Source organism: Vibrio sp. Y42_MX_L11, assembly GCF_024181785.1.
Taxonomy (GTDB): domain Bacteria; phylum Pseudomonadota; class Gammaproteobacteria; order Enterobacterales; family Vibrionaceae; genus Vibrio; species Vibrio diabolicus.
The window spans coordinates 1-115343 of the sequence record NZ_JAMZAP010000014.1; the positions used below are offsets into that span (position 1 = coordinate 1).

At 44.0% G+C, this 115343-nt stretch carries 95 protein-coding genes, 1 tRNA gene and 4 pseudogenes (1 of these 100 running past the window's edge); 49 read left to right on the forward strand and 51 right to left on the reverse strand.

The genetic code is table 11. The features are described from left to right. Window positions 1-119 precede the first annotated feature (119 nt). A pseudogene (locus NL643_RS14650) lies at window positions 120-281 on the reverse strand (FAD-dependent oxidoreductase); the annotation flags it as partial. A 703-nt stretch (window positions 282-984) separates the two neighbouring features. Here NL643_RS14650 and NL643_RS14655 point away from each other — a divergent pair. Further along, entirely contained in the window at window positions 985-1893 is a 909-nt protein-coding gene (locus tag NL643_RS14655; protein ID WP_046873855.1) for a VirK/YbjX family protein, read from the forward strand. Window positions 1894-1945: 52 nt separating this feature from the next. Then, window positions 1946-2497: a porin family protein gene (locus NL643_RS14660; protein ID WP_047008000.1), complete on the forward strand. Its 552-nt coding sequence runs from the start codon at window positions 1946-1948 to the stop codon at window positions 2495-2497. A gap of 47 nt (window positions 2498-2544) precedes the next feature. Here the strand turns inward: NL643_RS14660 and NL643_RS14665 are convergent, their stop codons facing one another. The 5 genes from NL643_RS14665 to NL643_RS14685 all read right to left on the reverse strand — a co-directional run bounded on the left by NL643_RS14665 (window position 2545) and on the right by NL643_RS14685 (window position 8409). Then, entirely contained in the window at window positions 2545-3453 is a 909-nt protein-coding gene (locus NL643_RS14665; protein WP_253644688.1) for an EamA family transporter, read from the reverse strand. Between the two features lie 66 nt (window positions 3454-3519). Then, entirely contained in the window at window positions 3520-4224 is a 705-nt protein-coding gene (gene phnR / locus NL643_RS14670) for a phosphonate utilization transcriptional regulator PhnR (protein ID WP_047007998.1), read from the reverse strand. Window positions 4225-4233: 9 nt separating this feature from the next. Further along, window positions 4234-5958, reverse strand: coding sequence for a putative 2-aminoethylphosphonate ABC transporter permease subunit (locus NL643_RS14675; RefSeq protein ID WP_253644689.1), 1725 nt, complete (start codon window positions 5956-5958; stop codon window positions 4234-4236). An 8-nt stretch (window positions 5959-5966) separates the two neighbouring features. Beyond that, window positions 5967-7073: a putative 2-aminoethylphosphonate ABC transporter ATP-binding protein gene (locus NL643_RS14680; protein ID WP_047007997.1), complete on the reverse strand. Its 1107-nt coding sequence runs from the start codon at window positions 7071-7073 to the stop codon at window positions 5967-5969. 325 nt (window positions 7074-7398) lie between these two features. Beyond that, window positions 7399-8409: a putative 2-aminoethylphosphonate ABC transporter substrate-binding protein gene (locus NL643_RS14685; protein WP_029830462.1), complete on the reverse strand. Its 1011-nt coding sequence runs from the start codon at window positions 8407-8409 to the stop codon at window positions 7399-7401. A gap of 266 nt (window positions 8410-8675) precedes the next feature. Between NL643_RS14685 and phnW the strand changes: the two genes are divergently transcribed. From phnW to phnX, 3 genes are all read left to right on the forward strand, one after another. Then, entirely contained in the window at window positions 8676-9779 is a 1104-nt protein-coding gene (phnW, locus tag NL643_RS14690) for a 2-aminoethylphosphonate--pyruvate transaminase (RefSeq protein WP_253644690.1), read from the forward strand. A 26-nt stretch (window positions 9780-9805) separates the two neighbouring features. After that, complete coding sequence (locus NL643_RS14695; protein WP_253644691.1) at window positions 9806-11185, forward strand: aspartate aminotransferase family protein; 1380 nt, start codon at window positions 9806-9808, stop codon at window positions 11183-11185. A 90-nt stretch (window positions 11186-11275) separates the two neighbouring features. Beyond that, window positions 11276-12091, forward strand: a complete 816-nt coding sequence (gene phnX / locus NL643_RS14700; protein ID WP_253644692.1) for a phosphonoacetaldehyde hydrolase — start codon at window positions 11276-11278, stop codon at window positions 12089-12091. Window positions 12092-12167: 76 nt separating this feature from the next. Here the strand turns inward: phnX and NL643_RS14705 are convergent, their stop codons facing one another. Continuing rightward, complete coding sequence (locus NL643_RS14705) at window positions 12168-13196, reverse strand: LacI family DNA-binding transcriptional regulator (RefSeq protein ID WP_005463961.1); 1029 nt, start codon at window positions 13194-13196, stop codon at window positions 12168-12170. 249 nt (window positions 13197-13445) lie between these two features. Here NL643_RS14705 and NL643_RS14710 point away from each other — a divergent pair, with 249 nt between their 5' ends. The 3 genes from NL643_RS14710 (at window position 13446) to NL643_RS14720 (ending at window position 15510) form a co-directional block, all read left to right on the forward strand. Then, entirely contained in the window at window positions 13446-13889 is a 444-nt protein-coding gene (locus NL643_RS14710; RefSeq protein ID WP_005463973.1) for a PTS sugar transporter subunit IIA, read from the forward strand. 67 nt (window positions 13890-13956) lie between these two features. Continuing rightward, window positions 13957-14244, forward strand: a complete 288-nt coding sequence (locus NL643_RS14715; RefSeq protein WP_046873863.1) for a PTS sugar transporter subunit IIB — start codon at window positions 13957-13959, stop codon at window positions 14242-14244. Window positions 14245-14253: 9 nt separating this feature from the next. After that, window positions 14254-15510 (forward strand): PTS ascorbate transporter subunit IIC, encoded by a 1257-nt coding sequence (locus NL643_RS14720; RefSeq protein WP_047007992.1) that lies wholly within the window; start codon window positions 14254-14256, stop codon window positions 15508-15510. Between the two features lie 122 nt (window positions 15511-15632). On the opposite strand, the gene NL643_RS14725 is transcribed toward NL643_RS14720, so the two are convergent. Together NL643_RS14725 and NL643_RS14730 are read right to left on the reverse strand one after the other, a co-directional pair. After that, window positions 15633-15980: a hypothetical protein gene (locus NL643_RS14725; protein ID WP_005395359.1), complete on the reverse strand. Its 348-nt coding sequence runs from the start codon at window positions 15978-15980 to the stop codon at window positions 15633-15635. Window positions 15981-15989: 9 nt separating this feature from the next. Beyond that, on the reverse strand, window positions 15990-18023 hold the full coding sequence (locus NL643_RS14730) for a S8 family serine peptidase (RefSeq protein ID WP_046873865.1): 2034 nt from the start codon (window positions 18021-18023) through the stop codon (window positions 15990-15992). Window positions 18024-18489: 466 nt separating this feature from the next. On the opposite strand from NL643_RS14730, the gene NL643_RS14735 reads away from it, so the two are divergent. The 5 genes from NL643_RS14735 to NL643_RS14755 all read left to right on the forward strand — a co-directional run bounded on the left by NL643_RS14735 (window position 18490) and on the right by NL643_RS14755 (window position 23688). Next, on the forward strand, window positions 18490-19746 hold the full coding sequence (locus NL643_RS14735; RefSeq protein WP_005395362.1) for a type 2 secretion system lipase: 1257 nt from the start codon (window positions 18490-18492) through the stop codon (window positions 19744-19746). A 714-nt stretch (window positions 19747-20460) separates the two neighbouring features. Further along, a complete protein-coding gene (locus NL643_RS14740) occupies window positions 20461-21804 on the forward strand; it encodes an OmpP1/FadL family transporter (RefSeq protein ID WP_253644693.1) in 1344 nt (447 codons plus the stop codon). Between the two features lie 78 nt (window positions 21805-21882). Then, complete coding sequence (locus NL643_RS14745; RefSeq protein WP_253644694.1) at window positions 21883-22602, forward strand: carbonic anhydrase; 720 nt, start codon at window positions 21883-21885, stop codon at window positions 22600-22602. 79 nt (window positions 22603-22681) lie between these two features. Further along, complete coding sequence (locus tag NL643_RS14750; RefSeq protein ID WP_005374105.1) at window positions 22682-23233, forward strand: YtfJ family protein; 552 nt, start codon at window positions 22682-22684, stop codon at window positions 23231-23233. Between the two features lie 20 nt (window positions 23234-23253). Next, window positions 23254-23688: a hypothetical protein gene (locus NL643_RS14755; RefSeq protein WP_005393700.1), complete on the forward strand. Its 435-nt coding sequence runs from the start codon at window positions 23254-23256 to the stop codon at window positions 23686-23688. Window positions 23689-23767: 79 nt separating this feature from the next. Here NL643_RS14755 and NL643_RS14760 read toward each other — a convergent pair whose 3' ends face one another. Both NL643_RS14760 and yjjG read right to left on the reverse strand, forming a co-directional pair. After that, entirely contained in the window at window positions 23768-24307 is a 540-nt protein-coding gene (locus NL643_RS14760; RefSeq protein WP_253644695.1) for an NUDIX hydrolase, read from the reverse strand. 51 nt (window positions 24308-24358) lie between these two features. Then, window positions 24359-25033: a pyrimidine 5'-nucleotidase gene (gene yjjG, locus NL643_RS14765; RefSeq protein WP_029800868.1), complete on the reverse strand. Its 675-nt coding sequence runs from the start codon at window positions 25031-25033 to the stop codon at window positions 24359-24361. Between the two features lie 138 nt (window positions 25034-25171). On the opposite strand from yjjG, the gene NL643_RS14770 reads away from it, so the two are divergent. The 4 genes from NL643_RS14770 (at window position 25172) to NL643_RS14785 (ending at window position 27606) form a co-directional block, all read left to right on the forward strand. Then, entirely contained in the window at window positions 25172-26095 is a 924-nt protein-coding gene (locus NL643_RS14770) for a LysR family transcriptional regulator (RefSeq protein ID WP_006741275.1), read from the forward strand. A 115-nt stretch (window positions 26096-26210) separates the two neighbouring features. After that, window positions 26211-26525 (forward strand): hypothetical protein, encoded by a 315-nt coding sequence (locus tag NL643_RS14775; RefSeq protein WP_029861917.1) that lies wholly within the window; start codon window positions 26211-26213, stop codon window positions 26523-26525. 47 nt (window positions 26526-26572) lie between these two features. Continuing rightward, window positions 26573-27259, forward strand: coding sequence for a YafY family protein (locus NL643_RS14780; RefSeq protein ID WP_005374113.1), 687 nt, complete (start codon window positions 26573-26575; stop codon window positions 27257-27259). Between the two features lie 164 nt (window positions 27260-27423). Then, window positions 27424-27606, forward strand: a complete 183-nt coding sequence (locus NL643_RS14785; protein WP_186585521.1) for a hypothetical protein — start codon at window positions 27424-27426, stop codon at window positions 27604-27606. A gap of 70 nt (window positions 27607-27676) precedes the next feature. Here the strand turns inward: NL643_RS14785 and NL643_RS14790 are convergent, their stop codons facing one another. The 6 genes from NL643_RS14790 to NL643_RS14815 form a co-directional block, all read right to left on the reverse strand. Continuing rightward, window positions 27677-31795 (reverse strand): M66 family metalloprotease, encoded by a 4119-nt coding sequence (locus NL643_RS14790; protein WP_253644696.1) that lies wholly within the window; start codon window positions 31793-31795, stop codon window positions 27677-27679. Window positions 31796-31826: 31 nt separating this feature from the next. After that, entirely contained in the window at window positions 31827-32696 is an 870-nt protein-coding gene (locus NL643_RS14795) for a hypothetical protein (protein WP_005393683.1), read from the reverse strand. Between the two features lie 1030 nt (window positions 32697-33726). Next, complete coding sequence (locus tag NL643_RS14800; RefSeq protein ID WP_005393681.1) at window positions 33727-33960, reverse strand: hypothetical protein; 234 nt, start codon at window positions 33958-33960, stop codon at window positions 33727-33729. Window positions 33961-34047: 87 nt separating this feature from the next. After that, window positions 34048-34602 carry a sugar O-acetyltransferase gene (locus NL643_RS14805; RefSeq protein WP_005393677.1) on the reverse strand — a complete coding sequence of 185 codons (555 nt, stop codon included), beginning with the start codon at window positions 34600-34602 and terminating at the stop codon, window positions 34048-34050. 129 nt (window positions 34603-34731) lie between these two features. Next, window positions 34732-35127: an OsmC family protein gene (locus NL643_RS14810; protein ID WP_253644697.1), complete on the reverse strand. Its 396-nt coding sequence runs from the start codon at window positions 35125-35127 to the stop codon at window positions 34732-34734. A gap of 112 nt (window positions 35128-35239) precedes the next feature. Beyond that, a complete protein-coding gene (locus tag NL643_RS14815; RefSeq protein ID WP_253644698.1) occupies window positions 35240-35398 on the reverse strand; it encodes a hypothetical protein in 159 nt (52 codons plus the stop codon). 441 nt (window positions 35399-35839) lie between these two features. Between NL643_RS14815 and NL643_RS14820 the strand changes: the two genes are divergently transcribed. Together NL643_RS14820 and NL643_RS14825 are read left to right on the forward strand one after the other, a co-directional pair. Continuing rightward, window positions 35840-36244 carry a LexA family transcriptional regulator gene (locus NL643_RS14820; protein ID WP_140279595.1) on the forward strand — a complete coding sequence of 135 codons (405 nt, stop codon included), beginning with the start codon at window positions 35840-35842 and terminating at the stop codon, window positions 36242-36244. A 2-nt stretch (window positions 36245-36246) separates the two neighbouring features. Further along, on the forward strand, window positions 36247-37506 hold the full coding sequence (locus NL643_RS14825; RefSeq protein WP_253644699.1) for a Y-family DNA polymerase: 1260 nt from the start codon (window positions 36247-36249) through the stop codon (window positions 37504-37506). A gap of 2 nt (window positions 37507-37508) precedes the next feature. Here the strand turns inward: NL643_RS14825 and NL643_RS14830 are convergent, their stop codons facing one another. The 7 genes from NL643_RS14830 to NL643_RS14860 all read right to left on the reverse strand — a co-directional run bounded on the left by NL643_RS14830 (window position 37509) and on the right by NL643_RS14860 (window position 47013). After that, a complete protein-coding gene (locus NL643_RS14830; protein WP_253644700.1) occupies window positions 37509-37886 on the reverse strand; it encodes a hypothetical protein in 378 nt (125 codons plus the stop codon). Between the two features lie 23 nt (window positions 37887-37909). Next, window positions 37910-41140, reverse strand: coding sequence for a type I restriction endonuclease subunit R (locus tag NL643_RS14835; RefSeq protein WP_253644701.1), 3231 nt, complete (start codon window positions 41138-41140; stop codon window positions 37910-37912). Next, entirely contained in the window at window positions 41140-42501 is a 1362-nt protein-coding gene (locus tag NL643_RS14840; RefSeq protein WP_253644702.1) for a restriction endonuclease subunit S, read from the reverse strand. The genes NL643_RS14835 and NL643_RS14840 overlap by 1 nt, the downstream gene beginning before the upstream one ends. Further along, the gene (locus tag NL643_RS14845; protein WP_253644703.1) at window positions 42501-44576 is read right to left on the reverse strand and encodes a class I SAM-dependent DNA methyltransferase; all 2076 of its coding nucleotides are present in this window, start codon (window positions 44574-44576) and stop codon (window positions 42501-42503) included. The genes NL643_RS14840 and NL643_RS14845 overlap by 1 nt, the downstream gene beginning before the upstream one ends. A gap of 225 nt (window positions 44577-44801) precedes the next feature. Next, complete coding sequence (locus NL643_RS14850; protein ID WP_253644704.1) at window positions 44802-45209, reverse strand: hypothetical protein; 408 nt, start codon at window positions 45207-45209, stop codon at window positions 44802-44804. Next, entirely contained in the window at window positions 45196-45957 is a 762-nt protein-coding gene (locus NL643_RS14855) for a hypothetical protein (protein WP_025573865.1), read from the reverse strand. Before NL643_RS14855 ends, NL643_RS14850 begins: the two co-directional genes overlap by 14 nt. A gap of 798 nt (window positions 45958-46755) precedes the next feature. Then, window positions 46756-47013, reverse strand: a complete 258-nt coding sequence (locus NL643_RS14860; protein ID WP_025573866.1) for a helix-turn-helix domain-containing protein — start codon at window positions 47011-47013, stop codon at window positions 46756-46758. Window positions 47014-47564: 551 nt separating this feature from the next. Here NL643_RS14860 and NL643_RS14865 point away from each other — a divergent pair. Continuing rightward, window positions 47565-48515: a hypothetical protein gene (locus tag NL643_RS14865; protein WP_253644705.1), complete on the forward strand. Its 951-nt coding sequence runs from the start codon at window positions 47565-47567 to the stop codon at window positions 48513-48515. A 157-nt stretch (window positions 48516-48672) separates the two neighbouring features. On the opposite strand, the gene NL643_RS14870 is transcribed toward NL643_RS14865, so the two are convergent. Further along, window positions 48673-48861, reverse strand: a complete 189-nt coding sequence (locus tag NL643_RS14870) for a hypothetical protein (protein ID WP_253644706.1) — start codon at window positions 48859-48861, stop codon at window positions 48673-48675. Between the two features lie 349 nt (window positions 48862-49210). Here NL643_RS14870 and NL643_RS14875 point away from each other — a divergent pair, with 349 nt between their 5' ends. Beyond that, window positions 49211-51352: a hypothetical protein gene (locus tag NL643_RS14875; RefSeq protein ID WP_253644707.1), complete on the forward strand. Its 2142-nt coding sequence runs from the start codon at window positions 49211-49213 to the stop codon at window positions 51350-51352. 85 nt (window positions 51353-51437) lie between these two features. Here the strand turns inward: NL643_RS14875 and NL643_RS14880 are convergent, their stop codons facing one another. Then, the gene (locus NL643_RS14880; protein WP_253644708.1) at window positions 51438-52475 is read right to left on the reverse strand and encodes a hypothetical protein; all 1038 of its coding nucleotides are present in this window, start codon (window positions 52473-52475) and stop codon (window positions 51438-51440) included. A 110-nt stretch (window positions 52476-52585) separates the two neighbouring features. On the opposite strand from NL643_RS14880, the gene NL643_RS14885 reads away from it, so the two are divergent. Together NL643_RS14885 and NL643_RS14890 are read left to right on the forward strand one after the other, a co-directional pair. Next, window positions 52586-52957: a hypothetical protein gene (locus tag NL643_RS14885; protein ID WP_104975195.1), complete on the forward strand. Its 372-nt coding sequence runs from the start codon at window positions 52586-52588 to the stop codon at window positions 52955-52957. Beyond that, a complete protein-coding gene (locus tag NL643_RS14890; protein WP_253644709.1) occupies window positions 52954-53676 on the forward strand; it encodes a hypothetical protein in 723 nt (240 codons plus the stop codon). Before NL643_RS14885 ends, NL643_RS14890 begins: the two co-directional genes overlap by 4 nt. Here the strand turns inward: NL643_RS14890 and NL643_RS14895 are convergent. Continuing rightward, entirely contained in the window at window positions 53673-54116 is a 444-nt protein-coding gene (locus NL643_RS14895; protein ID WP_253644710.1) for a hypothetical protein, read from the reverse strand. The genes NL643_RS14890 and NL643_RS14895 overlap by 4 nt on opposite strands. After that, entirely contained in the window at window positions 54113-55414 is a 1302-nt protein-coding gene (locus tag NL643_RS14900; protein ID WP_253644711.1) for a hypothetical protein, read from the reverse strand. Before NL643_RS14900 ends, NL643_RS14895 begins: the two co-directional genes overlap by 4 nt. Window positions 55415-55486: 72 nt before the next feature. Between NL643_RS14900 and NL643_RS14905 the strand changes: the two genes are divergently transcribed. After that, the gene (locus tag NL643_RS14905) at window positions 55487-56875 is read left to right on the forward strand and encodes a zincin-like metallopeptidase domain-containing protein (protein ID WP_253644712.1); all 1389 of its coding nucleotides are present in this window, start codon (window positions 55487-55489) and stop codon (window positions 56873-56875) included. 83 nt (window positions 56876-56958) lie between these two features. Here the strand turns inward: NL643_RS14905 and NL643_RS14910 are convergent, their stop codons facing one another. From NL643_RS14910 to NL643_RS14940, 7 genes and pseudogenes are all read right to left on the reverse strand, one after another. Further along, window positions 56959-57687, reverse strand: coding sequence for a hypothetical protein (locus NL643_RS14910; RefSeq protein ID WP_025612746.1), 729 nt, complete (start codon window positions 57685-57687; stop codon window positions 56959-56961). Further along, a complete protein-coding gene (locus tag NL643_RS14915; RefSeq protein WP_253644713.1) occupies window positions 57684-58034 on the reverse strand; it encodes a hypothetical protein in 351 nt (116 codons plus the stop codon). The genes NL643_RS14910 and NL643_RS14915 overlap by 4 nt, the downstream gene beginning before the upstream one ends. Before the next feature lie 8 nt (window positions 58035-58042). Beyond that, window positions 58043-58249 carry a hypothetical protein gene (locus tag NL643_RS14920; protein WP_253644714.1) on the reverse strand — a complete coding sequence of 69 codons (207 nt, stop codon included), beginning with the start codon at window positions 58247-58249 and terminating at the stop codon, window positions 58043-58045. A gap of 11 nt (window positions 58250-58260) precedes the next feature. Continuing rightward, entirely contained in the window at window positions 58261-58959 is a 699-nt protein-coding gene (locus tag NL643_RS14925) for a pentapeptide repeat-containing protein (protein WP_253644715.1), read from the reverse strand. 80 nt (window positions 58960-59039) lie between these two features. Then, window positions 59040-59963, reverse strand: a complete 924-nt coding sequence (locus NL643_RS14930) for a hypothetical protein (protein WP_253644716.1) — start codon at window positions 59961-59963, stop codon at window positions 59040-59042. A 553-nt stretch (window positions 59964-60516) separates the two neighbouring features. Further along, the gene (locus tag NL643_RS14935) at window positions 60517-62484 is read right to left on the reverse strand and encodes a recombinase family protein (RefSeq protein WP_253644717.1); all 1968 of its coding nucleotides are present in this window, start codon (window positions 62482-62484) and stop codon (window positions 60517-60519) included. Window positions 62485-62542: 58 nt separating this feature from the next. After that, window positions 62543-62662, reverse strand: a pseudogene (locus NL643_RS14940) (osmotically inducible protein OsmC); the annotation flags it as partial. Between the two features lie 203 nt (window positions 62663-62865). On the opposite strand from NL643_RS14940, the gene msrB reads away from it, so the two are divergent. Beyond that, window positions 62866-64008, forward strand: coding sequence for a peptide-methionine (R)-S-oxide reductase MsrB (gene msrB, locus NL643_RS14945; protein ID WP_150917163.1), 1143 nt, complete (start codon window positions 62866-62868; stop codon window positions 64006-64008). 51 nt (window positions 64009-64059) lie between these two features. Continuing rightward, window positions 64060-64206 (forward strand): DUF2256 domain-containing protein, encoded by a 147-nt coding sequence (locus tag NL643_RS14950; protein ID WP_074189751.1) that lies wholly within the window; start codon window positions 64060-64062, stop codon window positions 64204-64206. 71 nt (window positions 64207-64277) lie between these two features. Here NL643_RS14950 and NL643_RS14955 read toward each other — a convergent pair whose 3' ends face one another. From NL643_RS14955 to NL643_RS14965, 3 genes are read right to left on the reverse strand one after another with little or no spacing between them, the layout of a single operon-like run. Continuing rightward, window positions 64278-64985 carry an SDR family oxidoreductase gene (locus tag NL643_RS14955; RefSeq protein ID WP_048624688.1) on the reverse strand — a complete coding sequence of 236 codons (708 nt, stop codon included), beginning with the start codon at window positions 64983-64985 and terminating at the stop codon, window positions 64278-64280. Beyond that, window positions 64985-66529: a cryptochrome/photolyase family protein gene (locus NL643_RS14960; protein WP_253644718.1), complete on the reverse strand. Its 1545-nt coding sequence runs from the start codon at window positions 66527-66529 to the stop codon at window positions 64985-64987. Before NL643_RS14960 ends, NL643_RS14955 begins: the two co-directional genes overlap by 1 nt. Before the next feature lie 3 nt (window positions 66530-66532). Continuing rightward, complete coding sequence (locus NL643_RS14965) at window positions 66533-67867, reverse strand: DASH family cryptochrome (protein ID WP_150917167.1); 1335 nt, start codon at window positions 67865-67867, stop codon at window positions 66533-66535. Between the two features lie 352 nt (window positions 67868-68219). Between NL643_RS14965 and NL643_RS14970 the strand changes: the two genes are divergently transcribed. Then, a complete protein-coding gene (locus tag NL643_RS14970; protein ID WP_005393654.1) occupies window positions 68220-69233 on the forward strand; it encodes a GGDEF domain-containing protein in 1014 nt (337 codons plus the stop codon). Window positions 69234-69337: 104 nt separating this feature from the next. Here NL643_RS14970 and NL643_RS14975 read toward each other — a convergent pair whose 3' ends face one another. Next, window positions 69338-69916, reverse strand: coding sequence for a malate synthase (locus tag NL643_RS14975; protein WP_005393653.1), 579 nt, complete (start codon window positions 69914-69916; stop codon window positions 69338-69340). A 176-nt stretch (window positions 69917-70092) separates the two neighbouring features. On the opposite strand from NL643_RS14975, the gene NL643_RS14980 reads away from it, so the two are divergent. Then, window positions 70093-71649: a DUF3612 domain-containing protein gene (locus NL643_RS14980; protein WP_080955914.1), complete on the forward strand. Its 1557-nt coding sequence runs from the start codon at window positions 70093-70095 to the stop codon at window positions 71647-71649. 391 nt (window positions 71650-72040) lie between these two features. Here NL643_RS14980 and NL643_RS14985 read toward each other — a convergent pair whose 3' ends face one another. Then, the gene (locus NL643_RS14985) at window positions 72041-73396 is read right to left on the reverse strand and encodes a diguanylate cyclase (RefSeq protein WP_253644719.1); all 1356 of its coding nucleotides are present in this window, start codon (window positions 73394-73396) and stop codon (window positions 72041-72043) included. A 131-nt stretch (window positions 73397-73527) separates the two neighbouring features. On the opposite strand from NL643_RS14985, the gene NL643_RS14990 reads away from it, so the two are divergent. Continuing rightward, the gene (locus NL643_RS14990) at window positions 73528-74133 is read left to right on the forward strand and encodes an alpha-ketoglutarate-dependent dioxygenase AlkB (protein WP_167427854.1); all 606 of its coding nucleotides are present in this window, start codon (window positions 73528-73530) and stop codon (window positions 74131-74133) included. A gap of 69 nt (window positions 74134-74202) precedes the next feature. Beyond that, entirely contained in the window at window positions 74203-75291 is a 1089-nt protein-coding gene (locus NL643_RS14995; RefSeq protein WP_253644720.1) for a DUF3541 domain-containing protein, read from the forward strand. Between the two features lie 54 nt (window positions 75292-75345). Here the strand turns inward: NL643_RS14995 and NL643_RS15000 are convergent, their stop codons facing one another. Continuing rightward, window positions 75346-76554 carry a NupC/NupG family nucleoside CNT transporter gene (locus NL643_RS15000; RefSeq protein ID WP_253644721.1) on the reverse strand — a complete coding sequence of 403 codons (1209 nt, stop codon included), beginning with the start codon at window positions 76552-76554 and terminating at the stop codon, window positions 75346-75348. Window positions 76555-77116: 562 nt separating this feature from the next. On the opposite strand from NL643_RS15000, the gene NL643_RS15005 reads away from it, so the two are divergent. Beyond that, window positions 77117-77200, forward strand: a tRNA-Leu gene (locus NL643_RS15005). A 32-nt stretch (window positions 77201-77232) separates the two neighbouring features. Continuing rightward, window positions 77233-77844: a DUF2913 family protein gene (locus NL643_RS15010; RefSeq protein ID WP_047102823.1), complete on the forward strand. Its 612-nt coding sequence runs from the start codon at window positions 77233-77235 to the stop codon at window positions 77842-77844. 74 nt (window positions 77845-77918) lie between these two features. On the opposite strand, the gene NL643_RS15015 is transcribed toward NL643_RS15010, so the two are convergent. Together NL643_RS15015 and NL643_RS15020 are read right to left on the reverse strand one after the other, a co-directional pair. Continuing rightward, window positions 77919-79319, reverse strand: coding sequence for a tryptophanase (locus NL643_RS15015; RefSeq protein ID WP_253644722.1), 1401 nt, complete (start codon window positions 79317-79319; stop codon window positions 77919-77921). Window positions 79320-79618: 299 nt separating this feature from the next. Then, window positions 79619-80863: an NADH:ubiquinone reductase (Na(+)-transporting) subunit B gene (locus NL643_RS15020; RefSeq protein WP_047007977.1), complete on the reverse strand. Its 1245-nt coding sequence runs from the start codon at window positions 80861-80863 to the stop codon at window positions 79619-79621. Window positions 80864-81025: 162 nt separating this feature from the next. On the opposite strand from NL643_RS15020, the gene NL643_RS15025 reads away from it, so the two are divergent. The 3 genes and pseudogenes from NL643_RS15025 to NL643_RS15035 all read left to right on the forward strand — a co-directional run bounded on the left by NL643_RS15025 (window position 81026) and on the right by NL643_RS15035 (window position 84002). Then, entirely contained in the window at window positions 81026-82414 is a 1389-nt protein-coding gene (locus NL643_RS15025; protein WP_253644723.1) for a cytochrome ubiquinol oxidase subunit I, read from the forward strand. Between the two features lie 11 nt (window positions 82415-82425). Beyond that, window positions 82426-83423 (forward strand): annotated as a pseudogene (cydB, locus tag NL643_RS15030) (cytochrome d ubiquinol oxidase subunit II). A 174-nt stretch (window positions 83424-83597) separates the two neighbouring features. Beyond that, entirely contained in the window at window positions 83598-84002 is a 405-nt protein-coding gene (locus tag NL643_RS15035; RefSeq protein WP_253644724.1) for a cystatin, read from the forward strand. Between the two features lie 47 nt (window positions 84003-84049). On the opposite strand, the gene lhgO is transcribed toward NL643_RS15035, so the two are convergent. The 3 genes from lhgO to NL643_RS15050 all read right to left on the reverse strand — a co-directional run bounded on the left by lhgO (window position 84050) and on the right by NL643_RS15050 (window position 88507). Next, window positions 84050-85276 (reverse strand): L-2-hydroxyglutarate oxidase, encoded by a 1227-nt coding sequence (lhgO, locus tag NL643_RS15040; protein WP_253644725.1) that lies wholly within the window; start codon window positions 85274-85276, stop codon window positions 84050-84052. A gap of 8 nt (window positions 85277-85284) precedes the next feature. Continuing rightward, window positions 85285-87408 (reverse strand): TRAP transporter permease, encoded by a 2124-nt coding sequence (locus NL643_RS15045; protein WP_253644726.1) that lies wholly within the window; start codon window positions 87406-87408, stop codon window positions 85285-85287. Between the two features lie 88 nt (window positions 87409-87496). Next, window positions 87497-88507, reverse strand: a complete 1011-nt coding sequence (locus NL643_RS15050; protein ID WP_005374185.1) for a TAXI family TRAP transporter solute-binding subunit — start codon at window positions 88505-88507, stop codon at window positions 87497-87499. An 836-nt stretch (window positions 88508-89343) separates the two neighbouring features. On the opposite strand from NL643_RS15050, the gene brnQ reads away from it, so the two are divergent. Together brnQ and NL643_RS15060 are read left to right on the forward strand one after the other, a co-directional pair. After that, window positions 89344-90654, forward strand: coding sequence for a branched-chain amino acid transport system II carrier protein (brnQ, locus tag NL643_RS15055; RefSeq protein ID WP_253644727.1), 1311 nt, complete (start codon window positions 89344-89346; stop codon window positions 90652-90654). A 529-nt stretch (window positions 90655-91183) separates the two neighbouring features. Continuing rightward, complete coding sequence (locus NL643_RS15060; protein WP_253644728.1) at window positions 91184-91966, forward strand: GGDEF domain-containing protein; 783 nt, start codon at window positions 91184-91186, stop codon at window positions 91964-91966. A gap of 45 nt (window positions 91967-92011) precedes the next feature. Here the strand turns inward: NL643_RS15060 and NL643_RS15065 are convergent, their stop codons facing one another. After that, window positions 92012-93361, reverse strand: a complete 1350-nt coding sequence (locus NL643_RS15065) for a sigma-54 dependent transcriptional regulator (RefSeq protein WP_253644729.1) — start codon at window positions 93359-93361, stop codon at window positions 92012-92014. A 169-nt stretch (window positions 93362-93530) separates the two neighbouring features. Between NL643_RS15065 and NL643_RS15070 the strand changes: the two genes are divergently transcribed. The 3 genes from NL643_RS15070 to NL643_RS15080 all read left to right on the forward strand — a co-directional run bounded on the left by NL643_RS15070 (window position 93531) and on the right by NL643_RS15080 (window position 98527). Further along, a complete protein-coding gene (locus NL643_RS15070; RefSeq protein ID WP_253644730.1) occupies window positions 93531-95603 on the forward strand; it encodes an ATP-binding protein in 2073 nt (690 codons plus the stop codon). Between the two features lie 213 nt (window positions 95604-95816). Next, window positions 95817-96944, forward strand: coding sequence for a conjugal transfer protein TraF (locus NL643_RS15075; RefSeq protein ID WP_170901985.1), 1128 nt, complete (start codon window positions 95817-95819; stop codon window positions 96942-96944). 191 nt (window positions 96945-97135) lie between these two features. Continuing rightward, window positions 97136-98527 (forward strand): glycoside hydrolase family 1 protein, encoded by a 1392-nt coding sequence (locus NL643_RS15080; RefSeq protein WP_253644731.1) that lies wholly within the window; start codon window positions 97136-97138, stop codon window positions 98525-98527. 99 nt (window positions 98528-98626) lie between these two features. Here the strand turns inward: NL643_RS15080 and NL643_RS15085 are convergent, their stop codons facing one another. Next, a complete protein-coding gene (locus tag NL643_RS15085; RefSeq protein WP_253644732.1) occupies window positions 98627-100663 on the reverse strand; it encodes a PhoX family phosphatase in 2037 nt (678 codons plus the stop codon). A gap of 266 nt (window positions 100664-100929) precedes the next feature. On the opposite strand from NL643_RS15085, the gene NL643_RS15090 reads away from it, so the two are divergent. Beyond that, on the forward strand, window positions 100930-101268 hold the full coding sequence (locus NL643_RS15090) for a YggL family protein (RefSeq protein WP_005393599.1): 339 nt from the start codon (window positions 100930-100932) through the stop codon (window positions 101266-101268). Between the two features lie 631 nt (window positions 101269-101899). Here the strand turns inward: NL643_RS15090 and NL643_RS15095 are convergent. Continuing rightward, window positions 101900-102766, reverse strand: a complete 867-nt coding sequence (locus NL643_RS15095) for an AraC family transcriptional regulator (protein ID WP_253644733.1) — start codon at window positions 102764-102766, stop codon at window positions 101900-101902. A gap of 167 nt (window positions 102767-102933) precedes the next feature. Between NL643_RS15095 and NL643_RS15100 the strand changes: the two genes are divergently transcribed. From NL643_RS15100 to NL643_RS15115, 4 genes are all read left to right on the forward strand, one after another. Then, window positions 102934-103179, forward strand: coding sequence for a hypothetical protein (locus NL643_RS15100; RefSeq protein ID WP_005393590.1), 246 nt, complete (start codon window positions 102934-102936; stop codon window positions 103177-103179). A 529-nt stretch (window positions 103180-103708) separates the two neighbouring features. Then, window positions 103709-104617, forward strand: coding sequence for a LysR family transcriptional regulator (locus NL643_RS15105; protein ID WP_005393588.1), 909 nt, complete (start codon window positions 103709-103711; stop codon window positions 104615-104617). A 301-nt stretch (window positions 104618-104918) separates the two neighbouring features. Continuing rightward, the gene (rimK, locus tag NL643_RS15110; RefSeq protein ID WP_005393586.1) at window positions 104919-105824 is read left to right on the forward strand and encodes a 30S ribosomal protein S6--L-glutamate ligase; all 906 of its coding nucleotides are present in this window, start codon (window positions 104919-104921) and stop codon (window positions 105822-105824) included. Window positions 105825-105886: 62 nt separating this feature from the next. Further along, the gene (locus NL643_RS15115; RefSeq protein WP_005393584.1) at window positions 105887-106315 is read left to right on the forward strand and encodes a RimK/LysX family protein; all 429 of its coding nucleotides are present in this window, start codon (window positions 105887-105889) and stop codon (window positions 106313-106315) included. Window positions 106316-106381: 66 nt separating this feature from the next. Here NL643_RS15115 and NL643_RS15120 read toward each other — a convergent pair whose 3' ends face one another. Continuing rightward, a complete protein-coding gene (locus tag NL643_RS15120; protein WP_253644745.1) occupies window positions 106382-107107 on the reverse strand; it encodes an MBL fold metallo-hydrolase in 726 nt (241 codons plus the stop codon). Window positions 107108-107430: 323 nt separating this feature from the next. Between NL643_RS15120 and speA the strand changes: the two genes are divergently transcribed. The 4 genes and pseudogenes from speA to NL643_RS15140 all read left to right on the forward strand — a co-directional run bounded on the left by speA (window position 107431) and on the right by NL643_RS15140 (window position 114358). After that, complete coding sequence (speA, locus tag NL643_RS15125; protein WP_161444533.1) at window positions 107431-109341, forward strand: arginine decarboxylase; 1911 nt, start codon at window positions 107431-107433, stop codon at window positions 109339-109341. Between the two features lies 1 nt (window position 109342). Next, on the forward strand, window positions 109343-110263 hold the full coding sequence (speB, locus tag NL643_RS15130) for an agmatinase (RefSeq protein WP_253644734.1): 921 nt from the start codon (window positions 109343-109345) through the stop codon (window positions 110261-110263). A 411-nt stretch (window positions 110264-110674) separates the two neighbouring features. Beyond that, a pseudogene (emrD, locus tag NL643_RS15135) lies at window positions 110675-111881 on the forward strand (multidrug efflux MFS transporter EmrD). Window positions 111882-112192: 311 nt separating this feature from the next. Next, window positions 112193-114358: a S9 family peptidase gene (locus tag NL643_RS15140; RefSeq protein WP_145534206.1), complete on the forward strand. Its 2166-nt coding sequence runs from the start codon at window positions 112193-112195 to the stop codon at window positions 114356-114358. Between the two features lie 215 nt (window positions 114359-114573). On the opposite strand, the gene NL643_RS15145 is transcribed toward NL643_RS15140, so the two are convergent. Then, window positions 114574-115343 carry the 3' portion of a porin gene (locus NL643_RS15145; protein WP_006741232.1) on the reverse strand. It continues 226 nt past the right edge of the window, so only the last 770 of its 996 coding nucleotides appear in the window; its start codon lies beyond the right edge, outside the window; the stop codon is at window positions 114574-114576.

Genomic DNA, 115343 nt, shown 5'->3' on the forward strand with positions numbered 1-115343 from the left:
ACTCGAATTTGGCGGCCAAAGCTTCATAACGGGTGTTCAAGAGCATCAGACTCGGCTGCTTAAGCTTCTTGGTGTTCTGTATGAAGCAGTTTATTCCTAAATTGGCTGCGGAATGACGGTTTTTCAGGAGATTGCTGCTTAATCATAATCGCTGTCCAAAGTCCGGTGTAGCCACCACCGACAATAGCAATATCGGTATCAATATTTTGATGTAATGGTTGCGGCGTTTCTGGCTGTTCAGCTTCAATGGCCTGTTTGAACCAGTATGAACTGTGTGTCATCGGATATCCTTGTTAGTGCGTTGCATCGTTTCTGTAAACACTTTACAAACGATGAGCACAATCAACGAGCAAGAATATCTAACGCTGAGCGATAGCAAATGTTGCTCTGAGAGAGTGGAAGTTTCCGCTATCAATGAATACAAAAATGGGGAGCAGCGCTCCCCAAAACAAACAGCAAGGATATAAATTATCGGAAAATCGAGACCGTCTTACTGATTAGTATTTACCGGTTTCACGCATGCAGAGCAATCATACTTGCTAAAGTCATTAAGCGTTTCATAAACCTCTCCTTACTTACCTTTATATCGGGCCTAAATTGGCTCGATATTTATAAGGTACGTATAAAGACCAGAAACACGTCAAAATAATTTCAAATAACGTTCAATTCTTGTTCAACTCATTTCACTTTAACTTAGCAACACGGCATCATACTCTGCCAACACGAGCATTTTTCCACCTCGTAATCACAACGTTCAAAGTGGCTTCCAAACTGACATTTCCTTACCAACCCATACAATACCTAAGGTCAATTTTCTCTTAGAATCCCAACAAAAGAACAGTGTTCAAAACCTTATATAAACGTCGGGCACAGCAAAACCTCCCCTTTTAGTAGTGCTTTGTATTTCCCCTTTTTCGGGTTCTTCGCTGCTCGTCCGTCGGTTCTTAATTGTGGCTGTTGAGCACACGTTAATCTGGAGTGAAAATGACCGCGAACAAATCCATTTTTTACCATAGCAAATCAATTTACTCAGATGATTATGCTGATGTCTATAAGCCAATTTGGACCTACAGAGCTAAGTTCATCTTGCGCGCACTTTACTACAAACGAGCGTTTAAGCACCTGTCAGATAATATTGAATCGTCATTGCTAGAGATGCTTTGTGCACGTACGCACCGATTTTTAGAAAAACCGTTTCGTCCCTACATCATCAAAAATAACTCAGCGTTCGATCGTTCAAACCTAGTGGTTGATCACTACAAAACCATTTCAGAGCTGTTTTCTAAACAGACCATTGAAGAGATCTATACCGATTCAACTGGCTTAACATTAACATCATTTGAAATCGACGAGACATTGTACTCTGTGCGATTGGTGTACGAAGCGCGTTACCAAAAAGAAGGCGACATGAGCCTAGTGCTACACAGCGCGGAGGATGGCAACTTCTATACGCTCTCATTTACTCTCGGCCACATAGAATCTGGACGCAGCATTATGATTGGCGGCTTGCAAGGGCCACGCAGCAGTGAAGAGAACAACGCAAAAATTAAAAAGTTAACTCGTAAGCTTTACGGGCAAAGACCAAAAAGCTTGATGGTGAGTTTGCTCACTTTACTCGCGCAAATTTGGGAAGTGAATACGATTCTAGCGGTAAAAACACAATCCCATACTTATGCTGCACGACGCTACAGTAAAGGACGAATCAAAACGGATTACGATGCACTCTGGCAAGAGTTGGGCGGCACCGAATACAACCGTCATTTCTACTCACTCGATGTGAATGCCCCGCGTCGTGATATCGAAGGCATGTCGCGTTCTAAGCGTTCGATGTATCGACGTCGTTACGAATGGTTAGACAATACCAAAGCGGAGTTCATGACAAGGCTACGTTAACCCAACGCACCACATGACGTTTTGTTTTTTCATTTTATGATTCGGAGTTTTTATGTCTTACAAGTACGCCGTTGCATGCTTACTGTCCGCACTTTCCTTAACGGCTCATGCACAACCAACCCAACATGTTGTTGGAGCAAATTTAGGCTACGGTAATGTTAGTTACGATGTGAACAATAGCCATGATGAAGGTGACATGTTCCTTGGTGATGTATATTACCGTTACATGTTCGATCACAACTTTGGTATTGAAGCCGGCTATAAGGGCGCATTTAACGGCATTGGCTCCGTACTTATCAGTCCCTTAACAGAAATCACCGATGTCAGTTATGGCGGGCCTCGACTCAGCGGTTACGCAAGTTACCCTCTGGGAGCTGGCTTTGAGCTTTACGGGAAAGGCGGTATCACTTACTACACGTTAAGTTACACGCTTAAAAACAATGGTCAGAATAAAGAATATGACGAGTCTAGTCTTGGCGGAGAAGCCGCAGCTGGTGTCGCTTGGGCCTATAAACACTTTGGTTTGAACTTAGAGTACAACTACGCCAAGAATAGCGATTTTGATTCTGGCGGTGTGATGTTTGGTGCACAATTGCGATTTTAAAAATTTAGCTGTGCCAAGGCACCGAATCGACATCGGTGCCTTATACCTCAAGCAGAGCTCAATGACATAATGATTCCGCTCAGGATCAACAGCACCCCGACTCCTCGCGTGAAATACCATTTTTCAGCCAACAACCACACGCCCATTAATAAACCAAATACAATGCTGATTTGTCGCAAAGCCACAACAAGGCTGACGTTATCAGTCATAGTCATCGCAAACAGCACCAAGCCGTAGGTGGATGCCATCATGATGCCAGCCATGCTCGCACTTTTGCGAATCATCCAAGCGGTTTGTAGTTCTTGCTGACTCCCCGAAACAATACACCACAATAAAACCGGTACTCCCATAACCCAAAACTGCACGCCTAGATAAAAAATCGCGCTATAGTGGTCGTTAAGAATGGTCGATGTTTGTTGAGTTAGCAGATTCAGTGCTTGCTTGTCCACAACGGAGTAACCCGTCGTGCCAAACGCCGCAATCAAGGCCCAAAACACACCAACATTCAGGTACTCCCCAAAAGTAATTTGACGAAAACTGGTCACTGGAACTAGGACACAACCTAAAGTAATAAGCAGGAAACCCAACCACTGCTGAGCGTTCAACTCATAACCTAAGGCGACGGTGAGTGCGCCCACCATCATTACAGGAAGTGCTCTCGCAATCGGATAAATCACTCCCACATCGGCGTGCTTGTAGGCCACGATCAAACCAACCAAATAGACGATTTGAGATAAACCACTGATAAACAGCATTCCCCAAAACACGCTGGGCAACGTCGCCCAGCCAATGTTAAAGAGATACCAAATAAGGTAGGGCGTGAGTAGAAGGCAAGCAGATAAACTTGCCGCCATCGTAAACGCGAGCCCTGAACCAGCGTTGCTTTTACCAAGAATATTCCAGCCCGCATGGAGAACAGCAGAAAAAACGACGAGACCAATCGCCAACAAATCCATTTCAATGTTCCTGTCTGAATAAAATAAAGGCCCCGAGATGGAGCCTTAGATAATGAGAAAATCCACTTAACGATTGAGTTCCGCCAGAGATTCAATGCTGATGGCATCGTGTCGCCAATACTCGATATCGCAATCAATCAACTCACCGTGCTGGTTATAGTTGATGCGCTCCACCACCATCGCTGGCGTACCGGCTGTCGCACGCAGTGCCTGAGCCATTTCACCCAACAAAGTGCTGGTTGAAATGCGGTAGCGAATCTTTTGATACGTCACGCCATAATGATCGCGGTAAATGTCCGTCAGTGAATTTGATAAATCGTAATCCAGCAGATTCGGAAACAGCTCAGGGCGAATGTAGTTTGTTACGAATACCACAGGTCTATCTTCAAGGTATCGCACACGGTCGACTCGATACACGTCCGAGAAAGGTTGCAAGTCCAGCAAGCGCGCGGCCAATTTATTAGCCAAAGTGCCTTTTGCGGCTATCACTTCTGTTTTTGGCACACGATTTTGCGCTTTCGCCATGTTCGGGAAGTTTAGCGTTTGGGTTGGGTCGTAACGCAATGGCTCAGGTGAGATAAACCAACCTCGGCGATCTTCGCGATAGATTCGACCTTCTGCTTCCAGCAGTGATAAAGCTTCACGCAGAGTGACGCGTGTAGTATCGAACGACTCCGCCAACTTACGCTCTGCTGGCAGTTTTTGACGCGGCGATAGCATGCCCGCTTCAATCTGTTCAACAATCGAATCTTTAATTTTTACGTATTGCACGAAGTGTCCTTATCTTTTGCGCCAAGCTTGTGTGCGATTCTCTAACAATTTACCCAAAGTCATCTGAACAATCTTCGCAATTGCGGCAGCAATCATGATCATCACCGCCATTGCCGCTGCAGCGCCAGTTTGACCTGCATCGTCCATATTCAGAATCGAGACCGAAGCCGGAATCGTATCGGTTGAGTAAAGGAATACTACCGCAGAAGTGGTGGTCAATGCATTAACAAACAAGTAAGTCGCAATGTCCAAAATCGCAGGTAAACACACAGGTAATGTCACTTTAAAGAACAACTTGTATTGAGGAAGCTTCACTGATGCTGCTGTGGCTTCAATCTCCGATGGCAACTGCTTTAGCGCTGTCAGGGCTGTCATGTGACCCACGGTGTAGTAATGCACTACCGTGTTAATCACCAAGAATGCCATGGTGCCATAAAGCACGTTCAAAGGATTGTTCGCATCATTGAAGTAAAAGATGTAACCCAAGCCAAGCACCATACCCGGAACTGCCATTGGCACCACGCTAAGCATTTGCATCACCTGACGAATTGGACCAAACGCACGCCCTTTCTCAATGCAGTAAGCACCGACAAAGATGATGGCTGTACCGATCACTGCCGTCCAACCTGCCAGCGTTAGCGAGTTGAAGAATGGGCTCCAACCGTAAGTGCTCATTTCAGCAAAGTTGTAGTTGTTTAGCGTCAGTGTTTTGTTCCAAGGCCAGAACGTAACCAACGAGCCATACACCGCCATGCCAAGCACTGCCAACACTGCAATAGAAATGATACTGCAGTAAACCAAACAAATGCTGTCGCGCGCTTTGTTAGGTTCTGGCTGATAAGGTACCGAGCGTGTGTCGAATAAGCTCTTCTGCTTTTTCTGTACCCAGCGGTCTGCGCCGAACGCCATTACCGCAGGGAATAACAACATAATGCTGGTCACTGCACCCATAGCAAAGTTTTGTTGTCCCACAACTTGTTTGAAGATGTCAGTCGCCAGAACATTGTAGCTGCCACCAATCACTTTCGGCACACCAAAGTCCGTGATAACCAGTGTAAAGACCACGATAAGCGTACTGATCAAACCGTATTTCGCCGCAGGTAACGTCACCATAAAGAAGGTTTTGATGGGTGAGGTTTTAAGTGCACGGGCGGCTTCATACAAGCGAGCATCTGAAGTACGCAGCGAAGTGGTTAAAATCATCAATGCATGAGGAAAGGTCCAGAAAATCAAACCCATCGAGATACCAATCACGCCATAAATCGAGTTTCCTAACAGCATCTCTTTGGCAATGCCTTGATTACCAAAAAGGAAGATCAAACTGATCGCTGGCAGTAACGAAGGCGCGAGGATCGGCGCGGTACCTAGGATTTGAAACAAACCTTTAAACGGCATGCATGAACGAGTCAGCGCGTAGGCATAACCAAACGCAAGCACACCCACTACCGAGGTCACAATCACGCCCAAAGTGAAGGTGTTTCCCACTGACACCCACAAGCTTGAAGAGGAAAAGTACGTCGCAAAGTTTGCCAGACCGACAAATTCGCCATTGGCATTTTGCACACTCTTGGTCAACATTGCCCAAAGCGGCATCAAGATGAACAGCACCATCATAGTCGACAAACCAGCGAGCAAACCGAACAACACAAGGTTGTCGCGGCTAACACGTCCGAGTAGGGATTTTGCTTTGTCTTGCGTGGTTAGGCTATTCATCGTCATTGTCTTCGCATCCATGTTTACACCTACGCTGCTAGCGCTTTATCAACCGAGGGCACGGCGTAACCATGCAGCCCTTCTTCAGCAAACTGGATGTAACGTACATCGCCCGCTTTGATATTGAGTTTTTGAACCGTTTCCACAGGCACATCCACGACGATGGTTTTCGTTGAGCTGTCGTTTTGCAATACGCAATCAATGCGGAAAAACGCCCCCAAAAACTCGGTAGCCGTAACTCGCACTGGTAAAGAGTTGGTGTAGTTTTCAACGAACTTGATGCTTTCAGGACGCACCGCAAGGTCGAAGCGATCACCACGTTGGATCTTACAATTGGTCAAGCTTGGCGCTGGCATCAAAGTTTCTGCAATTCGTACTTGGGAGTCCGTTGCGACTGAGGTTTCAATAAAGTTCATGCTGCCGACAAACTCAGCGACAAAGCGCGTGGCTGGTTGTTGGTAGATCTCTTGAGGTGTGCCGACTTGCTCAATCACGCCATGGTTCATTACCACGATACGATCCGCCATCGACAACGCTTCATCCTGATCGTGCGTAACCATGATCGTGGTGATACCAAGCTTGCGTTGCAGCTTACAAATCTCATCACGTAAGTGAACACGTACTTTTGCATCCAGCGCTGACAGTGGCTCATCAAGCAGCAGTAGACCCGGAGACAAAGCCAATGCACGAGCCAAAGCAACACGTTGTTGCTGACCACCAGAAAGTTGGTTAGGGAATTTCTCTCCAGAGGTTGGAAGACCAATGGTTTCTAGCCAGTAGTCCACCTTCTCTAACGCTTCTTTGGTCGACATACCTTGGTTCTTCAAACCCACCGCAATGTTCTCTTGCACGGTAAGGTTCGGAAACAAAGCGTAAGATTGGAAGACGATGCCGAAATCGCGCTTCTCTGGTGGTAAGAATGTAGTCTCTTGACCGTTTTGAAAAATCGCACCAGATGTTGGCAAGTCTAAACCTGCAATGGCACGTAACAGAGTGGTTTTACCGCAGCCAGAAGGGCCAAGAAAACAAACAAACTCGCCCTTTTCAATCGCTAGCGAGATTTTCTTTAATGCAGTGAACTGTCCGAATTGCTTCACTACATTTTCGATATTTAGGTAATGTTGGTTAGTTGACATAACACACGCTCCAAATGGTATATACCAACTTTAGTTTTGGAGTGTTACGTTCCAATGACAAATTTATAGCCAGAAGATGACAAATAGATGAAGGGCGATGAGGTTTGTTTAAGTGGTAATTAGAGATTCCCGACTCGCTCCTTCGTCGCTCTCGAGAATGACGTTGTGGGTGCGAATAGAAGCTCCCAACTTTCTTAAGTCCGTCATTCCAGCGAACCTAGGTGAGACTAGGAATCTACTTTCAGCAAACTCTGAAATAACAGAGAAAACAAAAAATCCACCTCAACCGAGGTGGATTTCAGCATTCTACTCAAAGCAAATTCAATTAAGACTTTGGCTCTGATTTCGCGTCGAACTTCTCAGACCATGCCGCTAGGATCTCTGCACGCTTGCTACCCATTTGCGCGAAGTCCATCTTCGCCATGTTCTCTTGAACGTTCGGGAAGTTAGATACGGTCGCTTTCACGTCTTTATGTGCAACTACTGGGTACATTTCTACGTAAAGCTCGTTTGCCGCTTTAGAGATTGACCAGTCGACAACACGCTTCGCGGCATCCGACTCTTTTACTAGACCAACCGCTTCTGATTCCCAGCCGATGCCTTTTGGCGTGATAACCGCCAGTGGTGCGCCTTGTGTTTTCAGCTTCGCACCACGGCTTGCCATCGAAATACCGATAGCCACTTCACCCATGCCCGCTTGAACACATGGTTTAGAGCCAGAGTGCGTGTAGTGTGCAATGTTCTTGTCTAAGTCACGCATGTAGTTCCATGCCTGATCTTCACCCATGTTTTGTAGCCAAGCAGAAACCTGCATGTAGCCAGTGCCTGAAGAAGCTGGGTTAGGCATTGCTATGTGACCTTTGTAAACCGGCTTTGTTAGGTCTTCCCAAGACGTTGGTTTAGGCAGATTAAGCTGTTTCGCTACCGCTTCGTTGAAACAAACTGCGTTAAAGAACGCATCGTTACCAAACCAAGCTTGGTTTGATTGAGGGTCGTTTAGGTTCGCATGCAGCTCTTCCAAACCTTTTGGTGTGTAAGGCTTAAGAAGACCTTCATCTTTAAGCAGTGCCATTGACGAGCCAGCCAGACCCCAAACCACTTCCGCTTGAGGGTTGTTCTTTTCTGCCAGCAATTTCGCCGTCATGATACCGGTTGAATCGCGAACCCACTTAATCTTGATATCTGGGTTATCTTTCTCAAACGCAGACTTGTATTTAGCAAGAATGTCAGTTTCGAAAGCGGTGTAAACCGTGACTTCCTGTGCTGCCATTGCATTCGTAGCTAGCAGAGAGACAAGTGCAGCCAGCGATCCTTTCATCAAACGGTTTTTCATCATTTTCTCCAGTTAATTTGGCTAAGTTTTAATTTGGTCTGTACCAGTTGACGATATACACCCTACTGAGCCTTTGTGACGAAATTATGACCATTAAATGGCAGTTTTACGAAAATTTGCGCTGAATAATCGTTCAATTGATCCGCCATTTTCTGGATATTAAAGTTTTATGAAATTGGAGATTCGCCTATTTACTGCCCTTTTCTTCCTCGTTAGAGTGAATTCTAAATTTGGTGTATACCAATTAGCCTATTCTGATGGAAATCGAGATGAAAAACGAATACCTACTACTGACTCCAGGTCCTCTATCTACTTCTGAAACGGTACGTGAAGCCATGCTTAAAGACTGGTGTACTTGGGATGATGAATACAACAAAGACATTGTAGAAGTGATCCGCACTAAGCTTGTAAAACTGGCAACTCAACAAGACGGCTACACCAGCGTACTAATGCAAGGTAGCGGCACCGCATCAGTAGAAGCGACGATTGGCAGCGCCATTGGCAAAGATGGAAAATTGTTGGTTGTCGACAACGGTGCTTACGGTGCGCGTATCGCTCAGATCGCTGATTACCTAAATATTCCATGCCATGTAGTTTCCCCAGGCGAAACATCACAGCCACACTTGAACGAGGTGGAAACTGCATTGGCATCGGATCCTACAATCACACACGTGGCGATTGTTCACTGTGAGACAACCACTGGCATGCTGAACCCAATTGAGGCGTTTGCTTCTGTGGCAAAAGCACACGGTAAAGTGGTGATTCTCGATGCCATGTCGAGCTTTGGTGGCATTCCTATCGATATCGCAGAGCTAGGCATCGATTTCATGATCAGCTCTGCAAACAAATGTATTCAAGGCGTGCCGGGTTTTGGCTTTGTGATTGCGAAACAAACTGAGCTAGAAAAGTGCCAAGGTCAGGCACGTTCTTTGAGCCTTGATCTTTACGACCAGTGGCACTGCATGGAAGTGAACCACGGTAAATGGCGTTTCACGTCTCCTACGCACACGGTTCGTGCTTTCTACCAAGCATTGTTAGAGCTGGAACAAGAAGGCGGCATTGAGGCTCGTCATAACCGTTACCAAACTAACCAGAAAACACTGGTTGCAGGTATGCGCTCTTTGGGTTTCGAACCGCTACTGAGTGATGACCTTCATTCACCAATCATCACTTCTTTCTGCTCTCCAACGCACAGTGATTACCAGTTCAAAGCGTTCTACACGCGTTTGAAAGAGCAAGGCTTCGTGATTTATCCGGGTAAGGTGTCGAACGCAGATTGCTTCCGTATCGGCAACATTGGCGAAGTTTACCCAGCAGATATCGAGCGCTTAATCGGTGCGATTGAAAAAGCAATGTACTGGCAAGTTGCGTAAAGCAGCCTTCTGATTGAGAAAGCGTTATGACTCAGAATATCAAACCGACTCATTTCCGCAGCGAAGGCGATGTCAACACAACACCAGCGCGCCAAGCTTGGAATGCATCGATGGATGACGAACGCACGCAAGCATTGTTGAAGCGTGATTCGAAGGTCTTTCTTCACCAAGCCATGTCAACGCCTTGCTTAGATACATTGGAAGCAGCAGAAGGCATCTACATCCAAGATGCTACCGGCAAAAAGTACATGGACTTCCATGGCAATAACGTTCACAAGTTGGGCTATGGTCATCCGCATGTGATTAAACGTGTGCAAGAGCAAATTGCCAAACTGCCGTTTTCACCACGTCGTTTTACCAACGAAACCGCGATTGAATGTGCCGAAAAACTCACCCAAATCTGTGGCGGCGAATTGAACCGCGTGTTGTTTGCTCCAGGTGGCACATCTGTGGTTGGCATGGCACTTAAACTAGCGCGACACATCACGGGCAACTACAAGGTGGTGTCGTTGTGGGACTCCTTCCACGGTGCATCGTTGGATGCCATCTCAGTTGGCGGCGAAGCGTGTTTCCGTCAAGGTATGGGACCATTAATGGCAGGTGTTGAGCGCATTCCACCAGCGGTGTCTTATCGTGGCGCTTTCCCGGTCCCGGACGGTAGCGACGTGCATTACGCCGACTACCTTGAATACGTGATTGAGAAAGAAGGCGGCGTGGGCGCGTTTATCGCAGAGGCGGTTCGCAACACGGATGTTCAAGTGCCGAGCAAAGCTTACTGGAAACGCATCCGCGAAATCTGTGACAAACACAATGTCATGCTGATCATCGACGACATCCCTAATGGCATGGGTCGCAGCGGTGAATGGTTTACCTACCAAGCCTATGACATCGAGCCAGATATGCTCTGCATCGGTAAAGGTTTGGGCGGAGGGTTAGTGCCTATCGCAGCCATGGTAACCAAAGACAAATACAACACTGCCGAGCAAATCTCAATGGGTCATTACACTCATGAGAAAAGCCCTATTGGTTGTGCTGCGGCACTGGCAACCATGGAAGCCATTGAGCAAGAAGGCTTACTAGATAAAGCCAAAGCCGACAGCCAGTTCATGCGTGAAAAACTGCTAGAGATGAAAGCCAAGTACCCTGTGATTGGTGATGTTCGTGGCATCGGCATGTTGTGGGGCATTGAACTGGTCACCGACCACGAAAGCAAAGCACGCGCGTATGATGAAGCGGAAGCTGTGCTGTACCAATGCCTCAACAATGGCGTGAGCTTCAAGGTGTCACAAGGCAATGTGATTCAACTCAGCCCACCGCTGATCATCACTCGCGAGCAACTGACAGAAGCGTTGGCGATCTTCGAAGAAGCGATCGCCAAAGTGTGTAAAGACTTTAATTACTTTTAGGGTCAATAGACCTCAACAAAAACCAATTTATTCAGAGCGCGGTTTCAACGTGAAGACAAGCGCTCTGGCAAGCAAGAAAAAGGATTGAACATGAGCAAATCACCAATTCAAGCAGTGATCTTTGACTGGGCTGGCACTATCGTCGATTTCGGCTCTTTTGCACCAACCAGTATCTTTGTGGAAGCGTTCAAGCAAGGATTTGATTTCGAAATCGATCTTGAAGAAGCACGTGAACCAATGGGGCTTGGTAAGTGGGATCACATCCAAGCTGTGGGTCGTATTCCTACGGTTGATAAGCGTTGGAATGAAAAGTTTGGTCGCTCAATGACCAGCGAAGACATCGACACTATCTACGCGGCGTTTATGTCTCTGCAAAAAGCAAAAGTGGCTGACCACGCAGAACCAATCCTCAACGCAGTTGAAGTTGTGAACGGTCTGAAAGACAAAGGCATCAAGATCGGGTCTTGTTCTGGTTACCCTCGCGAAGTGATGGACGTACTGATTCCAGTGGCAACGGATTACGGCTACCAACCAGATTATGTTGTCGCGACAGACGATCTGCCACAAGGTGGTCGCCCTGCGCCGTTTATGGCACTGAAAAACGTGATTGAGCTTGGTGTAAGCGACGTTAAAGCATGCGTCAAAGTGGACGACTCAGCACCAGGCATCTTTGAAGGTCACAATGCGGGCATGTGGACGGTGGGTCTGCTGCTTTCTGGTAACGAAGCAGGTCTCACGTTTGAAGAATACCAAGCCGCAGACGAAGCAACCTTAGAGAAAGCTCGTGAAAAAGCACGCGCGAAGTTTATCAAGAGTGCACCTCACTACTTAATCGACACCATCTCCGATCTTCCAGAGGTGATCGTAGATATCGAACAACGCCTAGCCACGGGCGAACGTCCGTAGTTTCCGCTCGTGAATTCAGAATGTAAAAAGCCTCTCCATATTGAGAGGCTTTTTGTATTTATGGAAAGCGGAGGGGTCAATTAATCGCGGTACTTGCTCGACGCTTTAGCTTAAAGCCCATACTGGTCGGCCGTTCTTCTGGCTCACCTTTGATGGCATGCAACAGTTTTTCTGCCGCCTTGGTGCCCATGCGCTCGTAATCAAATTCTGCCGATGTCAAACTTGGGTAGGCGTGCTCACCCATGGAAGAGCCTTCAAGGCAAATAATGGCAATGTCGGTCGGGACTTTGAGCACGCGGCGATGGCACTCAAAGAGCGCACCAATTGCTATCTCCTCATGGCTACACACCAAAGCATTCAAGCTTGAATCGCGCAGCAATAACTTCGCCAATCCTTCCGCCCCCAATTGTGAAGATGGCGCTTCATGAGTCGTCAGAAAATGATCTGGGGTGAGATAGTTTTCAATCATCGCACTTTGCCAACCGTGTAACTGGCGTTGCAACGTCGAGTGATTCCCGCGCGCCCCAATAAAACCAACGTTCTTAAAACCTTGTTCAATCAGGTGTCTGGTACAGGCCTTACCCACTTCGAAGTGATCCACGCCAATGTTGAGATAACTGGCCTTTGAGCTCAGTTCGGCAATCTCTAACACTGGCGTATTTGATGCCTCTAACAGTTGATGCGTTCGCTGACTATGCTCACTTCCAAACAGTACAACGCCCGCAGGACGGCTCTCTAAAAAAGTCGAAAGCAACTTTTCTTCTTGCTCAATCGAGTAGTCGCTGTAACCCAGCAATAGTTGATAACCCGCTTTGTTTAACGCCTGTTGGAAGCTTGGTAAGAAATGCGCGCATGCTTTTTCAAACAGTGACGGAATGATAAGAGCGATGGAATAACTTTCTGCAGATGCGAGTGCCCCTGCGGCTTTGTTCGGGATATAGCCGAGCTCATCAACCACTTGTTGAATTTTTTCTCTCAGCTTATCGGATACCAGCTCTGGCGTTCGTAATGCTCGCGACACCGTCATAGTGCCTACGCCTGCTTGTTTGGCGACATCAGCCAAAGTGACATTGCCGGTACTTCTTCGTTTGCGAGGTTCGCTCATTGTTTTTATTTAATGTTCTCTAATTTCAGCTGCGACATCTTATCACAGCGCTTTAATGGTTTTGATATTAGCGCATTAGAACTCGAACACCAGCACATGAAACTTCGATGCCTGATAAAAATGATAGCGCTATCACAATTAATGGTAGCGCTATCAGATAGCGCTACCATTTGTGATCACTCTCAGGTTTTTCTGGCAAATTGATCGATAAAGTACGCAGCAACAAAACAACAAATCGGAAACATTCCAATGCTACGTGAACTGATTACCTCTGATGTCATTCGCATCCATTCTGACGCAACCGACTGGAAAGATGCGATCAGCAAATCTTGTGAAGCTTTGATTGAAAATGGCGCGATAGAACCAAGTTACGTTGAAGCAATTTACCGCTCGCACGAAGAGCTTGGCCCTTACTACGTGGTAGGTCCTGGCATGGCGATGCCACACGCTCGCCCTGAAGATGGCGTTAACCGTTTATCACTGGCGATCACGGTGATCCAAAACGGCGTCAACTTTAACTCTGAAGAAAATGACCCAGTAAAAATGCTGGTCACGCTAGCGGCAACGGACAGTAATAGCCACGTTGATGCGATTTCGAAACTGGCGGAATTGTTTATGAATGAAGAGCATGTAGAGGCCATCTGCAACGCTCAAAGCAAAGAAGATGTTCTTGCGATCATCGACAAATACTAAGTTTTACTCCTGACATACCCCATTCACAAATGGGTATACCCCCTATAAAAAAGAAAAGGTCTGAATTATGAAAATTATGGTTGTTTGCGGTCACGGTCTTGGTACTAGCCTAATGATGGAAATGAGCATCAAAAGCATCGTAAAAGAATTGAACGTCAATGCCGCTGTGGATCACATCGATCTTGGCTCAGCAAAAGGCACAAGTTGCGACATTTTCATCGGCACAAAAGACATTGCAGAACAGTTGGAAGCTCTTGGCGTTGAGCAACGTATCGTAGCGCTTGATAACATGGTCGACAAAGTCGCAATGAAAGAGCGTTTATCTGTGGCACTTCAAGAGCTTGGCGCTCTATAAGGTGGCGTTATGGAATTCTTCAGTTTCTTAATGAACGATGTCCTATCAGAGCCAGCGGTTCTGGTCGGTCTCATCGCTCTAATCGGCTTAATTGCCCAGAAAAAACCAGTCACCGAGTGCATTAAAGGCACGGTAAAAACCATTCTTGGTTTCATCGTGCTTGGCGCAGGTGCAGGCTTAGTTGTGAGCTCGCTAGGCGACTTCGCGACGATTTTCCAACACGCATTTGGCATTACAGGCGTGGTTCCAAACAACGAAGCTATCGTCTCTATCGCGCAAGAAGCGTTTGGTAAAGAGATGGCGATGATCATGTTCTTCGGTATGTTAGTGAACATCTTGATCGCTCGCTTCACGCCATGGAAATTCATCTTCCTAACCGGTCACCACACACTATTTATGTCGATGATGGTAGCAGCGATTCTGGCATCTAGCGGCATGAAAGGTGTTCCACTGATCGCGCTTGGCTCTGTGGTTGTGGGTTCTGTAATGGTGTTCTTCCCTGCGATCGCTCACAAGTACATGAAGCAAGTTACAGGTTCTGATGACGTTGCGATTGGTCACTTCTCTACCCTTTCTTACGTGCTAGCTGGCTTTATTGGCAGCAAGTTCGGTAACAAAGAACACTCTACTGAAGAGATGAATGTCCCTAAAAGCTTGTTGTTCCTACGTGATACACCAGTGGCGATCTCGTTCACCATGGGCATCATCTTTGTGGTGACGTGTTTGTTCGCTGGCGGTGATTTTGTCCGTGAAGTCAGTGGCGGTAAACATTGGTCTATGTTTGCGCTAATGCAATCCATCACATTTGCAGGTGGTGTGTACGTTATCCTGCAAGGTGTACGTATGGTTATCGCAGAAATCGTTCCTGCATTTAAAGGCATCTCAGACAAACTGGTTCCAAACGCAAAACCTGCACTGGATTGTCCGGTTGTGTTCCCATACGCACCAAATGCGGTATTGGTGGGCTTCCTATCGAGCTTTGCAGCCGGTCTAGTGGGCATGTTCCTGCTGTACGTGATGGGGCTTACTGTGATTATCCCTGGTGTAGTTCCACACTTCTTTGTGGGTGCGGCTGCGGGTGTATTTGGTAACGCAACAGGTGGTCGTCGCGGCGCAATTCTAGGTGCGTTTGCACAAGGTCTACTGATTACTTTCCTACCTGTCTTCCTAATGCCAGTACTGGGTGATCTTGGCTTTGCAAACACAACATTCAGTGATGCTGACTTCGGCATTGTAGGTATCCTACTTGGCCTGATTGTGCGCTAAGCTTTTATTCTTATGAATGCAGAATTAGGCTCGTCGGCTTTCATCTCTCAAAGGCTCTAGCAGGAAAAGCACTCAAACAAAACGCCCCTCACGTGAGGGGCGTTTTTCATATTGAGGCTATCTTATTGAGACAACAACTTTCTCGTTGGTTCTTGCTCGGTGTATTCAACGGATTCGTTACCAGATAGCTTATCGACGTCCGCTTGTTCGCCGCTCACCACCAGTACCTGTTGCTTCACCAACGCATCAACCACTTTAAGGTTATGTTGACGAAGAAGCGCTCTCACTTCGCTCTCTTTCCCTTTGTGATACTTAACAAAGTAACGCGTAGGTTGTTGCTCAGCTTGTTCAGAACGTTCATCCACGAGCGGAAATCCTTGATTGTTCGCCAAGCTGGCCGAGCTTAGTCCGATTGCCAATAGTGCGGTAGCACTCACCGCAGACAAAGAAAGTAAGGTCAACTTCTTCATAGCCACTCCTTATTGAAAAGTCAGAGTCCAACTGTTGATTGTGCCTGTGTCTCTTCTGGCACTGTCTACCGCTTTTAGTTCCCAAGAACCTTGTGATTCAAAACCAGAGAAATCCGCTTGGAAAGTGGCTTTGATATCGTTAGCGCTGCCGCCAGTATTATCGTGAAGCACGACTTCTCCACCAGTCGGTGAAGTTAGCGTCACTCGTAGGTCACCGATGTAAGTGTGGCTAATATCAACGTCAATACTTACTGTACCTGAATCACCAGAGCGATCGACATCTACTGCGCTGATTGCGCCAGAAGATTTGTTGTCAGGAATCGCAACAGGGCTGGTGTTTGAGAAGCTAGAGTCCGAAGAGCTACCGCCACCGTCAGGACCGTTACAGCCCGCATCCAAGAACAGTTTCGCTGCTTCCGCATTCACTAGGCCGTGACCTGTGCGGTTGTCTCGTCCAGCGACATCAATGTCTGTTGCCGTTTGAACTAGGGCATTACGTACTTGCGCTGCTGTACACGTTGGGTGGTAACTCCACACCAAGCCTGCTACGCCAGTTACATGAGGTGTTGCCATCGATGTACCATTGTAGTACTCGTAATCTTCACCAGAGGTAGTTGAAACCGTAATTTCTTGACCTACATACCCCAGCAACTCTTGACCAAATGCACGGTCAACCGTCACCGAAACCATGCGATAAGCGTTGTTTGTGTCAACCAAGAATGGGTTTTGTAAACCAGGTAGTTCCGAGTTGCTGTATACGATTGCCGCTCGTGCACCTGCATTGTAACAAGCTTGAACCGCATCCACTTCTGGGTAGTTACCTGAAGACTGGTTGCCAATACGTTCAGTCAAACAAATTTTGCCCGACATATCACCACAGTTAAAGTTACCGCCAGATACATCACAGCTATCTAGCATTGCTGTTACTGAACCAGCGATTGGATCTGGCACATACGAAGAGCCGTTATTGATCAAACGATTGTGAGGGACAATGCCGCGATCAAATTGGCTTACGCCATTCAAGGTAATATCAGAAAGTTTACCTTCGCCTACCGTAACCGTTGATAAGATCGCCACACCTGGGCCAGAGATCTCAACTTGATCAGTAGATTGCGAGAACGCCGCATGATCATTTTGGTTATCGACAGCAGCAACAGACATAACTGAATCGTAAGAAGCTGGGTAGCTGTGTGCGGTGTTACCGTCATTACCAGCTGCGGCGATTAGCAGAACGCCTTGATCGTAAATGTTTTGCAGTGCATTTTGCTCAGTTCGGCTTGATTGACTACCACCAAGACTCATGTTCACAACGTTGGCACCATTATCTGCACACGTTTGGATCGCTTTAACAAGTCCAGATGAGTAACCCCAACCTGATTCGTTAAATACTTTCACGATGTGCAAATTCACATTCTGGTTTGGCATCACACCCTTCACACCTTCGGTGTTGGCAATCGCTGCGATAGTACCTGCAACGTGAGTACCGTGGGCGTTATTGTTACCCGGATCGCTCCATGATCCTGTACCACTATCGTTGGTACCTGCAACACGGTTACCGCTTAGGTCGTTGTGCGAGATGTCGTACCCTGAATCGATAATACATACAGTGCGATTACCAGCATTGAAGTCGTCTAACTGTTGAGCATTAACCGCTTCATAACCCCACGGGGTAGTTTCGCTGAGCAAATAGCGAGGCGGATCGACTTCGACATATTCCACATCACTGCGATTACGAAGTGGTTCTAAGTCATCACCATCCAACTCAACGCTGTAAATGGCGCGATTACCCAGTTTTTCCACCTTACGTGCCTTCACCTGTTGTAAAACAGACTCCTGCGCGATTCGTGGTCCCCAAAATGAGTTACCACCCATTGAAGATCGGCTGACGGCATCTTCTTTGAATTTGACGATGTACTTCGTCGGTAACTTAGATTCATCAAATCCCATTGGTGGAGCCGCAAACGCTGACATAGAAGTGGTCAGTGCTATCGCTACGGCAGACAACGAAAATAAGCCTTGTTTTTTACTTGTTGTGTAGTGCATTTGCCCTATTCCTTATTTGAGCTAATTTTTATTCACTATATTCTCATGAAAAGTCATCACCATGATGTTCGCATGAGAGCTTCAGCTATAGTTTATAGGCCAAAAATGCCAAACAATTTGTTTCATGAATATACAACTTTGTACAAAAGATCATTCAATAAACATTTTTAGTTAACATCAAAAAGCATAAACAAAACCTTATAAAGCAATCACTTAATTAACAAAAAGTGCATGTTAAATTAATGTTAGTGAGTAATTATTCTAAATAATACACATTTAATCGATTGCTATGCTGAATGGATTTTTTGACCGTGGTGCCAAAACTGAAATATTGAATATTTAGTTGTTGACTGTCTTGAGTATTTACTCAGAATTAGAAGGTTTAGTGAGAAAAATTCTCATCTAAATACTGTTATAGCCGAGCGTATTCACGTATTCGGAACCATAACCATTACAAGAAGAGTGAATGATGAAAAAAACAATCACACTATTAACTGCATTACTTCCGCTTGCCTCTGCCGTTGCAGAGGAGCCAACATTATCACCAGAAATGGTTTCTGCGTCTGAAGTGGTCAGCACGCAAGAAAATCAAACCTATACTTACGTTCGCTGCTGGTATCGTACGAGCCACTCTAAGGATGATGCGGCTACCGACTGGAAATGGGCAAAAAACCAAGATGGTAGTGACTTCACTATCGACGGTTATTGGTGGAGCTCTGTTTCATTTAAAAACATGTTCTACACCAACACTTCACAAAACGTGATTCGCCAGCGCTGTGAAGAAACACTAGATCTGGCGAACGAGAACGCAGACATTACGTTTTTTGCTGCTGACAATCGCTATTCTTATAACCACACGATCTGGAGCAATGATGCTGCAATGCAACCAGATCAAATCAACAAAGTAGTGGCTTTGGGCGACAGCTTGTCTGATACAGGCAACATCTTTAACGCTTCCCAATGGCGCTTCCCTAACCCAAACAGCTGGTTCTTAGGTCACTTCTCGAACGGTTTTGTTTGGACGGAATACGTTGCTAAAGCCAAAAACTTACCGCTTTATAACTGGGCAGTTGGCGGCGCAGCAGGTGAGAACCAATACATTGCGCTAACAGGTGTCGGTGAACAAGTTTCTTCTTACTTGACCTACACAAAACTGGCGAAAAACTACAACCCAGCAAACACATTGTTTACGTTGGAGTTTGGTTTAAATGATTTCATGAACTACAACCGTAGCGTGCCGGAAGTAAAAGCGGATTACGCTGAAGCTCTGATTCGTCTAACAGACGCGGGCGCGAAGAACTTCATGTTGATGACACTGCCAGACGCAACCAAAGCACCACAGTTCAAATACTCAACGCAGGAAGAAATTGAAACGATTCGCGCGAAAGTATTGAAAATGAACGAGTTCATCAAAGCACAAGCGATGTACTATAAAGCTCAAGGTTACAACATTTCATTGTTTGATACGCACGCGCTGTTTGAGACGTTAACCTCGGCACCAGAAGAACACGGGTTCGTGAATGCAAGTGATCCTTGTCTGGACATCAACCGCTCATCTTCTGTGGATTACATGTACACCCATTCATTACGCTCTGAGTGTGCGGCATCTGGCGCAGATAAGTTTGTGTTCTGGGATGTGACTCACCCAACCACAGCCACGCATCGTTATGTTGCTGAAAAAATGTTGGAAAGCAGCAATAACTTAGAAGAGTTTCGCTTTTAATAAGACTTTCTTATAGGTTAAACTCTTAATCATCATAAATACGTTGATGATTAAAAATGGCCACGATATTTCGTGGCCATTTTGTTTTCATATACATGAGTCTAATTTATATTTAAATATAGATGAACAATAATTTAAATACAAAATTTCAAGTTATAAGTATTATAAACAAAACTTTTAAATACCAATAAACCAGTAAAATAAAAAATTATTCAATATGCCATCCATTAAAATTTAATTATGGTCATTTTGATTATGCATTTAAAGAGGAGTTAAGTGGCAAGTTAAATAAAAAATACCCACATAACACAGGTAAGACCGAGAGGAGTGTGTCATGTGGGTTTAAACGATAGTTCTCTTGCTGATTCGAACTACCAACGTTGGGATGCAATGGAAATACAAATGACTCAGAGTTTCCATCACGGACACTTTATCGCTGGATTTCCCTCTATTTTTTAGGGAACAGTCAGCACAATAAAAATAGAGAAGTAATACCGAAAAAATAAAAATAGAGGTTCAGGATTTAATTTACACGTAAAATAACTACTATATTCACGCCATGAACCATTAATAAATTCACCAATAAATATTTATTAAGTTAAATTTATTTATTGTCAACATACTGTTAGTTTTACCCCTAAATATACTGGTCAGATTTGTTTATTTTACTGATTTTCGTTGCAATACAACTTCTAATTAATTCATGAGAAAAACATGCAGCGACAATTAACTCTTTCACCGATTTATTTATTAATCGGGTTAGCCTCCTCGACGGCGTATGCCGGTGGTTTTCAAATTAACGAACATTCGGCGACGGGTCTTGGTCGTGCTTTTGCTGGTGATGCCGTCATTGGTGATAATGCGTCTGTAGTCAGCCGCAACGCCGCAGCGATGACGCTGTTTAAACAAAGTGCCTTATCGTTCGGTGTCACTTACGTCAAACCTGACGTTACCGTAAAAAATGCGCAATATCATCGAGCTAATATTAATGCAGATGTCAATGTTGGTATGGGCGTTTTTCCTCCGTCCCCTCAAGTTGACATTACCCCGTCCTTCTCTCAAACCGTGACCGACATTGATGACGTCGATGGCGTTGGTCAACCAGCCGTTGTACCCAATTTTTACTTTATTCACCCTATCAACGACGACTGGTATCTAGGCCTATCGGCATACTCCAACTTCGGAACCGACATGGAGTTTAAACCAAACTATGGCGCACCTGTTTTTGGCGGTGTCACCAGCGTAGCGAGTGTCAACCTTGGCGCAAGCTTGGCATACAAGGTGAACGACCGTTTTAGTATCGGTGGTGGTATTGATGTGATTTACGGCTCTGGTGAGCTGTACCGCGATATGGACGTGGGTGTTTGCGTTGGTGGGAACATCCTTGGAAACGAACTAGAACAACGTTGTGGATCCGTAAAAGGCAACGCACTTGATGTGGAAGCTGGCGGCATTGGGCTTGGCGCGAACATTGGCATAATGTACGAGTTTAACGAACGTCATCGCTTAGGTTTGAGCTACAAACACAGCCCTAACATTAATGCCAAGGGTGACATCCACTTTGCTGGCGAATCGTACGACTCGCTTGCCATGCCGCTACCGGATATTGCGGAGTTTTCCGGTTATCACCGCGTCTTACCTAAATTTGCCCTGCACTATTCTGTGCAGTGGATTGGTTGGTCAGCATTTGACAGCTTGAAAGCTGATGATCAGTTGCTAAAAGATTTTCAGTGGCAAGACTCCGCGCACTACTCCATCGGTGCGACTTGGTACGCCAATGAACGTTGGACACTTCGCACGGGTTACATGTTCGACAAAACACCTGTCGATGAGCTGACTTCGCTTTCTATCCCAGATTCGAACCGTCACTGGTTATCCGCGGGGGCCTCTTACCAATGGTCATCAGATACCACGGTTGACATCGGCATGACGTACTTGATTGGTGAAGATGTCAACGTAGAAGAGTACGCGTATGAAGGTGTTCCTGTACCGATGGTGACGGGCGTGACCCATTCAAATGCGTTCCTAATTGGTGCCCAACTCAGCCACCGTTTCTAATTTGTCAGGCAGTGATCAAACCTCTAGGTCATTGCCTTGTAACAACGCTTATCAAAGCGATCGAACAGAGACATTATTATGAAAAAAACACTACTTGCTTTTTCACTCTCACTTCTCACTCTAAGCGCTGCTCAGGCTTCGGAATGGGGCTATGGCAATGACAAACACGGGCCAGAGCACTGGGGAGAAATCGCCAAAGATTGCGCAACCACGAAAAACCAAAGCCCAATCAACATCGACAACCCAGCCGATGCAAAACTGGAAGCACTGAACCTTTCGTACACTGGTCAGGTCATTGGTTTAACCAACAATGGTCATACGCTGCAAGCGCAAGTGAACGGACGTAACAGCTTCACCATCGATGGCGAGACGTTCGAGCTGCAACAGTTCCATTTCCACACACCTTCAGAAAACCAAATCAAAGGCCGCCAATATCCACTTGAAGCGCACTTTGTACACGCCAACGCAGACGGCGAGTTGGCGGTAATTTCGGTGATGTTTGATGCTGGCGGTCAAAACGCAGCACTGTCTAAACTGATCAACGCAATCCCACAAGAGAATCAAACCACTTTCTTTAAAGATACGTTTGAGATTAACGACTTACTGCCAAAAACTGCAAACTACTATCGATTTAACGGCTCTTTAACCACACCGCCATGTTCAGAAGGTGTGCGCTGGTTTGTGCTTAAAGACACTCAAACCTTATCCAAAGATCAAGCCGCGAAACTGATGGAAGTCATGGGACAAAACAATCGTCCGCTGCAACCGTTAAATGCGCGCGTTGTACTTTCTAACTAAACGCCACATCCGATAAGGGGCATCGTATTTGCCCCTTATTTTGATTCGCTCTAACCTCACTTAGTTACAGGAACCCCCAATGAAAACTCCATCTGTTCTGTCACTCTTACTCGCACTCGCCCCGACACTCGCCTTCTCTCATAACCTTTCTGTCGGTCAAACCACCCCTTCCGTCAGCATTGATACCTATGGCGAAATGACGCTGCAAGGAGACGATGTGGCTTATCAACCTTGGGCAACTCAGCAGATGTTAGGCAAAGTCCGTGTGATACAAGCCATTGCAGGTCGTAGTAAAGCTAAAGAGATGAACGCGCCGCTGATGTCAGCAATCACTGCCGCTCACTTTCCTGAAGATCAGTATCAGACCACAACCGTGATCAACCAAGAAGACGCCATTTGGGGAACCGGTACATTTGTGAAATCGTCGGCAGAGGACAGCAAAAAGACATTCTCTTGGTCTTCCATGGTGTTAGACAAAAATGGCGTATTAGCAACAACTTGGGATCTACAGCAAGAAAGTTCTGCGATTATCGTACAAAATAAACAAGGCGAAATTTTATTCGTGAAAGAAGGGGCTTTAACTCAAGACGAAGTCACACACGTCATCGAACTGATTAAACAGAATATCTAAACCTAAGGTAAGGAAAAGCTATGAAACTGTTCAACACCATCGCACTCTGTCTTTTAGCGGCTGTAGCCTCTTTCCAATCGGTTGCTGGAGACAACGATTGGGACAAGATTGCAGATAAAACCGTCAGTTTTAAATCGGAAACCGACACAGTCAATCCACTGTCACCATTTGCTAACGCTCGTTTCAGCCACATCAAAATCAAATGTACGCAAGGTACGGTCGATCTGAAAAGCGTTAAAGTGATCATGAAAGATGGTCAGGAAAAGACGTTCGACAGTTTAGGTGTTCTGACTAAAGGCATGTCATCAAGAAGCTTAAGCCTACCAACGAAAGATAACGCGAAATTAGACAAGATCGAGTTGAACTATGAATCGGTTGGCAGCACAGCGCTGCAAGTCGCGGGGGTGACCAAGAAAGCAAAAGTAGAAATTTTAGGTAAGAAAATCGACGAGTAAGCGATGGCTCAACGAGCTCTCCCAAACTAAAAACAGCGGCACTAGGCCGCTGTTTTCATTAAAAAATCGTCATGGATAACTAAATGAATTTCTTCAGCTTCGCCAAACCATAAGCCGCGATAGTGACACAATCTTTGATCGTGCCGTCGATCATCATTTGTTCGAACTCCTCAACAGAAAAAGCGCGAGTGATCAAATCCTCTTCTTCACTGTCGAGTTGATTGCCCACGTCCGTTAAATCACTGGCGAAGTAGACGTGACATGTCTGATTCAAAAAGCCGTATGCGATAAACTGCGCGCCGATATACGCCATGGCGCTCGCCTGCATGCCCGTTTCTTCACGTAGCTCACCTTTGGCAAGCTCAAGATGATCCGCATCTGGGTTTGATTCCCACGCCCCTTGTGGGATCTCCCAGCAACGTTGACCTACGGTGTAACGGTACTGCTGAACCAAGTGAATCATCCCATTATCGATAGCCAGAATCGCAGCACAATCAGGTTTGTCGACCACACCATAGATGCCCTCTGCGCCGCTCGGACGTAAAATTTTGTCCTCACGCACCGTCATCCACTTATTCTGGTAAACGACTTTGCTGTCTAGCTGTTTGATGTCTGGCATGGTTATTCCTTGATTTTTCTGAGGGTTACTGCGGAATAATACCCGATTCGGTTACGCCACCAAAATGTTCTTTAGTTCACTCAAAGACTCAACGGTGTAATTTGGTGCGATACGCTCATCGACACTTGCGCCTGTGGTATTTAACCAGCAAGTTTCAATACCAAAGTTATTGCCACCAAGAATATCGGAATGCAGGTTGTCACCCACCATCAGTACACGCGTTTTGCATGGGTTGCCCATTTGCTGCATCGCGTATTCAAAAATGCCTAAGTCCGGTTTTGCGACGCCCACTTGTTCAGAGATCACCACTTTATCGAAGTACTCAGTCATCCCTGTGCGCTCAAGGCGAATTGCTTGCAACTCTGTAAAACCGTTGGTGATGATGCCCATTTTAGCTTTGCCTTGCAGCGCTTCCATCAGCTCTTTTGCACCTGGCAACAAACTGCAAATATCGGCCATTGCTTCTAAAAATGCGCTATTGAGATCTGCTGTTGTGGTATTCAACTTCTCAGCCCACTCGGTAAAGCGGTTATGTTTTAGCTCATCTGCCGTTACTTTGCCGTCTTGGTAATCCACCCAAAGCGGTTTGTTTACGGTTTGGTAATGAGCAAAATCTTGTTCAGTAAAATCTACGCCTTTGCGAGAAAACATAAGCTGCAAACCTTTGAAAGCATCAAAGTGGAATAAGGTTTCGTCAGCGTCAAACAGGATCCAATCGTACTTCATTTTCTTCTTCCCAAAATCAAGGTCGTAATACTGGTGCATAGTCTAGATTGTTTTCTTCTTGAAGATAATCTCTATAATTGGAAATTAATTGTATCCTTGTGCTCAACAATAAATGCTTCACGATAATAGGAGATTGATGTGAACGCGATTGCCTCCCTGCCCGTTTTTGTTGCTGTTGTCGAATGCGGCAGCTTTTCCCTTGCGGCCAAACAGCTGAATCTGACGAAATCGGCGATCAGCAAACGCATCAACCAACTAGAAGACGATTTGGGCATTCGTCTCCTTAATCGAACTACGCGTAAGCTGAGCCTGACCGAAGCGGGAGAACGCTATTTTGAGTACGCCTCTCAAGCGCTCAACCTAGCCCAGCAAGGCGTGGACGCGGTATCGGAACTGCAAGGCTCTCCACAAGGTCGGCTCAAAATTACCGTGCCGATGTCTTTCGGTGTGCTGCATATCGCGCCTTTGATCAGCGAGTTTCTCGCTCGTTACCCGAAAATTGAAGTGGATTTAAACCTCGAAGACAAAATGGTCGATTTGGTTAAAGACGGTTTTGATTTGGGGATCCGTATTGGTGAACTCACCTCTTCCAATCTAATCGCAAAACGTCTCGCCCCTTGTAAAAGTGTGCTTTGTGCCTCGCCAGATTACTTAGCGGAGTTTGGAACACCACAAAAACCAAGTGATTTAGTCAGTCACAACTGCCTGCGCTATTCCTATTTCCGTGGCGGCGTCGAATGGATGTTCATCAACAACGGCAGCGAATACAAGGTGCTTCCAAAAGGAAACTTTATCGTCAATAACAGTGAAGCCATTCGCCAGTTGCTGTTAAGAGGTTCGGGCATTGCGCAACTGCCAACGTTTATTGCAGGAAGAGACTTTGCCGCAGGAAATCTAAAACCGGTGATGGAAGAGTATTCTCTACCAGAACACGCCATTTATGCGGTGTTCCCTGAACGCAAGCACATGCCGTTGAAAGTAAGAGCCTTTATCGATTTTATCAGCGAAAAACTCGGCACAGATTTACCTTACTGGGATCGTTACAACCGCCCAGAAAAATAACCATATTGATGATAAGTGAGTGAGATTTCACTACTGACATGTTCTGACATTCCATCCGCGTAACCTTATTTGGAACTCAACAGGCAATCCGCCAAAACCAATAAGGAATCACAATATGGAAACCGTTATCGAAACTGTGCAATTTCGTCTAACCGCAGGCACAACAGAGCAAGACGTGATCGCCGCCGCCAAGCAGTCACAAACGTTTGTGAAGAATCTGCCGGGCTTTTTGTATCGCTCACTCAGTCACGAAGCGACGGACGATGTGTGGACAGACATCATTTACTGGCGTTCAATGGACGATGCCAAACAGGCGGGAAAACAGCTTAAGCAAGCCGCTGAATTTCAGCCTCTGTTATCAATGATTGACTGCGAAAGCTTCGAGCTTAAACATCACAACTTAAAAATGTGCAGTGAGCTAGAGAAGTAATCAGCCACACTACTACTAACAACCAGTAGGTCTAGATAAGGAACATCATGAGCAAATCAGAACGACTGTTTGAGCTACTGACGCTTTTGCGCGCAAAGCGTTACGCCGTGACAGCGAAAGAGCTCGCAGAAAGAATGGAAGTTAGCGAACGTACGATTTATCGCGATATTCAGTCGTTGCTTAGTTCTGGTGTTCCTATTCAAGGTGAAGCAGGTGTTGGCTACCTATTGCAAGCTGGCTCTCATCTGCCGCCTTTGATGTTCTCAGAAAAAGAGATGATGGCGCTTGAACTGGGTATGCGGATGGTTCGAGCCTGGTCGGATGTTGAACTCGCCGAAGCGTCTCACTCTGCGTCCACCAAAATACTTTCGGTATTGCCCGATAAGCTCAAACAACAAGTGGAAGATTGTCCGCTGATTGTGCCCGATTATCACACCCAATCCGAGACTGCCAAACGAGGGCAACTTCTGCGCCACGCGATTGATCATCAGTTTAAGGTCAGTTTGGATTACCAAGATGAAAGCGGACAGGTGACCGAGAGAAAAATCCAACCGTTAGGCCAGTTCTTTTGGGGCAAAGTCTGGACGCTGGTTGCCTGGTGCGAATTGCGCGATGACTACCGCCAGTTCCGCCTCGACCGTATCCAAGCACTGCGTATGCACGATGAAGAGTTTCAGAGTGCGGAAACCAAATCTCTCAAACATTATATTGCGCAGTATGAATCGAAAGATTGAGTGTTTTTCATCCCTCCATCACAAGGATTCTAAATTGCTCTGCTCAATGCGCGATATTTGGAAAGGTACATTTAGTTAAACTAATGTTTCATTTTTAACAGATGCGCAACCAATCTAAGATCGTTAATTTAAGTAGCACGTCAACCACACCGGAGCGTGAAGCTATGAAAGTACTGATTCAATACACCCAAGCAGGGAAATATCGAGATCAAGCGTGGGAATCTTTAACTCTTCGATCTAAAGGTGATATGCAGGCCGTTACCCCTTCTTATGCTGCCCAACTTATCGAACAAAGCAAAGCGACACTTGTGATAACAGAAGACGGACAGATCATCTTTCACTCCTAAATTCCATCAATCCTATGACTAAAAAGGCCTGCATTGCTGCAGGCCTTTGTATGAGTGAATTAAGAGTTATTTACTGGAAACTCACTGCAGTTGGTAGGCGATCAAGCATCTTGTAGTAATCACCAGCCACAGCGCCGATATCACCACGCAAATACGCTTGAATCATATTGAGATCTTTCAGCCAAAGTTCTTTGTCAGCATCTGAAGACGCCATGTACCCTGCGTACACATTGTCGACCGCGAACATCATGTCTTCGGCGTGATCGTTGTAAATCAAAAGCATCGCATCAGTGTAAGCTTCGAACGCTTTCAGCTCATCATGCGCTTTACCACCTTTGTAGCTCAATGTGCCCGAAGTTGCATCGATGACCAAATCACCCGAAGTCACATTCGCTGTCGTAAAGTTGATGAAAGACTGGCTGAACGACAGCACACCTGCCGCGATATCCGCATCAATGGTTCGCTTCATTGCGTTGACCATTGGCGCATCCAGCAGCAATACAGGATCGTGGAACGCTGGGACAATCGCTGTTCGGAATGGCCCCCAAGCGCTATCGATGCTCTCTGCGACCTTGTTTAGTGTTGCAGGCTCATAGCTATCTAGGTACGTTTTTAGATCGTAACCTTTGGACGTCACCAGTTGATTTGCGTAGTCGTAAGCCAGCTTGTTTGCTTTTGTTGCCACAAACTTCTCGCCGTCGATAACAAACTCAACCTTGTCACCCGCGATGATACCGTAACGGTCTTGCTGCTTCGTAAACGTATCAAACTGAGATTGACCACGAGTCTTCACTGTATAATCGTAAGACTTCATTTGGTTCACACCCATTCTCAAGATGACATCGCCAACACGTCCGCGACCTTCTGCACCAATATCAAGGAATCTTGCAATACCACGAGGCATTGGTGGTAGGGACTCCATTTGCTCAGTGATGTGTAGGTTCACGGTAACACCTTTTAGGTTGGTGTATTCCTTACCGTCTTTACCCACCAATTTAACTGGCGTATTTAACGCGTCATTTGCCACGATGTTGCCCATGATGTCTTCGTATTCAGCTTGCACCCCAGGGATATCAAGCAGCGATGCAAAGCTCACCTCATCAGTAAAACGGTTCGAGAATCGACGTGCTAAGAAATAGCTCGCAAGCGCTTTGTCTGGCCAGTTACCCAACACAGACACCGCATTTGACCAAGGGTAATCCGGGTCAAAGCTACCAATTGAGTTTAGGAAGCGTCCATTCGCAGTTTCCGCAACAGCTATATAGCCCTCATCTGAATCTTCGATAAAGCGTGCTGCCAAATCATCAAAACAGCTGGCTGTTGAAAGATCGTAATCAGCCGGAATTTGGTGTGAGTTATTGTCTAACAGTTGACCAAAAGAAATCACTTTTTGGTTGCCTGCCGCATTTTCTATCACACATTGATGCTCTGGTGTGCGCAAGATATCAAGGAAGAACGCCGCGGATTTTTTCGCCCCATTCGCGTAATCACAGAACCATGAGTTATCGGCTTTGCCTTCGCTACAGTATTGAGGGTTTGAAGCAAGGCGCAATAAGAAATCACCCGGCTTATCCGTTGACGAAGTGTAACCCAGATTGGTGTACAGGTTATCGATGCGCTCAAGATCTTCCATCTTGTCACGGATAGCGCTCATTTCCATGTAACGACGCACTAAGTAACCTGGATAATCGGACGAGAATAATCCCGTCGTCCCATATAACTCCAAGTTGCGTCGATCATAGCTATCGAGATAGTTCTGCCACTCGTAAGAAACAATTTCTTCTAGGTTTGTACCTTCGTCAAAACGGTTACAGTCGCTGTTTAGAGAAACGTTCCCATCGGTACAGAAATCGTAAGACTTACGCTCAATTTCATTCACTTTATCTAGGTAGTAAAGTGCGCCATAACGAGTTTTCGCATTCAGTTCAGGATCATCAGACAACGCGGCGGTATCGAATCGGCTGAAATCACAGTTGTAGAGTGATTTGCCTTTCTCGTCCCCCGTTAGCGCCTTCACTTCAGAACACACCATCAGCGATGTGTTGTCTGGATTGTTGCCAAACTTGTATGCAAAGCTTTGTTGGTAGGCTTGCTGATCAGCGAGGTAACGAGTGTATGCTGCTTTGTCTTCATCGCTCGCACTGTCTGCCGGTTTCGCAACAGGTGCAGGAGCTGAACCTGAAGAATCTTGAATCGTCTCGACTTTACGACCATAACCAAACTTAAAGGCCGCAATGTCGTACAGACCCCAAGTTGGCGTTTCATCCAACATGCTTGGCGCGTAGTCCATCGTCGAACTGTAAGCAGGAATGTTGTTCAAACCAAGTTGATGCGCTTGCTCTAGCGTGTAGTAGTTCGCTTTGTCATTTGAGCCTTTAAAGTTATGGCGCAGACCCATGTTGTGGCCAAGCTCGTGAACGAGCGTATTGCTGTAAGTCGCAACCGTAATCGCATCTGCGGCTTTCACTTGCAACTCTTTTGGCAGGTATTTCCAGCGCTTAAGCTGACGTGATACTTCGTTACCTGCGTCATCGAGTTTGATCTCAAAGTAACGCTCGTCGTCCAACTTCAAGTTGTCCAACATGGCCTTGTTAGTTGAAGAAACCCACGACGCTTCAATTGGATAAACGTTGTTCTCTGCCCAGAAAGACAAACGGTTCTCTTCAGCTTCAACCACCTTTTCAAACTCCATATCATCATTGAAGTTTTTCATTAGCTGAGTTGGGCTCTTTGTCGCCGCCTTGCCAGAAACGATGTCTTCTTTTGATACGAAAGGCGCATAAATGTTTTCATCCGATTTCAGGCTCGCTATTGCTGCCATTGTCGAGAGGGCTTCAACTCTATCCTCGACCTCTGTTTTCACCGTTTCACTATTAGTCGGCAGTGGATCCAATCCATCTAAGTCCAGCTGATTACGATTGTAGAATCGCGCCAAGTTATCCCAGTAGAAAGGTACCCCCGTTCTTGCAACGCCTGCGTACTGGTTCACGTGACCTTTGATAATTTCCCCTGTCATCGGGTTAGAAACCGATGGGCCGTAGCCAAGCAGACCGTTCGCTAGAGGCTCGTCAATCAGGTTAATCACGTTGTAACGCAGATCTCCTGGGTGAATACCAGCCTCTTTGGTTTTGTTCACAATCTCGATTTCGGGCTTGCCTGCATCCGCCCCAAATACATTCAGCGCTTGGTTCATCTTGTCGATCGATTGCAGCGTTGCATCCAAGAACAACTTGTTCTTCTCTTCAAAGAAATTGTCGCTCAAATAATATTTAATAGAGCCTTGATCTGGGTTGAAACGATTGAGGTAAACCACATCACGATCGTATTTATTCGTGACTGGGTTAAGCTTTTTCGTCGACGTGGTGAAGAAACCAATGTCGTTCTCATCACCCACTGGGTACAAGATCGGTTGGTAACCTTCAGTTGCCACTTCACTTTCGTGCACTAACGAGTAGTAGAAACGAGATTTAAACGCGCCATCTACAAGCGCCTCATCCAAGCTCGCTTTCGTTGCAAAGTTGATGTAGTCGGAAATATTATCTAAATCGATACGGAACGTGCGCTCTAGTTCGAAATTGAGAAGACCGTTTTTAGGGTCAAAGTCCCACGAGATCAATCGTGGTGCGCCAATTTCATCAATGCCCTCGGTAATACCATACAGATCTTCCATATTGAATTCTGCAATTTCAAGATCTTCAGGGCGAGGAGTGAAGTGGGTTTTCTTCTTGTAGCTTAGGCTTGCGTCTTCGTTGGTTTCTTCTTTGTTGGTGCAATCACCATGCGCGTCTTCTTGACAGCGATACGCCGCAAAGTCACCCGGAATCGTCAGCACTTGCGCGAAGTTAACGCCGTCGTCGTCTGCGACAAATTTCTCTTCACCGCAGTAATTATTGGCATCTTTGCTTAGATGCGCGTCTGGGTAGTTTTTATCGTAACTGCGAACTTCCAGACCTTCTTTGGTAAAACAAAGCTCAACGTAACGAGGTGAACCTTGCAAGAATGGGAATTGGTTCAGAGCAAAGCGTGGCGCGGCACCAGTCGTCGGAACGTAAAACCAACGACCGTCTTTAAGATCTTTTACTGCGACTTCTTTTGCATCTCTTTCGACATAGTCATACGCCTGATCATCTGCGCCACAGCCTGCAAGTGCGGCCGTTATTGCTGACACCAGAGTCAATTTTTTAAACATTATTTGGATATCCTTAATTGTTGTTATTTTCCTAGAAGGAGTAAGTCACTGTCGCGATGTAAGACGCTTTCTCTTGGTCCAACAAATCGATGTTGCCCAAGGTGCCTCGCTCTGCATCTTGATAGAAACCCGTTGATGACGCCGCGAGTAGCAATGACCAACTTTCATCAAACTCGTATGTGCCGTACAACGCCCCCTCATACTGCCAACTGCTTCTGCGCGTACCTTGATAACTGATGCTGTTACCACCTAACGCCGTGATCCCCACTGCGAACGATTCCCACGACTTTTCCGCAACAGCAAACAATGAGTAAGTCCACTCAGTCAGCGAGCGTCCCCCCATGGTTTTGTATTCGTGGAAATTTTTTCTCAGTCTTGGCGAAACCGAAAAATCGACGCTCCAAGCTGAAAAAGAGATCGGCACATCTAAACGAACCGCGGTGTGCAGTTCATCTTTACGAGATGTTTCTGAAGTTGGAATGGTGAGCTGACCCGCAACGCCGATTTTCCCTGTATCTCCAAAGCGATATAGGTTCGTGTATTGCAAGCCCAACACCGAATCTGTCGCGTAGGTGCCGACTTCATCTTCTAGGGCACGATAGCCACCCGTAGAAAAATAGGCTTTTGTGTCGCTCGAAAAGGAATAAACGAGATCGCCTCCCCACGAGAAATTGCGGACAGAACGGTAGTCGTCTTTATCGTAAATGTTTGTATCGTAAGATAGGTAAACGGCCCCACTAAACTTACAAACAATACAGGACGCATCTCCTTCATTTTGTGTAGATTCAGGCGTGCTAGTGCTATCAATTACACTCGTTTCCACCGCGAATGATGGCGCTGAAAACAGCGTACCCAACAACATTGCAAGCGGCGTCATCATCCACTTTGTTGTGTGCTGCATGTTTTGAAACTTCCATGAGAATTAAGTTTATTAGAATAAACTTAAAGACAAACAGATTATTGGGATGAAATTCCATAAAAATTCAGATAATCAACCCCAATAAACCTATCAACCATAAAATTACTCTTATGGTTAAATCCTTATTTAATTTTTTAATACTATTTATCTGAGTATTGTCGCGTTCTACTTTGCTTAAAAACGTACTTTAAAATGACTTTTTATAAATAAAACCACTCACCACAACATTAAAGAAGCAGCAAAGCAACGCCATTAAAATAAAAGTTAAAAGACAATTATTATCAACAACTTAAAATCAACAAAAACAGTTAAAATGAATGAGTGAAAATGTAAAAGTTAAAATACAAAAAAATATAAGAACATCATTCCGTTTAATTTTAGTCGTTATTGTATTGAGAAAGTTTAATTTTCAATTTCTAAAATTGGTAGGATACACATAAGAGAAATCATCAAAACCATCCGTTGTTAATAATGAATTTCGCATTTAAAACAAAAGATAGAAACAAGATCAAATTCATGTTTTCTAATATATCTATTCAACCCTTCACAAGTTTGAATAGAAAATCAAACTTTCAGTCAATCTAAAACCAACAAAGCATTCACCAAGTGAATATTCAAAGGATAAGTCAAAACTAAATAGCACATACGGTCAGCATATTTGTGAATTACTATTCATTAAATGTTTTTTTATAAATTAAACATTAATGTGACCAATTTCACAAAACCGCACTCTATATAACATAAAGCAAACGAAATTTAAGTGTTTACGGACCCAAAACGTGTCGATAGAACAGAGGTTAAACATCGAGCTGAAACACGTATTTCCCACCAAATTTATTATACATAGCAGTGATTTACCTGTATCCAAGCGGTTAAAATGTGTACTGGTGTGACTCATTTTTGAGAAAGGAACATAAGAAGAGCAAAAGCACTAAAAGAGGATAATGCGATTTGAATAACCAGTGCTTCAAACCGCACTTATGAACTTATGCAGAGAAAGAAAGACTATCAGTTACTGTTGAATGGTTTTATGACCACAGTTTTCGCAGATCAAGTGACGTTCAAATTCATCCATAGAAGCAAGGAAGGCGCCGAACACTACACTTTTGAGAAATCCAGCGATGAACTCTTTCTTGTTGCGATTTTTATCGCCTTCAAAGCCACTTTTCTTTCTGACTAACACCACTACATGATGCGTTTCTACCCCACATGTCGGGCACATGAGGACTTCTGTCTTGTTCGACATCTTAGACTCCTTGGCGAATTATCCCTTTCTGATGGCATGATTCTCTTATGCCTGTAAAGCGAGTCATCATACCATCACTATCGATTCTTACTCTTCTTCGTTGAGACGACGAATCAACTTAGCAGGTGTGCCTCCGTATAGACAATCTGGCGGCACATCATGGTTGACGACCGAGTTCGCCGCAATCACCGAGCGAGCACCAATCGTTACACCTTGGTTAATGACGGAGTTACCACCAATCCACACATCATCTTCAATCGTGATAGGTTTACAAAACGTCTCCCAACGTCGGCGACTTCGGTAATCAACAGAATGAGAAGCCGTATACAATTGCACGCTTGGACCGATTAGCACGTGGTTCCCGATGGTAATTTTAGCGCCATCAAGCATGACCACATTCATGTTGATAAAGGTTTCTTCGCCGATTTCGATGGTTTTACCGAACTCGCAATGGAAAGGTGCTTGAACAATGCAAAGACCCGCTTTGCCAAACAGCTGTTTTTGTAATTCGTCGCGCTGACTTTCGTCGGTATTGTTATTGAGCGCTCTAAGTGCTTGAAGAGCATGACTTCTAATTGCGTCAATTTCTTTGTCCATGCCATCAAAGATTTGACCAGACATCATTTTTTCGAGTTCTGTCACTGGGAGACTCCTAAAACCTGCAATTACTACTTTCAGATTAATCACACGGTACGTGAATTGCGGAATAAAAAAAGAGAAAAGCCTGCACTTTTCTCTTTCCTGTTTTTATATTTTGTGGAGTCTGTCGACTTACACGATTTCCCAGCTGTGGGTCATCTCAACACCTTCACCTAGCATTAAGCAAACCGAGCAGTATTTTTCTAGCGAGTCAGCCGCCACTTTTGCTACGACTTCTGGGTCAAGCTCGTCACCTGACACTTCAAAGTGGATATTCACTTGCGTAAAGATACGTGGTGCGGTTTCACGACGCTCTGTGGTTAGCTTGGCATTAACAGACAAGACCTTTTGTCCTGCCGTTTTCAAACCGTCGACAACATCGACAGAGCTACAGCCACCAGCGGCCATTAGTACCATTTCCATTGGTGAAACAATTGTACTGTCACCAGCACCAAACGTAATTTCTTGTTTTTTATCAGTTTTACCAACAAACTTTAAATCTTCAACCCATTTAACTTCTGCTTTCATAACTCACAAATCCTACTAATAAATCTAAGTGCCTTAATTATATCTTTAGACGGTACATAAGAGAAAGCCACTCCGAAGAGTGGCTTTCAGTGTTCTTGGTTGTAGGAAGACATCAAGCAGCCCTCTTATCAACTGTTTCATCAGCAATAATTTGACTATCTTTCAGTCCTAAATTACGCAGCTCTACATATCTATGGTACTCAATCAGATAACAAATCTTCTTGCCGTTGATTGTCATAAATACTGGAACTTTGTATTGCACCTGACTCATAAGTATTACCTTTTTGTCGTTAAATGGTGCCTCCCAAACGTCCGTCCTTTTGACTTCCTCAATAGTAAAATAGGTTCTAAATCCTTGAACCAGCTTCCTGCTTTCGTTCGTGTTGGTTACATCAAATCAGTAATTCACCACTTAATAAGTGATGCTCCTGTTTTACATGATGATACAACATACTGTTTTAACCCACAGATAAGGGTATTTGCCAACCAAGAACAAAACAATTGTTTCATAAAAGCCTATGTAAATCATCCGGTAAAGAGCTTTTGTGAAAATGATCGGTTTCAACTCTGTTTAATACAACCCCATTTCTACATTCAATCATCCATCAATTGCATGTTATATTGTTTGATATTCACCCAATCAAACCAAACTCCATTGCTCAAAGTAGATTCCTAAATCATAATAACTGTATATACATACAGGTAAGTTTTTATGAAAGTAATCCCTATCCCTGCAAGCGCTGGTATCACTGGCTTTGAAAGCCCTGCTGCTGAGTATAATCAACTTGATTTATCTCTTGATGAGCTACTTGTTGAACGCCCTTCATCTACTTTTCTTGGTTTTGCCAATGGCGATAGCATGACTGGTCTTGGCATTTTTGACGGTGATTTACTCATCGTTGATCGTTTTCCAGTAGCGCAACACAATGATGTGATCGTCGCTAATTTAAACGGTGAGTTTATCTGTAAAGTTTTAGATATGACCAACCGCCAGCTTCTCTCTGCGAACTCTAAATACAGCTCAGTGACGATCACTGAAAACGACCAATTCACAATTGAAGGTATCGTTGTTGGCTCTATACGAATGTTCAGAAAAAGCTATTTGCTGAGTGCTTAACTGTGTTTGCATTGGTTGACGCTAACAGCTTCTATTGCAGCGCTGAACAAGTTTTTAGACCTGATCTGCGTGGTAAACCTATCGTCGTATTGTCTAACAATGATGGTTGTATTGTGGCTGCGAACAGGCAAGCAAAAGAGCTTGGGATTCCTAAGTTTTCCCCTTATTTCAAAGTTCAGTCTGAATGTGAATTGAAAGGCGTAATCGCATTCTCTTCAAACTACGAGCTGTATAGCGATTTGAGTTCAAAGATGATGAACGTCATAGGTCGCTTCGCTCCTGAGCAATTTGTTTACTCAATTGATGAATCATTCTTATCATTTGAAAGAACATCATCAGCTATACCATGTTTGATTGAGCATGGTCAAAAGCTTAGAAAAGCTGTATGGAAGGAGTGTCGTTTACCTGTTTGTGTTGGGTTTGGAACAACGCTGACGCTTGCCAAGTTAGCGAATCATCTTGCAAAGAAAAACCGTGAGTTAAACGGTGTTTGTTTACTTGAAGATAAACACATAATTGAGCAGCATTTAAAGAGTATTGATGTGGGTGATGTGTGGGGTATCGGCAGACGTTTATCTAAGCGTATGCAGTTTATGGGAATCAACACCGCTTATGACTTAATGAAACGTCCTCCTGCACTTATCCGTAAAGATTTTAACGTTGAAGTTGAGCGAACTTGTCGAGAGTTGAATGGTGAAGTTTGCAAAAAGTGGGATTTTGTTAAAGCTGACAAACAACAAATATTTTCAACTCGCTCCGTTGGCGAGCGCATCACTGATCTTGATAGTTTAAGACAGGCATTAGTCAAACACGCTGGTATCGCTTCACGTAAAGCCAGAGAACAACATTCGCAAACAAGAGTGATGATGTGTTTTGCTTCTTCCTCACCCTATGATGATAACCCTGCCAGTTTCAAAATTACGCATCGTTTCGCTTACCCAACATCCGACATAACCCAACTATCAAAAGTCGCTGGTGAGGCTGCTGAACAGCTTTTCAAAGAAGGGGTTAGATACTATAAGATCGGTGTTGGTCTTCTCGATCTTTCTGACAGAAGAAATGAACAATTAGATTTACTGAATGACAAACCAAGCAATGACAAGCTTAACAGTGTCTTTGACTCTCTGAATAAAAAATACGGCACTGATTCCGTTTTCATTGCAGCACAGGGAGTTGAACAAAAATGGTCGATGAAACGGCAGCTTTTATCGAAGCAATACACCACGAAATGGTCAGACTTACCGAAGATTTCTTGTCGATAACGTTATTTAGCCAGCAGTTCATGCTGGTTAAACATTGATTCAATATAGTCTTTAACATTTTGGGTTTCTAATTTTTCAATTTCGTGTGAAATATTATAAGTAATTAATTCCCCAAATTGCTCTTCAGCAAGTTTCCACGCTTCTTCTACAAGCAAGGAAACTTCGTGATAATTATTCGTTATTCCACGCTCTAAACAGCGTAACCTTCTAAAATCAACTTCAAAACCATCTTCATGATTTAAAACTCGCAACTTCAATTCTTTTACAAAAACCTCAAACTCTCTTGATATTAAGACTCCTTTTTTATCAATTAACACAAGTGTATTATCACATGATTGGTTTATTTCAAGCCCAATTGATGAATTATTTAAAAAAGCCACTCAATCGAGTGGCTTTTTTCTATCTACATACCTTGATGAGTATCCCTGCCTAAGCCTTTCATCAGCATATCAAACATAAGACCAGCAAAGTTCTTAGCTACGGCATCATTCGATAAAACCTTCATCGCCATTTGCTCATGTACTCCCATACTGTCAATTACAGCTTCTGTAATCGATTCTGGGAACTGTCCTAACATCGCTTGTTCTTTTGTATTACTTCGCAGTTGATCCATTACTACGCCATTCTCAGAGACTTTACCTGCGATTGTATTTGCATAGTTCAGCATATCGTTCTCAGACAACCCTTCTTCGATAAATAAGTCATTCATTCGCTCGATAATCTCATTGAGAAATTCAGTTTTTGGATCTTTCGGAGTTGCACCAGAGCCTTCTTTTGAAGGTGGTAAATACGGTTGAGATTCTTCACCCACTTTATGACCTAACTTCAAATCCGCTTCACGCTGCTCATGTAAACGGTAATGCGTCATGACTACATCAGACAGATCAATATCATCTTCAATATTTTCTAATCTCAGCAGTGGTGCGAGGTGTTTAGCAAATAGAGACAACTTCTCTAAATCAAAATCACCGAAGTTCACGATTTGAGATACAAACTCATAGAAGCGAGTGAAAGACGTTAGATCCTTCTTGAAGACTTCAAGAATATCTCTCTCTTCTTTGGCGTGTTTCACCGTGTTTTGAGCGTATTTGATTGCCTTGTCATTCCCTTCAATCTTAGCTTTTGATAGATCAGATTTAGCCGATTCTAAAACGGCTGTGGCTTCTTTATAACGAACTTTGAATCTATCAAGTGGGATTTTTATGATGTTTGAAAGCTTGTCTTGTTTCGCTCTTTTATTGTTGTATGCTTCAACAAACGCTTCAACCTCAAACCATTGGTAAATACCTACCTTGTTAAGCTTGTTCATCAAGTCATAAACAATGTTGGGATCGGTTACGCCAGCCAATTCAGCCGTTTGATAGTAAACTTTGAACTCATCCAAAATATCTTTTGGTTCATTAACAAAGTCCAACACAAAGGTTTGATTCTTACCCTTACAAGTGCGGTTTAAGCGAGATAAAGTCTGAATACACTCAACACCTTTCAATGGTTTATCGACATACATGGCACACAATTTAGGTTGGTCAAAACCCGTCTGGAACTTGTTCGCAACCAACATCACCTGATAATCAGACGTATCAAACGCTTTACGCATATCCCGACCACGAAGATTAGGGTTCATGTTGTTTTCAGTGTATGAACTATCTGCAATATCTGGATCATTCACTTCACCAGAGAACGCCACCATTGCATTGACATTGTTATAGCCTTTCTCAGCAACATACTTCTCAAAAGCTATTTTGTATCGCACTGCTTCTAATCTGCTTGAAGTAACCACCATCGCTTTTGCATCACCGTTAAGTAGGTGCTTAACCTTGCTATTAAAGTGCTCAATAATCACTTCCACTTTTTGAGCGATGTTGTAAGGGTGAAGCCTGACCCATTTAGCCAGTTTTGATGATGCTTTTTTACTATCAACTTCATCATTGGTTGGGTTTTCGTGAGCCAACTGATAAGCGACTTTATAACTGGTGTAGTTTTGAAGAACGTCTAAAATAAATCCTTCTTCAATCGCTTGGCGCATTGAGTAAACGTGGAATGCTTCTGGCTTATTTGTGTCGCTCATCTGCTCTTCTTGATCAGGACAACGACCAAAAATCTCTAACGTTTTTGCTTTTGGAGTCGCAGTAAAAGCAAAGTAGCTCAGTTTATTAGAGCCTTTACGAGCTTCTAACGAAAGAGCCAGTATATCTTCACTGTCTAACTCTTGACCGTCTTCAATCTCTTCTGCCATTAACACTTCACGCATCTTTCGAGCGTTCGTGGTTGCTTGTCCTGAGTGAGCTTCATCAGCCACAATTGCATAACTACGACCAGCCAAAGTAGCATCTTCACGAATCGCCTCTAAAACGTGTGGGAACGTCTGAATCGTTACGATGATGATAGAGGTACTTGCTTTTAACTCTGCTGCTAATTGGCTTGATTTGGAGCCTGTCGCTTCTTCACGGTTGATTCGAGCAATCATACCTTCGTGATGGTCAAACTGATAAATTGTGTCTTGAAGCTGACTGTCTAACACCGTTCTATCGGTTACGACAATGACAGAGTCAAAGACCTTAGACCCTTCTTTTTTACCCAAATCAGGGTGAGCGGTAGCGTAATGCTTTGAAGCAAGTTGGTGCGATAACCAAGCGATAGAGTTTGACTTACCAGAGCCAGCACTATGCTGGACTAAGTATTTATGTCCTGTCCCTTCAATATCAACCGCAGTTAGTAGCTTTGATACTACTGACCATTGGTGATAACGAGGGAAAATCATCGTTTCTTTTTTCGATATTGCTCCATCTACATCTTCAACATCTTTTTGTTCAAGGTGAATATATCGAGCTAAGATATTCAATAGATTGTCTTTCTGGAAAATCTCATTCCAGAGGTATGAAGTAGCATAGCTATCTTCATCAACCACATCATTACCAGCACCACCATCAGAAGTACCTTGATCGAATGGTAAGAAGAACGTGCTTTTACCTTTCAATTCTGTGGTCATTGCAACGTTATACTGACTAACAGCGAAGTGAACCAACGCACCACGTTTAAAGGTTAATAGCGGTTCAGCTTTCTTTGTTGCTGGGTCTTTTGGCTGTCTGTCCTTCATGTACTGGATTTTGGCATTCTCAATAGATTGCTTAAACTCAGATTTAAGTTCACAAGTAGCAACAGGAATACCATTAACAAACAGCGTTAGGTCGATACGACCATCATAACCGTTTGGGGAGTAAATCAGCTCAGGAACAACACGGAAGATGTTTTTCTGATATTGGTCATTCGCTTCTGGGTTCAGATCGTGATCGGGTTTAAACGCACAAAAGTTCAGTTTTGCACCACGATCTCTAACTTGGTTACGCAATACCCACAGCGTGCCGTAATCTTTATCTTTTAAATGCCTTTCAAGAGCTTTTAACAAGGCATTTTTAGTCGCATCAGGGTTTCTCTCATTACTTGGGTATTGTTGAGATAATTTTTCCCATTGCTCAGGTTGAGACTGTTTAATGAATGTCTCAACATCTTCTGGGTAAAGTGCCAATTCACGATTGTATTTACTCGATTGACCTAATAGCCAGCCATTTGACTGCATTTGGTCAAGAATATCGTTTTGAAATTGAAGCTCTCTTGTAGTTTTTTCTTGACCCATCAAGCTTCTCCTTGCCAATCACGCACATCTATCTTGCCTGTTACTGCTGCTGAGATAAGAGCTGTCTTACGCTCAATCAATAGTTTTTTAGATTTTTCAACATCTGATATTAACTGTTCGAATTTTTTCCTTTGTGAAAGAACATATGCGCAAATCTCATCTTGCTCTTCTATTGGTGGTGTCACAAACGGTGTGTTTTGCAAAATTGGAACACTTATGTTCTGTTGTGCGCTTCCCCAACCTTGCAGTTTGAAATATGCTTTTCCTAAATGTGAGTTTAGGAAGTTAGCTAAAAAATATGAACGGTTATTATCATTCGGAGTTGCTACGAGATTTGTAAAACACTGACTTCTATCTAAGCAACTTGGTACAACAGCACTAACACCAGGGTAGCCAGTTCTAACGGTAACAACGTCATTTGTATGCAGTGACTTTGAGCAATTTGAGTCAGCAAATTCTTCTTTTAGATATAGAAACTCCCCAGATAGTTCGCAGTTATCTTTAATATTCGTAGAGCGAATTAAAGGTACGCCGCTATCACTATAAGCATGAGTAGCTGCTTCGGCTATACCCACGATAATACGTTTTGTATTAAACTTATATCTACCAACTGCCCAATGCTCAGGCACTTCCCCCAACCATTCCACACCAGAATCCTTCATCGGTGCATCTGGATTCAAGCCTTTGGTTACAGCGTGAGAAATGACCGCTTGACGCTTCTCTTTCAAAAGCTCAATCAGCTTTTCTTGTTTTGTGATTAAGGTGTCGATCTTGGCGGTTTCGTGATCGAGGAAGTTGGCGATTTTTTGTTGTTCTTCATATTCTGGTAGCCACACATTAGCGTTTTTCAGTATCGCTTGTGTAATACTAAATACTTTCACCCCTTTTACAGCATCTCTGATTTGTGTTCTAAACTCATTTGAATCAAACAGGTATGCAATGAAACGATAGTAGTTGCTTATGTCAGGTCGAACTACAATCGTGTGATAACCAGCCAAAAGTGTTTCATCACAAACGAGCTGAGTAAAATTACCTGAACCTTCTATATCTTCTGATGTATCAGCAAAAACAAAATCACCTTTTGATAGCAACGCAAAAGCCGATGTTTCAAGATATGCAGGATTTACGCATTTCAGAGAGTGTTTATTCGGGTCTACTTCAAAACCATATTTAGAATGAACCTCTCCATAGCTAACGCATGGAATCCCTTCATCTTCAAGGTTTGCTTTTGTTATGCTTAAACCTCGACCAAATGTAGAGATATAATTAACTTTACTAACAGTCCAATGTGATGGAATCTTAGGAGCAAACTTAACACCTGAATCTTTATATTCAGAATAAGCTTTATAACGACCTGTCATTATGAATGCACCTCTTGAAGAAGTTGCATAATCTCAGCCGATACCGCATCAAGATCAGCATCAATCGCTTCTAACGCTCTTGGTGGTTCATACACATAAAAATGACGGTTGAACGGAATTTCATAACCTACAATACCAACTTGACCATCAAGCTCATCTGTCTTGCTTTCATCAATCCACGCATCAGGAACGTGTGGAAGAACTTCACGAGCAAAGTATTCTTCAACCGTTTCTTTTAGAGGGACATTCTCATTATCACGCAGATCAGGGTTCGCTTCTGGCTTGCCTTTATCTTTACCTGATTTAACGATACAAGTTTCAGCTTCATCATCGTGTTCGCCTAAATGCTTCACCACAAGCTTCTGTTGTGCTGCACTTAGTTTTACACCAGATAGGTTAGCGACAAATTGCTTCAAGAACGTATCACAAGATAAGATCTTCTCTTCTGCAAACTTACCTAATGCGCTGATAATCGCTACTTGTAGCTCTTCACTCAACTTCGACCAAGCCTTATCAGCTTGTAGCGCATCAATACGCTCTTGGTCTTGTAGGAAAATAGCCAGTTTAAGAGGACGTTCAACCGTGATTCTACGGTAGCCAAAATCTGAATAATCAAAGATTTTGCTGAAACTGTTTTCTGCAAACTCACCGTAAGTTTTAACAATGGTGTTAATACCATCTTCGGTTAGCTCTCTACGCTTACTGCCTAATGATTTACGCATTGCGTCATAAAACACATCTTCAACTTGGTCTGTTGATTCAGTGCCACCGCTACGACCACGACCGCCATTTTTAGGACGTTCTTTTGAAGCATTAATTAGCTGAACTTTTCCTTTACGCTTAGAGTCTTTGTTGTTCGATAAGATCCAAACATAAGTTGCAATACCAGTGTTGTAGAACATATCGGTTGGTAGAGATACGATTGCTTCAAGCAGATCATTTTCAAGAATGTAGCGTCTAATTTCACTTTCACCAGAGCCAGCACCACCTGTAAATAGAGGCGAACCGTTCAATATAATACCGATTCGTGAAGCACTACCATTCGCTTTATCTTCAACTGATAGAGGACGCATTTTGCTGATTAAGTGCATTAGGAACAGTAAAGAGCCGTCTGATACTCTTGGTAGACCAGCACCGAAACGACCTTCAAAACCTTTGTCGTTATGCTCATCTACGATGCTTTTCTGAATCTTCTTCCAATCCACACCGAATGGAGGGTTAGACAGCATATAGTCAAACTTGTCTGTTCTTAGTTGGTCATTAGACAAGGTATTACCAAGCTTAATGTTATCGACTTTCTGACCTTTAATTAGCATATCCGCTTTACAGATTGCGTATGACTCAGGGTTAAGCTCTTGACCAAATGCAGAAAGCGCAGCACGTTCATTCAATTCGTGAACATACTCCATACCAGAGGAAAGGAAACCACCAGTACCAGCCGTTGGATCGTAAATAGAACGAACTAAGCCAGATTGAGTAAGAACATCATCATCGTGGCAGAAGACCAGTGATGTGGTTAGACGGACTAAATCCCTTGGTGTAAAGTGCTCACCAGCCGAATCATTTGAAGATTCCGCAAAGCGTCTGATCAACTCTTCAAATACTAAACCCATACCGTGATTGCTGATGGTATTAGGGTGAAGATCGGTTTGAGCAAAGCGTTTAGCGACTTTGTATAGTAGATTTGCCTCTTCCAGCTTATCGATGGTATTGAAAAAATCGAAGTGCTCAAAAATCTCACGAGCATTAGGACTGAAAGACTGAATATAGTTTTCAAGGTTGCCTGATACGTTAGTTTCACCAAGCGTATTCAGATCCATCTTTGAAGTGTTGTAGAAGCTAAACTTGGCAGTATGAGTCAGAACTTTGTCTTGTGCTTCAAACGGCATAGCTTTAACAGATTCGAACTTGGCAAGAACCTGTTCTTTTGACTCTTCTAACACACACTCCAAGCGTCTTAATAGTGTGAAAGGAAGAATGATTCGCCCATATTGAGATTGACGAAAATCGCCACGTAGGAGGTCAGCCACTGACCATAAGAATGCTGCTGTTGAAGAGAAATTATTGTTAGTCATTTTAATCAGCTCGATTCATAAAAAATTAGAGCGATAATATCATGTTTTTCTGTAAGTAAGTCAGACCGTTATCACCCAACTGGTAGAATGTCCATTTTCGCAATACCCCGCAAAAATCCCGCAACCACTTTCCCTAAAACGCAAAAAAGCCCTTTGTAGGGCAATTTTTTGAGATAGGAGCACAATACTACCTATATTGTTGCAAATTAGCCCCTTAAGTCGGACCTAATGACGGTGTAATTTTAGTCGAGAGAGTTGAGCGCTAATGTAGTCGTTTCGTAGTTGCTGCGCTGTTCGATACCGACTGTCAGATCCGATGGAGACGGTGCGGATCTTTAATTGATTGATCACGTACTCTGTGAAAAGTGGTCGACTGGTCAGGCGCTTTTCTATCTCAGCAAAGAAGCTCTGGCTATCGGCAACGATGAGTCTTTCATAAGCCAGCAGTTGATAAAGACACTGTTCGATAGGCTGATTCTGATTAGCTGTAACGTGTGTTTCAACGCCAGGTAAACCAACAACTTCAATTGACCAATGTCCCTGATACACACGTAGCGACACGCATACCACGCAAGGATGTGATCGTTGCCACTGCGCTAAAGATTCTTCATAGGAACAATTAGAACTGACCATAATACTCCTCAACGTCATACAAAGGAGTGAAGTTATGCTCTTGTTCAGCATTAAGCTGTGAAAGTTGAACAGCGTAATCCTCTTCTATAGCTTGTTTTTTGATTGGTTTCACCAGAACAAAGCAATAGCTTTGATAGATATAGCCATGAGATTTTGATGCTCGCTTGATGCTTCTTACGGCATTTTTACGGTCTTTTTCTGTCTCACTGGCATATCCGAATAAGTCAAAAAGAAACGTTCGTTTAAGCTTTACTTGCTGACCATAATAGCTTTTGAAATTGCTCATCATCCAACCAATGATTGAACGGTGCGGTTTCATTTCATCTATGTCTATGAAGTAGCTTTGATTTGTTTTATCGCCATGATGGTTATCAATCTTGATAACTTTTCTTGAACTAAATGGAGCAGTATCAACAGAGTAAGTGATGTAAAAATTATCAATAGAATCAATCTGAATTAAAGGATGTTTTAGCTCGTACAGTATCTCCAACATAGGCTTTCTGCTGGATTGAAAATAACTGCATAATTCCGACAGAGAGATACGACAAGTCACAATCTCATTGCTTTGGTTATAGTAGTTGATTAGTTGATTGTGATGCAGCAGATAATACGCCACTTTTAGCGCTTTAAAGCTCAAACCTGATGGTAAAAGCAGACGTTGATACTCGTTGAAATGAGTATGAATGAACTGACGTTCTACGATTAGAACCTTATGTTTTGGGTTGTTTTTCGTGGTTTTAACAGACATTAGCTTCTCCTTTGATGTTTGTCGTTAAAGAGCAAAAACCAAAGCATAAAAGCCTATCCCAGCGTGTTTGAGTGCGGTGATGGAAGTGATTTAGCGTTAGTTTATTCTGTAAATTATCTCAATTTGATTTTTATCTCTCCTTACGTTGTTACATATCAAAAAGATTTGTCAAGACCGTTTATCAAAATAATTTACAAATTGCCCACCCTATGCCGTTCGTCAATTCGAAAAGGACCAAAAACGAACAAGTTGGTGAACTGTCCATTCGACCTTGGTAAACCGTCTACGTTTTTCTGGTGAAACGTCCGAGAATCCTGACAAAGTGCCCACCTCTTTTAATATCTTTAATAATCTTTAATAAAAGATCTTTTTTAATATAAAGTCGCTGACCAGCCAGCCGACTTGCACGCTCTTAAAAAAACAACGATTTTCTTTCTTCTCTGGTCTTAAAGCACAGTGCAAGAGTTGACCGTTCATTACAATCCAAAGTCTGCGAACAAGTTCGCCATCTCTGGTAAAGCCAAAACAAGAATTGCAAATAGATACACGACAACGAAGCCTGACAAACTCAGAACTTGCCCCAAAGGGGCGGATTTGCTCTGGAGATTAGAGCGATTGACCAGATTTGAGGAAAATAAGCGTAGTCCACGCCTAAAGAACTACGAAAGTGTCTCTCAACCATCGTTAATTTTGGTTTTTAGCCCGTCTCTCTGGTTTGGTAAGCCAATACACCTTTAAATCGAGATCGTGGCAATACAGGCTAATTTTGAGCGATAGGAATTAAGAAATCGAAAAGTGTCAGTCAATCCAAAGCTTACGCCCACGAATAGCGTTTATCTTTGAGCGATAAGTGCCACGGTTCATCCCCAATAGTCTTGATGCTTTCGCTTGATTACCACGAGTGTGAATAAGCGTCTGTTCTACTACCTCATCACTAACCATTTGCATCACCCAAGACATATCGGGCGTTGCATGTCGATCTTGGCGTGTTGGTTCAAGCTCAGCTTTAACGGACGCAATAATCAATTTCTTATCAAAAATGGTAGGGGTAGACACAATAACTCTCTGGTTGGTAAAAAGGGGCACGGATTATGATAGATCGAACCTCCATTGTCCAACGGTCTGCCTAAGATAAATCAACAAAAAAACACCTGGACTATCCACCTGTTACACTGGTGAGCTGGTAAAACTCCCTACCCCCTAAAAAGGGCGTATCCAAAACCGCTAAAATCACAAAACATTCAAACCAAAAGATCAAAAGCTATTGCAAGACAAGGGTTTATACTCCCACCACTGCGTGGGTGTATCGTATGAAACCTAATCAACGGTCACCGTTGACTTCTTACCAGTCGTTTAATGAAGTGCTATTGCAATATCTGAAAAGTGCGATACAACATAGAGATAAGCACAGGAAAAGGAGACGCTATGACGACACAAATCAAACACACAAATACACTGTTAAACCGTTCTATCAGACACTCAAACCCAGAAATTATTCTTCTCTCAATAGCCCCGAAGTGGACAAATAACCCCATCACTTTCACGCCCCACTCAAAAGAATCGTTATCAAAACTGATAACTTTTAAAAACTCGATTGGGGAGAATTAATGAGCAATAAATTCTTTCACTATTCAACGAATCAGGAGGTCGAACAATACCTGTCAGAATTGACGCAACAATGCGGATTTAAGCACAAAACCCAGCTAATCAATGCAATATTCAATGGCGAAGTGTTAACGATTCAGAGCGATGATTTAACGCTTCACAACAACCAATCAGCGCTGTTTAAACGAAACGCACAGCAATTGCTGGATTTAGATACACTGTTACGAGTACACCTGCCTGATACAAATCCTATTGATTTTGACATAAGCCAGTATCAGAGCATTGAAGATAAAATTGCAGCAGCAGAACAACTCACCATTAAGAACCGCCAGTTTTTACCTACGTATCTGCATATTTTGCAAGTGCTGCTACTGGTGTTTGACTTCGAGATAGCACAGCCAAAGATCGAACAATTAGGTGATGATGAAGAGTTTATACAGGAGCATAAGGTGAAGCTAAAGTCATTGGCTCAATCAAGCAGTGCAAAATCGAAAAGACGGATTGCCGTGAGCAATCAAGTGAGATTTGAAAAGACAATGGCTCAGTTTACAACTAAGCCATTAACCAAAGCGCAAGAGGAAGCGTTATCTGTAATTAACATCGCCAAATTGCAACTAAAAGACATCGCTCTTTCAACACAAGTCAAAACAGCTTTACTACAAGATTTTGACCGAGCGAAGCAAAGGTTAACCGCTACTCAAAAGCCACTTTCTCAACTTAACAAGCTACTATTACTGTTAGGCAAAGCCAAGTTTCAGCGACTGACCATCACTGAGCAGAACAAGCAAACCATTGAAGTAATGACAAAAGGACTGAATGAATTAAACCAGCACATCAAAGCATGTCATCAAGCTCAAATTAATACTGCCTTAACCGTTAAGCAGAAGATGGTTGAGATTGTAGAGCTGGAGATACAGTTAAAACACTGTGTTGCAAAAACAGAGAAAGAATAAGCACTATACTGCAGGGAAGTAGTGCTCATCAGGCGACTCCCTTCGCATTGATTACGGCTCGTTGAGGCGAGCTACCTAATAACAACTGTAGTTAGCAATTTCGAGTAGATCAAAAAATTAACCAGATATTAAAAGTACAATAACTCAGGAATCGAGCTTAGCAGCCATCTCGGGCACAGTGGTACATTGCACGAAAATCCCCACCACAGTTGTTTTTCAGTAAGAAAGCAGCCAACGTTTCATTTGGGCCATTCATCAACGCTTCCAGCTCTGATAAATCACTACGCTCAATCAGTTCACATGCCCCTTGAACTTCATTGTAGTTCATACACTTCTTATCACACATATCAAGTAACATCCTTTTAACTTAATAACCACAATTTTAATGTAGGACATTTAAGTGGCTAATTTTGATGGTTTGAATAAAAATGTGAAAATACCGTATAGATGCACAGTGTGAATGCTGTTTATTATGACGCTGGTCGCACCAGTATATTAGTTTTACTTTCTAACCGTTCGCTTATCATTCTGTCTTGGGACAACGAGAGCGGTACGCTGGCTGCCATCAGGCACAATGAAACATCAACAGTAAAAGCTGCCACCTTTACAAACGGCTCTGGGTTTATCCTGCAATACGGATTATTTGACATTTTGCGCTCTCATGATACGGCATAAGTATACATGGACGTTTACTTATGATCATCAAGATGAAGAAAGTCGCTTTCTCTTGCGACAACAAACGAAAAGGGAAAAACACAGGCTCGTTAACCAACCACATCCTTTACCTCATCACAGATAAGAAGACCAAGCGCTACTCCGACAAGCGCTGCAACCTTTCCTTTTCTCTAAACCCAAATCAACCCGATTTAGGTGCATTACTGACGCACAAAGGCGCATCTCTCAGCCAACCTGAACTGTCTGAATTGGTAAACACCTACTGTTTAGAGCAGCATTGCTACATAACTCAGCATTACGTGAAAAACAGCCGTAAAGCCAAGCAACTGGACGATTACCAAGAATGTTTAGAGCCTCAGAAACTGTTCAACTATCAAGGCTCATTGAGCTTTACCCAAGCGGAATACCAAAGGTTATTAAAAGCATCTGGTGGTAACGAAGCACAAGCCAAAGCAATGATGGAAAACATCACTCGCCACTATCTTGCAAGCTATTACAACCAGATAAAAAAAGAGCAGCAGATTAAAGGGAAAAAGACTAAGCCAGAAGAGATTGAGCTTGTCTCGAATTTTCATATTGAAGGGGAAGCGAATCCGCACATCCATTTTTATACCCATGCTTTTTGTCCAACAACTCAACGCTACATGAACCCACGTTATTTCTCTGAAACAAAGCAAAAGGTTCATAAGCAAATTGAAAAGCAATTCGCCCAGTATTTAAAGCAAGGCGTTGCGACAGGTCAGCAAAAGAACCAAGCAAGAACCGCTCGTAGGGACTATCTGACATACCTTTTAGATCATTGCCAAAACTGGCTTGAAGTTAGAAAAATGTTCAGGGATTTAGAGGGGTTACTCAGTGAAGTGTTAAACAGCGATGATCCGTTACATGCAAAAATCGCTGAATTACAGAAGGAGGGGTTATCAATCAAGGTTAAACCCAATCAACAAATTGAAATACAGCAACAAGACGTACCAATCACACTGAGCATTGAGACGTTCATCAACAGAAAGTTGAAACTATCGTTAAAGCGCTTCGTTAAACAACACCAGTTTGACCAGCAAAGCCAACGCTACGGCAATACAACGCCAGTCGAAAAGATGGAAACGGTACTGTTAAACAACCTTAACGCTGTGAATAAGGCACTTTCTCAAGAGTTAGGTCAAATACCACCAAGCGAACATAAGGAAGCCAGAAACAAGGCATTTAAGACGTTCTATGAGCGATGCCTTGCCACTGGCGTGTTAGTGAATCTAAACAAGCAACATCATTTGTCGTTTCATAAATTGGATGAGAATAAGCAAGTGAGCAGCCAAAACAACCTTAAAGCGACAAAATACAACGCTTCACTATTCAACTCTCCAGAATTATCTGGCAAAGCGATAGCGCAGCACTTTGGTTTAGATTTGGACGACATTCGCCAGCACCAGAGCGAACTAATGGAGTTCATGCCACGCACCATCAACTATCGCAAGGTGGTGTTTTTCTCGATGGACAACCAACAGCACAACCATGTTTATCAAGAGTATTTTCACCTCAACCGTTACCAGTCGCTTTTTGATTATTTCGGCTTGGAGGTCTTTGAGAATGATGATGAAACCACGGTCTTCAACCGCAAAGGTGAATCACTGATCCAGATAAAGCAGATTGACGAAAACCACGCTCGAATCACGATGAACACGCTACATGGAGCAAGTGCAGCCAAGGTCTTACATTCAATGCTGGTTCGTGAAGCGAAATCGCTACCCGTTGGGGAAGGTATCTTGATTAAGCCAGCAAAATATTCCTTTGGACGACAACATCTAAGATATTTACACCTTGAGATCATGTTCTCAACGGACAGGCACAGCCAGAAGATTGTGGTTGAGTATAACAATATGAGCAGTGATAAAAAGTTGCAAAGAATGATTGATGAGAAGCTTGAGCAAGAGTTGGCAAGGTTTGAGAAGAACTTTGTCAAATACAGCAAGAAAAATCCTGACCAGTATCAGTTTGGTGAAGCGGTAGGGACGCATTTACTTGAAAGTGAGTACCTTTCGCCAGCTCAGAGAGAGCGAGTGAAGAAACAGATTGATAGCCAGAAGCAGCGCATAGAGCAGTGCACCGCTAAGGCAAATAAGAACAAAACTGAACCCGATCCTAAGACCAAAAAGTTAAAACTATGAGATCGGTGATACACATAAACAGACTGGTTCTATTTTGTGGTGCGCAAATTTTTTTAATTCAAATGACAAGGTGAGCACAAATGGCTCACCTTTTTTTGGGCTTGGCTGTCGAATACTCTGCCAACTCAAACATCGAATTTTTTAGGCATTCCGTATGATAATACCTCAAGTAATGACTGAGCATTCTGGTTATTAAATCCCCCCATTCCTTAAACAAAGACAACGCTTCCAAGCGGTCTTCTGCCAGCATGATCTGATCCCAACCAATCGCATCAAGCGCATCTGAAACGGCACGTAAGGCAACATCCTTGTTCTTATCAACACTAAGGTCATCAAGCAAATGGTTGTAAGTGTGAATATGCTGAATCGCTTCAATCAGAGCTTTACAGAATTGCTTTAAACTCACTTCAAAATCACAGCGATAAAACAAGCGCTTAACTTGTGGGTCAGTATCAAGAGATGAAACAATTTCCCTGAGTTCTCGTTTCGCTCCTTGCTCCAGTGCCCAGCTCATTTCTTGCGGCATTTCCATTTTCAACCAATAACGAGTATCACAGTGGTGGTTGATGATGAACATGAGCCCTGAGAGTGTTTGAGGGTGTAATTTAATCTTTTTCCCTTTTTCATTTAGGCACTTTGTCAGATTTCCTTGCTGAGATTCGAGGAGTAGTGTTTGTCCTTCAAAGCGCAGCAAATCATCAGAAAATTCTGCTCTCCAATCGGTATGGAGATAGTCACGACAACCTTTCAAAAACGACTTAGTGACAGCGAAGGTACAACGGCTCGGAAACGGTGTCGCAGAGTTAAAATCAAACAATCTGTCTTTGTTTGATAATACTCTTGAACGTAGGCGATCGACCTCTTTCTGATTCGCTCTTATTTCAACACGAAGTTCGTGTTTTTCTATGTATTTTTCAGCCAGTTTCTCAAGCTGGAACAGCGTGATTTTAACTCTTTGCTGAACTGACGATAACGACTGTGCTTCTTCGAGTTTTTCAGGATATTTCTCGACCAAAATCGACCAATTTTTCGGCTCACTCTCTTCAATTTTTACGACAAGACCACGGTAATCCTCTCGCTTTTCTAACTCTTCAATTTCGTCTAAAAACGCTTCTTTATTCATACACACTCCTTATGTTTTGGGTACATAACCGTCTTATCACGCCAGCGAAATATTGCAAATAACCCTGTCTGTGGTAAGCCAATAAGTAACCGTTAAAACAAGGAGAGTTTATGAATTGGAGCATTGAGCAGATCGAAGATCAGCTAAACAGGAGTGAGTTAAAAGGCGTAATCGATTTGATTGCGAACCAAAGCGATTTTGAAGTGTTATTTGAGCAAGAACTGTGCAAACAAGGCATCTCCAAACAGAGCTTCAATCGCCAGTTTTTCAGAGCCAAACAGCAAATGGATATTGTGCGTTTGCCAGCCTATCAACAGGCGTTGGTCGAGGCAGAACAGGTCAGCGAAGCCGATCGTCTCTTCTTAGTCGACTTTTTCAAACCGTTGGTAAAAAAATACCAGTGTTTACTGGGGTATCATGACAAAACCGAACAGAAGAAAATTGCGGGTTTCATAAAGAGAAAAACTCAGGGTGGTCAATGATGAAATCCATAATTAATCAACTGAATAATTACACTTCCAACCTGACGATTGTAGATATTTGCCTACTATCAAACTATGACTATGGAGCCTTTTTGCAGCAGTACAAAAAGTTGGTGTATATCACAGGCATGAGGCAATACTGGTTGATTATAGCAAAACAACAGCGCAACCACAGCAACATCAAGCAGTTTAAAACGTACCATAAAGCACAACAGCACTTCTATCGACAGTTGACGCAAGAGTTTCACCTTGCAACAGGTATTAACCCAAGCAAAGCATATGGTATTACTGAGCTGTATGAAGCAATGCTTGAAAGACATTCACGCTTTCACATAGCGAAAAGCATTTATGCTGATGATCTGCTTACCGCTATTCAATACGCCCGTTGCAATACCGGACTATGGCAAAGATTTAAGCAAGAGCTGGCTGCTGTCGGTATCGCTTTTAAAGATGTATCGCAGCTACTTACAGCGTTGCACTATGCTGATGAAACGGATTATCAAGAAGCCACTGACAGAATGGCGAAAGGATTTCGTAGGTTTTATCAGTATCAAGTAGATCGAGACTTTGAAGCACTGGTAATGGAAGCCATGAGTTTTGGGCAAATATTCCAGCATTGCACACCGTGCTTTAAAATCTACAACTTGCGTCTCACCTTTCCTGAGATTTACGTCATTAAAGCATGTTTATCGCAGGCCATAGCCACACAGAACGGTTAACGAAGCCTCAATCGAGGCTTTGTTTTACTTTGCTTAGATTGTTCGAAGAAGAACAGTTTATCAATGGCTTTCTCACACTCAACATAAAGCTGTGCCACCGATGGATTCGCCAGAATCAACTCTAATTTTTCATTACAATCAGTAGCACCAAAACCATACCAGAAAGAATAAGGTTCATTCTGGCATTGAAATTGGCAAGTCAGAAAAGATTGTTTAACCGCTTGCACTGCTTCACCTACTTTATCCCTTTTCGACTCTTGAACCGCTTCAACCAGAACCAGATTCAAGCGCTCAAACATCGACGAGACAAATGGTTCATTTAAATCAAGATAGGCATTTTCAAATGCGGAATAGTCGTCTTGTGCTGACGGTATTGTTTCAAAATCACTATCAAACAAATGACTGAAAAAGCTCAGTGTTAATAACTCATTTTTGGTCATAGTCGCAATCCCTTAGAGCGTTTAACTTTACGCTTCGCGATCGCTGGCTCTTCAAATAACCCCTCTTGGACTTCCCTTCTTAATTCAGCAATGATCTGTTCTTCATAATCTGGCTCATCACTTGGCAATGGTTGATCAACTTCCAATTCAACACCTTCAAACGGGTTGTTTTGCGTTTGAACCAATACCTTTTCAGGGAAACAAACTTGCTGCACTACCAGTTTGATACGCTGATCGATCTTTTCTCCCACCGTGATCTTTTCCAAATCAAACAACTCATCTTGTTTGATAATCTCTAATGCCAAACACAGATTTTCAAGGCTCAATTCTTGATACGGGAAAGAGTGGATGTGTTTGTCTTTCACCACCAAAAAGGAGTTAATTAATTCATCCACACTGGGATTGTTCCCCAACAGAACACTATTAGCCGTAAGACTTGAAGCAAGAAGTTTAGGTTTGCCGTTGTGATAATAAACACTCTCACGATGTGCTGTATCTCCATACTGTTCAAGATAGCCATTTAACCACTCTTTCTGTTGCTTTAAGTCAAAATACATCTTGATCATCGTTCCGTGGTCAGCAGTGGAAATCGTGGAGCTACACTGCAACTGAAGAAGAGCATCCAGCGAGAGAATTTCATTTGCACCTTTAGACTCTTCTAACACATCAAAATCCACAACAGGCAAAGCTTCACCATTAAAACTCGCCAGAATCTTATCTGAAAAATAGAACCCTTCTGGGACATCAACACTTGAACCAATCACAACTTGGTTTGCTGGGTAATTCTGCTTAATCTCAGCCATTCTCTGTGGGTTTAAAGGCATTGACTGATTAAACGAGTCAAACACCCAGTCGGGCAAGTCAAAGCCATTATCAACCAGATACAAACCAATCTGCTCGTGATCTTGATACTCCATCAGCATCGCTTTAAACAAGTCATATTGCTCAAAACTAAAGAGCATTTGAGCTGCAAACGGGCTGCGTTCTTCCAGAATTAGCTCTGGTCTTAGTAAGTCTTTCTCATAGAAATACTGTAACAAGCCAGCCACAATATTCTTATCACCCGCCCCTTCAGTAGTTTTGGCAAAAGCAACGTATTGTTCGAATAACTCAGGACGTTGCTCAAGCAGCAATTTGCTCTTTTGTATCATCAATTGGGTATACGCATTTCTCATCCTATTTCCTCCATTCGTTACTAAATGGCATACCACAAATCGAGCTTTTAACAAGAGTTTGATCATTTTCCCAAGCACCAAAAAAGCAAAAACCCAATACCTAAAAGAAAAACCAACCGTCAATATTTTCAGTAAGTTGGAGATATTTAAAAGCGTGGTAACACATAAATAAGCTCATCAAAAAAGGAGTTATTTATGAGTAAATCCAAATCGAGTGCTACTGGCAGCACTAAGAACAAAAAAAGCCAGCAAGACCAAGTATTAGATCGATTATTCGACTTTTTCTCTAAGCCTAAAGGCGAGAAGCCAAGTTCTGACAGTGAGGTTGAAGTGAGTTTCTACCGTTCAACCTTAAATGCTTTACCAATCAATTTTTTCGGCAACGAGTACAACGGAATCAACATCATCATGTTGTTAGAAGCACAGCAGAAATACGCAACTAAAGTTCCGATTTACAGTACCTTCAAGCAAGCGTCTGAACTACTTGAAAAGCATAAAGAGCAACTACCCGAAAAGTCGGATGATTTTGACCCTGACAAGCCATTAAAAGGTATAAAACTGGAAAATATCGTGGTGAAATATCTGGAAAATTACGCTAAAGACGGAGAGAAAATCAGCAAGGCACAGTTCGAAAAACTGACTAAGGGTATGAGCTTTAAAGAAATGAAAGACAAAGGGTTTGAATCAAGACGTGGACTGCGTGGCTATCGTGTTTTTCCGATAGAGAAAATCAAACATTTACTGCCTCAATCATATATTGACGAACAGCCATACTTTGCCAAACAAGAAGTGTTAGCCAGCCACGTCATGAGCGAAGCAGAGCAAGATTCTGTTTTTGTTCAAAAAGCGCAGTTAATCATCGATGCTATGGGAGTTCCAGTCATTGAGAAAGACGAAGATCGAGCATACTACAGCGTCAAAGAAGACCATATCGTGATACCACCACGAGATAAGTTCAAAAGCGACAAGGCGAGATTTGCGGTCATTCTTCACGAACTGAGTCACAGCACTGGTCACCCTTCAAGATTGGGTTTAGACAGAAAGTTAGGCAATCCATTTGGCTCTCAAGCCTATGCTAAAGAAGAATTGATCGCTGAAACAGCAACGCTATTTATGTGTCTTGACCAAGGGTTAGAAACGTTCAATTCCCATGCTGCTTATCTTGAAAGCTGGACTCAGCAGTTTGCTGATCAAAAGAAAGCGTTGCTATCTGTCTGCAAACAAGCAAAAGAAGCGCAGAACTACATCACTGAAAAAGTGCAATGCCACACGCTGAAATTAGAGCAAGAGACACAAAGAATTGATTTAACAGATCAATCTCAATTTTTTCTACAGTGCTATATTGCTGAAGAAGCAGAGTTTGACGAGCAATTTACACAGCTGGTAGGGAAGCACATCACTGGTTTGCGTGAGATTGAGAACGGTCTGGAACTTGTTACCGAGGAAAACTTGCGTTATAAGTTCGATAGTAGCGCTTCTAAGCCACTTTCTCGCAAGGTAGATGAATTGATACAGGCAGACAAAAAGAAAGTCGAAATGGCGCGTTTAAAGACGGAACAGCCGAAAAGACGATTGACGATATAACAAAAAGACCGCTTGATGCGGTCTTCTATGTGCGTAAATAACTGATACGATACATATTTAATACCTATATCTTTGAACATTCATTAAGGCAGCAGTCCATTCAATCCGTCAGTAAGAAGACTATTAGCCAAAGATGAGTAATTCTTGTTCATGACAAATTGCTCTAAATCCTCATACTCATACAGATCCACATGAAAATAGGAATCGGGAAGTTGATGTAATGGCAATATTTTTTCTGCAATATCATCAAACGTCAATCGACTAAGTTCCAACTCAATAAGCTGATCCAAAGGGGCTAAATAATCATCATCACCTGTCTGTAACCAGTTTGAATATGCATCGCTCCACCCAAATACATACCTTCTCATTAATGCTTTTAGATCCAGCTGCATACAAGCAACAACACTCAGTGCATCATTTAAATCTGCATCAATACAATATGTTTTACCATCAGAAGCTTTTACAGAATAAACCACCTCATTGTACCAATTGTTAACGAGATCGATCACTATAGGACGTAGACCATCTTCTTTATATATTTCTAAATAGAGTGCTTGATCGTGCATAACAAAATCGCCAGCATAACCATCCACTCTTTCAAAAAAATTGACCATTTTTTCACAGTCAAAATTAAATGTAGGTAAGTGACATAAAGTTACGAATAGTTCTTCTACAGAGATAATCTCGACCTCACCATAACCTTCCAACATTTCAGCATCACCTGATAAGATGTAGATTGGCTGATCCGCTTTATAGTCAATGCATTCATCTGCAATTTGTTCAAACTGTGACTCAACAATATATAGGTTCATTTCACCTCCTTACTACAAGAGCTGAGAGAAGCCATTACATCACGGTGATAGGTACACAAATCCATGTCATCAAGTTCACACTCATCACTGGTGTTTTGCAATTCATGCTCAACCATTCCTATATGATCGAAAGTTAAAGCGTCATGGAACATCAAACTCTCAATCACCTTCACTCTTGTGTATTTTGGTAGCATAGAGAACATCATCGTTTTATGCGTGACACTTAAATCGTTAGCGACACGCTCAACCACCAACGTATCACATTGGCTATGCTCTTCGATTTTTCTCAAATATTTCTGCTCAATAATCGCTTGAGATTTTTGCTCAATACTTGTCACTAATTCCATATCATCTCCTATTGTTGCGGAACATAAACTTGTTTAATTTCATAGACTAACTGCCACGTTGAGTAACAGTCATTACACTCAACATCTTGATTCAGATAATCACCATGGCACTCTGTTTCACCCGCACTGTAATCATTTGAACCGCAGCGCCAGCAACTTGGCTCACTTGTTACATCGACTAACTCATCGAAAGGTAATTTGTTGTAATTACACATCTCTCACCCTCCTATTGGTTTGTTTGTTGTTGGGTAACATAGTCATAAGTCGTTTCAAAAAGCGGCAGATACGCTGCTTCTGAGATCACGTTATTTACCTTTGGTTTGATGAACAGCTCACAAAGTCTGATTAACTGAGATCTATTTTTAAAACCTTGACACATCAGGTAAGAGATCAGCTTCAACATAGCGTTTGACGCAATATCTGCATCGACAGTGTTATCTACATTGATTGCGATTGCTTTCTGAGGGAAACCTACATTCACATTGATATTGTTGTCTTCAAACCCATCAGCTCGCTCCCTTGCATACAGAAGATTTACTCCTTCAAAATCACACTGCTTGAATGATGCTGAATACATAAACGTCTGAATAAACAACGCATCGGTAAAATCGCAGTCTTTGATTTCGGTATACTCAAAAGTGGCGTTAGACAAATCAGCACCACTAAAATCACAGTTCTTAATCACTGAACCGCAGAAGTTAACGCCACGTAGATCTAAATCAGTTAAATCCAAGCGCTCCAAATGCAAACATTCAAAATCTGTAACATTCAGCGAAATCATTGCTACGACCACTGAACGAGTCACTGGTTTATCGGTCTTGAAGAACAAAGCCGTTTGCTCAAATAGATACTGTGAATCTTCTCTCTTCAATACCTCTAACTCATGCTGTGCCATTGTTGATATATCAATATTTTCTTTTTTCATAATCAGTCCTCTTGTGTTTTTTATAAATTTAGGGTGTAAAAAGCCCCACCCAGTGGGCGTAAATACTTAATAATATGCCTTTAGTTAATTAATGTTTGGAGATTATTTGTTAAATCTATTTCTTTTACCAATACCCATCTACTTCCTTGCTGGAGGTCTTTATATTCACCTTGATAATATCTTTTTGCTCTGAGGTTTCGGTAAAAAGGAACTCGATACTTTATCTTTCTTGTTGAATTATTATTTTGATGATTTTTATTATTTCCAAATAAAGTCGAACCTTTATATCTGAGTTTTGATGAACCTTTTGGTAATTTAAGTGCCGATTTAGGAAAGCCAGCAACCAGCTTTTTACCTTCTGTTGCTGAGTTATAGATGCAAAGTGATATAACAATCTTTACCATCTGCTTTGCCAATCTATCCCAATGACTGAGTTCCTGCTCATCAAAATCTATTTCTTCAATGTCAGAAAGAAGTAACCGTTGCTCCATAATATTATCTCCATCAATGGAATATGAGATTTTAAGTATCTGATCATCTTCATCATTAGATTCTGCCTTCCGATCTTTGACACAAGTTGTATGTGCTTCACCTCCACTAAAAACATCGAACCACTCTCGTTTACTTCGAATTGATACCAAGCAGTTTTTAACTTCTTGACCTTCAATGTACGTACCTTCAGGGAAGGAAATTGAAAATGTATCGAATGGTCTTTGTATGCTGTCACTTTTAAATGAAAACCTTGCGACTTTCAGCGTGTGCAACACTTCTAAATTATCAATAAAAATGGTAGGGAATCCTATTTTTGACCACTCACTCTCTTCTTTCATAAGAACTAAAGAACCAACTGTCTCTTTATTAAAATTAATGGCACTATCGATACATAACTCGAAAAAATCCTCATGTGTCACTTGTTTTTTACCAAAATACTCTCTTAAAAATCTTTTACCTTTTGCTGAAGATTTAAAATTGTCCAAACATGTTTTGTAAATTGAATGTTTCATTAATTCCTCTCTTATTTATCAATTAATTTAAGGTGTAAACAGCCCCACCCAGTGGGGTGTAAATATTAAGTTTGTGCTTTATGTGTGGTGAGAACCGCTATCACTGACAAGAGATGTACAGCGATACAGGTTTTCAGCAAGCAATAAGAGGGCGGTATGACAACAATCAAAAGGGTGTTCTGATTCAGCAGATAGATCTATCCCTGCACTTTGAATAAGCAAAGCGAACAATGATCATTGCGGAAAGAGTGCTTTTAGATTGTTGAACATGAATCTGCACATTGCAGACAAGCCGTTCTTGCTTAATATTTTGGTGGTAGAAGTGGCGCACCACGACTATCAATTTTGAGAGGAGGAAAAAGTGATTAGCTCTTTCAACGGTGAGAATAGTAACATTAACCAGAATGAAATGTCAATAATTATTTTCATGAAATTGTCAAGGTTTATTTTTAAGTTTTTAAAGCAATTCTATAATTCCCTTTCCTATCAGTTAGATACAAAGAATTGAAGGAGCATTACTCCAACAATCCCTTTGCTTCACGCAGTTAAAATTTTACTGGTAGATCTCTTGCGACTGGTCGATTTGGTGTTTTAGTTTCAGATATTTAGCTGGGTTTTCTTGGTAGTACTTCGCCATTCCATCCAATTGAGGATACTTACCGCTTTCAAGTCCCTCAAGATAGTCTGTTGGTAAGATAACCGTTTCGGAGAAATCAACTGAATCTACTTTGACGGCATCTTGATAAGGTAAGATATTGTGTATCTTATCAGTTAATTTTTCATGTACTGGTATTAATCTATGAACACCATCTAAAAACTGAATTGAAATCAAATGATAATCAAATGGATTATCATCCGTATCTTTATACAACACAGTCATTCCTTTGACCACTTTATTCAATTCAATATTAAAACGTTGCCTAACTTCATCATCTGCATTTTCGTCAAGTGTCAAATCTATAAGTTCTTGTAATGAACTATCATCATCAAGCATTGACATCTGTTGTTGTAACTTCATCAATGATGTTTCAACCAAATCAATTTCTTGAATGACCCTCTTCAGCTCATTCTCTTTCGACAAGTAATCTTCTTGAACTTTCTCTAACAAAGATGGGATTTTGATGCTGCTGATATTTTTAACAAGTTGAGCCATATCACCTTCAAGCTCAGATTTCTGTACCTGTAAAAGGATCATTTGATGCTCGAACTCCTTCAAAGAGCTTTCAAGAGCCATATCACCTGTTTGATTTGATATGATTTTGTTAATATTCAAACCCTTGCAAAAGTGAAGCAAATTATGTTCAAACACCTCATGCTTAATCACCTTAGCCTTACACAGTCCCTCTCTTGCAAGGTTACATCTTAGGTAGACTTTTTTTCTATCTTTAGCCTTTATATATGTGCTGTTGCAATGAGGACATCTTAGAATGCCTTGTGCGAGGTTTTTAATTGCTTTGTTCGGTTTTGTACCTTTTGAACGCCTTTCACCCATCAGACTACGGATATAAGCAGCTTGGCTTTCAGTCATGAGTGCTGGATAGTAATTCTTTAAGACAGCAATTTCTTTACGCACACGCTTACCAAGATGCTTCTCAGGGTACTTACCTTGTTCAACATCATCATCTGTTGGATAGTAAGATTCAGTTAAAAGGTAATCACCTTTCACTGTTGATACCTCCGAGTTAAACAATCCACTATATGCTGCTGCTCTAAAATGCCTTGTTTTTCGATTAGCCTTTTTAAGTTTTGGTTTCAGAGTACCCTTATCAATTTCATCATTCAGTAAACGTACAGATCTGGTCATCCCGTTGCCGTCTAATAGTTTCTCAATAAGAAAATCCATTACTTTCTTGTTTTCAGGGATGAACTCATAACCACGACCATCTTTCTTCGCTCTCAACCAAAACGGACACATCGCAGTAGCATTTTTAGGGCGCTCTAAACCTTCTCGTTCTTCTTCTGGTAATGTGAAATAGCCAAGCAGATCTTCACGTTTCTTCTCCCAAGACTTTCTTGAACGAAACTCTTTCATACTGGATTCAGAGTGTGAACGTTGGAGCGATACGAGTGCCATGAAAAGATCCATCATCCCATGAGTAGAATCGATGCTCTTTTTTGAATAAATCTTTTTTTCACCATCAGCGAGAACTACGATGTTTGTATATTCGAGCAATTCAGTGAAGATTTGGGTGCTTTTGAAGGGACCTGTACGAGTGATACGGTCTAAGCTTTCAACTATAAGATAAGTGTTAATCTCCCCATCTTCGTTGAACTTTTTACCGATTTCGCCAGATTTAAATTTCTTGATGGTTTGGCTAAACGAACCAAGTGTTAAGTTCAAACCACGATAGGCACTTACGCCTAAATCTTTAAGTGAAATGACTTCATTCAAGTCAACTTCATGCTCTGCACAAAACTTCTCTACGAACTTTCTGTTTATCTCACTTTGTCGATATTCTGATAGACCATCAGCTTGTTGTTTACTGGAATATCGTAAATAAGTAATGATTGTAGGCTTCACGGAAATACTCGCTAAGTGGCTGTGTTTTCAGTATTTTAGCCTACTGCACAAATAGATCAACCATCTCCATTGGGCTTGGTGCCGTTGCACCGCCATTGCCATCCATCACTACGGAGTGACCCGACTGAGATTGCCCAAGGAACTTAAAATCTTCTACCCATTTAACTTCTGCTTGCATGATTTACCTCATTTAGCATCGCTCGTTGAAGACATCGTTGCCCTATCAAGCGGTGTATTTCGTGTCGATACTTTAGCTTTCTCGCATAAAAGGGCAACGGAATTTTCAACATTGCTGTAATTTTTTCGCTCGGTTGCCTTTCTCTATACGTAACACTTTTTATTTCAGTCACACTTTCTACGGAAAACAACGTTGAGGTAGCTATGAAGAATATATCTAAGTTATTGGTCGGATTCTCTTTCGCACTTCCTGTCTTGTTTCTACTTTTGAGTAAAGCAGGCACCGCCGATACGATGGATAAGATGAAGACTTCAGATAATGCAGAAATCGCCACACTAGCTGGCGGCTGTTTCTGGTGTACAGAATCGGATTTGGAACAGTTGACTGGCGTAGTCGATGTCGTATCAGGCTATTCTGGTGGTCATGTTGAAAACCCAACTTATCGCCAAGTTTCATCAGGTAAATCCGGTCACATAGAAGTGATCGAAGTTAAGTACGATCCTAAAGTGGTTAGTTACGAGCAAGTGTTGGACTACTTTTTCCGTCATATCGATCCTACTGACGATAAAGGCTCTTTTGTCGACCGTGGCCCACAGTATCGCCCTGCTATTTTCTATCATAACGCTGAGCAAAAGCAGATCGCAGAACAGTTTATAATGGAAATCGACAAGGCGATGATCTATCCAAAACCGTTGAAAACAGAATTGATCGAGTTTGAAAAGTTTTATCCCGCAGAAGAGTATCACCAAGACTACTACAAAAAGAGCAGCTTAAAGTATAAGTATTACCGCTATGCGTCTGGTCGAGATAAATACTTGGATGAAGTATTTGGTGATGATCGTAAAGAGACCCCAAAAACGCTTCGTCAGTTGATCGAAGAAAAAAAGTTGCTATCAAAAGTGAAAGAGTACAGTAAGCCTGCTAAGTCCGAGATCAAATCAAACTTAACGGAGTTGCAATACTACGTAACACAAGAAGAAGGCACCGAACGTCCGTTCGACAACGAATATTGGGACAACAAAGAAGCGGGGATTTACGTTGATATCGTAACTGGTGAGCCGTTGTTTTCTTCTACCGATAAATACAAATCGGGGACGGGTTGGCCAAGTTTCACTAAGCCAATCAACCCAGGTTACATCGTTGAAAAAACCGATTACAAGCTGATTTATCCAAGAACGGAAGTTCGCAGTAAGTTTGGTGATTCTCACCTTGGTCATGTTTTTAAAGACGGTCCGAAGCCAACAGGATTACGCTACTGCATGAACTCTGCGGCAATGAAATTTGTACCGGTAAGTGAAATGAAAACGCAGGGGTATGAAGAGTATCTGTACCTCTTTGATAAATAGTTCGTATTCATTCAACTTCAAGGGCATACGATGGCGAATGGGGAGGACCAGATGAAAGGTTTTAAAACACAATTACCAACCAAAATCTGCTCTGTTTGCCATCGCCCATTTTCTTGGAGAAAGAAATGGGCAAGAAATTGGGACGAAGTCGTTTACTGTTCTGAGCGCTGCCGAAGAAACAAATCAGTCAAAAGTTAGAACCACAAAAACTTTATGTCGCACTGCTAGCCTTATTTTCCAAGGTAACGTGGCTCAGACCAAGCAGCGCTTCACCAAGGTAACAAGGCACCATCATAAGCCCAAAATGCCCCGCTATCCTGCGGGGTTGCTTTGTCAATCAATCCCCATAAGTCTCGCGCGACACGCTCTGGGCTAAACAGCTTTCCTTCAGGTACATTCGCTTGAAAAGGTGCCGACAAAGCCGTATCTGTTGTGCCTGGGTGAAGAGCGAGTACAGTCCCGTGTTTGACCATTCTCCGCCATTCAATCGACATGGTTTTGAGGAACATATTTAACGCGGCTTTCGATGCACGATAGCTGTACCAACCGCCTAAGTGATTATCACTAATACTGCCAACTTTGGCCGAAATGGTCGCAAACTTGGGGTTGGTACTGCGTTTTAACTTGGGCGTGAAGTATTTCGCCAACAGTAAACTCGGCAAAGTATTAACCATGATGGTTTGCTGAAAAAAGTCTGCGTCGAGCGAGCTAAGATTTTTCTCAGGACCTTTATCTTGGGTGTGCAACATACCAACGCAGTTCACCAACCAATCAACATGTTCAATTTGTTCACTGAACGCTGTCACCTGCTCGTCCTGCGATACATCCACTTGATGCCAAGCTACATTTGGGTGTTGCCAGTCTGGTTGATGCTTACGATAAGTGGCATGCACGCGAGCTTGAGGAAAGCGAACTAGCGCTTGTTGAACCATCGCCAATCCAATGCCGCCATTTCCACCAACGATCAGTATGTCCATTACAAGCTCTCCAAGTTTTCCATATAGTGCTCAGCGGTATCTAATATCGCTTGGCGTTGCTGCTCTTCCATGTTGTCCCAAGAACGGAAAATCATCCCGATTCGTGGATTCGTTGCTAAGCGTTTGTCGTGTTTATTCATAAAGCGCCAATATAAGCTGTTGAACGGACAAGAGCCTTCTCCACTCCTAGCCTTATTGTCGTAGTGGCAACCCTTACAGTAGTCGCTCATTTTGTTGATGTAAGAACCACTCGCCGCGTAAGGTTTGGTGCCAACAATGCCGCCATCCGCAAACAATGCCATGCCACGTGTGTTCGGCATTTCGACCCATTCAATCGCATCAACATAGATACCGAGATACCACTCATCCACTTGATCTGGGTCGATCTCGGTTAATAAACAAAAGTTACCGGTTACCATCAAGCGCTGAATGTGGTGCGCGTAAGCGTAATCAAGAGACTGACCAATCGCGTTTCGCATACAGGCCATTTTGGTTTCGCCGTTCCAGAAGAAGTCTGGCAGCTTTCTACCCGCTTCCAGTTCATTCTTTTTCGGGTAATGAGGCATGTTCGCCCAATAAACGCCTCTGATGTACTCTCGCCATCCCAAGATCTGACGAATAAAACCTTCTACCTGAGAAATGTCTATGTCGGCATTGGCATGAAATGCCTTAAGTGAAGCGTCAATCACCTCTCTCGGATGCAGCAGCTTGCTGTTCAGCGGGAACGAAATCCGGCTGTGATACAAGCTCCATTTAGCCTCGTGCTGACCTGTCATGGCGTCTTGAAAACGACCAAACAGTGGCAAACAGACCTGACAAAAATGCGCAAGTAAAGACAAGCTTTGAGAGCGATTTACTGGCCAAATTAAATCACCATTTAATTTACCTATGGTTTGAATGTTGTGCCGACCTAAGCGCTCAACAATATCACTGACGTCATGACTGAACATTAATGGCTTTGGCAGCTGTTCAATGTCTTTTGCTTTAAGTTTATTTCGGTTATTGGCGTCGTAGTTCCACTTTCCCCCCATAGGCTTACCGTCTTGCATCAAAATGTTGAAACGCTTACGCATACGGCGATAAAAGTGCTCCATCATGATGTGTTTACCTTGAGGAAACTGCGATTCTATTTCCTCAAACGGTAACAAAAAGTGTTCCGAATCGACGCTACGCATCACGACCCCATCAAGCTTTAGTTTGGCTAACTGCTCTAGTAAACGGTATTCGTCGGGGCGTTGATATTCAAACTTACTTGCACCAACTTCACTCACGTAGTGTTGTAAGGCTTGCGCAAGATCCTCGAAAGATTGTGTGTCATCCAACGTGAGGTGTAAAACTTGATGCCCTTCTTCCTGCAGCTCGTTGGCAAAATTCGCCATCGCAGAGAAAAAAGCACACACCTTTTGAATATGATGCGTAACATAAGTATTTTCTTGTTTTAACTCAGCGACAAGGTAAAGCACCGAGTCGTCTACACGTTGAAACCACGAATGCTCGCTATTAAGTTGGTCACCAAGAATTAGCCGAACCGTCTCGTAATGCATTGGTTATCTCCCGCTCTCTTTTTTTGGCGCAATCGGCCAATCCACCATATCGACACTATCAAGATGTACGCCTACGCATCTCCCCTGCCATTTGTCGATAAATGAAAAATCTGGATCATAAGTTTGTGTCTGCTTTTCTAGATTAAACTGACGTGAGCCACGTGGGTCAGCGCCAACACCAGCTAAATACTGCCAGTTGCCCCAATTAGAGCCGACATCGTAATCAATCAACTGAGTTTCAAAATAAGCAGCACCGTAGCGCCAGTCGAGTCCGAGTTCATGAACCAGACAGCTCGCGACCAGTTGGCGCCCTCGGTTAGACATATAACCCGTATTATTAAGCTGATGCATACATGCGTTAACGATTGGAAAAGGTGTCTCGCCTTTCTTCCACTGCTTGAAGCGTTGCGCATAAAAACTGGTCAGCGGTGGCTGGTTGGCGATACCGCCAAATCGAAACAACTTCTGTTGATACTTTCTCGCGTACCAATAAAAGTATTCCCGCCACAGCAACTCGAAATAGATCCAATAGGTTGAATCATTTGCTCCGTTCTTCTGCTCATATTGTTTGAGCATGGCATAAATGATTGTAGGAGAGACGCAACCATGAGCTAACCAAGGTGAAAATTTAGTTGAATACTCCACCCCATCAAGCCCATTGCGCGTCTGTTTATATTCGCTCGCTAAACTTGAAGCAAAATAGCGTCGACAATGTTCAAGACCGCTCAGTTCTCCGCCATCGAATGCTGGCTTGGTGTCAAAGTAATATGTCGTGGCGGTAGGAAAATTCATACCTGAAGGTGCTGGCGGTAAAGCATGAACGCTCTTGTGAGGTTGAGAGAGGTCTAAACCTTCGACCTGCTTTCTAAATTTCGTGAAGGTCGCAGGCAATTGCCTTAATTCAAATGGCAACTGTTCTTCGCGCAACAAAGTGCGGATCGCTTGCTGTTTGATGTTCACATGGGGAGTGCCTTCAATTGCACACTCTAGTGCCTGTTGCTCATCCGAACCAGCAAACGCATCAGCATAAATATGAGTGATACCGAAATGACTGATGGCATATTTGATCGCTTGATAGGGCGTCAGTTCAACCGTCCATAATCGTTGCCCCAATTTAGCTAAAGATTGATTAAGTTCATTAAGCGATGCCTCGAGAAACTGCAATTTCGCACGCCCTAAAGAGGTCTCCTGCGCAAAATGCTGCAAGTAAGGTGTCACCGAGGGGCGACAATACAAACAAATTAACTCATCCATTTCTGCACAAGCGTCTATCAACAGCGGGTTGTCATGCAAACGCAGGTCATTAGTGAACCAATACAGTCCTATTTTCTTATCCAAGTCGCACCCTCTTTTTGTAAACTCGGTATCCCCGCGTTCTTGTTGCAAATAGCCTAAGCGCTAAGTCTTTTATTCCACTCGTTGTTGTACGGGCAATAGGGCTTTACGATCATTAGGTTACTGACAATCTCACTAAACCAATTGGCTGGTCATCTTAGAGCCCTTAACACCAAAACATCGTTTGCACATGTTTCATACTAAGATTTTATAAAATTAAAATTTGGCGATATTGATAACGGTCTTAATCACTCATTTTTTATATAAACCATGCAAAAATGATAAAAATTAAAGCGATATCGGTTAATATCCGTTAATCTAAGTCCAATTCCATTTTGCTAGTACCATCGCAGAAATGACCGACGAGTTTAAAAAATCGACCGCTAATTTGAAAAAAGCGGTCCCACTAATGATCAAAAATCATGTTGCTGCCACGCCAGCCAACTATGCGCTTTGGTATACCTACGTTGACAAGACCATTCCTGAACTCAACTTTGAGTTGGATACGGTGTTAGAAAACTACGGTATCTGCCCGCCTGCAACCAATAAACAGCTTTATAACAACTATGTTGCCAGTAAAGCAGAAACTAGCCTTGAAGATCTTAGAACCAATGTAGAAGTTCTGCTGCATGAAGTGTCCAGCTCGATGAGCGATACACTTTCAGATACTTCTTCCTTTTCTGAAATGGTAGACAAAAGTTTTAATAAGCTAGAAAAAGTTGAAGACAACAGCTTAAGTATTGAAGAAGTGATGGTGGTGATTCGTCAACTTGTCGCAGAGTCACACGAAATTCGTCACTCGACAAAGTTTTTGAATAGCCAATTAACTAATGCGAGTGAAGAAATTTCTCGCCTCAAAAATCAGCTGGCTGAAGTTCAGCAAGACGCATTGTTTGATGGTCTATCCAACCTTTACAACCGTCGAGCTTTTGATAAAGATCTGTCTTCGCTTATCGCATCAAATCAAGCAATGACCTTGATCATGCTTGATATCGACCATTTCAAGTCATTTAACGACAATTATGGCCACCTTTTCGGCGATACGGTACTAAAAGCCATTGCCCGTCGACTACAACAAAGCTGTCGAGATGGAATATGCGCGTATCGTTTTGGTGGTGAAGAGTTCGCTTTAATTGTGCCCAATAAATCTCTGCGAATTGCTCGCCAATATGCAGACACACTACGCCGCATGATAGAAAAACTGCGCATCAGAGATAAGCGTTCTGGTACACAAGTTCACAGCATTACCGCTTCTTTTGGGGTAGCAGAATATGAGGTGGGTGATACACCTGAAGCTCTGGTCAATAAAGCCGATAAGCAACTTTATGAGGCAAAACAACTCGGTCGTAACCGCGTGATGCCCATTTAAATCAATTTGTTATGTAAGCTTGGTTAATAGGACCGACTTTTTCGAAATAGAATAAAAAACCCGCACTATTGAGTGCGGGGTCTATTTATCTGGCGCTTCACATCTTAATCGACACTGTAGCAGTAGCTTAGAATATAGTCGTCACCGTTTTTCGCAGTGTATTCTTTATCTTCACTGCATGCCATCGGCTTACCTTTTTTGTCGCCTTTGATTAAGCTGATCCAGTGGCGCATCGCCGTCGGCGCATTACCCGTTAGTTCAGGATTAAACGTAGTGCGTGTTTCCAGTTGAATGTCATCAATATCCATCAACTCCACACAACCGGTGCCTTTATGACAGCCAAATAGCACTTCTACGTGGTTACCTGAATCGTCTTTAAACAAGATCGATTTTGGATCTTCTTTCTCACCCGTATACGCCACAAAGTGTTTTGGGCTTTTCAGGCCGCTGTGTGTGCCGTCTTTGAAGTAAGCCAATACATGGCGGTAATCAATTACGTAACTTGATACATCTTGGTGCGACCCGTTCTCCAATGGGAACATGCGGTCTAGTAGTTGCTTCGCTTTTACTTGCTTCTCGCTCTGCTGCTCAGCACTTACCGCTTCGACGGCAAATACAGCTTCAGCGATAAATGGGCGTTGTTGTTGTTGCATCTCTTTTTTATCGAAGTTCAGCATATTCATCGTCATATCCTCGCACTTAAAAAAACTCGTCCTAGAGTAAAAACTTAATTCCTTCGTTTAAGTTTCAGGCAATTCTGTGAAGTTGATGGTTAATTTCCTTGCCTGCTTATTATGTAGACTAGCGAAATATTGACTACAATTTCACAACAAAAATTTTACAATGTGAATTTTACAAAATGTCTGTGTCAAAAAGCCTTATTCGTCAGTCCCATTTTCTAGGTACGAAAATTCGCAACCTAAGGAAAAACAACCATTTAACTATGGAGGATTTATCTGCACGCTGTGTAAGGATCAATCCTGAGTACGCACCGTCGGTATCTTACCTTTCGATGATAGAGCGCGGAAAACGCGTTCCGAGTATTGATATGCTCGAAGTAATCGCGGAAGTTTTTCAAAAAGATCCTGCGTGGTTTTTAGATGATGAACCGGAATTAGAAGCCATTACACCCAACAAAGGGAATCGTGGCGGTATCAACGGTATGGCATTGGAGCCGAGCTTTTTGTTCTCCAATGATATTCTCCAAATCGCGATTCCAGAGATGTTGTCTCAAACAGGTATTACTGGACGTCAATTCGCCCACTTGTTGATCCGTGCGCACCAAGAGAACCATCAAAACCATTTTCCTGATTTAGAACGCGCAGCCGAAGAGGTCGGCTTGAAACGCCTGAATCTATCGGTAGAAGATCTGATAGATATTGCGAAAAGCATGGGGTTGGATATTCGCTGGGTAGACCGAGCACCACAGGATGTGATTGATGAACTGGGCGTCAGCGCCAAACAGTTGATTACGTCTTTCATGGAGCCACCTGGGACTATTTATCTCAATAAACGAATGCGAGACTACCCAACCCGATTGAAATATGACTTGGCGGTATACATCGGCCATCGCGTGCTCCATAGCAGTGATGCAATGAATAACGTTTTATCTATTGGGCATCAAAACAACTGGGAGCAAATGGACAGCCCAGTTTCCAACTCTGAGCTCAACTCGCAAGATATCCTACAAGCTTGGCGCGATTTTGAGTCCAGCTTTTTTGCTGGTGCCCTGCTTTGCCCCAAAGTACCATTTCGTCAGTTGCTTGACCGTTCCGGTTACGAAATTGATGTTCACAAAAAGGCCGGCGTTTCTCCTTCCGTTGCGATGCGTCGTATGACCGTGGTTTCTCCGTACCCTCATTGGCACTACTTTGATGCCTATGGTCCGGGCAAGTTGAAAGCGGTATATCGTGGAAATGGCATCCCGCTTCCTTGGGGTAATATGCGCAAAGTGAACGATCCTTGCCAACACTGGGCCGTATTTAGACGTCTAGCCCAACCTTTGGATACCAGTTCAGCGCAAATTTCGATTTTGAATGTGGGCGACGAGCCACGTATTTACTGTTGTGAATCAGTCAACGTATTTGACCCTGCGGGGAACAACCGAGTGTTATGCGCGGGGATAGATTTAAACCCTGCGATTTCTGCACAAGGTGGTGATGCGGTTTCTATTGCGGAAGAGCTGAAGTCACTTTGTGTCGCTTCCGGCGGAAGTAGTGTCATTCCTCCCCACATCAAAAAAGACTTAACAACCATCGCTAAGATATTAAACATCAATTGGATAGAACGAGGTATTCAAACGCAAGCTAGGCTAATCTGCTCAAGAGGGGCCGTTTGTCCAAGGCAGCCTAGTTGTTACAGTAAGTGCGGAGAAGCCGATGAGACAGGTGACGACGTGAATATTATTGGTCTCTAGAAAGAAAAAACGCCAATCACAATAATCGTGATTGGCGGTATATACTTGTGAACAATGTGTATTCACTAACAACGTCAGTTGGCTAGGTGACCCTCGGCTTAATAAGGGTCACTCTAGATAAAGCACGATGCGTGCCAACTTTAAAAAGGCCGTTTTTTAATAGATCCAGATGCATATCGTTGCTTTATTAACCATAAATTTCGCAAACTGCATTTGCAAAATGCAACAACATGCAAATATGCCACTTCATGCACTGCTAATAATGACACTCTCAGCAAAGAGTCTATTGATATGTAAAGTCATATATTCTTATACCCAAATGATGGTGAGATTTCGGATTCTCAACCTTATTACCACTGCTCCAAAGTCCTGATTGAAACTGGGCTCAGGTTCATCCGCCATGTTTTTGTTGATACATTCTCTCATCGGCTATTTTCATCATTTGCTCTGGAGATGACATGTCCGGATCAAATATCGCGTACCCAATGCTGGCTCTCAGGTAGATGAGCGCTTCATCGTAAATCACGGGCGTCGAACATAAAGCTAACCTGAGCTTTTGTAGCAGAGACTGAACATTTTCTTCCGTCCCAGGGTTATGAACGACAACTAAAAACTCATCCCCTCCCATTCGGGCCACAATATCTGATTTACGCAGAGAGCTTTTCACTCTCTCAGCCGTAGCGACTAAGACCTTGTCGCCTGCGTCATGACCATAGGTATCGTTAATATGTTTAAACCTATCCAGATCTATATTGATTAAGGCGAAGCTGTAACGCTTTTTGTAACGTTTCGCTATTTCAAACTGCTGCTTGTAAAACTTCATAAAATAGCGACGGTTTGGTAAGTGCGTCAGTTCATCATGCAGTGCTCTATCATCCGCAATGGTGTACAAGCGATAAATCGCAATAAGCGCGAGGCTCAGTGCAAAAACAATGGGATAACCGATAAGCCTTGCTAAATAAAGCTGATGCCAAGGAATTTGACGGTCGAGTTTGTCTCCGGAGAAAACCACCATACTCCACCCACCATAAGGAAAATGAACCATTTCTTTCGCGTATGGCTTTTTGGTTTCACTCAGTGCGCCAAAGAAAACGTCACCAAAAGCACCGCCACTGTCGTAACCACGAATCATCAAAGGGTAGCGATAAGAAAAATCGATCACGCCAGTTTCTCGCATCAGAGCATCAAAATTAATCACCGCACTGATCACACCCCAATAATCTTGGTTCAACGGTGGATCAAGAAAAACCGGAACCCGCACGATCAAGCCTTTGCCGCCTTGAATCAAGTTGACAGGTCCTGCTATAAATATTTCTTGTATATCTTTAGCTTTTTGCACCTGTACCCACTGCTGTGGCACCGTTCGGTAATCGAGGCCGATTAAACGCTCATTACCTTGGCGGGGAAATATATGACTGATAACATCATTCTTCGCAATGCCAATGATCGTAATATGTTTGCTTTTGCTCAGGATGCGGTGAGCCGCAATGTTCAATTCGTCTTCTTGATTTTTAGGCAGTAAAGTAATGAGTGTCGCCAAGGTACTGGCTTTATAGATATCCGCCATAAGTACCGCTTCCAAATTGGAACGGAGGGTGGAAAGTTGCTCTTTGGCCTCAACTTGAACTCGCTCTTGGTGAAGCTCTTGCTGATTTCGATGCAACAGCTCAATAACCCCAACGCATAAAGCGAAAAAACAGAGGAAGAACAATGCAAAATAGCATCGCTTTCTGGGTAAATAACGCATTTTCTCCCCACAACTCGTATATCGTTACGAGATTTTTATTTATTGTTAAAATTCTTATTATCACAAGAATAACCAATCCCAATCGGAAAGGTAACAGTGATTAAAATTTTTTATGTTTTAGGTATGAGATGATGCATCAACAAGGCGATTTATTTGGCGGTACTCAGTGGCAAGAAGTAGAAAGGGGTAAACTCTATTACGATCCTTACTTTCTTAGCCATCTAGAAGCGGATCACTACTTTGACCAACTTCTGGAAATACTGCCATGGCATCAAGAGCGCATTACCATGTTCGGCAAGTCAGTACTTCAACCTCGTTTACAAGCGTGGCACGGTGATGCAGCATATACTTACTCAGGCTTAACCATGCAGCCTCACCCTTGGACTCCTGAGTTAACTCAACTCAAAGTGCGCTGTGAGACGATTGCGGATGTAGCCTTCAACTCTGTACTTGCCAACCTATACCGACACGGCCAAGATTCGATGGGCTGGCACCAAGACAATGAACCAGAGCTAGGTAGAAATCCGGTTATCGCCTCTTTGAATTTAGGTGAAACACGTCGATTTTTGCTCAGAAATTTACATTGTAAAACTGAGATTGAATATGAGCTTTCTCACGGCTCCTTACTGGTTATGGCTGGCGAGCTCCAACATCACTGGAAACACTGTGTACCAAAAACCGCGAAAACCAAAGGTGAACGTATCAATCTGACTTTTCGACAGATTTTTAACTATTGACTCAGCTTTTACATTCTTAATTAATATTGATGGTAGGTTTAGATTCAGGACTTCATAGGGAATGGATTTATGCGTATCAAACCTCTTAGCTTAGCGGTCTTACTCTCTTGCTCACTTACCTTTGCTGTTCAGGCATCACAGGAAGAGATACCGCTCCTAGATAATGCTCAATCAGCACAGTTGATTCGTAGTACCTACGAGCAGGAACTGTTCACTTTACCTGCGTTTAAAGAGGGGCACTTTGGCTTACGCATGTACCGCCAGACATTAGATGAGAAATATCACGCTGCCGTTTGGACCGACATGGCACAAATAGCTAGCCGATTAAACCGATTTGCTAATGAAGTCGTTGAACCTGAAGATATTATTCTTTATTCATCACAAAGATTGACCGCGTATCAAGAGAAAGAAAGTGAGCGAGGGCAGCGACGCTATACCGTCACTAAACACCATCCTGAGTACCTTTATCTTGGCGTGGATTTGCTTGGCGCAATGGCAAGAGCAAACGAATATGGTCTGAAACATAAGCAAGACAAAACGCTAAGAAAGATCCTGAGGCGCTACGATTTCTCGCGTTACGTTACGGACAAAGAAATGATAGAGGCGTGGGCAGCTCAGCTCGCAAACCAAGTCTACTGGCTTCGCCAGCTAGGCGAGCAAGATGTGGTCGAGGAATTCACTCAAACCTTCCGTAACACCTACCCTGACGATAAAGATAAGATGCTGTCAGCGCAGCAGTATTGGAATAAACTCTATGGTATGACGCACATCATCTTTGCCGACTCACAGTACTATCAAGAACGAGTAAGCGAAAAGAAACACCAATGGATTTATGATTACTTTCGCAACAACATCGACACTATCCTACTGCGCGCCAAAGAAGACGTAATTGCAGAAGTCGGCATTTCGTTTTTGTTAGCAGGCTTGGATCACGATCCGGTCGTCGAGAAAACCCGCCAAGCCATTCGTCACGCAATCAACGCTGAAAAAGGAATGATTCCATCGGTCGATGGGAGTTTTGATCTCAAGTACGGCGAGCACCGTAACGTGCTAGCCATCATGCTGCTCGATTGGAAAGGGGTACATAAAGCGCCAACTTATCAAGAGCACCCTGACGCTTTTAAATCAATACCCTACGGCTTAATACCTAAGCCTTAGAAATAATAAAACCCGCCATTTAGGCGGGTTTTTAGTGTGCATCTTCAATCTAAATTAGAGCGAGATGAAAATGCCCGCTAAACACGCACTCATCAGGTTAGCGAGTGTGCCAGCAGCAACCGCTTTTAGGCCTAAACTTGCTACATCTTTGCGGCGCTCAGGTGCCATCACGCCGATAGAACCCAGCTGAATCGCAATTGAGCCAATGTTTGCAAAGCCACACAACGCAAAAGTGATGATGACTTGAGTATGCTCAGACAGCGTCGCTTTGTGCTGTACAAAATCGATAAACGCGACAAATTCGTTCATCACAACTTTCTGACCAATGTATGAACCCGCAGCAAGGATTTCGTGGCTTGGCACACCAATCAACCACGCTAGAGGTGCAAACAAGTAACCAAAAATCGCTTGTAGCGTCACACCAGAGAAACCAAGTATGTCACCTAAGTTTTCTAGTCCCGTGTTCACCATCGCGATAACACTAACAAAAGCGATAAGCATGGTACCAACAGCAACGGCCACTTTCATACCGCCCATGGCGCCGCTTGCTAGCGCATCAATAACGTTGCTTTCTTCTGATTTATCTAGCTCAATATCGTTGTAATCGCTTGGCGTTTGGCGTTCAGGAACAATGATTTTTGCCATCATCAAACTACCTGGAGCTGCCATAAAGCTTGCCGCAATCAAGTATTTTAGGTCGACACCCAAACCGGCATAACCACCAAGCACACTGCCCGCCACTGAAGCCATACCACCAGCCATCACAGCAAATAGTTCAGAGCGAGTCATGCTCGAAAGAAATGGACGAATAAGAAGTGGGGACTCGCCTTGAGATAAGAAAATGTTACCTGTTGCAACCAGAGACTCTGCTTTGCTCGTACCCAAGAACTTCTGGATAGCGCCGCCAATAAATTGAATCACTTTTTGCATGATGCCCAAGTAGTAAAGGGCGGAGATAAGAGCACTGAAGAAGATGATGATAGGAAGGACACGAATAGCGAAGATAAAGCCAGAAGAAGCGAGGTCACCAAAGAGGAATTTAATCCCCTCATCAGCAAAGCTGAGTAGCCCCGCGACACCATTACTTAAACTCGCCAGCGCCGCCTGACCTAACGGGAAATAAAGCACTAAGGCAGCAAATCCCATTTGTAGCATCAAGGCGCGAGATACGGTTTTCCAATTAATGGAAGAACGGCCCTCAGAAAGTAGGAAAGCACAACCTAGCAGTGCAACAATACCAAATAGACTAAATAGAACACTCATGAGCTGGACCTACTGAACGTTGAAAAAGAAAAAAGAGCCAAAGGAATTGGCAGAAGAAAGGGACAACGCAGCGAGTGATAACTCGCCTTCAGATCCAGAATGTAGACAGAACGAATAGTTCGACATCTTATTTTTACCTTATACAAGCAATTGAACGTAGCTGGTCCGGTCCGTGGGGTCATTCACTGCTGGCGAGCGTATTGCTTGGCCTGTTCCATGTGACGGCTTGTATGGGTAAGGGTCCTGAACAACTAAACCCTAATTCCCGCTTAAACGGGACGCAAGTATAGCCAACAAAAAGAGATATTCATCACATTTATTTACGCAAACGTTCAAGCGTTCAAAATTTAGGCAAAAACGTTCTTTTGTCGTCATACTGTTAATAAAAGTAAGGGCATAAGGACAGACTTTGATGGTAAAAAACGCAAAAGTGACCAATAAATACGCAATCAAACTCGAAAGATCCAAAATTCGTCATTTTGCTCTCGCCAACAGATGGATTTTGGTTATACAATTCGCGGTGCTTCTTTTCGAGGCCTCTGAGTATTCAGAGCATCATGATGCCGAGATGGTGAAATTGGTAGACACGCTAGCATGAGGTGCTAGTGCCTTTGGTGTGAGGGTTCGAGTCCCTCTCTCGGCACCATTATCCTTCTTCCCTAATTTTGTTCGAGTGTAATGCAAAGTTCTAAGCAGGCAAGACAGTCTACAGATGCTAACCAACTTCTGAGTGAGCTTGCGGTTCACGCTTTATTGCACCTGCACTTTAAAATTCACGCGTCCTCGCATGGCCTCTCCCTTAAAGAGCGTAACGACTTACTGCAGAAATGGCTGAAGCCAAAACTGAAGAGTAATCGCTATAAGCTGATTAAAAAGCCGTTAAAGTCTTTGACTCAACAGGCAAAAGGCGAGAACGGAAATCTGGAAGCGTTACTCGAACGTTGCGTGGGTGCAGATAAACCACGTAACCCTCAACCTGATCTAGATAGCTACTTGCTGTTGATTAACGAGATTGAGAAGAAGTTGGGGACTACCGTATTATTATCTCGACCGGAAGACGTCGACTTATCTCACGACCAACACGGCTGTTTGCTGTGTGTGCTTTCTGAGAACTTAAATCAGCATTTCGATGATAATAACGCCCTAATCGCTCCTATTTCGATGCTGTTCCGTGGACCAATGAGTCAACGCTCACTTTTCCTTGGCAGCATTTACGCCAGTGGTACATTCAATTATGAAGTGCAGTACCAGGACGATCAGTTCGTTCGCATTACATTAGAGTTGGCGTAACTGTAACGCTAAGAAACAAATCGAAAAAGGCCGCGAAACTCGCGGCCTTTTGCTTTTCTATATTCAAACCTTAATTAATCGATTTCTTTAAACCGAGCAGTAAAGTGGCGCAGCACTGGTGGTTCATACTCAAAAGTGAGCCCTTTTAACTCATGTGCACGATTTTTCAGCTCGATAATCGCATCCGCAATGTAATCCATATGGTCGTTGGTATAGACGCGGCGTGGAATGGTCAAACGCATTAATTCTAACTCTGACGCTTTTTGTTTACCCGTATCAGGGTCACGACCAAGCAGTAGTGATCCTATCTCTACTGCTCGAATACCCGCCTCCAAGTACAAGGCATTACACAATACCTGCGCAGGGAACTGATCCGTTGGAATATGTGGCAAAATCTTAGCGGCATCCACAAACACTGCGTGACCACCCGTTGGGTATTGAATTGGAATACCGCCTTCACGTAAGCGCTCACCTAAGTATTGAACTTGGCTAATTCGGTAGTGAAGAAAATCTTCATCTGCCGCTTCATACAAACCGCGAGCGAGCGCTTCCATATCACGCCCAGCCATACCACCGTATGTCACAAATCCTTCCATGGGTACACAACGTGTCTGCACTGCTTGGAACAACTCTTTATGCTCACGAATACAACACATACCACCAATGTTTACCATCGGGTCTTTCTTAGCCGACATGGTGAGCATGTCACCGTATTGGTACATCTCGCGAATGATTTCCAGAATCGATTTATCTTCGTACCCTTCTTCACGCTGCTTAATAAAGTAGGCGTTCTCACAGTAACGAGCCGAGTCAATCACCACCGGAATATCGTACTTGGTTGCAATCTCGTACACGCTGCGCATGTTTTCCATCGACACAGGCTGGCCACCGGAGCTATTACAAGTAATCGTGGTGATAATCGCACAAATGTTATGTGAACCGTGCGCTTCAATTGTTGCCACCAGCTTATCGATATCAAAGTTGCCCTTCCAATCATAAGGCGTAGTGGTGTCGAATGCTTCTTCCGTTACCACGTTAATTGCTTTACCGCCATTGAGCTCGATGTGACCCGCGGTGGTATCAAAATGGTAGTTCGATATAAATACTGGCGTTTCACCACCACGCACTTGACGCATACGCTCAATCAAAGCTGGGAACAAAATTTGCTCGGCACCACGCCCTTGGTGCGCAGGCACGGTGAGCTTGTAACCAAAGAAGTGCTCTACTGCATCACACAGGTTGTAGTAATTTCGGCTACCCGCATAGGATTCATCCCCCATCATGATGCCAGCCCACTGATTATCACTCATGGCACCAGTGCCAGAGTCAGTCAGCAAATCGATATAAACATCATCACTACGAAGAAGAAATGGGTTATAACCCGCTTCTTTTAACGCGACTTCACGGTCTGCCAAAGTGGTCATTTTGATTGGCTCAACCATTTTGATACGGAAAGGTTCTGGAATACGTTTCATTGTTAATTTCCTTATACGCATTGCCCTACGCGCTACCACGTAAGACTAAAAAAACAAATAGATAAAATGCTTTTCAATGCGGTTGCATTGAGGAAATCAACGAGAAGAGATTTTACTAAGCAGAGACAAGCAGTAGTCTAGGTTGTACCAGAACGACAGCACCAAACGGCTATCGAGAATATCCTTTATTCTCATCGTCTTCGTCCTCCTGATAAAAATAAAAAGCCAGAAACCCCATGTTTCTGACCTTTTCAATATAGTGCAGTTTTCAATCAACTTTCAGTGAAGTCACCCTCATTTTAAGAAGGTCTCGCCCTTTTCATTCTGCGTTTGATATTACTTTCTTTGACTAAATAATCGAAAAGTGGCGCGAATAAGTTAGCAAATAGAATCGCTAACATGATGCCTTCTGGATAAGCTGGGTTCAGCACTCGGATAAAAATCGTCATCACACCGATTAATAGTCCGTATGCCCATTTACCGCCATTGGTAAAAGCCGCCGAGACAGGATCTGTCGCCATAAAGAAGGTACCAAACGCGACCCCACCAATCACGAAGTGCCAGTAAAACGGCATGGAGAACATTGGGTTAGAGTCCGAACCGATCGCATTCAATAATAATGAAGCCGCCACTAAACCAACCAACACGCCTGCAACGATTCGCCACGACGCTATCTTCATAAAGATAAGAATAAAGCCTGTTAATGCAATCAACAGCGTGGAGACTTCACCCATCGAGCCTGGCAAATTACCAACAAGAGCATCTCCCCATGAAATTGGCTGTCCCGTCATACTATTTATCAAGGCACTTTGTCCACCTTCATACCATTGGCTCAGCGGTGTAGCGCCAGAGTAACCATCTGCCGCAACCCAAACAGCCCCGCCAGACATGTTAGCGGGATAAGCGAAGTACAAGAAGGCTCGCCCTGCTAGTGCCGGGTTTAAGAAGTTTCGCCCCGTACCACCGAAAATCTCCTTCGCCACAACAATACCGAAAGTGATACCTAAAGCCGCTTGCCACAGTGGAATTGTCGGAGGAAGGATCAGCGCGAATAGTATAGAGCTGACAAAAAAGCCTTCGTTCACCTCATGCTTTCGAACAATAGCAAACAGAACTTCCCAGAAACCACCAACGATAAACACCGTCGCATAAACCGGAATAAAGTAAGTGGCGCCAAGCCACATTTTACTTGCCCACCCCGCCTGTGAAACCGCATCTAACGAGCCCCATACCCAACTCAGTTGCCACGAAGAGGCCAGCGCTTGCTGAGCTGAGGCTTGATCCATTCCATACAACAAAGCATCGCTGGACTGCTGACCTATGTTGTACATACCCCAGAACATGGCAGGGAAGACCGCCAGCCACACCATGATCATAATACGTTTTAAATCGATGCTATCTCGAACGTGAGTCATGCCCTGGTTAACCTTACCAGGCGTGTAAAAAATGGTTTCGACAGCTTCGAACAATGGATAGAACTTGTGATACTTCCCACCTGGGCCAAACTTAGGTGTCGCTTTCTCAAAGTAGTGTTTAAGGCTCATAACAACTCCTCCTTTATCTAAAAGATGGTACGCACTGCCGTAAAAAGCGATCGTTTTTTAATCTCTTAGCCTTCCTTCTTCGTATTCCATTTTGTTCGTCGCTCTTCCCTCATCTCTTCTAATTCGGCGAACTGTTAATTCGAAACTTAAAAGGGAATGCCCATGGATACACTCGCCATCGATTTAGCCAGATTCCAATTTGCCTTTACTGTCTCTTTCCACATCATTTTTCCAGCGTTTACGATTGGTTTGGCAAGTTACCTCGCCGTGTTAGAGGGCTTGTACTTAAAAACGGGCAACAAACAGTACATGCAGATATATAAATACTGGCTCAAAATCTTTGCCATCAGTTTTGGTATGGGTGTGGTAAGTGGCATCGTGTTGAGCTATCAATTCGGGACCAACTGGAGCGTATTTGCCGACAAAACAGGCCCAGTCTTAGGCCCGTTAATGGGATATGAAGTTTTCACTGCGTTTTTCCTCGAAGCGGGGTTTTTAGGCGTGATGCTCTTCGGTATGGATAAGGTAGGCAAGAAGCTTCACTTCACAGCGACTTGTATTGTTGCATTCGGGACGTTTTTGTCTGCGTTTTGGATACTTTCGGTCAATAGCTGGATGCAAACACCAACGGGCTACAGTATCAACGAAGCCGGACAGTTTATCCCAGAAGATTGGTGGGCGATTGTCTTCAACCCTTCCTTCCCTTATCGGCTCGTTCATATGTTGCTCGCCGCTTACCTCACTACCGCCTTTGTTGTAGCGGGCGCTGCCGCTTATCACTTACTAAAAGCAAACCATAATCCACTAGCCAGAATTATGTTCTCGATGGCAATGTGGATGGCAGCCATCGTGACACCAATTCAAATCGTTGCTGGAGACATGCACGGATTAAACACCCTTGAACATCAACCCGCCAAAGTTGCCGCGATGGAAGGGCACTATGAGTCTCACCAAGGCGCGCCATTGATCCTCTTCGGTATCCCTAACGATGAAGAAAAACGTATGGAATACGCACTGGAAATCCCCAAACTCGGTAGTTTGATTTTAACTCATGACCTCAACGGCAAAGTAAAGGGCTTAGATGCTTTTCCAGAGGAGGAACACCCTCCTGTATCTATCGTTTTCTGGTCTTTCCGAGTAATGGTCGCGCTTGGTTTTGGCATGCTTGTTATTGGTTTGTGGAGCCTTTGGCTAAGAAAACGTCGCAAACTTTTTGATTCGAGGGCACTTCAACGTATTTGTGTCCTGTTTGCCCCAGCGGGGTTCATTGCAGTTTTAGCAGGCTGGATAACTACCGAAGTCGGTCGACAGCCTTACACCGTATACGGTCTTTTAACCACAACCAATTCGGCATCGCCTATTGATGCCGCCGCGGTGAGCGTCTCCCTGACGGCGTTCATCGTGGTTTACTTTGTGGTTTTTGGAGCAGGCTTCTTCTATCTCCTACGTTTGATGCGCAAATCTCCAACTCGTTATGAAGAAGGCTTAGACAGCCGACTTCCTGATGGCACGAAAACCGATGCTATCACACACTCTAACCATCTAACCTAGGAGGCTAGCTCATGGATTACGCATTAATTTGGTACGCTTTGATCGGGCTCGCCGTTCTGATTTATGTCGTGTTAGATGGCTTTGATCTCGGTATTGGTATCCTCTTCCTCAGCGCGAATGACGATGAAGAGCGCGACATGATGATGAACAGTATCGCTCCTGTTTGGGATGGGAATGAAACTTGGCTAGTTCTTGGCGGTGGTGGGCTTTTTGCCGTGTTCCCCCTCGCCTACGCGGTCATTATGCCAGCACTCTATGCTCCCCTGATTTTAATGCTGCTCGGGCTAATTCTGCGCGGGGTTTCTTTTGAGTATCGCTTCCGAACACAACGCGGAAAGTTTTTATGGGATAGCGCTTTTTCATTGGTTCACTCACCGCGGCATTGATGCAAGGCATTATGCTTGGAACCCTGCTCCAGGGTATAGAAGTTAGTGAACGAGCATACGCAGGTGGATGGTTTGATTGGCTTTCGCCATTTAGCGTATTTTGTGGCTTGGCGCTTGTTTGTGCTTATATTCTGCTTGGTTCATGCTGGTTATTAATCAAGCTTCCAGAAGAGCTGATGGGGCGTTACTATGTGGTCGCGCGACGATGGGGGCTAGCAATGGTAGCCTGTATATTCATCGCTAGTTTGTGGTTGCCATTGAGCCAACATATCGTCTTTGAACGTTGGTTCTCATTACCAAACTCGCTGCTGTTTTTCATCTTACCAATTATTGCAGCGGCACTCATTTGGCAGCTATTCAAAGCCTTGCTCGACCACAAAGCTGTTCGTGCCTATGTACTTGCCATCGGCCTGTTTCTTGTTTCCGCGATGGGTTTCGGTGTCAGTACATTTCCTTACTTGGTCCCATTCGCACTCACTTATCAAGACGTCGCCGCGCCAGATAAAAGTTTGGCATTTTTACTTGCCGGTGCGGTGGTATTACTTCCTCTGATCATAGCCTACACGGCTTATTCGTATTGGGTTTTCCGCGGTAAGATGAAACGTGGAGAGGGATATCACTAATGAAACTAAAACCCATTTTGTGGTTCATTAGCATTTGGCTGGCAAGCGTGGTCGCCTTGTTTATCGTCAGTTCGCTGATACGAGCTGCGATATTGTAGGCCAAGAGTCTACTGCACCACATCTGAAGTCATTGAGGTCTATACTCAAGCAAGAGTAAAACAACGGAGTGTTTTTATGACCTTAAAGCGGTTTCTGGTAACTTTAATTCCTTTGACGGTTCCACTGTTTTCACCAAATGCATTGGCCGTAGACAAGCAGATGTCATCCGCCATGAAAAGTAAAATGCGGTCTATTTGCTCCGCAACAAACGAACAGAGCCATTGGCAACTTGCTGAGGCAACTCCTGACGCCAGACGCTCACTCAACATGGTGCTTTATCAAATGAATGCCGATGATAAATTGAAAGCAATTCATGAGGTGAGAACGAAAATGGTCGGCGGCACCCATTATGCGTTTGAGTTCGAGTTGCAAGATGGCCAAGTCTGGAACGCGATAGTCTTGCACAGTGCCCGAGGCGATTACATGATCGAAAGACACGCTAAGAAAGGCGAACTCTGCCCTAAAGAAGGCGAGTCATAAAACCTCGCTTCAAATATAGCAAAGGCGACAGTTACGTCGCCTTTGTTTTATACCGTTTTAGCCTCTATCTTCTCATTCACCTTATCGCAAATGTACTCCCCAATCGGCATTGCCGATGTCGCTGCGGGAGAGGGTGCGTTGCAAACATGCAAGCTTCTTGCGCTCTCGGCAAACAAGAAGTCATGAACCAAAGTGCCATCGGATAACACTGCTTGCGCACGAATACCCGCAGGATATGGTTTGAGATCGTCTACCTTGATGCTAGGGCAGTATTTGTTGACCAACTTGAGATAGCCCGGCTTCCACCAAGAGTTCTTAAACTCATCCAATCCGGTTTTAAAATGCTTTTGTGTCACCTTCCAGAAACCGGAGAAACTAAGCATTTGCATGGTATCTTGCAGGCTAAAGTTAACCTTGTCGTACCCTTCTCGCTTCCAACCTTGCACCGCATTTGGACCAACGGTCACGCTGCCATCAATCATACGCGTTAGGTGGACACCTAAGAATGGCAAATCAGGGTCGGGAATTGGATAAATAAGATGATTCACCACTTGGTCGTGTTTGCTATCTAAGCGGTAGTATTCACCACGATAAGGGATGATCTGAAAGTCAGTTGGAATACCCATCATCTTAGTCATACGATCCGCCATCAAGCCGCTGCAAGTAACCAAGAACTTGGTATTAAGTTGCATGGTTTGACCGTCTGAAATGCAGGTCAGTTGGACTTCTTCGTCCTTCTCTTCGGCTGCCACCACTTTGGTTCTCAGGCTGATTTGACCTCCGAGCTTTTTGAACTCTTCCGCCATCTGCTCAGTGACCAAACGATAATCGACAATACTGGTGGTTTTGACATAAATCGCGCCCAAGCCTGTGATGTTTGGTTCAGCCAGTTTGAGTTGAACTTCATCGAGTAGCTTTACGTCGATACCGTTGACATGGCAGCGCTCATAAAGGGCATTCATACGTTCGACTTCTTGCTCATTGGTCGCAACCAACAACTTGCCACAGTTCTCCACCGGAATATCGTGCTCAGCACAGAACGAAATGGTTCGCTCTACCCCACGCTTACAAAAATCGGCTTTTAAGCTGCCCGGTGCGTAGTACACCCCAGCATGAATCACGCCGCTATTGTGTCCGGTTTGGTGCTTGGCAAAACCGGACTCTTTCTCAACCAATAAAATGGATTTTTCTGGATGACGTTGCTGCAGTTGCCATGCCGTCGACACACCAACGATACCGCCACCAACAATGATGTAGTCATAGACTGATTTCATACGACCTCTTATAAAACCGATAGTTGAGATTGTTGCAGTTTGAACTTGCGACCACTGTAAATGAACACCGCGACAAATACCGCGCAGCTTGCCACACGAATCAACATTGGAATGTCGTGCCAAACCAGCAAAGTACCCACCACAACCAACAAGAGACGCGTCAGAATGTTTAGAGGACCTTCCAAGTAACCTTCAATCGCACCAATCAATGCATAGGTTCCGATGATGGCAAAGAAGCCCACGGTAATCACCGACGTCACATCCCAACTGACCAAGCCTGTGTAAGCAATCAACAACGGGACAAGATACAAACCTTTGGCGATTTTCCACGCCATCAGACCGGTACGCATTGGCGGTGTTTTTGCAATGGTTGCTGCTGCAAATGCGGTCAAACACACTGGAGGCGTAACGTTACTGTCTTGCGATAACCAGAAGATGATGAGGTGAGCAGCCAGCAATGCCAAGCCTACCGCTTCCATACCCAAACTTTGTTCTAGTAGGGTTTCCATAAAGTCCGCAGGCACTAGCGCCACCATTTCTTTCGCGGTTTCCAACGCCATTGGTGCATTAAGCAGTTCCAGCTTTTCTGGCGCCGCCAACATAAAGATGGCTTTTGCTTGTTCAGGCAATTGACCCGATACCATCAATTCAAGCAATTGGTTTTCTGCAATCAACTTGTAAAGCGCAGGGGCAGACAGTGTTCCCAATACAATATACGCCGCTGTTACAGGTAAACCCATACCCAAAACAAGAGAAGCGAGCGCAATCAGAACGATCATGATGAACAAGTCGCCATTCGCCCAACCGTCGATCATCAGTGAGAACGTGTTGCCGATGCCCGTTGTACTGATCACGTTGATCACCAGACCAATACCCACCAGCAATACGGCAGTTGTCGCCATGTTTTTCGCGCCTTGCGAAAGTGCTTCGATGATCGCTTTTGGTCCCATCTTGTGATCTTTCGAGAACCAAGACGCCACCACCACTGAGATGATCGACAAGCCCGCAGCGTAAGTCGGTGTAAAACCTTGAACCAACAAAGTAACCAATACCGCCAGTGGGATAAGATTGTGCCAACCGCTGATGAGCACTTTAAGTAATGATTCATCGCTGGTAGTGATCTTCTGAACGCCGCTGCGTTTGGCTTCGATACGCACAAAGAACGCCACAGACAAGAAATAGATAAGAGCAGGAATGAAAGACACCGCGATGATATCAACATACGGAATTTGCGTGTAAGACGCCATGATGAAAGCACCCGCGCCCATCACTGGTGGCATCAACTGACCACCTGTCGACGCAGCCGCTTCAACGCCCGCCGCGAAGCGCGAAGGGAAACCTGCTTTTTGCATCAAAGGAATACTGATAACACCGGTTGAAACCGTATTTGCCACACTCGATCCAGATACTGAGCCCATCAAACCGGAGCCAATCACAGCAATAAAACCGGGGCCGCCGATGATTTTGCCTGCCGCAGCACGTGCCACATTGATAATGTAATCACCGACACCAGAGCGAACAAGAAACGCCCCAAACAGAATGAACATGAACACGAAAGTCCAACTGATGCGCGAGATAGAGCCAAACATGCCCTCAGAAGAATAAAAGCTACGGTAGAGCAAAGTTTCCATGCTCAAACCCGGGAAGTGGAAAATACCTGTCGCCCACTTACCCCAAAGCACAACGTAACTCAGACACACCACAATCAGCACTGGAATAAACCAGCCCATGGTGCGTCGAATCAGTTCGATAACAATCAGAATTGCCATGATGGCGAAGACCCAATCGCTGGTCACGAACTTCACACCGCGTTCGTACAGCGCATCTTCGGCATAGGGAATGTAGAGCAAACACGCGACAGCGCCCATGGCAATTAACACATCGATACCGAGTGCAATCTTACTCTGCTTGAGAGAGATATGAGCCGGATACCAAAGCGCACAAATCACCGCAAAGCCAGCAAAGTGGGTCGCAGAAATCCATAACTCCGGTAACGTCGATAAGGTATTAAACCAAATGTGCAAAGCAGACAACACCACGCCAAACACAGTGATTGTAGTGGTTACCCACGGAAAATCAGTGCGCGTGGGCAGCTCAAACTTCTGCAATTCCTTTTCTATTGAGTCACTCATCTCATACTCCAAGCTCTGGCGGCTTTTTCCATCTTAGAAATCGGTAGGGATAAAATGCCCCGAGCTGAAACTCGGGGCCAAGTTAGCGTTATTTCGCCATTAGGTCTGATGGGATTTCGATGCCCATTTCTTTGTAGTAACGCGCCGCACCTGGGTGAAGAGGCACTGGCAAACCAGCGATCGCTTTCTCAATCGCCATTGCTTTTGTTGCTTTGTGGATGCCTTGTAGGAAAGGCAGGTTCTCGTAGATCGCTTTGGTTAGCTGGTACACGTCTTCTTCCGAGATATCTTCACGAACTGCCAAGAAGTTAGGCTGTGCAATGGTGGTGATCGGCTTATCTAGACCTGGATACGTGTTCGCAGGGATCTCGTACTTCGTCCATAGGTTGTAGTTGCCGTTCGCCTCTTTGATTTGCTCGTCAGTAAACGAAAGGATCGAAATGTCTTTACCCAGCGCAGCAAAAGCTTGAGTAACCGCACCAACAGGTACACCCGCAGGCGTGTTCATGCCGTCAATGGTGCCGTTTTGAAGTGCGCTCGCACTGCCGCCGTAGCCCATGTAAGCAAGATTGAATTTATCAGGATCTACCTTCAGACCTTTCATGATTTGGCGACCAGAGTTCTCAGTACCTGAGTTCTTCTTACCGATAGAGAACTTCTTACCGTCTAAATTGTTCAGGTCAGTCACTGTGCCCGTTTTTGCTAGGTCAGAGCGAACAATAAAGTGCTCAACGTTTTGCCACAGCATAGAGACTGAACGCAGCTGCTCTTGGCGACCGCTCTTCTCATAAGGACCTTCACCAGACCAAGCCCATGCACCGTAAAGACCTTGCAGAATCGCGAACTGTGCTTCGTTTTCGTTCAGCAGTTTGACGTTTTCACCAGAGCCCGCAGAGCTGATTGCAGAAAGGGAGAAGTGGTGCTTTGGTGCCAATTTCACTTTGCTTAACGTCGCCAACGCTACGCCCACAGGGTAGTAAGTACCACCTGTCGATGCCGTTGCAAGAATGTAGCTACGATCTTCTGCCGCAGCGTTAGCAGCAATACCAAAAGAAGTCACAGCGACAGCCAAAGCTTTTACCAGCTTATTCATTTTCATTATTACTCTCCGTGTAGTCGTTTCACGATTGGGGATTTACATCATGTTAAACCTTTATTAACAACATATTCCCTAGAGCAATTGAAATGCCAACTTTTAACCCTTTGTATTTATTGAACTAAGTGCTAAAAGACATCAAAAATGAGCAAAATCATGCTGATTTGATAGTAAAGTAATGAGCAAGATCTTGCTCATTGAAGAGAAGAAGGTTGCACGCCTAGATCGCAAAAGGTTAATAAAATGTGATCAAGACAAAATAAATGCACGATTCACTAATAAGCAATATTTTGCCGATGCAATTTTGGATTGAACTGCAACTAATGAGCGTCTTAACAATAAGAACAAAAAGCGTATCATTCTACACTGCTCAATTTATCAGCGGAGGTTTATAGCCTAAACGACTACAAATAGCACAAAAATACAGCAAAGAAAGCCATGTTACAAAAATGAAAAGTCATTTATTCTGATTTTGAATTTAAAAAGCAGCTCGATCCACCAGTTCAGAAACAAACATTGACCGTATCAACTTATTTTCTACTTCGGGGTTGTGCCAATAGCCCTATGTTCGTTAGTGTAACAACACACCAAGGCAAACGTATTCCTTGGTATTTTTTCGTCTCTAAGGATCACCCATGTCAGCAACTGCGCAATTACAATTCGCTTTAAAACGCCCATCTGGCGTTGCTGCTGCGATCCTCCTGCTCTCTCTGGAACTGATTCAGAGCTGACAGGCTATATCTAAACTTTCTGTCAGCTTGAGAAGAAGCTGACGGGAACACCACATACTCCTCCCATTCCTTTCAGTTTCTTCCAAGCGAAACATAAGAGGAATAACAATGTTAAGCGCACGCAATATCGCCGCTCTGGGCTTCATGACTTTCGCCATGTACTTAGGCGCGGGTAACCTGATCTTCCCTCCATTTTTGGGTTACCAAGCAGGTGAAAACTTTCTGAGCGGGATGTGTGGCTTCCTCTTGACGGGTGTAGGTCTGCCTGCGATGGCACTGGTGATGGTGGCTATCGTAAACGGTTCAGACAAATTAACCGCCGCCCTACCTAAACCTTTGGCGACCAGTTTTTGGGTGATGGTGTTTATCGTGATTGGTCCTGCATTCGTAATCCCACGTGCGATTACCGTGGCTTACCAATTTAGCTTTGCACCAATGTTTGGTGATGCCGCTTTGGTGCCTTTCACAATTGCTTTCTGCGTTATCACTATCTTGTTTGCGCTGTACCCGGGCAAATTGGTCGACAACCTAGGCAAGATCTTAACCCCTGCATTGATGGCTATTTTAGTGATCATGTCTGTAACCGCTCTGGTTTACCCAGCCGGCGAGCTTACTACTGCAACGGGACCATACGTATCTGGCGCATTTGCTGAAGGCTTGACCCAAGGCTACATGACCATGGATGCACTAGGCTCTATCGGTTTTGGTTGGATTATCTTCCGTGCGATTCGCAGCATGGGTGTGGATTGTCCGAAAGCCACTGCAAAATACACACTAATTGCTGCTTTGATGTATGCCGTTGCCATGGCATTTGTTTACATCTCATTGGCTTACATTGGCTCAACAAGCTCATACTTAGGTTCTGAATTCAGTAATGGTGGCGATATCTTAACGGCGTTCACCTTCAGCCACTTTGGTGCGTTTGGTTCACTACTACTAGGTGCCGTGATGGTATTGGCTTGTTTGACTACAGCTATCGGCGTAACCACTGCAGGCAGTGAGTTTTACGACAACACTTTCAGCAAAGTGAACTACAAAGGCTGCGTTGTCACGACTATGGTATTGGCAGGTTTAATCGCTAACGTAGGTCTAGAGCAACTATTGGCTATCACATTGCCAGCGGTTGTGGCGCTTCACCCAGTAGCGATTGCATTGATGATCATGGCACCAGTGCGTAACAAGATGTCGCAAATCATGGTGGTCGCGACGGCATTCACTGCTCTAACGTTTGGTTGTGTTGATGCGCTGCACATCCTAGGTTACATGCCAGATTCCACCGATGAGTGGATGGGTAATTACATGCCTCTGTACAATGACTTTGCTAGCTGGATTATGCCTAGCGTATTTATGATGATTGTTGGTCTGCTGTTTACGACGAAAACCAACCAAACCGAACAATTCGAGCTGGTAAATGAATAGCCGTTTAACATAAGACATCACTCAATAAGTAAGTTAATATGTAGTTCGCTTATTGATATCAGGCAAAGGAGTTGCCTGAACTATGGATTGATGTGGAGCGCTTATGGACAATCAGTATTTAGACATCAGAACGCTCAACTTTATCGTTATTCTGTTCTCTTGCATTTACTCAATCAGTCTACTTTGTTACCAATACACACAGAAAAAAATCAAAGGCTTAAAGACTTTTTCTCTCTCGCTGTTATTTATTGGCTTTGGGCCTTTTTTACTGGGATTTAGAGGCTCCGCACCAGATTGGCTTACCATCGTCATAGCTAATACGCTCATATTAATCGGCTTCTTGCTTACGCTTTACAGCGTGAGCATTTTTCGTCAATTCCCTCTAAAACTGGCCCACTCACTCGCTTTTTTAACGCCCATTTTCAGCGGTTCGTTTTATTATTTCACCTTCCATGACCATTCAATTAAAAGCCGTATCATTTACTTAAGTGTTTATATCTGCATCGTTACGTTTTTTAGTGGGATCGCCATGCTGAAAGGTACCAAGCAAGACCAAAAACTCCCAACCATAGTGATGGCGTGCTCCTTCTTTTGCTTCAGTATTTTTATGGGCTTCAGAGCACTTTGGAGCGCTTTCGCCAATGAAGTGCCAAATTTTATGACCGCAGGTTTTATCCACCAGATGACGTTTTTACTTAGCATCTGTCTGATTGTCGCTATGAGCTTTAGCATGTTGTGGCTAATTAATGGCCGCTTGATACAGTCAATCAATGATCTCTCACATTTAGACGCTCTCACAGGGCTTCATAATCGTCGCGCGATGGAAGAAATTGTTCCAAACCTTGTTAATCAAGCTCACAAACGGAACCAATCAATAAGCATCATCATGACCGACATGGACGAGTTCAAAGTAATTAATGATCACTACGGCCATACGGTAGGCGATTCCGTCATGGCTACGATTGCCGCTATCTTTAAGAAACACCTCCCAGAGTCAGCTTGCGCAGTACGATTTGGTGGTGATGAGTTCATGATTGTTTTACTTGAAAAAGCACAACGCGCCAAAATTGTTGCCGAGCAAATTCGCCTGGCGGTGGAAACTGAAGCCTCATTGCAGTCATTCGAAAATGAGATCACCATGAGTTTTGGAATCAGTGAGTTATCAGAGGGACAATCGCTTCACGAGGTCGTTGCTGAAGCAGACGAAGCGCTGTATAGCTCTAAACATACGGGCAGAAACCAAGTCACCTTGTTTGGAGAAGGGAAAGGCCTAACTTATAAGTTTGTCCCAACTCCCTCAAAGAGCGCTTAATCATATTTGTGACGCCCATAGCGGTAAATCAGCTTAAAAATGGCGTTAAGTATAATCAGAGCGATTTAAACCAAACTTTTGCATCTTTTGATTCAAAGTTCGACGAGGTAAATCCAACTCCTGCATCACCTCGTTAATGCGTCCGTGATGCCTGACCAATGAATCATGCAGCACCTTGCGCTCAAAATTGTGTAATTGAATAACCAGTGGAACACCCACTTGCGTCTCCTCCGTGGTTGACGAAGGACGGCTAGAGAGAATTTCCATCACAGATACCGTTTCATCCAAAGCAAAACGCATAGCCACGTTTCGCAGCTCTCGAACATTCCCAGGCCAAGCGTAGGAAAGCACAGCGTTTCTATCTGCATCACTCAATGGTCGGGTTTCAGGGTTAGTTTGCAAGGTGAAGTGCTCAAACAAAATCAGTGAATCTTCTTCTCTCTCCCTGAGTGGCGGCAAATAAATTTGCGCGACGTTGAGCCGATAGTATAAATCTTGCCGAAACTCTTCATGATCATTGAGATCTTCTTTCGCCGCCGCGATCACTCGTAAATCAACGCCGATCTGCTGATTCCCCCCCACTCTTTCAACGGTATGCTCTTGAAGCGCCCGCAGCACTTTCACCTGCATCGACAACGGCATGCTTTCTATCTCGTCAAAAAACAACGTGCCTTTATCCGCGTATTCCAATTTGCCAATGCGCTTTTTACCCGCTCCGGTAAATGCCCCAGCTTCATGCCCAAACAGCTCACTTTCAAACAGGTTCTCAGGAATGGCGCCACAGTTGATTGGCACAAAATGATGGGTTCTGCGTTGGCTTTCATTGTGTAAACTGGTCGCCACCAGCTCTTTACCACAACCTGTTTCACCGTAAATGATCACGTTAGTATCGATTTTCGCCAATTTCGCAACTTGCTCACGTAATTGCTGCATCACTCGACTTTGACCAATGAGCACCTCTTCTAAACCACTCACGCTAGCTAGATACTCTTGGCGGTGAAGCGTCGATGTTTGCGCGCGATGGCTCTCGACCGCATCTGTGACACGTTGAGACAAACGCTCCGGCTGGAAAGGTTTTTCAATAAAATCAAACGCGCCGTTTTGTAGCGCATTCACCGCCATATCCACATCACCATGACCAGTAATTAGTATCATTGGTGTTGGAATGTGATTCGCAATAAGGCTCTCTAAAATCGAAATTCCATCAGTATCTGGCAAACGAACATCACTAACTATCGCATCAAACTCTTGGTTCAGAATGGCGGTTTTGCCTTCCTCCCCCGAGCTAAAAGCTATGACGTCAAACCCCGCCAATTGCAGCCATTGGCTTGTTGCTTGACGAACGATGTCATCATCTTCAATTAGGGCGATACGCGGAATGTCGTCAAAAGTCATGAGTTACTGCCTGATCGGTGATAGAAGTCTTTGCTAAAGTTAGCAAAAACCATGCTATAGAAAAGGAGCTAGATCCCACTTCTTAATCACAATTCTTTAACATCCAATCAGTTAAGCGCACTCTTTCACTACCAACTACGATAACTATATTCAGCCAAACGGAGTCCGAATGCAGCGCACTAAGAATGGGAAAATGTGGCTAACCGCCGTATTGATCAGTGCGCTGGTGATCTTTTTCTACGGTGCTAGCCGAGAGGTGGCCCATCAATGGCTGAGCGTCCAAACTCAACAAGAAGCACAACAGAAACTCCTCGACTACATTGGTGAAGTCCGCCGAGCATTAAAACGTTTCTATCACCTTCCCTATCTCGTCACGAATAACCCAGAAACAATTGCGTTTGTTAAAGGCAATTTAAACTACTACGAGCCACTTCAAGCACAACTGACACAGCTCGATAAAGCCGCGAATACAGAGGGTTGGTTGATACTTTCAACCTCGGGAGAAGTGTTGGTATCGAGTCTGATCGATGAACGGTTCAGTCGCTCTGACCGCCGTGCGATTGTCGAACAAATACAACGTCAGGGAGAAGGCGTCTCACTAGTGAATAAAACAAAAGGTTCTAGTCCACTTTACTACCTCTCTGCACCAATTTTTGATGGTTTGGAGATAGCGGGCATCGTTGTTGTTCAAATCAACCTGAGTTTGCTAACAGAGCAGACCATCACCAGCCAAGACATCATCACGCTACAAAATCGCCATCAACGCTTCTTCCTCTCCAGCAGCACAAACTATAACGCCGACTGGTTTAATGAACCGAATAACCAAGTCAAAGTCGAAACTCAAACGCTGTATGACAATACGGTGATTCATTTCTGGACTCTCAATCAGCAGCGCTACTTTGCACACACAGTAAAGCTGGACGACTTAAACTGGTTTGTCAGTTACCTTATTCCGACCAAACCTGTTCAGCAAACGATTAGTGTCATTGGATGGAGCATCGCAGCGCTCCTCCTGCTCCTTATCCTGTTGGTGATCATTGGTTTACAGCGTCGACAAAAGCATCTCAATCAGCAGCGTATTCAAGCCTTACTAGAAGAATCGCAACGCCGACTTAAACAGATGATCAATAAAACACATGTTGGTTTGTTGTTGATTGATGAACAAGGTCTATTGTTCGACCTCAACCCAATGGCAAAACGCCTTTGTTGTCTTCCTGAAAGTGTGAATCGTCATACCTTCGCCTGGGAGTTATTTGATGCGGGTAATTCAAATTCAACCACACTCACTTTGCTTAGAGATCTGCCAAAGCATAAGGAACTGGCAGAGATTAGCGCTGTAGAAACCATGGCGCGACGCAGTGATGGCAGCGTATTTCCTGTACTATTTTCACTCACTAGCTTCCCATGGCACGGTGAGCAGTATTTCCTTGCTACCGTAATCGACATTAGCAAACGTAAAAAAGCGGAACAATCGCTGCAGCTGATTAACCAAGAGCTCGCTCAAAGGGTGGAAGAGCGAACTCAAGCTTTAAAACAAGCCCAAGAGCAATTGATTGAATCAAGCAAAATGGCAGCATTGGGCAGAATGTCGAGCGCGATTACCCACGAGTTAAACCAACCATTGACTGGCCTGCGTACCCTTTTAACCACCAACGAGTTGCTAGCAGAACGTGGACAAACAGACATGATGAAAGCCAATAACAAGTTGATTCAAAAGTTGATTGACCGCATGGCGAGCATGACCAGTCAGCTAAAAACGTTTGCCTACAATAAACCAGAAACACTGCACGAGATATCGCTGACAAACGCTTTAGAAGAGACGCTACGCGTCTATCAATCTCAACTCGCGAAGGTAGATGTTCGGGTACGCATTCCCAACGACTTACCCAATATCATTGGCGAAGAGCAACGCCTACAACAAGTGCTCGGCAACCTAATTTCTAACGCATTAGATGCGATGAAAGAGACCCAAGAACCACAGTTAATGATTGCCGTTACACCCACTTCCGATAATGTCGAGGTCGTGGTAAGTGATAATGGGTGTGGGGTACCTTCAGACCAACTCGATACCATGTTCGAGCCTTTCCAAACCAGTAAAAAAATTGGTGAAGGACTAGGGTTAGGGCTTTCCATCACCGCCAACAATATGCGAGATATGCATGGGAAAGTCAGTGCGCAGCTCAACGCTGATAAAGGCATGTCCTTCACCTTAATGTTTGAGCTCGCTCCTCATCGTAGCTAATCCAACGCCATCTACCTCTCCAGCTTTTCTCCACGCAATTAAAGAGCAATAAACCCTGATCAACTTTATAAAGCGAGTTGCCTAACCTACGCTTAACTTGATGAATCGCCACATGCTATTCATCAGCACAATTTTTGGTGGTTGACACCAAGTTTTAGCTCCCACCATCTAATTTATTGATAAGTAATTATTTAAAGTAAGAATGGATGCGTTATGAGAAAACTAACTTTAGCAGCAACAGGGGCGCTTTTTATTTTATCACCTCACGCTTTTGCAGCACCTTACGCAGCGGACGCTCGAAGTCACGGAATGGGAAATACAGGCGTTGTTTCCGCTGACTATTTAACCGCTCCTCTACACAACCCAGCCCTAGGCGCTCTCTATCGAGAAAATGACGATATCGGCCTACTCATTCCTGCTCTCGGCGTCAATATTCACGATGAGAATGAAGCTTTATCAGCCGTTGATGATGTTCAAGACCTTTACGATAGTATTCAGGGCATTCCCACACCTGCGAACGAAGCCGAACTTAATCGACTACTCGATCAATTAGATAAGAGTGCTCCAGTCGTCATTAACGGAGGTCTGAGCCTCGCGATTGCGATTCCGACACGCTACATGTCGGTAAACCTTTTTAGCGCTGGTTATGTGGAGATACTTGCGGCACCCGATATCTCAGATTCAACAAACACCGCAGATCGATACCTCAATTCTGCCGTCGACCTAGCGGCTTTCGGTAGTGCGGAATATGGCGTTGCCTTGGCTCGCGCTTACACGATAGGTGGGCAGCAATTCGCATTTGGTATTACGCCCAAATACCAACAGCTTAAAACCTATACGCAGCGTACAACACTAGATGACTTTGATATCGAGGATTACGACAAAAGTGAAGTATCAAAGAACACGTTCAATATGGATCTTGGGGTCGCTTGGTATCACAACGCATTTAGAGCTGGTCTCTCGTTAAAAGACGTCTTCGAACAAGATATAGAAACAAAACTTGGCAACTATACCTACGAACTCACGCCACAAGCGACCCTTGGTATCGGCTATGTCGGGGATTATGTCGCTCTGAGCCTAGACGCCGATCTCACCAAACAAAAGCGCTTTAAAGAGCTCGACGATGACACCCAGTTTATTCGCGTTGGTATCGAGGGGAATGCTTGGGGATGGGCGCAACTCCGCGCTGGTTATGAAGTTGACCTAGAAAATAACCTCGATAACTCGGTGACAGGTGGCATTGGCATCAGTCCTTTTGATGTGATCAGTGTAGACCTAGCAGGGTCTTACGCTGGCGATAACCAGTTTGGTGCGGCGGCGAATTTAGCATTTACGTTTTGAATACGAATGCCAACCTAAATTCACTTAGGTTGGCATTGTTAACAACCATCCTATATCTCAATGTTTATCATTACTGACGTTTGGTGATGAACTGATAAAAACACGATCTCGCTACAAGTATCGAGATGTCTCCTACACTATTCTCAAGCAATAAATCCACAAATATTTCCTAAATATAAAGAGTGAGAAACATGATTAAGTTTCCAGATAATTTCCTTTGGGGTGGTGCCATTGCGGCAAACCAGGTAGAGGGGGCATACAACCTTGGGGGGAAAGGTTTATCAACATCAGATATGTTGCCAAACGGCATTCTAAGCCCGCATCAAACGCGTGAAGAACGAACGCCTGGTATCAAAGATCTTGCTATCGATTTCTACAATCGCTATCCAGAAGATATTGCCCTGTTTAAAGAGATGGGATTCACCTGCCTGCGCTTATCCATCGCTTGGAGCCGTATTTTTCCTAATGGCGATGAGCTTGCGCCAAATGAAGAAGGACTGGCGTTTTACGACAAAATTTTTGATGAGCTAGCCAAACACGACATTCAACCATTTGTGACGCTTTCTCATTACGAGATGCCTTACGCCTTGGTTGAGAATTATGGTGGTTGGGGCGATCGTCGAGTGATAGAGTTTTTCGAGCGTTACGCTCGCACCGTGCTGGAACGCTACAAAGACAAAGTGAAGCTATGGTTAACGTTCAACGAAATCAACATGTCACTGCATGCGCCATTTACGGGAGTGGGCTTGCAAGAAGACGCCAGTGAACAAGAGATTTACCAAGCGATTCACCACCAGCTAGTCGCAAACGCGAAAGCGGTAAAACTGTGTCAGCAAATCGTACCAAACGGCAAGATTGGTAACATGCTGCTTGGCGCAATCAACTACCCATACACTTGTAACCCTGATGATGTGTTAGCCGCCATGCATGAAAACAACAAGTGGTTGTTCTTCGGTGATGTGCAGACTCGTGGTCAGTACCCAGGCTACATGAAACGTTACTTCCGTGAAAATGGCATTGAAATTCAGATGGAAGAAGGCGACTTAGAAGAGATCGCATCGGCAAGTGTCGATTTCATCTCATTCAGCTACTACGCAAGTGGCTGTGCGAGTGCCGATCCGAAACAGAAAGAAGTGGGTAACATCGTCGATAGCGTACCAAACCCATACCTTGAAAAGAGCCAATGGAGCTGGTTGATCGATCCAAAAGGCCTGCGCGTTTTGCTTAACTTCCTTCACGATCGTTACCAAAAGCCGCTATTTATCGTCGAGAATGGCTTAGGCGCTCGCGATGAATTCGATGAAAACGGGGAAATCCAAGACGATTATCGAATTTCATACCTTAATGATCATTTGGTTCAAGCACACGAAGCGATTCTTGATGGCGTTGAGTTGATGGGCTTCACCAGCTGGGGGCCTATCGACTTGGTGGCTAACTCAACAGCCGAAATGAGCAAGCGTTACGGTTATATTTATGTCGATCGTCATGATGATGGGCAAGGAACGCTAGAGCGTAAACGCAAGAAGAGCTTCTACTGGTATCAAGACGTGATTCGTACTTCAGGCGGTTCATTGAAAAGCTAAGCCTGTTGTCTGGATATAAAGTGCGACTAGGCATTCGCCTAAACCATCAAGCCCTGCATTTGCAGGGCTTGAATTTTAAGGTGTTAATGCATTTAGAGATTAAACTGCAATCTCTCCACCGTCTTCACGTCGAATGACAACCGTCGCCGCTCTTGGGCGCACAGAAACACCTGCAGGCGTTTCTTCGGCGGCATCTTCACTGTATGGCCAGTTACCTGGGTGCTGAATATTCACAAACAATGATTTGTAATCAGGGCTGATAGTAAAGCCTGTCACTTCACAACCATTTGGTCCAACAAAGAAGCGTTTAAGCTCAGCTTGGTTATCTGCACCAATCACTGCTTGGTCACCATTCTCATCTGTTAGCTTAGATGGCACAACGGCCAACATTTGATCATTAGTGTAAGACGTAACTTCATCTGCGCCGTTATCGGTCTGAATCCACAAAATACCACGGCCATCAAACGCTAATCCGTCAGGGCTAGCAAACTGGTTTAGCTCATTCAGGCCAGAACGGTTGGTATCTGCATCACCATTTGCTGGCGAACCAAAGACAAAAATATCCCAAGTAAAGTCTGTAGCTGAGGCCCCTTCATCCCAACGAATAACGTGACCAAACTTATTGTTCAAACGTGGGTTCGCAGGATTAGTTTCATCAGTACGGCGCGTATTATTCGTCAATGTTAAGTAAACCGAGCCTGTGAATGGATCAACCGTACACCACTCTGGGCGATCCATTGGAGTTGCCCCAACGAGGTCAGCCGCGCCTGCCGTATTAATGATAATTTCAGCCAATGAGTTAAAGTGATCCGCTAACGTACCACCAGATTTTGTCACGCTATCAAGCGTCAACGGTAACCAAGTACCTGTACTGTCTTCATTGAAACGCGCAACATAAAGTGTGCCTTCGTCCATGTACTTATCGCCTGTCGCTAGGCGGTTATCAGGGTTAGCATCTGCTGGATCCCACGCTGCCGCAGATTCAAATTTGTATAGGTACTCAAAGCGAGAGTCGTGACCAGAGTAGAATACCACTGGTTTGCCTTCTTCAAGCTTACCAAAAGTACAGCCTTCGTGACGAAAACGACCTAGTGCAGTACGCTTCTTCGCACGCGAGTTTTGCGTGTAAGGGTCAATTTCGACGATGTAACCGTGACCATTGGCTTCATTACGGTAATCATCCATTGCACTTGCTCCTGTTGGAGCCACATTAAAGCGAGAGAACTCATCGAGTCGCTCTTCTGCATTTCCTGCAAGTGTTTCCCACAAGTAGCGTGTGCTTTGGTCATCAACACCAATGCGATCTTGTTCTTCTGTACGAGTCCCGGCGTTAACAAAGTAACCAGGCCAGTTCTCTTCACAAGTTAAGTAAGTGCCCCATGGCGTGTAGCCGTTGCCACAGTTGTTTAACGTACCACGTGCTTGGCTGCCATCTGGCGAGAAACGAGTGACGGTTAGTGACGTGTGCGCGACCGGGCCAGATAAGTCCATTGCTGTCGCACCAGTGTAACGGCGGTTTAGTGGATCGGTATCAACTAGCTTCCACATGTTGTCTTCAAGCTGAATACGAACCACTGATACGCCATGAGCGTTAATCTCTTTGCGCACTTCATCTACAATGGTACGTACGCCATTTTCAACCGTCGGACCGTTTGGATGCAGTGCTGATGTATCAATGTACTCGTGGTTAATACATAGCAAGCCATCTGTGGTGCTATCGTTCAATGGGAAAAAATGCATGCCGTCATGGTGCATGCCTAGCGCATTTAACTGATCGGTACTGGTGTTGGTACCATCATTTTGCCATGCGCTGCCTTGTGCATTAAGTGGTGTTCCCCAAGGTACCAATACTTGTGCGGTGTAGCCTTGTGGAATTGAAACGGCGTCAGTGAGTGAGCCAGGAATAGATTCAAAGTTAAGAACGGCTTTAGATACGCCCGAGCCACTGCTTACTGTACTTCCTGAGTCCGATGAATTACAACCAGCCAATCCGAAAGCACCAAATGCAGTCATCGCACTGATGCCTAAACCACCTTTCAGAATGCTGCGTCGAGATAGGCTCGCTTCTAATACTTCTTCAAATGGTTTGTTTTCACTTTGGTTATAACGCGTCGCGTCAAAGGTTTCCTTGCTCATTTTTACTTTCCCGATCTTATAGTTTAATTAATAAATAAGTGATTAGTTGAACGGCAAGAAGTTTGGAGAAGAAAAATGACAAAAGTGCTTAAAACATATGAAACTTGTGTTTCATTAGTGCAGCAAACTCAGCAGCGTTACCAATTGAGCAATTAAGTTTTGGTCACATAATCACCAACTGTATCGCTTCATTCTGATTTTACTTGGGCTAAAGTGTGATAGAAGGTATAAGGTGTACGAATTCAAATCATCTACGAGAGATAATCATGAAATTAGACAAGATCGATAACAAGAGCCGTCGTATCCGTAAAAAGCTGTTCTTAGGTGAGTTCGCAATCCTAGGTTTCGAGATCAGCTGTGAAACAGACATCAACGACTTCGACCGTTACGATGCATTCGTTGATGACTTTATCGACTACATTGATGGGCTTGGCCTTTGCTTCGGCGGCGGTGGTCTAGAACTGTTTGAAGGCTTCCTATGCTCTACTGACCGTTACGGCAGTGCTACTGAAGAGCAAAAAGCACAAGTTATTGCATGGTTAGAAGCACGTCCAGAAGTGAAAAGCGCAAAAGCTGGCGACTTGGTTGACGCAAACTACCTGTAAGTAACAGAGTCATACTGACAATAATAAAAAGCTGGTCTCCGGACTGGCTTTTTTACTTTTGGAAGTGTGTGATAGTAAAAGTAGAGTGCTTGGAGGTTGTGCGGAGTGAATGTGATTGTGGCGTTTTTGAGCTGGCAATCAGCGGGAAACGGCGTTCCACTGCCAGCTCGTGCCTTTAGGTATCATTAACTATGATTTTTTAGCTGGTGCGTCTTTCGTGTCTTTCCAGTATTGAATACGCACACGATGTAGCTGAGCTCTTCTAGTCTTTTTCATAGTAAAATCCCTCATCTTATATAAGTAACGCTCCTTATGGAGCTTATTGTCTAAGGTCGAATCCCCTTCAATCTATAAGGGAACCAATTATTTAACCGTGACCAATTTCACAACATAATGATAATTACCGATTTCTTGCAGTCATCTTTGGCTAGTAAACGGCGTATTATCTCTCTGACACGGTTAACTTACTCACCAGATATGACAGAAAAATGGCAATCAAGTTCCCTATATTATCTGTCACTGAATCTTAATAATGATTCCTGAAAAATTTTGCAAGTAAGATATCAATTGCCCATCACTTTCAGCCGAGTAACTCTTTTCGCGTTCGTGATCGCAGTTGTGTGCGACCCAATTAAGGCTGGATTCGCTGCTGATATTGCTGACGGTACTCGCGTGGCGTAAGCCCTTTATACGTTTTGAAGTGACGATTAAACAGGGCTTGGTTTCGATACCCTACTCTCTCAAACACAATTCCAATCGGCAAAGGCGTTGATTGCAGCAAATCTGCGGCATGATTGATCCGCAATTTCATTAGGCGTTGGCTAAACGGCTCTTTAAAGTGCTTTTGAAACAATCTTGTGACCGCACTTTCACTCAGCGATAAATGGTTCGCCAAGTTCGCGAGCGTCACTTTGCTAGCAAAGTGCTGTTCGAGATACGCGTTGACACTTGCCACTCGTTCTCTTTCCTGTAATTCGTGTTCACTCATCGATAAATAAGAGTGAGTCATCAGTGTTTTCGCTCCTTCATCGTGAGCAATCAGAGACAAAACATGGAGAAATCTCGAGAGTTGCTCCATTGCAGGAAACGTCATGAGCTCATGCAGAAGATCCACAACGTGCTGAGCTGTCCGCTCAGAAAACACCACACCTTTGTTGGCCGCCTTTAAAAGCGGATCAAGCTTTCTAAGCTCTGCGCAATAGAACATCAAATTGGCAATCCACTCACGCTTAAACCAGATCACATGAGTCTCGCACTTGCTCTCGACCAATGTGGAATGAATAGAGTGAGGCACACCTGGAGCGATCAATAGCATTTGGTTGTGAGTCACTTCTAATTCGTGATGACCAATATGCAAACTGCCAGTGAAGTGGCGATGGATGACTAATTCAAACACATCATCGTGAAAATGGAGATCGTACTCTTTTTCTGGCTCATCAATGCGACGATAGCGCCAAGAAAAACCTGGTCTTTGTGGTACTTTTTCGATGTGTGCCATTGGCTACTCCACAAAATAGTATTGTTTCACGCTCAAATAATATCAGTATTGCCAGCTTAATCTTCATCACGCCGAAATAGTATTGATATTAAGCGGCATACTATCAACTTTGTGTCGTCACGCTCCTTATTGTTGCCTTGAAAGACAAGATAACTAAGGAGGCTTTCATGAGTCACTTCACTGTCAAGCTACGCCAAGTCCTGCACAAAACACGTGATGAATGGGCAACATTCGCCATCAAAGAAATGGAAATTCCACCTAATACTATCGCCAAATTTTATGGCTACAAATCGAGTTGTGATCTTGAGCAAATTCTTAAACAGGATGAAAACGACGCCAATTCGGACATTTGCTCGACACCACGTGCGAGATCTCTCACAAGCAATGTAAGCAAAACGACCATCATTGACTAAGATAAAATCGAAAAGTTAGTATAAATCATTGAAAATTATCACTTATGACATTTCACACAATATTCGCTGCCAAAGTTTTTTTACCTAGCTAATTGAGAGTAATCAGCAAAACATCAATACTGATTGTGTCGACAGGATGTTGGCGGGAACAGGAAAAAAACCTAATGGACTAGGTATCTTCAGGATGAAGATTTGGTAGCTTAGGATGAGTTATCAGCAAGGATGTAGTTAAGCTCTAGGATAGAGTTCGCCCGTCAGGATGATAGGCAAGAATGGACACCGCTAGGAAGGCGATGAACAAGGAACTCGGTTAAAGGACTTAGCCACAATCAAGGATAGATGCAGGGAGCACCTATAGTAGCCGGATTGCTGCGAAAGAGAATAAGCCCCGTCTGGGAAACCAGGCGGGGTTTTATTTTGTCTGCTATTTATTATTCTCGAGGCACCCGATTCTCTTGCGTCGATTTATTTCGTGCCGTGCTATCATTTTCTCTACGTCTTTCAGCAAGCTCACAGCAAATCTCACATTATGCTTAATCCTGTTTGGTTACATACATTTAAGACATTGATTGAAGTCGGTCATTTCACACAAACGGCAGAAAAACTTTTTATGACCCAACCTGGTGTCAGCCAACACATCAAAAAGTTAGAGCAAAGTTGTCAGCATGCGCTGATCAAACGTGAAAACAAAAGCTTCGAATTAACAGAGCAAGGTCGGATTGTTTACGCCTACGCGCTGGAGTTAGAAGAAAGAGAGAAAGCGTTGCTCGAAGAACTCAGTTTTGATGATGCATTTTCAGGTCACTGTAAACTGGCCTGTTCTGGCGCAATGGCATTGATGCTGTATGGCCCTCTTTTAGAAAAGCAAAAACAGCACCCAGGCTTATCGCTGCATTTAGAAGCCGCACCCAATCACTCGATTCTCAATGCAATAACGGAAGGAAGCATTGATATTGGTATCGTAACTGATGTTCCTCACAAAGGTTTATTTCACAGTGAAAGAATTGGTAAGGAGCAGTTGTGCTTAGTCCTACCTAATCAATACCGCGAAAAGCAGATAACACCACAACTCTTGCACGACTGTGGTGTCATTGCCCATCCTGATGCCAAGCACTACATGACGCTGTTTTTTGACCAATGCGCGGAACAAGATCTCCAAGAAATTAAGATGAGCGATTTACCATTATCCGGCTACGTGAATCAATTAAGCCAAATTTTACTACCTGTGAGTAAAGGACTCGGTTTCACCGTACTGCCTCAAAGTGCTGTCGACAATTTCCCACAAAAAGATACCTTGCACATCGCACAACTGAAAAACACCGTGTGTGAAGAGTTATTTTTAGTTCGCAAACGCAGCCGTGTTCTGCCACTGCGCTATCAAACAATTAAAGATGTGTTATTGGACGTCATCACAAACTCAAAACAAACTACAGAATAGCCTAACGTTTTAAACTCGTCGTAATCCGTTTGCTTAAAAAAGTCCACAGACAACTTCCGGCTTACGACGCTGAGAGTGCCCGATGATTCAACAAATTATTTTTGTCGTAACGACGAGTTTTTTTCGTTTTCTTCTCGCGAGAAAATAACCTAAGGTGCGCACCTCTAACGAAGTGGTTGTCCAACCACACATCTAAATCGTTGAAGTCAGTAGGTAATATCACCTAAATATCACATACCTGCTGCATTCTATACTCTATACTTATATTTTTAATTTGGTACTGACTTACTAAGGAATTGCCATGCGTATTGCTATTCTCTCTCGTAATGAGAATTTATATTCAACCATGCGCCTAAAACAGGCAGGTGAAGAGCGTGGACATCAAGTAGACGTCATCGATACTCTGCACTGTTATATGGACATTACGAGCAACAACCCTAAGATCCGCTATAAGGGTGAAGAATTGCCACAATACGACGCTGTGATTCCTCGCATCGGTGCATCCATCACATTCTACGGTACCGCGGTTGTACGTCAGTTTGAAATGATGGGCACATTTTGTGTCAACGAATCGGTCGCGATCAGCCGCTCTCGTGACAAATTACGCTCGTTGCAACTGTTATCGCGTAAAGGCATCGGCTTGCCGCGCACTGGCTTTGCTCACCACCCTGATAACATTCAGGACGTGATCAAAAATGTTGGTGGCGCACCTCTAGTGATTAAATTACTAGAAGGAACTCAAGGCATCGGTGTTGTGCTTGCTGAAACCAACAAAGCAGCAGAAAGCGTGATCGAAGCATTCATGGGGTTGAAAGCAAACATCATGGTGCAAGAGTTCATCGAAGAAGCTAAAGGCGCAGACATACGTTGCTTTGTTGTCGGTAATAAAGTGATTGCAGCGATGAAGCGCCAAGCGAAAGAAGGCGAGTTCCGCTCTAACTTACATCGCGGCGGCTCTGCACAGTTAGTGCGACTAAGCAAAGAAGAGCGCGCTACTGCGATTAACGCGGCAAAAGTCATGGGGTTAAACCTATGCGGTGTAGATATCCTTCAATCTAAAAACGGCCCAGTGGTAATGGAAGTGAATTCTTCACCAGGTCTTGAAGGTATCGAGCTCGCTACAGAAAAAGACGTTGCTGGTATGATTTTCGACTTTATCGAGAAAAACGCAAAACCACACGCAAACCGTACTCGTGGTAAAGGTTGATAATTGTTTGAGTGAGAGCCTGCTCAGTAGGCTCTCGTATTACTCATCGCTAGGATGACACTATGAATCAGAAAATGATCATTGGGAACGCCGAAGCTATTTGCTTACCTGAGTTAGGGATTACTCACCTTGAAGCGCGCATTGATACGGGCGCACAAACCTCTTCATTGCATGTAGATAACATTGATTGCTTTGAAAAAGATGGTCAGTCTTACGTTGCATTCGATCTACACCCGGATGTTTATCATTTAGAACAAGTGGTTCGCTGCACAGCGAAGCTAAAGGCAAACCGTAAAGTGAAATCTTCAAACGGTACCTTTGAGCATCGCTGCGTTATCACTACCATGCTGCGCATGGGTGACAAACAATGGCCAATCGACATTACGTTGACCAACCGTGAAAAAATGACTTACATGATGTTGTTAGGCCGTCAGGGTATGGCAGACAAAGTGCTGGTCGACCCTAGCCAATCTCATTTATTGGCATCTTAACCCCGTAGCTTCAGATGAGTGATCGAGCGTCTTTGTTGAGCATCACTCATCTGGCTTTATCTTCGTCTACTTCCTGCGAAATAGCGCAAACAACAATCCCTTCGCTTTAACCTTTGTGACGCGCCAATGGGTCATCGGCTTAGTCGGCGCAGTATGCAGAATGTGCTGATACGCTTTCTCATCAAAAGTCACCTCTCCCCCATGCGCCAAAAGCAAACATTGCGGCTCCATCTCAAACACACGCTTTAATGATTGGCGATATTGGTTTGGATGAAATATGGGAAACGGCGCAATCAGGTGTTTCTTAACTTGCACCATCAAATCCGCCACATACAATACATCTTGTTCAGAATGATAAACCGACAAATCTCTATCGGTATGTCCCTGCGTTTCTAGTACCTGCCAATCATCAAACCCCGGAATACACTCTCCATCGATGAGTTCGATATCTGGCTTTAACTTGCGCGAATACCACAGGTTTTGCTTTGGTTTACGCATCCGATTCGCCATCCAGCGTGCCAACATCAAATCGGTCAAATGCATTAGCCAACCGTCTATACCGCTATACCATTGGCTCTCTCGCTTTGCGGCCAATAGCTTACATCCAGTTAAATCACGCAGTTTGTGCGCGCCACCAGCGTGGTCTGGATGCATGTGAGTTACAACGACCAACTTTAGGTCAGAAAAAGGACGATGGAGTTGATGTTCAATAAAATCTTTAAGGTGAGGAATATCTGCTCGACTTGCACCATCAAGCAACATTAATTTATCGGGATATTCGGCGAGATACATGGTCTGAATGTATCCCTGAATTCTGTGCAGCTGCAAAATATGTCCTTATTTGAGTGAGATTTTTCATGACCGCTTCCATGCTGGTCAGACCAACTATAACAGCTGAATGGACGCTCTGGTAAACAAATGTTCACATCAGCGCACGACAAGAAATCATAATCGAGATGATAGATTTTAATCATTAGACTCAGCGGCACTTTTATCCGTTAATGCGCGCACACGGAGTTCGTGTCAGGGTATGAGGTTAATGCCTCATGATTTGCTTTTTTGTACTTTTCCTTCTAATTAATTAAGGACTTAAGTACATTTTTGTGAGAATCGAGTTGGAAAAAGCAACTAAATTAGACCGCATCCGCGCGGACTACAACGTTCACTACTGGAGCCAAGGTTTCTACGGTATTGATGACCAAGGCGAGGTTTACGTATCACCTCGTAGTGATCGTGCACATCAAATCCCTTTCAGTGCCATTGTAAATGAGCTAGAAGCGAAGCAGTTAAATCTGCCTGTATTAGTGCGCTTCCCGCAAATCGTGCACCAACGTGTGCATGGAATTTGCCACGCTTTCAACCAAGCAATTGAAGAATACCAATATCCAAACAAATACCTGTTGGTGTACCCAATTAAAGTAAACCAACAACGTGAAGTGGTGGATGAAATTCTAGCGAGCCAAGCTCAACTAGAAACCAAACAGCTTGGTCTTGAAGCGGGTAGCAAGCCAGAATTGTTGGCAGTACTTGCATTGGCTCAACAAGGCAGCTCCGTGATCGTGTGTAACGGCTACAAAGACCGTGAGTATGTGCGTCTTGCACTGATCGGTGAAAAGCTAGGCCACAAAGTATTCATCGTACTAGAGAAGCTTTCTGAGCTGGATCTGGTGCTAGAAGAAGCGAAAAGCTTGGGCGTAAAACCGCGCCTTGGTTTGCGCATTCGCCTCGCCTCTCAAGGTGCGGGGAAATGGCAAGCAAGTGGCGGTGAAAAATCGAAATTTGGTTTGTCTGCATCGCAAGTGCTTAGCGTTATTGAACGTCTGAAACGCGAAGGCAGCCTAGATGCGATGCAACTGGTTCACTTCCACCTTGGCTCACAGATGGCAAACATCCGTGACGTACGTAATGGTGTGAATGAGTCTGCACGTTTCTACTGCGAACTGCGCGCACTGGGTGCAAACATCGAATACTTCGATGTGGGCGGCGGTTTGGCAGTCGACTACGACGGCACACGCAGCCAATCATCGAACTCGATGAACTACGGCCTTGCAGAGTACGCACGTAATATCGTCAACACAGTGGGCGACGTGTGTCAGCAATACGAACAACCGATGCCAGTGATCATATCTGAATCCGGTCGTTCACTGACAGCGCACCACGCTGTGTTGATTTCTAACGTAATTGGTACAGAAACATACCAACCGGAAGAAGTGCATGAACTTGGCGCAGATGCTCCACTTTTGCTACAAAACATGTGGCGAAACTGGGAAAACTTACAAGATGGTACAGACGCTCGTGCGTTAATTGAGATCTACAACGATACCCAAAGTGATTTGGCAGAGGTACACTCTCAATTCGCAACTGGCGTGCTTAACTTGGAGCAACGTGCGTGGGCAGAACAACTGTCACTGCGCATTTACTTCGAACTAAGCCGCAAGATGAGCACTAAGAATCGCTTCCACCGTCCGATTCTGGACGAGTTGAGCGAACGTCTTGCAGATAAGTTCTTCGTGAACTTCTCTCTCTTCCAATCTCTACCAGATGCTTGGGGTATTGATCAGGTGTTCCCTGTTCTACCACTTTCTGGCCTTGGCGATGCGGAAGAGCGTCGTGCGGTAATGTTGGACATCACCTGTGACTCTGATGGCGCGATCGATCACTACGTTGATGGTCAAGGCATCGAGAGCACGCTACCTGTACCAGCTTGGAGCAAAGACAAACCATACCTAATGGGCTTTTTCCTAGTAGGCGCATACCAAGAAATCCTTGGTGACATGCACAACCTATTTGGTGACACCCACAGTGCAGTAGTCAATGTTGATGAACACGGTCAATTTGAGATCAGTTACATCAATGAAGGTGATAGTGTAGAAGACATGATGCGCTACGTTCATATCGACGTGGATGCGATTCGTGACAATTACAAACAATTGGTTTCCCAACGAGTTGAAGCCAATGAACAAGCACAAATCCTAGCAGAACTAGAACAAGGTCTAGCGGGATACACCTATTTAGAGGACTTCTGATATGAATGATTTGTTTACTAAAACCGATTATTCGCTTTACTCCAACTCTATGTCGTTTTTACGTCTACCGTACATTCGTAATCCGGTATCGGCAGACGCAGACGTTGTGGTGCTAGGGGTTCCTCTGGACATGGCTACATCTGGTCGTCCAGGCGCGCGCATGGGTCCAGATGCGATTCGCCGTGCCTCAGTCAACTTGGCATGGGAAGGTAAGAAGTTCCCTTGGGACTTCAACGTATTGGATAAGCTGAAAGTGATCGACGCGGGCGATCTCGTGTTTGACTGTGGTGATGCGGAAGATTTCACTTACCGTCTAGAGGCGGCAACCAGTGAAATTCTAAAAAGCGGTAAAACCATGTTGGGATTGGGCGGTGACCACTTCATCACACTGCCTATCCTGCGTGCCTACGCGAAGCATCATGGTCAAATGGCTCTGATTCACTTTGACGCTCATACGGATACCTACGCAAATGGCAGTTCATACGACCACGGTACAATGTTCTACCATGCGCCGAAAGAAGGTTTGATCTCTGCGAAGAACTCAGTACAAATCGGTATTCGTACTGAATACAAACAGCAAGATCACGGCTTCAATGTGATTAATGCGATGCAAGCGAATGACATGTCGGTGAACGAGATCTTAGAAGAGATTCGTCGCACCGTCGCAGACAAGCCAGTGTATGTTACTTTTGACATCGACTGCTTGGATCCAGCCTTCGCACCAGGAACAGGTACACCCGTTTGTGGTGGCTTGAACTCAGACAAAGCATTGAAGATCATTCGTGGCTTAACCGGTATGAATATTGTGGGTATGGATGTTGTAGAAGTATCGCCTCCGTACGACCACAGTGATGTTACCGCATTAGCGGGAGCAACCATCGCGCTAGAAATGCTTTACGCATACGCATCTGGCCGCGAATAAACATAATCATTTCTAAGGGAGCTTCGGCTCCCTTTTTATTCATGGTGCCTTCTCTAGTCTTTTCTTCGTTCGAACCATGTCTTGCTCTGGCTAACCAAAACAATTCTTCTCCCCTCGGTTTTAACCATAAAAACCAATAACTTATAAGTGGGTTTACATTCACAACAAATAAGAGATTTAACGTAATTCAACAAAGAAAAGCAGCCTGTTTCCGAACGCAAATTAAGATTAGTTTTTCTAATCCATATTATAGATTTTTATCTTGCTCAACTTCACACTTTTCGATTGCTAATTGTACACGAAAAGACTAATATCTCGCGCAAATAGCCCCGTAACACCAAAAGTCTGTTGGCACTCTGCATTAGAGCGCTAAGGGTTTTTACGTCTTAAATTTTTTGGAGAGATACGCAAATGTCTGCTTCGTTTCCATTAGCGAAACTTACCTTTTTAATCGCAATATTGACTGCCGTGGGTCAAATGACCCAAACAATGTACGTGCCTTCAATCGGTCATATGGCGGGTGAGTTTTTTGGTGTCTGCGTCATCACTTCAAGCTGTGATGGCTTGTTACCTAATTCCATATGGCTTATCGCAATTCGTGTACGGTACGCTATCGGACCGCTTAGGTCGCAAGCCAATCATCATAGCAGGCCTACTTATCTACATCGTAGGTACATTGGTGGCGCTCTTTTCACACCAATTTGAATGGTTCTTGATTGGTAGTTTCATCCAAGGTTTAGGTATTGGCTGCGGTGGTGCGATGTCACGTACTCTGACTCGCGACTGCTTTGAAGGTTCTGAGCTACACAGAGCAAATAGCTTAATCAGCATGTGTGTGATTTTCTCACCATTGTTGGCTCCCGTGCTTGGCGGCTACTTAACCGAAGCGTTTGGCTGGCGCTCTAGCTACCTATTCTTAGCGCTGTTTGGCATTGCAGTGGTGATTACCATGATGACCAGCATGATGGAGACGCTACCAAAAGAGAAACGCAAGTTCGAACCAGTAGCCAAAAGCTACAAACACGTTTTGTCTGACCGCCGCTTCCAAGGCTTTTTGATCTGCCTAGTTGCGACGTTTGCTGGCGTAGGTGTGTTCGAGGCAGCAGCTGGGGTATTGCTAGGTGGTGTATTGGCATTACCAGCAACAACGGTAAGTTTACTGTTTATCTTACCGATCCCGGGTTACTTGGTGGGTGCCGGCTTATCTAGCTACATCGCGCAGCGTCGCTCTGAGCGTCGTGCTTTAAATGTGGGCTTGGTATCGATTTTTGTTGGCTCTGCTATTGTGCTCATCCCTGGCTTGTTTGGTTTAACCACGGCGTTAACGCTGGTTGGTGGCGCAACCGTGTACTTTTTGGGTGCGGGTATCCTATTCCCAGCAGCAACAACCGGAGCAATTGCGCCATTCCCATATCATGCAGGAACAGCTGGCGCGACATTGGGTGGCATGCAAAACTTGGGAGCAGGTATTGCGACCTTGCTTGCATCACTATTTCCAGCGCATAACCAGATGCCACTAGGTGTTTTGATGATGGCAATGTCGGTAATTGCAGTGCTTGGGCTCATGTGGGTAAATCGAGCGCACAACCACTCAAACGAAGTGCCGCAAGTCATCTGATCATTATCGACTAACGTTCAAAATCCAAAAGGGGCACACTAAACTAGTGTGTCCCTTTTTTCATATCACACTATATCGATTTACCGATGAGAATGATTTAACTTTCGAATTGATATTTGTTAAAAATAACAGCTGCTTACACAATGTGTTTTCAGCTCCCTTCAAATTGAGTAGCCAACTCGGAAATATTGAGAATTCTCACTTTTTCGGCACACCCCATAACAAAGAATGGACAACTGAAAACCACTAACGAAATGAAAGCCCAGCCCTCAGGATGAGGCCACTTGGGTGTATAATAAGGACAAAAACAGATGCGTTTCACTTTAACTACGTTGGCCGTCTCGGTCGCGCTTGTCGCCGGATGCAGCAATCAAGGAACTCCCAGCATGACTCAATACTCCCAATCACAGATCGTTGCTCAACAAACTCAAGCTCCGGTTGCGAAAAAAGTCCCTCACGCGATGACTATTCATGGTGATACTCGCGTTGATAACTACTACTGGATGCGTGACGACGAACGTAAAGATCCGGAAATTTTGCAGCACCTAGAGCAAGAAAATCAGTATGCGGAAACCGTTCTCAAGCACACTGAAGCTCTTCAAAATGAACTATTTGAAGAAATTAAAGGTCGCATAGCAAAAGACGACAACTCCGTTCCTGTGCGTAAAGGCAACTACTTCTACTCAAGTGAAGTGACCGGAGATAACGAATACGAAGTTCACCTTCGAGCTAAAGACTTTGCAGGCAAAGACAAGCAAGTCATTTTAGATGTCAATGAACTTGCAAAAGAACATGAGTTCTTCAGTATTGGCGGCTTGTACGTTAGTCCGAATGAAAACTTACTAGCGTATGGCGAAGATACATTAAGCCGCCGCGTTTACACTCTTAAGATCAAAGACCTGAAAACAGGCAATTACCTACAAGATGAAATCGAAGGCGCCTCAAGCGCGATTGCATGGCAGAACGATAACAACGCCTTTTACTACATCAAAAAAGATCCACAGACCTTGCTGGGCTACCAAGTGTATCGTCATGTTTTAGGCACGCCACAAAGCAGTGATGAGTTGATTTTTGAAGAAACCGACAGCGCCTATTACACCTCACTAAGCAAAAGCAAAGATGGCGAAGATATTTATATCTGGCATTCCAGTACAGAAACCAGCGGCGTCTCCATCATCGATGCGAACAACCCTAAAGCAAAGGCGAAGCCTTTTTATCCTCGTGAAAATGGCATTGAATACAGCATTTCTAAGCTAGGCGATTGGTATTACATTTATACCAACTATCAAGCCGTGAACTTCCGTTTGATGAAAGTTAAGCAAGAAGAGATGCACGATCGCTCTAAGTGGCAAGACGTGATTGCCGCAGACGACAACACTCAACTTGTCGACTTCGAGCTATTCGATGATCACCTCGTCTATGAGCAGCGCTCTAACGGCCTAGCAAGCGTCACTGTACGTCAGCTTTCAACAGGAAAAGAATTCCCCCTCACATTTAATGACGATGCGTTTGCTGCCTATTTGACAGGTAACCTAGAGCTGGATAACGAGAAAGTTCGTATTTATTACAGCAGTTTAACCACTCCAGGAACCTACTACGATTTCGATCTAAAAACGGGCGAGTCAGAAATCATGAAGCAAACACCTGTACTTGGTGATTTTAATCCTGACAATTACCAATCAGAACGCATTATGATTACAGCCCGTGACGGTAAAGAAGTACCCGTTTCTTTGGTGTATCGTAAAGACTTATTTAAGAAGGATGGTACGAATCCACTCTACCAATATGGTTATGGATCTTATGGTGCAACCATTGAGCCAACTTTCCGCTCGACACGTTTGAGTCTATTAGACCGCGGCTTTGTTTACGCCATCGCTCATATCCGTGGATCTGAAATGCTTGGCCGTCCTTGGTATGAGGATGGTAAAAAACTCACCAAGCAAAACACATTCAACGACTTTATTGATGTAACTAAAGGTTTGGTTGAACAAGGCTACGGCGCGAAAGATAAAGTCTTCGCTGTTGGTGGCTCTGCAGGTGGTCTCTTAATGGGGGCTGTCATCAACCAGGCACCAGAACTGTATCGCGGTATCGGCGCTCATGTTCCGTTTGTGGACGTGGTAACCACTATGCTCGATGAATCAATTCCATTGACCACCAATGAATATGATGAATGGGGTAACCCAAATAACAAAACATACTATGACTATATGTTGAGTTACTCGCCTTACGACAACATCAAGGCGCAAAACTACCCAAACATGTTGGTAACGACTGGCTTGCACGACTCTCAAGTACAGTACTTTGAACCAATGAAGTGGGTCGCCAAACTTCGTGAAATGAAGACAGACGATAACGTCTTGTTGTTCAAAACCGATATGGAAGCCGGACACGGCGGCGCATCTGGTCGATTTAAACGCTTAAAAGAAGATGCGCTAGAGTATGCGTTCTTCCTCGATTTACTCGATAAAAAATAATCGTTTCAATTGAACTGCATCTCTAACAACAAAAATGCCCGCAACTTGCGGGCATTTTTTATAGACGCGCTCTCTAAACAGAGAGTTGGGGTACCTAAGCACATCATTACCAGTGTCTCTTATAGCCAACGGAAAGCAGAAAGAAAAACGCCTACTCACAACGAGTAGGCGTTAACACAATAAATGTGTTTAGGCAGTAGAAACTGGCCTATTTATTAGAAGTAGTAACGAGCACCTAGAGTCCAGTAGTCGTTCTCTTCGCTAGTGTAATCGTTACCTAGGTCAAACTGGTAAGCAGCAAACGTTACGAAAGCAGGAGTTACAGCGTACTCTGCTTGTAGCGCAGTTTCGCTTGAAACTGTCTTGTTGTCTTCTTCGTCTTCTACGCCTTCGTAATTAACGCTGAATGTCCAATCGTTCACGCCGTATGCCAAAAGAGCTTCAATTTGAGAAGTCTCTTTACGCATCTCGTAGAAGTAATCGTTCATACCGTATACTACTGCTGCGTATAGACCTGAACCGTACTGACCGTAGTTTACAGAGAATAGGTGTGATTCAGCGTTCTTAGTACCTAGAGTCGCGTTTTTAACATCACCGCCGCTGTATACGTAGCCTAGGCCAAAGCCAGCTACAGAACCGCTCAGTGCAACTTGACCACGTTGCTCGTATGTTGTTGCATCTGAAGTTTGCTCACCTTGCCAACCTAGACCTAGGTTGAAAGCAAAGCCTTCACCAAATTCAAAACCTTTACGGTAGCTAAGCATTTTATCAGCACGAGCTGAGCCTAGGTTGCCGTGGTTGTCGTACAAAAAGTCGTTCGCAAACGCGATTGGTAGATCCGCAACACCAGCGACATCGTAGTAAGGTGACCATTGAGTACCTGCAACAAGGCGACCGTACTGCTCGTGAGTTGCACCGATGTAACCTAGACGAGTTTTGAATGACTGTTCACCACCATTTAGGTAGTTAAGCGCCCATTCACCTT

Bases quoted from the DNA above. Each gene is read 5' to 3' on its own strand.
- NL643_RS14865 (WP_253644705.1), top strand. From the start codon at position 47,565: ATGAGCAATAAATTCTTTCACTATTCAACGAATCAGGAGGTCGAACAA.
- NL643_RS14980 (WP_080955914.1), top strand. From the start codon at position 70,093: ATGTCTGTGTCAAAAAGCCTTATTCGTCAGTCCCATTTTCTAGGTACG.
- msrB (WP_150917163.1), top strand. From the start codon at position 62,866: ATGAAGAATATATCTAAGTTATTGGTCGGATTCTCTTTCGCACTTCCT.
- NL643_RS14665 (WP_253644688.1), bottom strand. From the start codon at position 3,453: ATGGATTTGTTGGCGATTGGTCTCGTCGTTTTTTCTGCTGTTCTCCAT.
- NL643_RS15070 (WP_253644730.1), top strand. From the start codon at position 93,531: ATGCAGCGCACTAAGAATGGGAAAATGTGGCTAACCGCCGTATTGATC.
- NL643_RS14925 (WP_253644715.1), bottom strand. From the start codon at position 58,959: ATGAAAAAAGAAAATATTGATATATCAACAATGGCACAGCATGAGTTA.
- NL643_RS15100 (WP_005393590.1), top strand. From the start codon at position 102,934: ATGAGTCACTTCACTGTCAAGCTACGCCAAGTCCTGCACAAAACACGT.
- NL643_RS14790 (WP_253644696.1), bottom strand. From the start codon at position 31,795: ATGTTTAAAAAATTGACTCTGGTGTCAGCAATAACGGCCGCACTTGCA.
- NL643_RS14895 (WP_253644710.1), bottom strand. From the start codon at position 54,116: ATGACCAAAAATGAGTTATTAACACTGAGCTTTTTCAGTCATTTGTTT.
- NL643_RS14740 (WP_253644693.1), top strand. From the start codon at position 20,461: ATGCAGCGACAATTAACTCTTTCACCGATTTATTTATTAATCGGGTTA.
- phnX (WP_253644692.1), top strand. From the start codon at position 11,276: ATGAGCAAATCACCAATTCAAGCAGTGATCTTTGACTGGGCTGGCACT.
- NL643_RS14960 (WP_253644718.1), bottom strand. From the start codon at position 66,529: ATGCATTACGAGACGGTTCGGCTAATTCTTGGTGACCAACTTAATAGC.
- NL643_RS15065 (WP_253644729.1), bottom strand. From the start codon at position 93,361: ATGACTTTTGACGACATTCCGCGTATCGCCCTAATTGAAGATGATGAC.
- NL643_RS14750 (WP_005374105.1), top strand. From the start codon at position 22,682: ATGAAAACTCCATCTGTTCTGTCACTCTTACTCGCACTCGCCCCGACA.
- NL643_RS14910 (WP_025612746.1), bottom strand. From the start codon at position 57,687: ATGAACCTATATATTGTTGAGTCACAGTTTGAACAAATTGCAGATGAA.
- yjjG (WP_029800868.1), bottom strand. From the start codon at position 25,033: ATGAAGTACGATTGGATCCTGTTTGACGCTGACGAAACCTTATTCCAC.
- rimK (WP_005393586.1), top strand. From the start codon at position 104,919: ATGCGTATTGCTATTCTCTCTCGTAATGAGAATTTATATTCAACCATG.
- NL643_RS14970 (WP_005393654.1), top strand. From the start codon at position 68,220: ATGACCGACGAGTTTAAAAAATCGACCGCTAATTTGAAAAAAGCGGTC.
- NL643_RS15035 (WP_253644724.1), top strand. From the start codon at position 83,598: ATGACCTTAAAGCGGTTTCTGGTAACTTTAATTCCTTTGACGGTTCCA.
- NL643_RS14800 (WP_005393681.1), bottom strand. From the start codon at position 33,960: ATGTCGAACAAGACAGAAGTCCTCATGTGCCCGACATGTGGGGTAGAA.
- NL643_RS15080 (WP_253644731.1), top strand. From the start codon at position 97,136: ATGATTAAGTTTCCAGATAATTTCCTTTGGGGTGGTGCCATTGCGGCA.
- NL643_RS15090 (WP_005393599.1), top strand. From the start codon at position 100,930: ATGAAATTAGACAAGATCGATAACAAGAGCCGTCGTATCCGTAAAAAG.
- NL643_RS14905 (WP_253644712.1), top strand. From the start codon at position 55,487: ATGAGTAAATCCAAATCGAGTGCTACTGGCAGCACTAAGAACAAAAAA.
- NL643_RS14725 (WP_005395359.1), bottom strand. From the start codon at position 15,980: ATGAAGAAGTTGACCTTACTTTCTTTGTCTGCGGTGAGTGCTACCGCA.
- NL643_RS14775 (WP_029861917.1), top strand. From the start codon at position 26,211: ATGGAAACCGTTATCGAAACTGTGCAATTTCGTCTAACCGCAGGCACA.
- NL643_RS15045 (WP_253644726.1), bottom strand. From the start codon at position 87,408: ATGAGTGACTCAATAGAAAAGGAATTGCAGAAGTTTGAGCTGCCCACG.
- NL643_RS15075 (WP_170901985.1), top strand. From the start codon at position 95,817: ATGAGAAAACTAACTTTAGCAGCAACAGGGGCGCTTTTTATTTTATCA.
- NL643_RS15020 (WP_047007977.1), bottom strand. From the start codon at position 80,863: ATGAGCCTTAAACACTACTTTGAGAAAGCGACACCTAAGTTTGGCCCA.
- NL643_RS14695 (WP_253644691.1), top strand. From the start codon at position 9,806: ATGACTCAGAATATCAAACCGACTCATTTCCGCAGCGAAGGCGATGTC.
- NL643_RS14655 (WP_046873855.1), top strand. From the start codon at position 985: ATGACCGCGAACAAATCCATTTTTTACCATAGCAAATCAATTTACTCA.
- NL643_RS14890 (WP_253644709.1), top strand. From the start codon at position 52,954: ATGATGAAATCCATAATTAATCAACTGAATAATTACACTTCCAACCTG.
- NL643_RS14785 (WP_186585521.1), top strand. From the start codon at position 27,424: ATGAAAGTACTGATTCAATACACCCAAGCAGGGAAATATCGAGATCAA.
- NL643_RS15050 (WP_005374185.1), bottom strand. From the start codon at position 88,507: ATGAAAATGAATAAGCTGGTAAAAGCTTTGGCTGTCGCTGTGACTTCT.
- NL643_RS14780 (WP_005374113.1), top strand. From the start codon at position 26,573: ATGAGCAAATCAGAACGACTGTTTGAGCTACTGACGCTTTTGCGCGCA.
- NL643_RS14840 (WP_253644702.1), bottom strand. From the start codon at position 42,501: ATGACAGGTCGTTATAAAGCTTATTCTGAATATAAAGATTCAGGTGTT.
- NL643_RS15015 (WP_253644722.1), bottom strand. From the start codon at position 79,319: ATGAAACGTATTCCAGAACCTTTCCGTATCAAAATGGTTGAGCCAATC.
- NL643_RS15095 (WP_253644733.1), bottom strand. From the start codon at position 102,766: ATGGCACACATCGAAAAAGTACCACAAAGACCAGGTTTTTCTTGGCGC.
- NL643_RS15000 (WP_253644721.1), bottom strand. From the start codon at position 76,554: ATGAGTGTTCTATTTAGTCTATTTGGTATTGTTGCACTGCTAGGTTGT.
- NL643_RS14985 (WP_253644719.1), bottom strand. From the start codon at position 73,396: ATGCGTTATTTACCCAGAAAGCGATGCTATTTTGCATTGTTCTTCCTC.
- NL643_RS15115 (WP_005393584.1), top strand. From the start codon at position 105,887: ATGAATCAGAAAATGATCATTGGGAACGCCGAAGCTATTTGCTTACCT.
- NL643_RS15120 (WP_253644745.1), bottom strand. From the start codon at position 107,107: ATGTATCTCGCCGAATATCCCGATAAATTAATGTTGCTTGATGGTGCA.
- NL643_RS14845 (WP_253644703.1), bottom strand. From the start codon at position 44,576: ATGACTAACAATAATTTCTCTTCAACAGCAGCATTCTTATGGTCAGTG.
- NL643_RS14675 (WP_253644689.1), bottom strand. From the start codon at position 5,958: ATGGATGCGAAGACAATGACGATGAATAGCCTAACCACGCAAGACAAA.
- NL643_RS14710 (WP_005463973.1), top strand. From the start codon at position 13,446: ATGCTACGTGAACTGATTACCTCTGATGTCATTCGCATCCATTCTGAC.
- NL643_RS14990 (WP_167427854.1), top strand. From the start codon at position 73,528: ATGCATCAACAAGGCGATTTATTTGGCGGTACTCAGTGGCAAGAAGTA.
- NL643_RS14810 (WP_253644697.1), bottom strand. From the start codon at position 35,127: ATGAAAGCAGAAGTTAAATGGGTTGAAGATTTAAAGTTTGTTGGTAAA.
- NL643_RS15010 (WP_047102823.1), top strand. From the start codon at position 77,233: ATGCAAAGTTCTAAGCAGGCAAGACAGTCTACAGATGCTAACCAACTT.
- phnW (WP_253644690.1), top strand. From the start codon at position 8,676: ATGAAAAACGAATACCTACTACTGACTCCAGGTCCTCTATCTACTTCT.
- NL643_RS14755 (WP_005393700.1), top strand. From the start codon at position 23,254: ATGAAACTGTTCAACACCATCGCACTCTGTCTTTTAGCGGCTGTAGCC.
- NL643_RS14955 (WP_048624688.1), bottom strand. From the start codon at position 64,985: ATGGACATACTGATCGTTGGTGGAAATGGCGGCATTGGATTGGCGATG.
- NL643_RS14685 (WP_029830462.1), bottom strand. From the start codon at position 8,409: ATGATGAAAAACCGTTTGATGAAAGGATCGCTGGCTGCACTTGTCTCT.
- NL643_RS14735 (WP_005395362.1), top strand. From the start codon at position 18,490: ATGATGAAAAAAACAATCACACTATTAACTGCATTACTTCCGCTTGCC.
- brnQ (WP_253644727.1), top strand. From the start codon at position 89,344: ATGTTAAGCGCACGCAATATCGCCGCTCTGGGCTTCATGACTTTCGCC.
- NL643_RS14680 (WP_047007997.1), bottom strand. From the start codon at position 7,073: ATGTCAACTAACCAACATTACCTAAATATCGAAAATGTAGTGAAGCAA.
- NL643_RS14870 (WP_253644706.1), bottom strand. From the start codon at position 48,861: ATGTGTGATAAGAAGTGTATGAACTACAATGAAGTTCAAGGGGCATGT.
- NL643_RS14915 (WP_253644713.1), bottom strand. From the start codon at position 58,034: ATGGAATTAGTGACAAGTATTGAGCAAAAATCTCAAGCGATTATTGAG.
- NL643_RS15025 (WP_253644723.1), top strand. From the start codon at position 81,026: ATGGATACACTCGCCATCGATTTAGCCAGATTCCAATTTGCCTTTACT.
- speB (WP_253644734.1), top strand. From the start codon at position 109,343: ATGAATGATTTGTTTACTAAAACCGATTATTCGCTTTACTCCAACTCT.
- NL643_RS14760 (WP_253644695.1), bottom strand. From the start codon at position 24,307: ATGCCAGACATCAAACAGCTAGACAGCAAAGTCGTTTACCAGAATAAG.
- NL643_RS14885 (WP_104975195.1), top strand. From the start codon at position 52,586: ATGAATTGGAGCATTGAGCAGATCGAAGATCAGCTAAACAGGAGTGAG.
- NL643_RS14715 (WP_046873863.1), top strand. From the start codon at position 13,957: ATGAAAATTATGGTTGTTTGCGGTCACGGTCTTGGTACTAGCCTAATG.
- NL643_RS14880 (WP_253644708.1), bottom strand. From the start codon at position 52,475: ATGAATAAAGAAGCGTTTTTAGACGAAATTGAAGAGTTAGAAAAGCGA.
- NL643_RS14720 (WP_047007992.1), top strand. From the start codon at position 14,254: ATGGAATTCTTCAGTTTCTTAATGAACGATGTCCTATCAGAGCCAGCG.
- lhgO (WP_253644725.1), bottom strand. From the start codon at position 85,276: ATGAAATCAGTCTATGACTACATCATTGTTGGTGGCGGTATCGTTGGT.
- NL643_RS14930 (WP_253644716.1), bottom strand. From the start codon at position 59,963: ATGAAACATTCAATTTACAAAACATGTTTGGACAATTTTAAATCTTCA.
- NL643_RS14950 (WP_074189751.1), top strand. From the start codon at position 64,060: ATGAAAGGTTTTAAAACACAATTACCAACCAAAATCTGCTCTGTTTGC.
- NL643_RS15085 (WP_253644732.1), bottom strand. From the start codon at position 100,663: ATGAGCAAGGAAACCTTTGACGCGACGCGTTATAACCAAAGTGAAAAC.
- NL643_RS14705 (WP_005463961.1), bottom strand. From the start codon at position 13,196: ATGAGCGAACCTCGCAAACGAAGAAGTACCGGCAATGTCACTTTGGCT.
- NL643_RS14835 (WP_253644701.1), bottom strand. From the start codon at position 41,140: ATGGGTCAAGAAAAAACTACAAGAGAGCTTCAATTTCAAAACGATATT.
- NL643_RS14975 (WP_005393653.1), bottom strand. From the start codon at position 69,916: ATGAATATGCTGAACTTCGATAAAAAAGAGATGCAACAACAACAACGC.
- NL643_RS14820 (WP_140279595.1), top strand. From the start codon at position 35,840: ATGAAAGTAATCCCTATCCCTGCAAGCGCTGGTATCACTGGCTTTGAA.
- NL643_RS14850 (WP_253644704.1), bottom strand. From the start codon at position 45,209: ATGGTCAGTTCTAATTGTTCCTATGAAGAATCTTTAGCGCAGTGGCAA.
- NL643_RS14745 (WP_253644694.1), top strand. From the start codon at position 21,883: ATGAAAAAAACACTACTTGCTTTTTCACTCTCACTTCTCACTCTAAGC.
- NL643_RS14730 (WP_046873865.1), bottom strand. From the start codon at position 18,023: ATGCACTACACAACAAGTAAAAAACAAGGCTTATTTTCGTTGTCTGCC.
- NL643_RS15105 (WP_005393588.1), top strand. From the start codon at position 103,709: ATGCTTAATCCTGTTTGGTTACATACATTTAAGACATTGATTGAAGTC.
- NL643_RS14920 (WP_253644714.1), bottom strand. From the start codon at position 58,249: ATGTGTAATTACAACAAATTACCTTTCGATGAGTTAGTCGATGTAACA.
- NL643_RS14660 (WP_047008000.1), top strand. From the start codon at position 1,946: ATGTCTTACAAGTACGCCGTTGCATGCTTACTGTCCGCACTTTCCTTA.
- NL643_RS14795 (WP_005393683.1), bottom strand. From the start codon at position 32,696: ATGCAGCACACAACAAAGTGGATGATGACGCCGCTTGCAATGTTGTTG.
- NL643_RS14855 (WP_025573865.1), bottom strand. From the start codon at position 45,957: ATGTCTGTTAAAACCACGAAAAACAACCCAAAACATAAGGTTCTAATC.
- NL643_RS14995 (WP_253644720.1), top strand. From the start codon at position 74,203: ATGCGTATCAAACCTCTTAGCTTAGCGGTCTTACTCTCTTGCTCACTT.
- NL643_RS15060 (WP_253644728.1), top strand. From the start codon at position 91,184: ATGCTGAAAGGTACCAAGCAAGACCAAAAACTCCCAACCATAGTGATG.
- NL643_RS14875 (WP_253644707.1), top strand. From the start codon at position 49,211: ATGATCATCAAGATGAAGAAAGTCGCTTTCTCTTGCGACAACAAACGA.
- NL643_RS14815 (WP_253644698.1), bottom strand. From the start codon at position 35,398: ATGAGTCAGGTGCAATACAAAGTTCCAGTATTTATGACAATCAACGGC.
- NL643_RS15140 (WP_145534206.1), top strand. From the start codon at position 112,193: ATGCGTTTCACTTTAACTACGTTGGCCGTCTCGGTCGCGCTTGTCGCC.